This window comes from Pseudoalteromonas sp. OOF1S-7 (assembly GCF_022347765.1).
Lineage (GTDB): Bacteria > Pseudomonadota > Gammaproteobacteria > Enterobacterales > Alteromonadaceae > Pseudoalteromonas.
Map to the genome: position 1 here is coordinate 403,700 of NZ_JAKRFZ010000003.1, position 115,343 is coordinate 519,042.

The 115,343-nt window shown below is 49.5% G+C and carries 95 protein-coding genes and 17 tRNA genes (2 of these 112 running past the window's edge); 80 read left to right on the forward strand and 32 right to left on the reverse strand.

The features are described from left to right. The 10 genes from xerD to MHN33_RS06690 form a co-directional block, all read left to right on the forward strand. A protein-coding gene (xerD, locus tag MHN33_RS06645; protein ID WP_343224831.1) for a site-specific tyrosine recombinase XerD crosses the window boundary here: on the forward strand, positions 1-805 show its 3' portion. It extends 122 nt beyond the left edge of the window; the window shows 805 of its 927 coding nt (coding positions 123-927); its start codon lies beyond the left edge, outside the window; the stop codon is at positions 803-805. A 61-nt stretch (positions 806-866) separates the two neighbouring features. After that, a complete protein-coding gene (gene dsbC, locus MHN33_RS06650; protein ID WP_239397230.1) occupies positions 867-1,598 on the forward strand; it encodes a bifunctional protein-disulfide isomerase/oxidoreductase DsbC in 732 nt (243 codons plus the stop codon). Between the two features lie 96 nt (positions 1,599-1,694). Further along, entirely contained in the window at positions 1,695-3,419 is a 1,725-nt protein-coding gene (recJ, locus tag MHN33_RS06655) for a single-stranded-DNA-specific exonuclease RecJ (RefSeq protein ID WP_239397231.1), read from the forward strand. Between the two features lie 187 nt (positions 3,420-3,606). Next, positions 3,607-4,705, forward strand: a protein-coding gene (gene prfB / locus MHN33_RS06660) for a peptide chain release factor 2 (RefSeq protein ID WP_125562743.1) whose coding sequence is annotated in 2 segments (ribosomal slippage) — positions 3,607-3,681 and positions 3,683-4,705 — 1,098 coding nt in all. Because the reading frame shifts where the segments join, the coding sequence is not laid out codon by codon here. A gap of 27 nt (positions 4,706-4,732) precedes the next feature. Continuing rightward, positions 4,733-6,274: a lysine--tRNA ligase gene (lysS, locus tag MHN33_RS06665; RefSeq protein WP_239397232.1), complete on the forward strand. Its 1,542-nt coding sequence runs from the start codon at positions 4,733-4,735 to the stop codon at positions 6,272-6,274. Positions 6,275-6,824: 550 nt separating this feature from the next. Further along, positions 6,825-6,917 (forward strand) — tRNA-Ser (locus MHN33_RS06670). Positions 6,918-6,947: 30 nt separating this feature from the next. After that, positions 6,948-7,024, forward strand: a tRNA-Arg gene (locus tag MHN33_RS06675). 58 nt (positions 7,025-7,082) lie between these two features. Beyond that, positions 7,083-7,159, forward strand: a tRNA-Arg gene (locus tag MHN33_RS06680). Between the two features lie 64 nt (positions 7,160-7,223). Next, a tRNA-Arg gene (locus tag MHN33_RS06685) sits at positions 7,224-7,300 on the forward strand. A gap of 938 nt (positions 7,301-8,238) precedes the next feature. Next, positions 8,239-9,381 (forward strand): DUF1343 domain-containing protein, encoded by a 1,143-nt coding sequence (locus MHN33_RS06690; RefSeq protein ID WP_239397233.1) that lies wholly within the window; start codon positions 8,239-8,241, stop codon positions 9,379-9,381. A 7-nt stretch (positions 9,382-9,388) separates the two neighbouring features. Here MHN33_RS06690 and MHN33_RS06695 read toward each other — a convergent pair whose 3' ends face one another. Then, positions 9,389-10,237, reverse strand: a complete 849-nt coding sequence (locus tag MHN33_RS06695; RefSeq protein WP_239397234.1) for a MurR/RpiR family transcriptional regulator — start codon at positions 10,235-10,237, stop codon at positions 9,389-9,391. A 230-nt stretch (positions 10,238-10,467) separates the two neighbouring features. Here MHN33_RS06695 and MHN33_RS06700 point away from each other — a divergent pair, with 230 nt between their 5' ends. Further along, positions 10,468-11,844 (forward strand): Na+/H+ antiporter NhaC family protein, encoded by a 1,377-nt coding sequence (locus MHN33_RS06700; RefSeq protein ID WP_239397235.1) that lies wholly within the window; start codon positions 10,468-10,470, stop codon positions 11,842-11,844. Positions 11,845-11,882: 38 nt separating this feature from the next. On the opposite strand, the gene MHN33_RS06705 is transcribed toward MHN33_RS06700, so the two are convergent. The 3 genes from MHN33_RS06705 to MHN33_RS06715 form a co-directional block, all read right to left on the reverse strand. Further along, positions 11,883-12,482, reverse strand: coding sequence for a hypothetical protein (locus MHN33_RS06705; RefSeq protein WP_239397236.1), 600 nt, complete (start codon positions 12,480-12,482; stop codon positions 11,883-11,885). Next, entirely contained in the window at positions 12,475-13,029 is a 555-nt protein-coding gene (locus MHN33_RS06710) for a sigma-70 family RNA polymerase sigma factor (protein ID WP_239397237.1), read from the reverse strand. Before MHN33_RS06710 ends, MHN33_RS06705 begins: the two co-directional genes overlap by 8 nt. 72 nt (positions 13,030-13,101) lie before the next feature. Continuing rightward, entirely contained in the window at positions 13,102-13,749 is a 648-nt protein-coding gene (locus MHN33_RS06715) for an energy transducer TonB (RefSeq protein WP_239397238.1), read from the reverse strand. Between the two features lie 181 nt (positions 13,750-13,930). Between MHN33_RS06715 and MHN33_RS06720 the strand changes: the two genes are divergently transcribed. Next, positions 13,931-14,437, forward strand: a complete 507-nt coding sequence (locus tag MHN33_RS06720; RefSeq protein ID WP_239397239.1) for a DUF3087 domain-containing protein — start codon at positions 13,931-13,933, stop codon at positions 14,435-14,437. 63 nt (positions 14,438-14,500) lie between these two features. On the opposite strand, the gene MHN33_RS06725 is transcribed toward MHN33_RS06720, so the two are convergent. Genes MHN33_RS06725 through MHN33_RS06735 form a run of 3 tightly spaced genes read right to left on the reverse strand, consistent with a single transcriptional unit; the run spans position 14,501 to position 17,716 of the window. Continuing rightward, positions 14,501-16,060, reverse strand: a complete 1,560-nt coding sequence (locus MHN33_RS06725; RefSeq protein WP_239397240.1) for a sensor domain-containing diguanylate cyclase — start codon at positions 16,058-16,060, stop codon at positions 14,501-14,503. Beyond that, positions 16,050-16,487, reverse strand: coding sequence for a hypothetical protein (locus MHN33_RS06730; protein ID WP_239397241.1), 438 nt, complete (start codon positions 16,485-16,487; stop codon positions 16,050-16,052). The genes MHN33_RS06725 and MHN33_RS06730 overlap by 11 nt, the downstream gene beginning before the upstream one ends. Continuing rightward, positions 16,487-17,716: a hypothetical protein gene (locus MHN33_RS06735; RefSeq protein ID WP_239397242.1), complete on the reverse strand. Its 1,230-nt coding sequence runs from the start codon at positions 17,714-17,716 to the stop codon at positions 16,487-16,489. Before MHN33_RS06735 ends, MHN33_RS06730 begins: the two co-directional genes overlap by 1 nt. Positions 17,717-18,080: 364 nt before the next feature. On the opposite strand from MHN33_RS06735, the gene ribA reads away from it, so the two are divergent. The 6 genes from ribA to csrA all read left to right on the forward strand — a co-directional run bounded on the left by ribA (position 18,081) and on the right by csrA (position 24,274). Further along, a complete protein-coding gene (gene ribA / locus MHN33_RS06740) occupies positions 18,081-18,713 on the forward strand; it encodes a GTP cyclohydrolase II (RefSeq protein WP_239397243.1) in 633 nt (210 codons plus the stop codon). Between the two features lie 151 nt (positions 18,714-18,864). Beyond that, entirely contained in the window at positions 18,865-19,659 is a 795-nt protein-coding gene (locus tag MHN33_RS06745) for a BPSS1780 family membrane protein (protein ID WP_239397244.1), read from the forward strand. Then, positions 19,659-20,126 (forward strand): regulatory protein RecX, encoded by a 468-nt coding sequence (locus MHN33_RS06750; protein WP_239397245.1) that lies wholly within the window; start codon positions 19,659-19,661, stop codon positions 20,124-20,126. Before MHN33_RS06745 ends, MHN33_RS06750 begins: the two co-directional genes overlap by 1 nt. A gap of 38 nt (positions 20,127-20,164) precedes the next feature. Continuing rightward, a complete protein-coding gene (gene alaS, locus MHN33_RS06755) occupies positions 20,165-22,768 on the forward strand; it encodes an alanine--tRNA ligase (RefSeq protein ID WP_239397246.1) in 2,604 nt (867 codons plus the stop codon). Positions 22,769-22,771: 3 nt separating this feature from the next. Continuing rightward, positions 22,772-23,992 (forward strand): aspartate kinase, encoded by a 1,221-nt coding sequence (locus MHN33_RS06760; RefSeq protein ID WP_239397247.1) that lies wholly within the window; start codon positions 22,772-22,774, stop codon positions 23,990-23,992. Between the two features lie 90 nt (positions 23,993-24,082). After that, entirely contained in the window at positions 24,083-24,274 is a 192-nt protein-coding gene (gene csrA / locus MHN33_RS06765) for a carbon storage regulator CsrA (protein WP_010386837.1), read from the forward strand. Between the two features lie 48 nt (positions 24,275-24,322). On the opposite strand, the gene MHN33_RS06770 is transcribed toward csrA, so the two are convergent. Next, positions 24,323-24,793 carry a YcxB family protein gene (locus tag MHN33_RS06770; protein WP_239397248.1) on the reverse strand — a complete coding sequence of 157 codons (471 nt, stop codon included), beginning with the start codon at positions 24,791-24,793 and terminating at the stop codon, positions 24,323-24,325. A 434-nt stretch (positions 24,794-25,227) separates the two neighbouring features. Here MHN33_RS06770 and MHN33_RS06775 point away from each other — a divergent pair, with 434 nt between their 5' ends. From MHN33_RS06775 to MHN33_RS06790, 4 genes are all read left to right on the forward strand, one after another. Continuing rightward, positions 25,228-25,488 (forward strand): OadG family transporter subunit, encoded by a 261-nt coding sequence (locus MHN33_RS06775; RefSeq protein ID WP_239397249.1) that lies wholly within the window; start codon positions 25,228-25,230, stop codon positions 25,486-25,488. A gap of 14 nt (positions 25,489-25,502) precedes the next feature. After that, on the forward strand, positions 25,503-27,275 hold the full coding sequence (oadA, locus tag MHN33_RS06780) for a sodium-extruding oxaloacetate decarboxylase subunit alpha (RefSeq protein ID WP_239397250.1): 1,773 nt from the start codon (positions 25,503-25,505) through the stop codon (positions 27,273-27,275). A gap of 10 nt (positions 27,276-27,285) precedes the next feature. Continuing rightward, positions 27,286-28,419 (forward strand): sodium ion-translocating decarboxylase subunit beta, encoded by a 1,134-nt coding sequence (locus MHN33_RS06785; RefSeq protein ID WP_239397251.1) that lies wholly within the window; start codon positions 27,286-27,288, stop codon positions 28,417-28,419. A 297-nt stretch (positions 28,420-28,716) separates the two neighbouring features. Then, positions 28,717-28,896, forward strand: coding sequence for a hypothetical protein (locus MHN33_RS06790; protein WP_239397252.1), 180 nt, complete (start codon positions 28,717-28,719; stop codon positions 28,894-28,896). Between the two features lie 45 nt (positions 28,897-28,941). On the opposite strand, the gene MHN33_RS06795 is transcribed toward MHN33_RS06790, so the two are convergent. Then, a complete protein-coding gene (locus MHN33_RS06795) occupies positions 28,942-31,851 on the reverse strand; it encodes a hybrid sensor histidine kinase/response regulator (protein WP_239397253.1) in 2,910 nt (969 codons plus the stop codon). A 251-nt stretch (positions 31,852-32,102) separates the two neighbouring features. On the opposite strand from MHN33_RS06795, the gene MHN33_RS06800 reads away from it, so the two are divergent. From MHN33_RS06800 to MHN33_RS06830, 7 genes are all read left to right on the forward strand, one after another. Next, positions 32,103-32,178: transfer RNA gene (locus MHN33_RS06800), tRNA-Phe, on the forward strand. A 140-nt stretch (positions 32,179-32,318) separates the two neighbouring features. After that, a tRNA-Phe gene (locus MHN33_RS06805) sits at positions 32,319-32,394 on the forward strand. An 11-nt stretch (positions 32,395-32,405) separates the two neighbouring features. Further along, positions 32,406-32,481, forward strand: a tRNA-Thr gene (locus tag MHN33_RS06810). A 233-nt stretch (positions 32,482-32,714) separates the two neighbouring features. Then, positions 32,715-32,790: transfer RNA gene (locus tag MHN33_RS06815), tRNA-Phe, on the forward strand. Positions 32,791-32,804: 14 nt separating this feature from the next. Next, positions 32,805-32,880: transfer RNA gene (locus MHN33_RS06820), tRNA-Thr, on the forward strand. A gap of 5 nt (positions 32,881-32,885) precedes the next feature. Then, positions 32,886-32,961: transfer RNA gene (locus MHN33_RS06825), tRNA-Phe, on the forward strand. 716 nt (positions 32,962-33,677) lie between these two features. Further along, positions 33,678-33,935, forward strand: a complete 258-nt coding sequence (locus MHN33_RS06830; protein WP_239397254.1) for a DUF1289 domain-containing protein — start codon at positions 33,678-33,680, stop codon at positions 33,933-33,935. Here the strand turns inward: MHN33_RS06830 and MHN33_RS06835 are convergent. Beyond that, entirely contained in the window at positions 33,932-34,618 is a 687-nt protein-coding gene (locus MHN33_RS06835; RefSeq protein ID WP_239397255.1) for a transporter substrate-binding domain-containing protein, read from the reverse strand. The two genes, MHN33_RS06830 and MHN33_RS06835, sit on opposite strands and share 4 nt — an antisense overlap. Before the next feature lie 149 nt (positions 34,619-34,767). On the opposite strand from MHN33_RS06835, the gene MHN33_RS06840 reads away from it, so the two are divergent. From MHN33_RS06840 to MHN33_RS06850, 3 genes are read left to right on the forward strand one after another with little or no spacing between them, the layout of a single operon-like run. Then, the gene (locus MHN33_RS06840; RefSeq protein ID WP_239397256.1) at positions 34,768-34,971 is read left to right on the forward strand and encodes a DUF3283 family protein; all 204 of its coding nucleotides are present in this window, start codon (positions 34,768-34,770) and stop codon (positions 34,969-34,971) included. 2 nt (positions 34,972-34,973) lie between these two features. Next, positions 34,974-35,417, forward strand: a complete 444-nt coding sequence (locus tag MHN33_RS06845; protein WP_239397257.1) for a GNAT family N-acetyltransferase — start codon at positions 34,974-34,976, stop codon at positions 35,415-35,417. Positions 35,418-35,473: 56 nt separating this feature from the next. Further along, positions 35,474-39,877: an EAL domain-containing protein gene (locus tag MHN33_RS06850; protein ID WP_239397258.1), complete on the forward strand. Its 4,404-nt coding sequence runs from the start codon at positions 35,474-35,476 to the stop codon at positions 39,875-39,877. Between the two features lie 31 nt (positions 39,878-39,908). Here the strand turns inward: MHN33_RS06850 and MHN33_RS06855 are convergent, their stop codons facing one another. From MHN33_RS06855 to MHN33_RS06875, 5 genes are all read right to left on the reverse strand, one after another. Continuing rightward, the gene (locus tag MHN33_RS06855; protein ID WP_239397259.1) at positions 39,909-40,856 is read right to left on the reverse strand and encodes an ion transporter; all 948 of its coding nucleotides are present in this window, start codon (positions 40,854-40,856) and stop codon (positions 39,909-39,911) included. A gap of 39 nt (positions 40,857-40,895) precedes the next feature. Further along, positions 40,896-43,571, reverse strand: a complete 2,676-nt coding sequence (locus MHN33_RS06860) for a bifunctional acetate--CoA ligase family protein/GNAT family N-acetyltransferase (protein WP_239397260.1) — start codon at positions 43,569-43,571, stop codon at positions 40,896-40,898. Positions 43,572-43,748: 177 nt separating this feature from the next. Continuing rightward, a complete protein-coding gene (locus MHN33_RS06865; protein WP_239397261.1) occupies positions 43,749-44,447 on the reverse strand; it encodes a hypothetical protein in 699 nt (232 codons plus the stop codon). A gap of 71 nt (positions 44,448-44,518) precedes the next feature. After that, a complete protein-coding gene (locus MHN33_RS06870) occupies positions 44,519-45,037 on the reverse strand; it encodes an NUDIX domain-containing protein (protein ID WP_239397262.1) in 519 nt (172 codons plus the stop codon). A gap of 83 nt (positions 45,038-45,120) precedes the next feature. Then, a complete protein-coding gene (locus MHN33_RS06875) occupies positions 45,121-46,173 on the reverse strand; it encodes an aldo/keto reductase (RefSeq protein ID WP_239397263.1) in 1,053 nt (350 codons plus the stop codon). 193 nt (positions 46,174-46,366) lie between these two features. Between MHN33_RS06875 and dinB the strand changes: the two genes are divergently transcribed. The 3 genes from dinB (at position 46,367) to MHN33_RS06890 (ending at position 51,054) form a co-directional block, all read left to right on the forward strand. Further along, positions 46,367-47,437: a DNA polymerase IV gene (gene dinB / locus MHN33_RS06880; RefSeq protein ID WP_239397264.1), complete on the forward strand. Its 1,071-nt coding sequence runs from the start codon at positions 46,367-46,369 to the stop codon at positions 47,435-47,437. Between the two features lie 232 nt (positions 47,438-47,669). Next, the gene (locus MHN33_RS06885) at positions 47,670-49,361 is read left to right on the forward strand and encodes a carbon starvation protein A (RefSeq protein ID WP_239397265.1); all 1,692 of its coding nucleotides are present in this window, start codon (positions 47,670-47,672) and stop codon (positions 49,359-49,361) included. 151 nt (positions 49,362-49,512) lie between these two features. Beyond that, positions 49,513-51,054, forward strand: a complete 1,542-nt coding sequence (locus MHN33_RS06890; RefSeq protein WP_239397266.1) for a leucyl aminopeptidase family protein — start codon at positions 49,513-49,515, stop codon at positions 51,052-51,054. Here the strand turns inward: MHN33_RS06890 and MHN33_RS06895 are convergent. Together MHN33_RS06895 and MHN33_RS06900 are read right to left on the reverse strand one after the other, a co-directional pair. After that, complete coding sequence (locus MHN33_RS06895; protein ID WP_239397267.1) at positions 51,044-52,678, reverse strand: methyl-accepting chemotaxis protein; 1,635 nt, start codon at positions 52,676-52,678, stop codon at positions 51,044-51,046. The genes MHN33_RS06890 and MHN33_RS06895 overlap by 11 nt on opposite strands. A 209-nt stretch (positions 52,679-52,887) precedes the next feature. Beyond that, on the reverse strand, positions 52,888-55,104 hold the full coding sequence (locus tag MHN33_RS06900; RefSeq protein WP_239397344.1) for a S9 family peptidase: 2,217 nt from the start codon (positions 55,102-55,104) through the stop codon (positions 52,888-52,890). A gap of 189 nt (positions 55,105-55,293) precedes the next feature. Between MHN33_RS06900 and MHN33_RS06905 the strand changes: the two genes are divergently transcribed. Then, positions 55,294-55,692, forward strand: coding sequence for an HIT domain-containing protein (locus tag MHN33_RS06905; protein ID WP_239397268.1), 399 nt, complete (start codon positions 55,294-55,296; stop codon positions 55,690-55,692). A 32-nt stretch (positions 55,693-55,724) separates the two neighbouring features. Here MHN33_RS06905 and MHN33_RS06910 read toward each other — a convergent pair whose 3' ends face one another. Beyond that, the gene (locus tag MHN33_RS06910) at positions 55,725-57,410 is read right to left on the reverse strand and encodes a Zn-dependent hydrolase (protein ID WP_239397345.1); all 1,686 of its coding nucleotides are present in this window, start codon (positions 57,408-57,410) and stop codon (positions 55,725-55,727) included. Between the two features lie 341 nt (positions 57,411-57,751). Here MHN33_RS06910 and MHN33_RS06915 point away from each other — a divergent pair, with 341 nt between their 5' ends. Further along, on the forward strand, positions 57,752-58,591 hold the full coding sequence (locus MHN33_RS06915) for an HDOD domain-containing protein (RefSeq protein WP_239397269.1): 840 nt from the start codon (positions 57,752-57,754) through the stop codon (positions 58,589-58,591). A gap of 94 nt (positions 58,592-58,685) precedes the next feature. Here the strand turns inward: MHN33_RS06915 and rdgC are convergent, their stop codons facing one another. Continuing rightward, positions 58,686-59,594: a recombination-associated protein RdgC gene (gene rdgC, locus MHN33_RS06920; protein ID WP_239397270.1), complete on the reverse strand. Its 909-nt coding sequence runs from the start codon at positions 59,592-59,594 to the stop codon at positions 58,686-58,688. Positions 59,595-59,698: 104 nt separating this feature from the next. Continuing rightward, positions 59,699-61,459 (reverse strand): HAMP domain-containing sensor histidine kinase, encoded by a 1,761-nt coding sequence (locus MHN33_RS06925; RefSeq protein WP_239397271.1) that lies wholly within the window; start codon positions 61,457-61,459, stop codon positions 59,699-59,701. Between the two features lie 217 nt (positions 61,460-61,676). Here MHN33_RS06925 and MHN33_RS06930 point away from each other — a divergent pair, with 217 nt between their 5' ends. The 16 genes from MHN33_RS06930 (at position 61,677) to MHN33_RS07005 (ending at position 80,078) form a co-directional block, all read left to right on the forward strand. Further along, complete coding sequence (locus MHN33_RS06930; RefSeq protein WP_239397272.1) at positions 61,677-62,042, forward strand: response regulator; 366 nt, start codon at positions 61,677-61,679, stop codon at positions 62,040-62,042. Between the two features lie 332 nt (positions 62,043-62,374). Then, positions 62,375-64,792: a bifunctional aspartate kinase/homoserine dehydrogenase I gene (thrA, locus tag MHN33_RS06935; RefSeq protein ID WP_239397273.1), complete on the forward strand. Its 2,418-nt coding sequence runs from the start codon at positions 62,375-62,377 to the stop codon at positions 64,790-64,792. A gap of 8 nt (positions 64,793-64,800) precedes the next feature. Then, positions 64,801-65,739: a homoserine kinase gene (gene thrB / locus MHN33_RS06940; protein ID WP_239397274.1), complete on the forward strand. Its 939-nt coding sequence runs from the start codon at positions 64,801-64,803 to the stop codon at positions 65,737-65,739. 1 nt (position 65,740) lies between these two features. After that, on the forward strand, positions 65,741-67,027 hold the full coding sequence (gene thrC / locus MHN33_RS06945) for a threonine synthase (protein ID WP_239397275.1): 1,287 nt from the start codon (positions 65,741-65,743) through the stop codon (positions 67,025-67,027). A 255-nt stretch (positions 67,028-67,282) separates the two neighbouring features. Continuing rightward, entirely contained in the window at positions 67,283-68,539 is a 1,257-nt protein-coding gene (gene glyA, locus MHN33_RS06950) for a serine hydroxymethyltransferase (protein ID WP_239397276.1), read from the forward strand. Positions 68,540-68,706: 167 nt separating this feature from the next. Further along, on the forward strand, positions 68,707-69,159 hold the full coding sequence (gene nrdR, locus MHN33_RS06955; RefSeq protein ID WP_010382799.1) for a transcriptional regulator NrdR: 453 nt from the start codon (positions 68,707-68,709) through the stop codon (positions 69,157-69,159). Continuing rightward, positions 69,156-70,274: a bifunctional diaminohydroxyphosphoribosylaminopyrimidine deaminase/5-amino-6-(5-phosphoribosylamino)uracil reductase RibD gene (gene ribD, locus MHN33_RS06960; RefSeq protein ID WP_239397277.1), complete on the forward strand. Its 1,119-nt coding sequence runs from the start codon at positions 69,156-69,158 to the stop codon at positions 70,272-70,274. Before nrdR ends, ribD begins: the two co-directional genes overlap by 4 nt. Before the next feature lie 6 nt (positions 70,275-70,280). Next, entirely contained in the window at positions 70,281-70,937 is a 657-nt protein-coding gene (locus MHN33_RS06965; protein WP_239397278.1) for a riboflavin synthase, read from the forward strand. A 33-nt stretch (positions 70,938-70,970) separates the two neighbouring features. Next, complete coding sequence (gene ribBA, locus MHN33_RS06970) at positions 70,971-72,083, forward strand: bifunctional 3,4-dihydroxy-2-butanone-4-phosphate synthase/GTP cyclohydrolase II (RefSeq protein ID WP_239397279.1); 1,113 nt, start codon at positions 70,971-70,973, stop codon at positions 72,081-72,083. Between the two features lie 116 nt (positions 72,084-72,199). Then, entirely contained in the window at positions 72,200-72,664 is a 465-nt protein-coding gene (gene ribE / locus MHN33_RS06975; RefSeq protein WP_239397280.1) for a 6,7-dimethyl-8-ribityllumazine synthase, read from the forward strand. Between the two features lie 11 nt (positions 72,665-72,675). Further along, positions 72,676-73,086, forward strand: a complete 411-nt coding sequence (gene nusB, locus MHN33_RS06980) for a transcription antitermination factor NusB (RefSeq protein ID WP_010382792.1) — start codon at positions 72,676-72,678, stop codon at positions 73,084-73,086. Positions 73,087-73,130: 44 nt separating this feature from the next. After that, positions 73,131-74,090, forward strand: a complete 960-nt coding sequence (thiL, locus tag MHN33_RS06985; RefSeq protein ID WP_239397281.1) for a thiamine-phosphate kinase — start codon at positions 73,131-73,133, stop codon at positions 74,088-74,090. A gap of 12 nt (positions 74,091-74,102) precedes the next feature. After that, the gene (locus MHN33_RS06990; protein ID WP_239397282.1) at positions 74,103-74,588 is read left to right on the forward strand and encodes a phosphatidylglycerophosphatase A; all 486 of its coding nucleotides are present in this window, start codon (positions 74,103-74,105) and stop codon (positions 74,586-74,588) included. Positions 74,589-74,616: 28 nt separating this feature from the next. Further along, on the forward strand, positions 74,617-77,694 hold the full coding sequence (locus MHN33_RS06995; protein ID WP_239397283.1) for a ligand-binding sensor domain-containing diguanylate cyclase: 3,078 nt from the start codon (positions 74,617-74,619) through the stop codon (positions 77,692-77,694). Between the two features lie 193 nt (positions 77,695-77,887). Further along, the gene (locus MHN33_RS07000) at positions 77,888-78,193 is read left to right on the forward strand and encodes an H-NS histone family protein (RefSeq protein WP_239397284.1); all 306 of its coding nucleotides are present in this window, start codon (positions 77,888-77,890) and stop codon (positions 78,191-78,193) included. Positions 78,194-78,326: 133 nt separating this feature from the next. Then, on the forward strand, positions 78,327-80,078 hold the full coding sequence (locus MHN33_RS07005) for a DEAD/DEAH box helicase family protein (RefSeq protein ID WP_239397285.1): 1,752 nt from the start codon (positions 78,327-78,329) through the stop codon (positions 80,076-80,078). A 40-nt stretch (positions 80,079-80,118) separates the two neighbouring features. Here MHN33_RS07005 and MHN33_RS07010 read toward each other — a convergent pair whose 3' ends face one another. Beyond that, positions 80,119-80,445, reverse strand: a complete 327-nt coding sequence (locus tag MHN33_RS07010) for a ribonuclease E inhibitor RraB (RefSeq protein ID WP_239397286.1) — start codon at positions 80,443-80,445, stop codon at positions 80,119-80,121. Between the two features lie 182 nt (positions 80,446-80,627). Here MHN33_RS07010 and MHN33_RS07015 point away from each other — a divergent pair, with 182 nt between their 5' ends. The 4 genes from MHN33_RS07015 to MHN33_RS07030 are packed head-to-tail and all read left to right on the forward strand — an operon-like array spanning position 80,628 to position 87,835. Further along, positions 80,628-82,364: an autotransporter assembly complex family protein gene (locus MHN33_RS07015; RefSeq protein ID WP_239397287.1), complete on the forward strand. Its 1,737-nt coding sequence runs from the start codon at positions 80,628-80,630 to the stop codon at positions 82,362-82,364. Beyond that, complete coding sequence (locus MHN33_RS07020) at positions 82,364-86,080, forward strand: translocation/assembly module TamB domain-containing protein (RefSeq protein ID WP_239397288.1); 3,717 nt, start codon at positions 82,364-82,366, stop codon at positions 86,078-86,080. Before MHN33_RS07015 ends, MHN33_RS07020 begins: the two co-directional genes overlap by 1 nt. Beyond that, on the forward strand, positions 86,080-86,997 hold the full coding sequence (locus MHN33_RS07025; protein WP_239397289.1) for a transporter substrate-binding domain-containing protein: 918 nt from the start codon (positions 86,080-86,082) through the stop codon (positions 86,995-86,997). Before MHN33_RS07020 ends, MHN33_RS07025 begins: the two co-directional genes overlap by 1 nt. Beyond that, positions 86,912-87,835: a peptidylprolyl isomerase gene (locus MHN33_RS07030; RefSeq protein WP_239397290.1), complete on the forward strand. Its 924-nt coding sequence runs from the start codon at positions 86,912-86,914 to the stop codon at positions 87,833-87,835. Before MHN33_RS07025 ends, MHN33_RS07030 begins: the two co-directional genes overlap by 86 nt. Here the strand turns inward: MHN33_RS07030 and queF are convergent. Further along, positions 87,822-88,667, reverse strand: coding sequence for an NADPH-dependent 7-cyano-7-deazaguanine reductase QueF (gene queF / locus MHN33_RS07035; protein WP_239397291.1), 846 nt, complete (start codon positions 88,665-88,667; stop codon positions 87,822-87,824). The two genes, MHN33_RS07030 and queF, sit on opposite strands and share 14 nt — an antisense overlap. Before the next feature lie 61 nt (positions 88,668-88,728). Here queF and syd point away from each other — a divergent pair, with 61 nt between their 5' ends. Then, on the forward strand, positions 88,729-89,274 hold the full coding sequence (gene syd, locus MHN33_RS07040; protein WP_239397292.1) for a SecY-interacting protein: 546 nt from the start codon (positions 88,729-88,731) through the stop codon (positions 89,272-89,274). A 30-nt stretch (positions 89,275-89,304) separates the two neighbouring features. Here syd and MHN33_RS07045 read toward each other — a convergent pair whose 3' ends face one another. The 3 genes from MHN33_RS07045 to MHN33_RS07055 form a co-directional block, all read right to left on the reverse strand. Further along, positions 89,305-90,078 carry a Zn-ribbon-containing protein gene (locus MHN33_RS07045; RefSeq protein WP_239397293.1) on the reverse strand — a complete coding sequence of 258 codons (774 nt, stop codon included), beginning with the start codon at positions 90,076-90,078 and terminating at the stop codon, positions 89,305-89,307. Between the two features lies 1 nt (position 90,079). Further along, positions 90,080-90,352: a hypothetical protein gene (locus tag MHN33_RS07050; RefSeq protein WP_239397294.1), complete on the reverse strand. Its 273-nt coding sequence runs from the start codon at positions 90,350-90,352 to the stop codon at positions 90,080-90,082. 192 nt (positions 90,353-90,544) lie between these two features. After that, entirely contained in the window at positions 90,545-90,772 is a 228-nt protein-coding gene (locus MHN33_RS07055; protein WP_239397295.1) for a DUF2789 domain-containing protein, read from the reverse strand. 105 nt (positions 90,773-90,877) lie between these two features. Here MHN33_RS07055 and MHN33_RS07060 point away from each other — a divergent pair, with 105 nt between their 5' ends. Next, positions 90,878-91,534, forward strand: a complete 657-nt coding sequence (locus MHN33_RS07060) for a GNAT family N-acetyltransferase (protein ID WP_239397296.1) — start codon at positions 90,878-90,880, stop codon at positions 91,532-91,534. 170 nt (positions 91,535-91,704) lie between these two features. Beyond that, positions 91,705-92,337 (forward strand): hypothetical protein, encoded by a 633-nt coding sequence (locus MHN33_RS07065; protein WP_239397297.1) that lies wholly within the window; start codon positions 91,705-91,707, stop codon positions 92,335-92,337. Positions 92,338-92,792: 455 nt separating this feature from the next. Here the strand turns inward: MHN33_RS07065 and MHN33_RS07070 are convergent, their stop codons facing one another. Beyond that, positions 92,793-93,095: a DUF3301 domain-containing protein gene (locus MHN33_RS07070; RefSeq protein ID WP_046006851.1), complete on the reverse strand. Its 303-nt coding sequence runs from the start codon at positions 93,093-93,095 to the stop codon at positions 92,793-92,795. Continuing rightward, complete coding sequence (locus tag MHN33_RS07075) at positions 93,092-94,123, reverse strand: DUF3549 family protein (protein ID WP_239397298.1); 1,032 nt, start codon at positions 94,121-94,123, stop codon at positions 93,092-93,094. The genes MHN33_RS07070 and MHN33_RS07075 overlap by 4 nt, the downstream gene beginning before the upstream one ends. A gap of 134 nt (positions 94,124-94,257) precedes the next feature. On the opposite strand from MHN33_RS07075, the gene MHN33_RS07080 reads away from it, so the two are divergent. Genes MHN33_RS07080 through MHN33_RS07090 form a run of 3 tightly spaced genes read left to right on the forward strand, consistent with a single transcriptional unit; the run spans position 94,258 to position 95,752 of the window. Further along, on the forward strand, positions 94,258-94,581 hold the full coding sequence (locus tag MHN33_RS07080) for a YqcC family protein (protein WP_239397299.1): 324 nt from the start codon (positions 94,258-94,260) through the stop codon (positions 94,579-94,581). Then, positions 94,575-95,309, forward strand: coding sequence for a tRNA pseudouridine(65) synthase TruC (gene truC, locus MHN33_RS07085; protein ID WP_239397300.1), 735 nt, complete (start codon positions 94,575-94,577; stop codon positions 95,307-95,309). The genes MHN33_RS07080 and truC overlap by 7 nt, the downstream gene beginning before the upstream one ends. Beyond that, positions 95,309-95,752: a flavodoxin domain-containing protein gene (locus MHN33_RS07090; RefSeq protein WP_239397301.1), complete on the forward strand. Its 444-nt coding sequence runs from the start codon at positions 95,309-95,311 to the stop codon at positions 95,750-95,752. Before truC ends, MHN33_RS07090 begins: the two co-directional genes overlap by 1 nt. A 62-nt stretch (positions 95,753-95,814) precedes the next feature. Here the strand turns inward: MHN33_RS07090 and MHN33_RS07095 are convergent, their stop codons facing one another. Further along, positions 95,815-97,377 (reverse strand): LysM peptidoglycan-binding domain-containing protein, encoded by a 1,563-nt coding sequence (locus MHN33_RS07095; protein ID WP_239397302.1) that lies wholly within the window; start codon positions 97,375-97,377, stop codon positions 95,815-95,817. A gap of 103 nt (positions 97,378-97,480) precedes the next feature. Beyond that, positions 97,481-98,260 carry a hydroxyacylglutathione hydrolase gene (gene gloB, locus MHN33_RS07100; RefSeq protein ID WP_239397303.1) on the reverse strand — a complete coding sequence of 260 codons (780 nt, stop codon included), beginning with the start codon at positions 98,258-98,260 and terminating at the stop codon, positions 97,481-97,483. 51 nt (positions 98,261-98,311) lie between these two features. Between gloB and MHN33_RS07105 the strand changes: the two genes are divergently transcribed. Beyond that, positions 98,312-99,064 carry a methyltransferase domain-containing protein gene (locus tag MHN33_RS07105; RefSeq protein WP_239397304.1) on the forward strand — a complete coding sequence of 251 codons (753 nt, stop codon included), beginning with the start codon at positions 98,312-98,314 and terminating at the stop codon, positions 99,062-99,064. 4 nt (positions 99,065-99,068) lie between these two features. Here MHN33_RS07105 and rnhA read toward each other — a convergent pair whose 3' ends face one another. Then, a complete protein-coding gene (gene rnhA / locus MHN33_RS07110) occupies positions 99,069-99,536 on the reverse strand; it encodes a ribonuclease HI (protein ID WP_239397305.1) in 468 nt (155 codons plus the stop codon). 69 nt (positions 99,537-99,605) lie between these two features. Between rnhA and dnaQ the strand changes: the two genes are divergently transcribed. From dnaQ to MHN33_RS07170, 12 genes are all read left to right on the forward strand, one after another. Continuing rightward, positions 99,606-100,316 carry a DNA polymerase III subunit epsilon gene (dnaQ, locus tag MHN33_RS07115; RefSeq protein ID WP_239397306.1) on the forward strand — a complete coding sequence of 237 codons (711 nt, stop codon included), beginning with the start codon at positions 99,606-99,608 and terminating at the stop codon, positions 100,314-100,316. Positions 100,317-100,401: 85 nt separating this feature from the next. Next, on the forward strand, positions 100,402-101,748 hold the full coding sequence (locus MHN33_RS07120) for a TIGR03503 family protein (RefSeq protein WP_239397307.1): 1,347 nt from the start codon (positions 100,402-100,404) through the stop codon (positions 101,746-101,748). A 107-nt stretch (positions 101,749-101,855) separates the two neighbouring features. Then, positions 101,856-101,932, forward strand: a tRNA-Asp gene (locus tag MHN33_RS07125). Positions 101,933-101,959: 27 nt separating this feature from the next. Next, positions 101,960-102,036: transfer RNA gene (locus tag MHN33_RS07130), tRNA-Asp, on the forward strand. A gap of 27 nt (positions 102,037-102,063) precedes the next feature. Then, positions 102,064-102,140: transfer RNA gene (locus tag MHN33_RS07135), tRNA-Asp, on the forward strand. Between the two features lie 35 nt (positions 102,141-102,175). Further along, positions 102,176-102,252: transfer RNA gene (locus tag MHN33_RS07140), tRNA-Asp, on the forward strand. Between the two features lie 87 nt (positions 102,253-102,339). Further along, positions 102,340-102,416, forward strand: a tRNA-Asp gene (locus tag MHN33_RS07145). Between the two features lie 37 nt (positions 102,417-102,453). Then, positions 102,454-102,530: transfer RNA gene (locus MHN33_RS07150), tRNA-Asp, on the forward strand. 32 nt (positions 102,531-102,562) lie between these two features. Next, a tRNA-Asp gene (locus tag MHN33_RS07155) sits at positions 102,563-102,639 on the forward strand. Between the two features lie 788 nt (positions 102,640-103,427). Then, complete coding sequence (locus tag MHN33_RS07160) at positions 103,428-104,144, forward strand: hypothetical protein (protein ID WP_239397308.1); 717 nt, start codon at positions 103,428-103,430, stop codon at positions 104,142-104,144. Positions 104,145-104,388: 244 nt separating this feature from the next. Then, positions 104,389-105,153, forward strand: coding sequence for a transporter substrate-binding domain-containing protein (locus MHN33_RS07165; protein WP_239397309.1), 765 nt, complete (start codon positions 104,389-104,391; stop codon positions 105,151-105,153). Positions 105,154-105,380: 227 nt separating this feature from the next. Next, the gene (locus tag MHN33_RS07170; RefSeq protein ID WP_239397310.1) at positions 105,381-105,611 is read left to right on the forward strand and encodes a hypothetical protein; all 231 of its coding nucleotides are present in this window, start codon (positions 105,381-105,383) and stop codon (positions 105,609-105,611) included. Between the two features lie 317 nt (positions 105,612-105,928). On the opposite strand, the gene MHN33_RS07175 is transcribed toward MHN33_RS07170, so the two are convergent. Then, the gene (locus MHN33_RS07175; RefSeq protein ID WP_239397311.1) at positions 105,929-107,944 is read right to left on the reverse strand and encodes a transcriptional regulator; all 2,016 of its coding nucleotides are present in this window, start codon (positions 107,942-107,944) and stop codon (positions 105,929-105,931) included. A gap of 265 nt (positions 107,945-108,209) precedes the next feature. Between MHN33_RS07175 and MHN33_RS07180 the strand changes: the two genes are divergently transcribed. The 4 genes from MHN33_RS07180 to MHN33_RS07195 all read left to right on the forward strand — a co-directional run bounded on the left by MHN33_RS07180 (position 108,210) and on the right by MHN33_RS07195 (position 113,210). Then, positions 108,210-110,477, forward strand: coding sequence for a DUF5916 domain-containing protein (locus MHN33_RS07180; protein WP_239397312.1), 2,268 nt, complete (start codon positions 108,210-108,212; stop codon positions 110,475-110,477). Positions 110,478-110,572: 95 nt separating this feature from the next. After that, a complete protein-coding gene (locus tag MHN33_RS07185; protein WP_239397313.1) occupies positions 110,573-111,478 on the forward strand; it encodes an SMP-30/gluconolactonase/LRE family protein in 906 nt (301 codons plus the stop codon). 66 nt (positions 111,479-111,544) lie between these two features. Continuing rightward, positions 111,545-112,126, forward strand: a complete 582-nt coding sequence (locus tag MHN33_RS07190) for an ATP-binding cassette domain-containing protein (RefSeq protein ID WP_239397314.1) — start codon at positions 111,545-111,547, stop codon at positions 112,124-112,126. Positions 112,127-112,133: 7 nt separating this feature from the next. Further along, positions 112,134-113,210 carry a DUF6136 family protein gene (locus MHN33_RS07195; RefSeq protein ID WP_239397315.1) on the forward strand — a complete coding sequence of 359 codons (1,077 nt, stop codon included), beginning with the start codon at positions 112,134-112,136 and terminating at the stop codon, positions 113,208-113,210. 294 nt (positions 113,211-113,504) lie between these two features. Here MHN33_RS07195 and fadE read toward each other — a convergent pair whose 3' ends face one another. After that, positions 113,505-115,343 carry the 3' portion of an acyl-CoA dehydrogenase FadE gene (gene fadE / locus MHN33_RS07200; RefSeq protein WP_239397316.1) on the reverse strand. 612 nt of this gene lie beyond the right edge of the window, so the window shows 1,839 of its 2,451 coding nt (coding positions 613-2,451); the start codon falls outside the window, past its right edge — the gene reads right to left on this strand; its stop codon occupies positions 113,505-113,507.

Here is a 115,343-nt window from a genome sequence, read left to right on the forward strand (position 1 = left end):
AGATCTGGATAAGTTTGTCCGCTATGTGTCTGCGGATCTGGATGATAAGCCTTTACTGGCTATCCATAGTGCAGATGTGGAAGCCTATCTGGCATATCGGGTCGATCAGGGCCTGAAGCCGCGCAGCACGGCGCGTGCCATGAGTGCCCTCAAACGCTTCTATGCCTATTGGGTGACCAAACAGGCAATATCAGCCAGTCCCATGACGCATATTGCTCAACCCAAGCTGTCACAGCCGCTACCTAAAACCCTCAGTGAGCAGGAGGTTGAAGCTTTGCTGAGTGCCCCCAATGTCGAAGAGGCCATGGGCCTCAGAGACAAAGCCATGCTGGAATTGTTGTATGCAACGGGATTACGTGTCACTGAGCTGGTGGGGCTGCGGATGGAGCAAATTAACCTGCGCCAGGCTGTATTGCTGGTTCGTGGTAAAGGGGGCAAAGAAAGGCTGGTGCCGATGGGAGAAGAAGCATTGCACTGGGTTGAACAATTTCTGAAACTAGGCCGCGCTCAAATGGTCAAGCATGCCAATGATTTTGTCTTCCCGTCAAAGCGGGGAATAGGTATGACGCGGCAAACTTTTTGGCATCGCATCAAACACTATGCTATGTTGGCAGACGTTAAGTCACCGTTATCGCCACACACGCTGCGTCATGCGTTTGCAACACATTTGCTAAATCATGGGGCGGATCTGCGCGTTGTGCAAATGATGTTAGGCCATAGCGATTTGTCGACAACCCAGATTTATACGCATGTTGCCAGTGAGCGACTGAAAACGCTTCATCAGCAACATCATCCTAGGGCGTGATGGAATTTATTTGCAGTAATCCGGTCCTAGTGATTAACCAGAGCAATTTTACGAGAAAAACATGAAAAAGTTACTTTTAGCAGCGTCGCTCGCTTTTAGTGTGGGTGCTTTTGCCGACACAACACAAGAAGTCTCTCCGATGGCGGTGAGCCCTATCGCGTCTCAGTTTGCTGAGTTGGGTTTATCCGTAAAGAGCGTATCGGACAGTCCAATCACAGGTCTTAAAACGGTGATCACCGACAAAGGCGTATTCTATGCCAGTCCGAATGGGCAATATCTGGTGCAGGGCACTATGATTGATGTCGCGAACCGCCGTAACATCACAGAGGATGCGCTGAGCGACGTACGTAAGAGCGGCGTCGCGCAATATCAGGATTCGATGATAGTGTACAAGGCTGAGAACGAAAAGCATCAGATCACGGTCTTCACTGACATTACTTGTGGTTACTGTCGTAAACTACACCGTGAGCTGGAAGACTACCTGGCAGCCGGTATTACAGTGAAATATCTGGCATTTCCGCGTGGCGGCTTGAGCGGTAACGGTTACAAGAGCCTGATGAACGTTTGGTGTGCCGAGGATGCGGCATCAGCCATGACTGAAGCGAAAGCAGGCAATGATGTACCGGACGTCAAAAATTGTCAGGCACCGGTTGCTGAACATTATCAGTTAGGCCAGAGTTTTGGCATTTCTGGTACTCCGGCCATCGTTTTGGAAGATGGTAGCATGATCCCGGGTTATCAGCCGGCAGATGCATTAGCAAAAATGTTAAATCAGGCCAGTAAAAAATCCTAAATCTGAGGTATACTCTCAGCATTTCTAAAAAGGCCTGTGGGCCTTTTTTGCTTTGTGGGGGGGCCCTCCACGCCATCAGGTAGTTCAGAGAGTGTTATGCAAACAGAGATCCGACCCAGATTACGCGTCGACGACAGTCATTTACCCGCCCATCTTCATCCGGTTATTAAGCAGATTTATGCCGCGCGGGGCGTGAAAGAGGCCGTTGAGCTTGATAACAGTGCTGCCACACTGCTGGATTTCCGTTTGTTTCGTGACATGGACAAGGCCTGCGCCCTACTTGAAACGGCGCTGCACCAGCAGCAAAGCGTGCTGATTGTCGGGGACTTCGATGCCGATGGGGCAACCAGCACCGCGGTGTTGATGGAAGGGCTGCGCCTGTTTGGCCTGCAACAGGTCGACTATCTGGTGCCTGATCGGTTTAGTCTGGGCTATGGCCTGAGTCCGGCACTGGCAGAGCAAATTGTTCAGCTGGCGCCACAACTGGTGATCACGGTTGATAACGGGATTTCCTGTCTGGCGGGCATAGACATAGTAAAGCAGGCTGGTATTTCGGTACTGGTCACCGACCATCACCTGCAGGGTGAGCAGTTGCCTAATGCCGACGCCATCGTTAACCCGAACCGCCACGATTGCCAGTTTCCCTCAAAATCTATTGCCGGCGTTGGCGTAGCGTTTTATCTGCTGGTGGCGTTTCGTCATCATTTGCGTGAGTCGGGCTATTTTGAGCGTCAGGGACTCAATCAGCCGAATCTGGCATCTTTATTGGACATTGTGGCATTGGGCACAGTGGCGGACGTGGTCGCGCTGGATGCGAATAACCGGACTCTGGTTCATCAGGGCCTGGCACGTATTCGCAAAGGGCAAACCCGGCCCGGGATCCGCGCACTGATTGAAGTCGCAAACCGCACCGCCACACGACTCAGTGCCAGCGATTTTGGTTTTGCCCTGGCACCAAGGCTGAATGCCGCAGGCAGGCTGGACGATATGAGCCTGGGGATTGCTTGTTTATTGTCTAAAGAAGAGCATCAGGCACGACGCATCGCCGCTCAGTTGGATAGCCTCAATCAGGAACGACGCGAGATTGAGCAGGGTATGCAGCAAGAAGCGCAGGCGGTGCTTGAGCGCCTGGTCGCTGCCCAGCAAAGCATTCCCGATGCGGTGTGCTTGTATCAGGATGACTGGCATCAGGGCGTCATCGGGATCCTGGCGGGCAGACTGAAAGAAAAGTATCACCGCCCGGCGATTATTTTTGCCCAGGGAGACAACGACGAGATCAAGGGGTCGTGTCGCTCGATAGAAGGTTTGCACATGCGCGATTTGCTGGAGCAGATCAACACCCGCCACCCTGAGCTGATAGTGAAGTTTGGTGGCCATGCGATGGCTGCTGGATTAACCATCAGAGAAGCCGATTTTAGCGATTTTAAGCGTACCTTTGAAACCCTGGTCAGTGAAACCCTCAGTGAAGAGCACAAGCAGTCGGTATTGCTGACCGATGGTGAGTTACCTGCTGAGTGTTTTAATATGGATTTTGCCATGTTGCTGCAACAGGCGGGTCCCTGGGGGCAGCATTTCCCGGAGCCGGTGTTTAGTGGCGTGTTTGAGCTGGTGCAGCAGCGTATTGTTGGCGATAAGCATCTTAAACTGGTGTTAAAACACCCCAGTGGTAAATTGGTGGACGCCATTGCCTTTAATGTGGATGTGCGGGCCTGGCCCAATACGGCAGCACAGGCCGCTGAGCTGGCTTATCAACTGGATATCAATGAGTTCAGGGGCAAGTTCACCCTACAGTTAATTGTCCGGGAGATCCGCGCCTGCTAACAATTGCGAGAAAGGCGTAAAATGTTCTCCACAAGGGCTGATATCTACGCCTATTATTTGTTAGTATTGGCCGTTTAGACCGCTTATTCATTGTGTGGACACACTGCGGTCACACTATTTTCGGCCTGGTGCTCAAATAAACCGCGCCACTGGCTGCGTTACCATCACGTAAATTGGAGTAATGTGAATGTTTGAAGTGAATCCTGTGATTAATCAAATCAAGGAAATTCGCGAGCGTACTGAACTTCTTCGGGGGTATCTTTGACTATGCTCTGAAACAAGAGCGCTTAGAAGAAGTCAATGCTGAACTGGAAGATCCAGCCGTCTGGAATGAGCCTGAAAAGGCACAAGCGCTGGGCCGTGAAAAGTCCAGTCTTGAAACCATAGTCGAAACCATAGACAACCTGGTGAGCGGTGCAGATGATGCCGAAGGCCTGGTTGAGCTTGCTGTCGAAGCAGAAGACGAAGAAACTTTTGCTGAAGCAGAGCAGGAAGTACAGGGCCTGAATGCCCAGCTTGAAAAGCTGGAGTTCCGCCGTATGTTCTCTGGTGCTCAGGACAGCAACGATGCCTATCTTGACTTGCAGGCAGGCTCCGGCGGTACTGAAGCACAGGACTGGTGTAACATGTTGTTGCGAATGTATCTGCGCTGGGCGGAAGCCAAAGGCTTTAAAACCGAGATCGTTGAAGCAACGGATGGTGACGTAGCGGGTATCAAAGGCGCAACGCTGCGGGTCAGTGGTGAGTATGCATACGGCTGGCTGCGCACAGAGACTGGTGTACACCGACTGGTTCGAAAGAGCCCGTTCGATTCAGGTGGCCGCCGCCATACGTCGTTTGCCTCGGCATTTGTGTATCCTGAAATCGACGACAACATCGAGATCGACATTAATCCGGCGGACTTACGCATCGACGTATATCGTGCATCGGGTGCCGGTGGTCAGCACGTTAACCGAACAGAATCGGCGGTACGTATTACCCACTTGCCAACCAATACCGTGGTGCAGTGTCAGAACGATCGTTCACAGCACAAAAACAAAGATCAGGCCATGAAACAGTTGAAAGCAAAACTGTTCGAGCTGGAACTGCAAAAGCAAAATGCTGAAAAGCAGGCCCAGGAAGATGCCAAGTCTGACATCGGCTGGGGCAGCCAGATCCGTTCTTACGTACTGGACGACTCGCGTATTAAAGACCTGCGCACCGGTGTTGAGAACCGTAATACCCAGGCGGTCCTGGACGGTGATCTAGACAAATTTATCGAAGCCAGCCTGAAATCAGGCCTATAATCAACAAGCTAAACTAAGAGCTAAAAAATGACAGAGCAAATCCAAGACGAGAATAAACTCATTGCTGAGCGTCGTGCTAAATTGGATGCAATTCGTGAAAATTGCAGTGCCAATGGCCATCCGAACACCTTCCGCCGTGAAGACTATACGGCTGATCTACAGGCTAAGTTTGGTGATAAGTCAAAAGAAGAGCTGGTTGAGTTAGATCATCAGGTCTCTGTGGCTGGCCGTATCCTTGCCAAACGTGGTCCTTTCCTGGTTTTACAAGACATGAAAGGCCGCATTCAGGCATATGCGTCTAAAGACGTGCAAAAAGAGCTGAAAGCCAAATATGGTCAGCTGGACATCGGCGACATCATTGGTGTTTCTGGTCCGCTACATAAATCTGGTAAAGGCGACTTGTATGTGGATATGGTGCAGTACGAGCTGCTGACCAAGTCACTGCGTCCGCTGCCAGAGAAATTCCACGGCCTGACCGATCAGGAAGCCAAGTACCGTCAGCGTTATGTTGACCTGATCACTAACATGGAAACCCGTGAAACCTTCCGTATTCGCTCTAAAGTGATTGAAGGCATTCGTCGCTTCCTGGCTGAGCGTGACTTTATGGAAGTTGAAACGCCAATGCTACAGGTGATCCCGGGTGGTGCAACAGCACGTCCGTTCGTGACCCACCATAATGCACTGGACATCGACATGTATCTGCGTATCGCGCCAGAGCTTTATCTTAAGCGCCTGGTTGTGGGCGGCTTTGATCGCGTTTTCGAGATCAACCGTAACTTCCGTAACGAAGGCCTGTCTACTCGTCACAACCCTGAATTCACTATGATCGAATTCTATCAGGCATACGCAGATTACAACGACCTGATGAACCTGACAGAAGACATGTTGCGTACAGTGGCACAAGACGTATTGGGCACCACTACTGTGGTTAACACGGTTAAGAACGTGGAAGGCGAAGTACTTGAAACTATCGAGTATGATTTCGGTAAAGCGTTTGAGCGTTTGTCGATGGCTGATGCGATCATCAAGTATGGTCCGGACGCTGAAGCCTCAGCTCACATCTTTAAAGATCCAGAAAACCACTTTGACGAGCTGGTCGCGTACGCGAAGAAAGTACACGTGAAAATCCCTGATAAATGCGTTTGGGGTGCCGGTAAGTTCCTGTGTGAAATCTTTGAAGAAACAGCAGAACACAAACTGATCCAGCCGACTTTCATCACAGAATACCCGTGGGAAGTCTCGCCACTGGCGCGTCGTAATGACGAAAACCCGTTCATTACTGATCGCTTTGAGTTCTTCGTAGGTGGTCGTGAGCTGGCAAACGGTTTCTCGGAGCTGAACGATGCTGAAGATCAGGCTGCGCGTTTTGCGCGTCAGGTTGAAGAGAAAGACGCTGGTGATGACGAGGCAATGCACTTCGATGATGATTACATCCGTGCACTGGAATACGGCTTACCGCCTACGGCGGGTGAGGGGATTGGTATCGACCGTCTGGTGATGCTATTTACCGACTCTCCGACTATCAAAGACGTTATCCTGTTCCCGCATATGCGACCTCAGGCTGACTAAGCCGGTCATTCAGAACAAATGATTGAGAAAAGCGCCTTGGGCGCTTTTCTTTTATCTGTGTAAGAGATCTCTGCTAAATGCTTGCTTAAGTCTTAAGGTATTTATAAAAGCACAATAAAATCAGGCGCCAGATTTACTAAAACCCTTGTGTCCTCAATGCGTGATAGCTGGGCAAGACTGGCATATCGGGGATTGTCACCTATACTGCTGTGATTATGAATGGATGCAAAAGACCTCTGACCATGTCGCAACAAAAATCAAAAGCACAACACGAACAGGCAAGGATGAATTACTGTCGCGGCTGTATCAGTGAATTTCAACGTTTAGGCTATGTAGATGCCTTTATCTCGGAAGAAACCTCCCGCAAGCAGTCCCTTTTGGACCATTTTAATATACAGTCAGACCCCAAAAGTGACTAATTTATGACAAATTAATCGACAAAGTGCCTTAAAACAGACCAAGCTGAACAATCTATCACCATACAGTGCTTTTTTACAAGAAAAGTATTTGACATATTTTCACGGTTCTATATTATACGCCCCACAAAGACGGAGAGGTGGCCGAGTGGCTGAAGGCGCTCCCCTGCTAAGGGAGTATAGGGTTTGTAGCCCTATCGAGGGTTCGAATCCCTCCTTCTCCGCCATTTATTAAAATGGTGTCTTTGTAGTAAAACGGACGCGTAGCTCAGCTGGATAGAGTACCTGGCTACGAACCAGGCGGTCGGAGGTTCGAATCCTCCCGCGTCCGCCACTTCTCTTAAGTGGTTAAATAAAAAGAAGCACATATCAAGTGTTAAACATGATAAAACGGACGCGTAGCTCAGCTGGATAGAGTACCTGGCTACGAACCAGGCGGTCGGAGGTTCGAATCCTCCCGCGTCCGCCACTTTTCTTAAGTGGTTAAATAAAAAGACTACAGCAATTCAGGTAGTAAAATAGAATTGAACGACGGACGCGTAGCTCAGCTGGATAGAGTACCTGGCTACGAACCAGGCGGTCGGAGGTTCGAATCCTCCCGCGTCCGCCACTTCTTCTTGAAGAAGTGAGCAATCAACCGACGAAAGTCGGTTTTTTTGTGCCTGTAATTTAGGTAGTTGCTTCAGCTGGATAGCGTACCTGGCTACGAACCAGGCGGTCGGAGGTTCACTCTCCACAAAAGACGTCCCGCGTCCGCCACTTCCACTTCAGGAAGTGAGCAATCAACCGACGAAAGTCGGTTTTTTTGTGCCTGTAATTTAGGTAGTTGGTTCAGCTGGATAGCGTACCTGGCTACGAACCAGGCGGTCGGAGGTTCACTCTCCACAAAAGACGTCCCGCGTCCGCCACTTCTTCTTGAAGAAGTGAGCAATCAACCGACGAAAGTCGGTTTTTTTGTGCCTGTAATTTAGGTAGTTGGTTCAGCTGGATAGCGTACCTGGCTACGAACCAGGCGGTCGGAGGTTCACTCTCCACAAAAGACGTCCCGCGTCCGCCACTTCCACTTCAGGAAGTGAGCAATCAACCGACGAGAGTCGGTTTTTTTGTGCCTGTAATTTAGGTAGTTGCTTCAGCTGGATAGCGTACCTGGCTACGAACCAGGCGGTCGGAGGTTCACTCTCCACAAAAGACGTCCCGCGTCCGCCACTTCTTTAAGAAGTGAGCAATCAACCGACGAAAGTCGGTTTTTTGTGCCAGTAATTTGGGATTTGTGTGTCAGCTGGATAGCGTACCTGGCTACGAACCAGGCGGTCGGAGGTTCACTCTCCACAAAAGACGTCCCGCGTCCGCCACTTCTTCTTGAAGAAGTGAGCAATCAACCGACGAAAGTCGGTTTTTTTGTGCCTGTAATTTGATGTGGGTCTCACGCCCTTGCGCGATTTCTTCCGTCGTAAATATTTGCAAAGGTGAGCCGTCGCACTGCATAATCTCGATACAGTTTGCTTTCCCCTGAGAACTTTTGTGCGCCAGACTATCCATGCTTTTCTTATGATGATTATCATCAGTGTGCTCCTTTGCTCATTTCAAACACGGGCGATTGAGGTTGCTGCCGAGCGTGGTGACCATTACCTGCCAATGCTGGAAGACAAACGGGTAGGTCTGGTAGTGAATCAAAGTGCGCGGGTGGGTGAGCAGCATCTGCTGGATTACCTGACAGACAATCAGGTGAATGTGGTTCGGATCTTTGCGCCAGAGCATGGATTTCGGGGGAATAAAGGAGCTGGCGTTTACATTAATGATGACAAAGATGTAAAAACGGGCGTGTCCATTGTCTCCTTGTACGGTGCCAACAAAAAGCCTAAACCTGAACAGCTTGCAGACATCGATATTCTGGTGTTCGATATCCAGGATGTGGGAGTGCGATTTTATACTTACCTCAGTACTTTGGTTCTGACCATGGAAGCCGCACAGCAAAAAGGGATCAGTTACCTGGTGCTGGACCGGCCCAATCCCAATATTACTTATGTTGATGGACCGGTGCTGGAACAACGCTTTCGTTCTTTTGTCGGTATGTTGCCCGTGCCTATTTTGCATGGCATGACACTGGGTGAGCTGGCGCTGATGAGTGTCGGTGAAGGATGGCTAACAAGCACCGGGCAATTAGATCTCACGGTGATCCCGGTAGCCAGTTACAGTGCGAAGGATGACTATGCGTTGCCCATTGCACCGAGTCCCAACTTACCGAATCAGCGCGCCATCTATTTGTATCCTTCGTTATGTTTATTTGAGGCGACACAGGTGTCTGTTGGGCGAGGGAGTGACTTTCCGTTTCAGGTATTTGGTCATGATCGGGTCCGGCTCGGCACATTCGCTTTTTCGCCACGCTCAATACCGGGGGCAGCCATGCACCCTAAGCTACAAGGCAAAACGGTCTATGGCAAAGACTTACGTCATTCAGGGCAACGCGGTTTGTCGTTAGACTGGTTAGTGCAGACACAAAGTGCCTTTGTACAGCAACAGCAAGTGATGATCAACTCACCTGATTTCTTTGATAAGCTGGCGGGAGCCGATGTGATACGTCTGGCACTGGCACAGGGTCTGAAAGCACACCAGATTGAAGCCATTTGGCAGCAGGAAGTACAGGCGTTTAAGACACGCCGCCTGCCTTACCTGCTTTATGAGCGTGAGTAAAACGAGCTCAGTCGTTAAAAATCGCGCGCATATTGTCATTGGCCCGCTCAACCCGGCGTTGCCAGTGTAAGTTCGATTGTGCCAGCGCAACAAACAAGGTATCGATAAGATAACATTGAGATGCCCTGGCCAGGATCGCACTGTGACTCACTGGCTCAGCTTCTTGTACGGTAAACAAAATATGATCGGCAATCTCACTGAGTTGAGAGTCACCGTAACGGCTAATAGCAAACAGGCGGCACTCGTTCAGTTTTGCCTGTTCAGCAAGCTTTAGTAGTGCCTTGGTTTGGCCTGAGTTGCTGATCACAACCAGTAAATCTTCTTTCCCCATAGAGGCGATATAGCTGGCAGCACTGTATTCGTCGCTGTGGCAGACAGCAGAAATACCGACCTTTTGCAGTTTAAAAGCAAAGTCCTGGGCAACTGACCAGGAGGCGCCTTTGGCGCAGATCAGTACTTTGCGTGCTGCTTTTAAGACTTGCACGGTGCGTTCAAACTCAGTACTGCGGTTGAGTTTCTGCGTTGCACTCAGAGTTTTGTGCTGATTGGCGATGAGCTTTTCACTGATATCAGCCAATGAATCGCTCTGCTCAAACTGTGTGGAAGGTGCGGCTTGATCACTCGCTTGTTCATTCAGTGCGTCTACAACGGCGAGTTTGAACGCCGGGAAACCCCGGTAACCTAATTTTTGTGCAAACTTTACGACACTTGACTGACTGACACCGGCTGCTTTGGCCAGTTCAATAGACGATAATGTGCGTATCTGGGTCCCCGAACTAAGGGTAAAGTCGGCGAGTTTTGCCTCACTTTGTGAGAGAGTTGGCCTTAATGCCTTTATTTTAATAAAAGTAGACATGCGCTTCACTTGGTAACCTGTACTAACAGAGATGTCCATATTATAGGTTCAAAGATGACAATGTGATAGATCGGAAAGATATATTATTGCGCTTTTTAATCTGGTTGGTACCTAAATAAGTTCTTTTTGTTGCGTTTGTAAATTCAGCTGGGAAAAGCTTGGATTTTTCCACGCAACTATTTAAGCTAACGGGTTTACAGCTTGATCTAATAATTAGTAATAGGGAACCTATGTCCTGGTATTCGATTTTACCGCCATTGATAGCCATTGCCGTGGTATTCTGGCGGAAAGAGGTCATTGTGGCGCTGATCCTGGCGTTGATCTCTTCAGAATTTCTACTTGCCCTCAATGGTGGGGGGAATGCGCTTTTTACCACCTTTATTAATAGTATTGAGCGCATCGTGAGTGTGGCAACCTCTCCAGGAAACAGCCGGATCCTGCTGTTTAGTATCGCTATTGGCGCGCTGCTGGCATATATCAGAGAGTCTGGCGGAGTCGGAGCAACGGTTAACAAGTTGCTCAATATCGGCGTCGCAAAGAGCAAACGTCAGGTTGGCCTGTTGACTATGTTCACTGGTATGGCTGTGTTCATTGAATCGAATATGAGTGTGCTTACGTCAGGGATCGTATCCCGGGGGTTGTTCGACAAGTTTAAAATGAGCCGCGCACGACTTGCTTATATCATAGACAGTACCAGTGCCCCTGTGTGTATTCTTATTCTGCTCAATGGCTGGGGTGCGTATGTACTGGGGCTGCTGAGTAACTATGAGCTGGAGCAGTCTGCGGTCAGTATTTTGTGGGGCAGTGTGGCTTTTAATTTTTACGCCATTATCGCTTTGCTTATCGTCTTTTACACCATTGTTTTCGATAAAGTCCATGGTCCGATGAAAGTCGCAGAGCAAGCACTGGCAAAGCAGGATCAGGAAATTGATAAAGGCCCAGCCGCCAGTAAGGCGCGCTTTATGTTAGTGCCACTGGCTACGCTTATCATCAGCATGCTGGGCTTTATGTTGTGGACAGGTGGTGGTGAATTGGCTCAGGGCAGCGGCTCTAAATCAGTTCTTTATGCGACGGTGCTGGCAACAGCGGTCGCCTATTTACTGCTGCTTAAGGCCCGCCATTTTACCCATCAGCAATTGGTAGATGTAGGCTTTAAAGGAATGGGTGAGTTGCTGCCTCTGGTGAGTATCGTGTTGCTGTCACTGACCCTGGGTGCAAGCTTAAAAGAGTTGGGCACTGGGGTGTTTGTCGCATCGTTAGTGGGTGATTACTTACCGGTTTACTTTATTGTACCTGTACTGTTTCTAACCGGGGCTGTGATGTCTTTTACCACAGGAACGTCCTGGGGCACCTTTGCTATTCTGATCCCGATTGGGGTTCCGTTGATCCAAACCTTGGGCCTTCCACCATCGCTGGTTGTTGGTGCAATACTCAGTGGCGGGATTTTTGGCGATCACTGCTCACCAATCTCAGACACCAGTGCGGTGTCAGCCCTGGCATCTGGCTGTGATCTGCTGACTCATGTCAAAACGCAGCTTCCTTATGCGATGGTCGGTGGCGTGCTGGCGCTGATCTGCTTTTTCGTTGCCAGTGTCGTGATGATTTGAACATCACCTTTCGCCAGCCTGCTCTGAGGCTGGCGAGATTAAGGGCAGGAATACACTTTGTCCGGGGCTGCTGCAATGGTTGTTAAGTGGCCATTCGTGTTTTTATCCAGTGCTAACATTTGTCCTGGTGACATGCCTGACAATACGGCGTCGTTTTGCAATGCCGCGAGCACTGAATGTTTAATCTCCAATAGCGTATTGCTGCGGCAGTCGGCAACAAACCAGGTGCTGGCGTTACTGTGCACCAGCCGCCCATAAAAACGTTGCCCGCTAAGCTGTTGATGTTGTTTGAGTTGCTTGTCTAAAGTCTGTTTTTGGGCGCTAAGTTGAGTAACGTAGTGGCCCTGCTCGACACTATGGGTTTCAACCTGCTCATAATCATCAAAACTCAGGGCGTACAAAGCTTGCGCCGATTGCTGGCCGTATTCCTGAGATAGCATTACTGTCGCCAGCACCACGAGTGCCCCGCACGCTAAAATCCATTGGCCTCTTTGCAACCAGCTGATCTGTTTTGCTGTGGAATTGGCTGCGCGACAAACTTGCTTGAGCTGACGTTGCTCAAGTGCCGAAGGCCGGTGCTGTTGTTTTGCGTGTTGATAAGCCTGCTTGAGCCGATCTGCCTGTAATTTGTCACTCATCATCTTCTCCTAAAACGTTTTTCAGCGCAGAGCGGGCATAGCGCAGTCGGGTTTTAATCGTTTCCTGCGGGGCGTCAGTGATACTGGCAATTTGTTGTAAGGAAAACCCTTCGAGTTGCAGGCTTATGGCTTCTCTTTGCTGTAGTGGCAGTAATAAAATCGCAGCGTACAAAGATTGATGTGACTGCTCACTTTGCTCCGCCGTGACTGGTACATGCTGTTCTGGGTGCTCTATATAGGCAATTCGATTTTGTTTACGCAATTCGTCAATCAGCGCGTTCCGGGCCAGTTTAAATAAGAAGGCCTTCGGTGCCTGACTAGTATGGTAGGCCTGACGCTTTTCAACGACGGTTAGCCAGGTTTTCTGACAGACATCTTTGGCCAGTTCACTGTCGCTCTGAGTCAGTAAAAAGTGATATAAATCGTGATTATACTCGTCTATTGCCAGTTCCAGGTACTTATTTTCCCCACTCAATTTAAACTCATATAAAGGATCGGCAGGCTCGGGTTCGTTTGCCGACAGCCAGTTCTTTAATGCAAGTAGCATAGGCAGTTCCTTGTTTTTACTGGTATGTGCCCGCATGCACCTGAGTTTGGGTTCAGGTGCATACCCTTTATCCTAATGCTGGTTGAGCTTGAACTCCAGCACGACTTTTTGTCCGCGCTGGGGCTGAGGCTGACCGTTCACGACTTGCGGACGATATTTCCAACGTTTCAGCGCTTTGAGTGCTTCACGGTTGAATACTCGCTTGGGCTCTGCGTTTGCGACCCGGGCATCGATCACTTCACCGGTTTCGGAAATCGTAAAGTGCAGCTCAACCCAACCTTCAGTGCCATCACGTGCTGCTATGGTTGGGTAGCGAGGTTCGACTCTGACGATGGGCGTGGCCTGCATATCTGTTGGTTGCATGGATGAGCCCATTTGTATCGGGCCTGTCTCGACGACTGGTGCGCCACCTAGTCCGTTGAGTGCTATGGTGGGGACTTCTGCATTCAGCGTCGGCTTTGGCGGCGCTTTAGGTGCTGGTTTAGGCGGTGGCGGCAGGGGTTTTCTGGTTTCAACCTGGCTGTCTTGTTTTACTTCAGGCAGAAAAACCGGCGTATATGTGATCGAACTTTGCTCAAATGCTAGATCCTGACTGATCAGGTGCTGCATAAAAGCAAAGGCCGCAAAGGTGACGCCACAAGCGCCCAGAAACGACAGTAAAACCTTGTTCAGGGTCTGGTAAGGACGAGGGGACTGCTGTGCTAAAAATTGACCGTTCATAGGCATGCTCCTTGATGATTTATCAGTAAAACGGCGGTGAGGTCAAAAAGGGGTGAAGTAGTTAGCGTTTTTTTTCCCGATTACGTTAGAATGCGCAAAATAACTGAGCAGACGTAGCGGCTACCTGGTTTTAAGAAAAGACCTGAACGGCGTCTGTGCATTGCTGTAAGTGAGAGACAAGATGCAACTGTTGGATATAGATAAAACACGTTACAGGAAACACCTGAACATGGTGATCGCAGCCTGTATTGCCGCTCTGGTGATTGGCAGTCTGGGCATCGCCCGGGTGTTCATTGTGGCATTCCCGGACCCGGATGGCAGCCACTTTCACTGGAATCTGACGGGGGTAGTACTGACATGTGTGATGATAGCTGGTGTGCTCAAACGTGTACAGCATCATCCGTTTATGTATGAAGTCAATTATGTCTGGCAACTCAAACAGGCACTGAACAAGGTCACCCGTAAGATGGTCAAGGTAAAAAAGGCCGCACAACAGGGTGATGTGGATGCCATGCTCGCCATGCAATTCAGTTACAGTGGCTCACGCCAGCTGTGGCAGCTTGATGACAATACCCTGACTATGGAAGAGCTGAGCATCTGGCAGGCAGAGCTGGATGCATTGACTAAGCAGTATCAGGTGACGCTGGATCTGGCTCGTTATGATACGACACTATTGGATAAATTCTGAGATTTGTCTGCGTTATAAGCCACTTATTATGAGTAACTTAGGGATTTATACGAGGTTAATTTTTTACTCGGAGTAAAAGGTAAAATTATTTCGGGAGGTCTTTTTAATACTGTACATAGCGACGTCGGCACATTCAACCAGGCCTTTGAGGTTTTCGGCATGCTGAGGAAAATGGGCAATTCCGATACTGGCACCTACGGCCAGCTCGGTCTGCCCCTCACGGTGCTCAAATGGCATGGGTTGATTGATTGCTTCGAGCAGCTGCTGAGCAAGGCGAGTCAGCTCTTGCTGTGTGATGTCCAGGCGGGCAACCAAAAATTCATCTCCCCCCCAGCGGCAAACCAGATCGGTGGTGTCCATTGCTCCAGATAGCTGGCAGGCAATGTGCTTCAACAGCGCATCTCCGGCATTGTGACCATAGACGTCATTGATAGGTTTGAATTTGTCGAGGTCGATAAGCAGCAGGCTAAATGTGCATTGGTTATCTATCCAGTCGAGCAACATAAGCTCTGCGCCATAGCGGTTGTAGAGCCCGGTCAGACTGTCTCTTTGTGCGCGTTTGTTCAGCTGGTTCAGCATGGTTTTGCGCAAGGTAATGTCGGCCAGAAACACCTGGAAGTACCATTTTCCGTCACTGAGGGTATTAAGAACAATAATACTTAGCCACACTGTAGATTGTGTCAGCGGGTTAAGAAATTCAAATTCAGACTGCATCACTTGTTTTTGTTTGATGCTGTTTTCGGTGAAGGTATAGAGAATATCCGGGGTTTTGCAATACAACCCCAGGTTCTCCGGAAATCGTTCATCGACATCAATCCCCATGCCAACGAGCAGATCTTTGGCAGCGTCATTGATCAGCAAAATGTCCCCTTCCTCTTTGACAAGCAGAGTGGGTGAAGACGATTGCTCAAACATCAATCGAAAGCGTTTTTCCAGCTCGACTACCTCGGCTCTGAGGCTACGCTCTTGTTCGAATAGGGCTTCTGCTTTATCCAGCAGAGAGTTGATCCCGAGTTCAATACGACCGATTTCATTATGGCTGGCGTGGTTGTCTACTTTTAGGCGCTGGGCGCTGCCAGGAAGAATTTTTGCCAGCTGCTTGCCGAGGTTATTCAGCGGCCGGGTGACTTGCCAATAGACCAGGGTAGTAAGCAGTATGATGATAGGTAAGATCACAACCAGCATCGTTTTCACGCCACCCAGTGCAATACTGCGGGCATTTTGTTCGATGATGAGTGTGTTGGGCGCGATATGTATCATGCCGATGTTTTCGGACAGAAAAAACGGGTTAACCAGTTTTAGCTGTATGCTGCCCGGACCACTGTGCAAAATGCTCTTGGCCAGCAGCGTATCTTTGCTAACCAGCGCCGCTGACAGAATAATATCGTTACTGATCAGCCCGTTGACGACCTCTGTCGCCAAATCTTTGTCTTCAAGGTACGCGGCAATGGAGGCTGTGGCTGACACAGTTTTGCCTATCTGCATGACGGTGCCGTTAGCACGCGCAAGCTCCTCTTCAAATACATGCCGATAATATAGCTTTGCGTAGATCACACTGAAAAGCAGTGTCGTCAGACTCAGTAAAAGGGTTAGCCGTGTGATCAAACTGTGTTTATTGAACAAAACGATACACCACTTTGACGTCCTCAGTGACCGCCGATGCGGGCACATAACCAATTGCATCCGGGGTAGATGCGACCTCTTCAAGTATAGCGTCGATTGATTGATACGCTTGTGGAAAAGAGGCCTTACCACTAAATTTTACCTGCGACCAGTAGGCGTTAATCTGGCCAATTGGGCGGCCTGTCAGCGAGGTTAGAAAAAGGGTGCGTAACGGGTGCCCTTGTTCATAGTCCAGGACTTTGGCCAAAGTGCCATCGGGGAAAGCGGCGTATTTACCCATGTAGAGATCGACCAGCTGATGTTGTGATATGTGCTGATTAAGGTTACCCGGATGGACAATGACCACCAGCGTATCAGTTGTATTGGCAGAGCAGGTTACGAAGAGCAGCCAAGGTAGAATGATGCTGAAAAATTGCTTTAGTCGCATCAGAACACCCAATTCAGGCTCAGTCCAAGTGACTGAAAGTACTTGTCATAGTTGGATGAAGACAAGTCTTTATGAAGATAAAAAGCCGACGGAAGGTGATCTGCCTGGGTATGGTCCAACTGGATTTTGACGGCCAGCGTTGAGGTTAGATCCCGCCGCCAGCTTAGTGACCAGGTTTGCTGGTCTATCAGATAGAAGTTGGTGTGACGGATCACGCCCTGATAAAGAGCATCAAGTTGTGCAGAGGAGAGTAACGGCCCCGGGTCAACCCGGTTGTTTGACGTTGCCGCGCTCAGTGTTAATAACCAGGTGTCCTCCCCAATGTGTGCTCCGGCACTGACATAACCCGCTTTTAGGTGATTGAGTACCTCAGAATCAGAGTCGATAAAGGCAAGTTCACTTTGTATTATCCATTGACTGTCGTCATACATGGCACCCACAGTAAAGTAATTAAATCGCTTGCCTTTTATCTGCAGTGAATTAATAAGCGCTTGACGCGTTGGCCAGATATTATCTGGTATCAGCTGTAAAGCACTGAGTAATTGGCCTTGTTGTTCATTCGTATTACCTGCCCTGGTGATGGTGTAGTTGCTTCGCAGCAACCAGTTTTGGGTCTGCATTGACAGACTTATGCCATAAATGGATTCTAACTCGACGTCCCAGATAAAATCGTCGTCACTGACTATCGGAGCATTTGAACGGCCGGCAAATACTTTGTAGGTCAACACACTTTGCTCAAGCGGGTAAGTATAGGTTGCATCAATACCATCGAGGTTCTGATGCGGCACAACGGCGTAAAACTCTGTGGGGGGGTGGCCATAGTTAAACGCAAAGCCAATATCCCGATACTCCGTCATCATGTACAGATCAAGACCAGTACGACCGATACGAAATTGCCAATTGGGTGTCAGGGTGTAGCGTGCAAAGGCCATTTGAATGAGGTAATCAAGCTTGTACTCTTTGCGCTCTTTAAGCACGGTTTGCGCTACCAGCTGTAGTTGTGAAGATGATTGCCAGTCAAGTTGCAGACCAATCGACGAGTTCGCAAAGCTGGGCTCTCCCAGATAGCTGGCATCGGGCTGTGAGATCACATGTCGGATCCCGGCGGTTTGAGAGTTACTGATGTTGATATCCAAAGTGGCAAAGCCATCTACTTTTAGCTCACCTGCTTGCACAGATAAGCTCAGGCTCCATAGCAAAGATAAAAACATCACAAATTTCGAGCGCATCAGTTACCATTAAGATATTATTTCAGTAGAAAATGCACTAGTGCGAGCAACACTGAGCAGTTCTTATACCAATCCGCTTAATTAATTGGCCAATTTTGAGGCGAGAAACCCTCAGGATAACAAGGCAACAATTTTGCTATTTATTTGTGTTAAATAAATATCTTTAACACAGCTAGCATCAGGCCTAATCCCTCGAACTGGTTATATATTAATCTGGATTGGTACTATATTAGCCTAGCGGTGTTCGGTGTATTTGCCAGTATTTAGTCAGAGGACTTGTAACTGGGTGACTTTGCCACCATATAGTCAGTTACAGTATTCTTTGTGATATTATCACATTTTTACAATTAGGTATTTTGTAGTCGTGGCACAAGTAAGAGCAAGAGTTGAGCTGAATGTTGGGCAGCGTAGTCATATTCCCGCGGAAATCGTCTCATTTGAAGGGTTGCAGGATGGCCAGGAGCATGTTGCCTTGGTGTTTAATCGTGCCGATAGCGAACAGTCAGTGCCATTGATTAGAATGCACTCTGAGTGTTTAACGGGTGATGTGTTTCACTCATCGCGGTGTGACTGTGGTGAGCAGCTCAATGAGAGCATCGAAGCCATGCATCAGCAGGGCGGTGTGCTCTTGTATTTACGTCAGGAAGGCAGAGGGATTGGCTTATATAATAAAATCGATGCCTATGTGCTGCAGTCGCAAGGTATGAATACCTACGAAGCGAATAACCACCTGGGCTTTGACGACGATTTGCGCGATTTTTCGGACGCTGTACTGATGCTACAGGCACTGGGCCTGGATCATGTGCGCCTGATGACCAACAACCCTCGTAAGCTGAATGCACTCAGAGATGCTGGCATTCAGGTTGAGGAAGTGGTCGGGACACATGCTCATGTTAAAGTTGGGGTGGCCGGGAATCGTAATTACCTCGAAACCAAGGTAAAGCATGGTTCACACATGTTAGACATTAAAAAAATTAAGAAGCCGGACGAAATCTAGGCCGGTTGCTATGTGCTGGTCAGTCGCACTTCCCGGCTGGCCAGTATCGACTCAGATGTAACAGGTGATGAGTTGAAAATTCCCCCATCTGACCTTTTAAGTCCTCCTGTGACCCAGTATAATTGCTCCGTTTCACAATGAATTGATGAATATGCCAACAGAATTTAAAACATTTACCGCCGGGTTTGGCTTGCAATGGCTAAAAGCCGGGTGGATTATTTTCAAGTCTCAGCCCTTTACCTTCGTGATGATGTACCTGCTCATGGTTGTTGTGAGCCTGGTGCCTTTTGTCTTTCCGCCGTTGCAGCTGGTAGCTGTGCTGGCGTCGCCTTTCCTGACTGCGGGTTTTTATCTGGCAGTGGTCAAAAAACAACAGGGTAAGACCATTATACTGGCCGACATCCTGGCGCCTTTTTCCACCAAAGGCAGACGGCTAAACCTGTTTCGATTTGGCTTGTACCAAATGGGTGTGGCCTTATTATTGAGCGCCTTGTTGGGGGTACTGTTTGGCCCGGCACTGGAAGTGTTGCAAAATGTCACTGAGCAGAGCGATGAAGCGCAAGTACTGGCGCAGGTGATTGCGCAAATTACTTTTGTGGACATCGCTATTTTTGTGGTGATTCAATCGCTGGCGATGATGGCCTTTGCTTATGCGCTTCCTCTGGTATTTTTCCGCGATGAAGCGCGTATTATTCAGGCGATGAAACAGTCGTTGTCGGTGTTTTATCACAATATGGCACCACTGACGGTGTTTGGGCTTTTGGTGGCAGTGTTGATGTTGCTGTCTATCCCAATGTCGCTGGTACCGCTGCTTGTGGTGATGCCCATTTCATACATCGGCTTTTTTGTGTCATTTCAGGCTATTATGTCAGCTTCCGAGCCGCCAGCGTCCAGTGGCAATACACCATCACAGCAACAGCAGCAAAGTGGTCGGTTTGACGCTTGATGGATCAACAAGATATTGAAAAGAAGCTGAAGAACTACGCCATTTGGCTTTTGTCCAGGCAGGAGTATTCTCGCCAGTTATTGGCTCAGAAGTTACGAGCAAAAGACGCAGAAGAAGCGTATATTACGCGATTGCTTGACTGGCTTGAGTCGCTTGGCTACCTGGACGATAAACGCTATTGTGCTAGTTTTTTATCCCAGCAGGTGGCCAAAGGTCTTGGCGAAAAACGTGTTATGATGGATGCGCAACGCAAAGGTGTCGATAAATCATATTTACAGCACTTAATAGAAGAACAAGAAGTCGACTGGTTTAGTGTGGCCTTGCGTGCCTACGATAAAAAATACAACCGGTCGACAAGTCAATTAGATTATAAAGAGAAGTCAAAACGAGTTCGCTACATGATGTCGCGTGGATTCCGTTATGACGAAATAGATTATGCTATCGAGGCACACTCACAAGGTGAGTAGTGCCTGTCACTACAGCAGCAATAAAGGGTAATGAGCACATGCAGCAGATGACGACCGCACAGATAAGGCAGAGCTTTCTTGACTACTTTGCCAAACAACAACACCAGGTGGTGCCTTCAAGTTCACTGATCCCGGGTAATGACGCCACGTTGCTATTTACCAATGCCGGGATGGTGCAGTTTAAAGACGTGTTTCTGGGCGGTGAGAAACGTCCATACAACCGCGCGACCAGCTCACAGCGCTGTGTGCGTGCCGGGGGGAAACACAATGACCTGGAAAATGTAGGATATACTGCACGTCACCACACCTTTTTCGAAATGCTGGGCAACTTTAGCTTTGGCGATTACTTCAAAAAAGATGCCATTCGCTTTGCCTGGGAGTTTCTGACTGAAGAAATCAACCTGCCTAAAGAAAAGTTGTTAGTCACTGTCTATCATGACGACCAGGAAGCTTATGATATCTGGGCAAAAGACATGGGTGTGCCAGAAGATAAAATCATCCGTATCGCAACTTCGGATAACTTCTGGTCTATGGGTGATACCGGTCCGTGTGGTCCTTGTTCGGAAATCTTTTTTGACCACGGCGAAGAGATCTGGGGCGGACCTCCGGGCTCACCTGAAGAAGACGGCGACCGCTTTATTGAGATCTGGAACCTGGTCTTTATGCAGTATAACCGTCACGCCGATGGCACGATGGAACCGCTGCCTAAACAGTCGGTTGATACGGGTATGGGTCTTGAGCGTATTTCTGCGATCATGCAGGGCGTGCACTCCAACTATGAAATTGACCTGTTTCAGGCATTGATTGCCGCTGCGGCTAAAGTAACCGGTGCGCAGGATCTCGAAGACAAGTCACTGCGTGTTATCGCGGACCACATTCGTTCTTGTGCCTTTTTGATTGCCGATGGGGTGATGCCCTCCAATGAAGGACGCGGTTATGTGTTGCGCCGTATCATTCGTCGTGCAGTGCGTCACGGTAACAAGCTGGGTGCCAAAGGGGCATTTTTCTATCAGCTGGTCAGTGCCCTGAGTGAGCAAATGGGTGACGCTTACCCTGAGCTGGTCAAACAAGGTGCCATCATCGAAAAAGTCCTGCGTATTGAAGAAGAACAATTTGGTAAGACACTAGACCGTGGTTTGGCTATTCTTGAGGAGCACCTGGCCTCACTCGAAGGTGATGTGATCCCGGGTGACGTCGTATTTAAACTGTATGATACCTATGGGTTCCCGGCTGACTTGACCGCGGATGTGGCGCGTGAGCGCTTTATGACCATCGATGAGCGTGGCTTCAAAGACTGCATGGAAACACAGCGCAAGATGGCTCAGCAGGCCGGTAAGTTCGGTGCCGACTACAACGAGCAGCTGAAATCTGACAAATCGTCAGACTTTAAAGGTTACGATGCCACTCACTATACCGGCACTGTGGTGGAGCTGTTCAAAGAAGGCCAGTTGGTTTCAGTGCTTGAAGACGGTGAAACGGGTATTGTGGTACTGGACCGCACGCCGTTTTACGCCGAATCGGGCGGTCAGGTTGGTGATACCGGCAGCCTCAAGGTCGCGGCGGGTGAGTTTGTTGTCACAGACACACAAAAGTTGGGAAATGCCATTGCGCATCACGGTCAGGTTAGCGGACGTATCGGCGTTAATGACAAAGCGGATGCCCAGGTGGATGCAGCGCGCCGTGAAGACATCAAGAAAAACCACACAGCAACACACATTCTACACGAAGCATTGCGCCAGGCGCTGGGCGAGCACGTTGCTCAGAAAGGCTCTCTGGTTATGGCAGACAAGCTGCGCTTTGACTTTTCTCACTTTGAAGGGGTGAGCAAAGCCCAACTGCGTGAGATTGAAGATGCCGTGAATGCCCAGATCCGTACTAACTTCGCACTCAATACCGAGTTAATGGACATAGAGGCAGCCAAAGAAAAAGGCGCTATGGCGCTGTTTGGTGAAAAATACGATGACGAAGTGCGCGTAGTCTCGATTGGCGATTACTCTATTGAACTGTGTGGGGGCACACACGTGTCTCGTGCCGGTGACATTGGCTTGTTTAAGATTGTCTCTGAAGGCGGTATTGCAGCGGGCGTACGCCGTATTGAAGCGGTAACCGGTGCTGAAGCCATTAATTATGTGGCCAATCAGGAGCAAACCCTGGCTGAGATAGCGGCACTGGTTAAAGGCGATAACAGCAGCGCGCTGGATAAAGTTGCGGCACTGATTGAGAAAGCCAAGGGCCTTGAAAAGCAGGTGTCTCAGCTGAACGATAAGCTGGCCAGTGCGGCGGGCGCGTCTTTGCTTGAGTCGGCGACGGACATCAACGGCATTAAAGTGCTGGTTGCGAATGTTGCAGGTACCGAGTCGAAAGCACTGCGTGGCATGGTCGATGACCTGAAGAACAAAATGGGCTCAGGGGTGATTGCGCTGGGCGTGGCCAATGGAGATAAAGTCAGCCTTATCGCCGGTGTGACCAAAGATTTAGTAGGTCGTGTGAAAGCGGGAGAACTGGTTAACCATATGGCCGCTCAGGTGGGGGGCAAAGGTGGTGGCCGCCCGGATATGGCGCAGGCTGGCGGCTCTGAACCACAAAACCTGGATGCGGCGCTGGCCAGTGTTTCAGGCTGGCTGGCTGAGAAAACTCAGTAACACGTGGCCCTTATTGTTCAAAAGTTTGGTGGCACTTCGGTGGGGTCGATTGAGCGCATCGAAGCGGTCGCCGACTTGGTGGTCAAGACTCGACAGGCTGGCCACCAAGTGGTGGTGGTGCTGTCTGCGATGTCCGGTGAAACCAATCGCCTGGTTGAACTGGCCACACAGATAGACGCTCGACCCAGCCCCAGAGAACTGGATGTGCTGCTGAGTACCGGCGAGCAGGTGTCGATTGCTTTGCTGGCCATGGCCATTATTAAACGGGGCCACTCCGCCATCAGTTTATTGGCTGATCAGGTTGGCATTGTTACCGACAACATGTTTGGTCGAGCCCGGATTGCACATATCGATACCGCACGTTTACAACAAGAGCTGGAACAACACCATATTAGTATCATTGCGGGATTTCAGGGGCGTGATCAGGAAGGTAATATTACTACCTTAGGCCGTGGCGGGACGGATACCAGTGCCGTAGAGATAGCCGCAGCGTTGGGAGCCGATGAATGCCAGATTTACACTGATGTGGATGGAGTCTATACCTGCGATCCCCGCATTGAGCCTAAAGCGCGTCGGATGACTCAGGTCACCTTCGAGGAAATGCTGGAACTGGCGAGTTTGGGCGCTAAGGTATTGCAGATCCGCTCTGTGGAAGCGGCAGGACGTTATACCTTACCACTACGTGTTTTATCTACCTTCAAACCGGATACCGGGACCTTGATAAACTACGAGGATAACCCCATGAATAATAAAGTGGTGTCGGGGATTGCCCATCAGAAAGACGAGTGTCTGTTGATCGTTAGACAAGCACCCGAAGGCCCCGCTACCTTGGCCACAATTTTGTCACTTTTAGGTGATTATGCGATAGAAGTCGACATGATCAGCCAAATGAATCAACAGACTGACAAAATAGACTATGCTTTAACTGTGCATAGCAATGATCATCTGCAGGCGCTGGACGTGCTCAGGACACATCAGCACACGTTAGGGGCAGTTGAAATCATTAGTAATTCTGCGGTTGCAAAAATCTCAGCGGTAGGGGTGGGGTTAAAGTCGCACTCTGCAAATGTCGGTACATTCTTTTCGGCGCTGGCAGTAGAGAATATTTCACCTTTGTTAGTTGCAACTTCAGAAATAAAGATTTCAGTATTAATCGATGAGCGATACCTTGAGTTGGCAGTACGTGCTCTGCATGACGCTTTTAAACTGGAAAGTGGTGATTAAGCAATAATTTTGCTTACTTTTACGGAAACTTTTCATTAAAATGACCAAGACGCGGAATCTTTTAAATTTTGGAATAACAGGAGCAAGAGAATGCTAATTCTAACTCGCCGTGTAGGCGAAACTCTAATGATAGGTGATGAAGTAACTGTAACCGTATTAGGTGTTAAGGGAAATCAAGTTCGTATTGGCGTTAACGCCCCTAAAGATGTTTCTGTACACCGTGAAGAGATCTACATGCGTATTCAGGCTGAAAAGTCTAACCCGACTACGGGCAATATGTAATTTATAGTTCCCGGCTAACTGCCCGGTAGAATTGAAAAAAGTAGCCACTCATTCGTGGCTATTTTTTTTGCTTAAAATAAAATTCATCGCCTCAATGGAAAGGGCTTTTTTAGAGATATATTGGTTTGTACCTGCGCGCACCAGCACAACGCCCAGCTCGGTTTCTGCTATTTCATTCACTTCTGACCAGGGGATCTGATAAGATTTGTAGGGGTTGATAGCGGTGACACCCTGTTCATCAATTTTCAGTGTAATTTTACTGCCACTGGCACGCGTGACCATTTGTCTTGCCACCCACCAGGGACGTCGGTAATAGTGCGCGATACACTCTAAAACAGCCAATAAAATCAGAAAATTACCTAGGTAGGCGTTGTCCAGACCATAGATAGCAACACAACCCAGCACAAATAAAAACGCCACCAGGGTATACTTAGGCTTACTTACATTACTGTAAGGCAAAGATTGGTCAAAACACTCACGAAAGTAGTCTTTATCCAGCGTAAACTCGCAGTGAAACACAAATACAACTCCAGTTATTTCATTTATCCATTATACCCTGAAATCACCAGTGTGAGCGACTTTACGTAAACTGCGGATTGGCCTTGTATAGCGCTGTTAACATTTTACAAAATAGACGCCTTGGTCATACCAATTGTACGTTTCTGTTCAGGGTAAGGAGGTGGGTGAATAATTTTTATGCCACCTGTTTATTTTTGTTAGGTATCTTGACTATTTTTCATATTTATTCCCCTGTTTTCATTAAATTTTCATTTGGATTATCGTAACAGATTGAAATTGTGTGTAATTTGTTATTGGTAATACCAATTTACAGGTTGGTTTACAAAGCAGGCGGTTTTGTTATGATGATTGCATAATTATCTATAAATTGTGGCTACCTATTGTATCTGCATGATGCCACGCAAAAAAATGTTAACAACAAGGGGAGAGCAAAGATGGACATAACCGCCTTACTGGCTCAGGCCGCCAACTTAATGCTTACCGGCATGGTCGGGGTGTTTGTATTCTTGTCTATTTTGATCATCGCAGTGAAGGGGCTATCTAAATTTGCGGCCCCTGATGAGCCGACACAGCCAGGCCGAAGGATAAACAAATCAAAGCCTTCAGATGCGGAACAAGTGCCTGGTGAGCACCTGGCGGCCATCAGCGCTGCGATTTCGCAATATCGTAACCAGCACTTCCAATCAGAAAAATAATCAAGGGGTCACTTATGTCACAGCTCAAACTTACAGAACTGGTACTGCGCGACGCGCATCAGTCGTTACTGGCCACACGTATGCGTCTGGAAGATATGTTGCCTATCGCCGAGAAACTGGATCAGATTGGTTACTGGTCTGTGGAATCCTGGGGCGGGGCTACCTTTGATGCCTGTATCCGTTATTTGGGTGAAGATCCCTGGTATCGGATCCGCGCCCTGAAAGAAGCCATGCCAAATACCAAGCAACAGATGCTATTAAGGGGCCAGAACTTGCTGGGCTACCGGCATTATGCCGATGATGTTGTAGAGAAATTTGTTGAGCGTGCGCATCACAATGGGGTGGATGTCTTCCGTATTTTTGACGCCATGAATGACGTGCGTAACCTGGAAACTGCGATTCGGGCAGCCATTAAAGTAGGTGCACATGCGCAGGGCACCATTTCTTATACCGTGAGCCCGGTGCACACGCTGGAGATGTGGCTGGCACAGGCGAAACAGTTGGAGCAAATGGGGTGTCATTCAATTTGTATCAAAGATATGGCCGGATTGCTTAAACCGTATGATGCAGAAGTGTTGATCCGGGAACTGAAGAATACAGTGTCTGTACCCATAGCAATGCAATGCCATGCAACAACGGGCCTGAGTACTGCAACCTATCAGAAAGCGGTGGATGCGGGCATTGATATGCTGGATACCGCCATTTCTTCAATGAGCATGACCTATGGTCACAGTGCTACAGAGACCCTGGTGTCGATTGTTGAGGGCACCGAGCTGGATACCGGGCTGGATCTATTGCAGCTTGAGGAAATCGCGGCCTACTTCCGTGATGTTCGTAAAAAGTATGCGGCCTTTGAGGGCAGCCTTAAAGGCGTGGATGGCCGCATCCTGTCAGCTCAGGTGCCTGGTGGTATGCTGACTAATATGGAAAATCAGCTCAAAGAGCAAGGTGCGGGTGACCGCCTGGATGAAGTGCTTAAGGAGATCCCCTCGGTGCGTCAAGATTTGGGTTACCTCCCTCTGGTGACACCTACCTCGCAGATAGTCGGAACGCAGGCGGTGTTGAATGTATTGACCGGGGAGCGCTATAAAACCATCACCAAAGAAACGGCGGGTGTGCTTAAAGGTGAGTACGGAAAAACGCCGGCTGCGGTTGATACCGCTTTGCAACAGCGCGTGCTTGATGGGGCAGAAGCGATCACTTGCCGTCCGGCGGACTTAATCGAGCCGGAACTGGCGCAGCTTGAATCTGATTTACTTGAAAAAGCAAACAGCCTGTCACTGAGCCTTAGTGAAGCGGTGGTTGATGACGTACTTACTTACGCGCTATTTCCTCAGATTGGCCTCAAATTTATACAAAACCGAGATAACCCGGCGGCATTTGAACCTAAACCTGAACTTATACAGAACAACTCGGCAGCAGCAAAACCAGCGCAGTCTAAATCACCACAAGAGCGCTACAGTGTTCAGGTGGATGGTAAGGTGTACAACGTGGTGGTTGCGCCAGGCGGTGAATTACAGGAAGTCGCAGTGAAGGACAGCGAGCTGATACCACAATCGGCCTCGGTCAGCAGTGGCGAAACACTCAATGCTCCGCTGGCCGGTAATATCTTCAAACTCCATGCCCGACGTGGCGATGTTGTCGAGCAAGGCGATTTGGTGTTGATCATGGAGGCAATGAAGATGGAGACTGAGGTGCGCGCGACGCACAGCGGTAAAATTGCCGATATCCTGGTCAATGAAGGTGACTCTGTATCGGCTGGTGACGCCATCGTCGAGCTGGCATAGGAGGCCTGTAATGGATGGACTTTTAAACCTGTGGTCAGCGACGGGGCTGGCCAACCTGACCTTTCCTGCACTGGCTATGATAGCGGTCGGCTGTGGCTTGCTCTATCTGGCAATTGCAAAGGGGTTTGAACCCTTGTTACTGGTTCCCATTGGCTTTGGTGCCATCCTGACCAATATTCCGGTGGCAGGCCTGGCCGATCCGGGTGGCCTGCTGTATTACGTGTATTACATTGGCATCGACAGTGGGGTGTTTCCGCTACTGATCTTTATGGGGGTCGGGGCGCTGACCGACTTCAGTGCACTGATCGCGAACCCCAGAATGTTGTTACTGGGAGCCGCTGCTCAGTTTGGTATTTTTGCCACCCTGTTTGGTGCCATTTTACTGAACTATGTACCTGGTTTTGAATTTACTCTGCAAGATGCATCGGCAATTGCCATTATCGGGGGGGCCGATGGTCCAACAGCTATATTCCTGGCTTCGCGCCTGTCGCCGGAATTGTTGGGCGCTATTGCAGTTGCAGCATATTCTTATATGGCGCTGGTACCAATTATTCAGCCGCCGATTATGCGCCTCCTGACGACAGAGGAAGAACGCAACATCGCGATGCCACAGCTAAGAGCGGTCTCAAAACAAGAAAAGATCCTGTTTCCTCTGGGTGTATTGACGCTGACTTTACTGTTTCTACCGGCTGCAACGCCGCTGGTCGGGATGTTTTGTTTGGGCAATCTGATGCGGGAATCAGGAGTGGTTGATCGCCTGAGTAACTCGGCACAGAACGAAATTATTAATATTACAACTATTTTCCTTGGGCTTGCGGTCGGCTCTAAGTTGGCTGCGGATCAGTTCCTGACGGTGGAAACCATAGGGATCCTGGTTTTGGGCGCTGTTGCTTTTAGTATTGGTACGGCATCTGGGGTATATATGGCCAAAGTGATGAATCGCTTTGCCGGTGATAGCCCCATTAATCCACTCGTTGGTGCGGCCGGGGTGTCGGCAGTGCCGATGGCTGCCCGAGTCGTGAATAAGGTCGGTTTAGAAAGCAACCCGCATAATTTCTTATTAATGCATGCGATGGGACCCAACGTTGCGGGGGTACTGGGCAGTGCCGTTGCGGCGGGTATCTTGCTTGCGCTAGTCGGTTAACACTCTCCAACCTGTTGCGCGAAGTACTGCTTCGCGCTTTTTTTCATTTCTCTTATACCAATTTGCTTATTTAAGTGTGCTATTTTGAGGCGAGAAAATAGGGTCTCTAACTAGGCAAAAATTTTGCTATTTAGTTGTTCTAAATGAGAAATTTTTAACGCCGTTAGCGTCATGTTTGCTCCTTCAGATTGAACAGGTATTTAGTGAAATTGGTAGTACTCCTTAAATTACCGGATACTTGGCAAAGCAGGTACGGCTGTGGCATGGTATCGCCACCACCATAAAGAGCGCGTAGTTATGAATGTTCTGATAATTTTAGGGAGCCTGATAGTTGCTTTGCTGATACTTATCCCATTACTTGAGAAATATCAAAGCCGGATGGGACTGGATAAAATGCAGAAGTATGGCAAATATATCTTACCTCTGGTGATGATCTCTATCGTGATCCGCCTGATTTACGATATGGTTCAGGGCTAGCCTGATGCGCTCAGTAGGTCGTCTGCTTACTGAGCGCACTAAGTATTAATCAACCTGCGACTGTAAATAGCGTTGGATAAACTCTGTGGCTTGCTGGTAGTGTGTTTCCAGGACATCACGTAGGTGGATCAGGTCATCACTGGTTAACTCTTCACCTTTACAACGTTGCTCAAACTCAGCCGCCACCTCGGCAACCCGATGAGCACCGATGGTCTTAGAAATGGATTTGAGTTGATGACAGGCTTCCACAATTTCTTCCTGGCTCATAGAAATCACAGCGCCATTGATATCTCTGGCCAGCTCACTGCTTTGCTCCAGATACATGCGGAAAAAGCGCAGTCGTTTATTCGTGTCATGGTTGACATATTTATCCAGCTGCGCCAGATCAATTGGCTCCTGAGGCGCCGCTTGTTGTGGCTCAGGCTCTTGTTCAATCGACGGCTGCTCTGCTTGCATGTTATCTTCTTGCTTTACTGCCTCAGCCGGTTTGCTTGGCGGTGCAAGCGGTTCGGCTGAGGACTGTGACGGTACGGCTTCTGCAGCCGTTTGTTTCGTGTACTCAGCCTGAGGTTGGGTCCGCTTGACCGCGGATTGCTGCCAGGTCTCCAGTGTGGCTTCAAGCACATTTAGTTCAACGGGCTTAGTGATATAGTCATTCATACCGGCTGCCAGGCAGCGATCACGTTCACCTTTGAGTGCATTGGCGGTGATAGCAATGATGTACGGTTGGGCATTAATGTCCTCAGCTTGCTCTGCTTCCTCGCGGATCTTGGCAACCATGTCATAACCAGACATCTTGGGCATGTGCAGATCGGTGAGAATAATTGGGTAGTGGGCATGTTGCCAGCGTGCCAGACCTTCTTCTCCATTCTCAGCCACTTCTACGCCATAGCCAAGCAAGTGCAGTTGATCGGTCAGAACCTGCTGGTTAAGCACATTGTCTTCTACCAGCAACACCAGTTTATTAGCCGCTCTGGCATCATCAACGTTCAGATATTTATTTAGTGAACGCGAGGGCTTAAGCTTTTTCGGTTGGTGTAAACCGGCTGCAACTAAAATGGCGATCATAAAGCTTGACTTACATAACGGCGCAGCATTGAGATAGAAAATACGATCGTGGTTTAAAGCCGGTTCATCCATGGTACTGAGCACGATGACTTGCTGGTTATTGTGTTCTATTGAGTAGAGCAAATCACGCAGCTGGCCATTGACTTTGTCCATGCCATCCAGGCCGTCCAGCACCCAGATCACATCACTGTCGTATTGATACTCACCAAGCTCATCAGCGTCTCTTAGTACCACAGTATCCGCGCCCATAAAGGACAGATAACGAGCCACAATATTTCGACGCGCGTGATCATGGGTAAGCACCGCTATTCTTTTGCCACTCAGCACTGCTTTATTGGCGTAGGCAATCTGGCCTTTTACACTAAACGGCAGCTCCACAACAAACTCACTGCCCATTCCTATGTCTGAGCTGACGTGAATGGAACCCAGCATCAGTTCAACCAAACTTTTACAGATAGACAAACCAAGCCCCGTACCGCCGTATTCACGAGTAATTGACCCTTCGGCCTGAATAAAGGGATTAAAAATCTCTCGTAGTTGCGCCTGCGTCATCCCTTTACCATTATCGGTTACAGTAAAACGCAAGGTGTAGTGTTCTGACGTGTTTTGCGCGACTTCCACGGCAATTTTCACAAAGCCACGCTTTGCATCATCGGTGGTGGTGAATTTAATCGCATTACTGCACAGGTTATATAACACCTGACGAACCCGCACTGCATCACCGACCAGGTTGTTAGGAATGTCTGGCGCAATAGCCAGTTGTAGATCCAGCTTACGCTTTCTTGCCACAGATGAGAGGACCCTGGCCACTTCTTCAATCGTCTCGGCGACGGAAAAGACGCTGTTGTCCATCTGCAACTTGCCGGCTTCAATTTTAGAGAAGTCGAGAATGTCATCCAGTATACCCAATAATGAAAAGGCAGAGTCACGAATAATCGTTGTCAGACGATGTTGGGCTCCATCCAGTTCGGTTTGGCGCAGTAAATCTATGGTACCTATGACCCCATTCATCGGGGTTCTGATCTCATGGCTCATGGTGGCCAGGAAAGTGGTCTTCGCTTCACTGGCTCGTTCTGCATTCAGTGTGGCTTTTTCCAGTGCCAGGGTGCGGGCCTGCACTTCAGATTCCAAACTGGTCTGTAGTTGTTTGAGCTCTCTCTGCGCCGCCTGGTTGCCCTGGATGATGTCACGGATTTGGTTGATTAACTGATTTATGCCCACGGCAGTTTTCGACAGCCCAAAACTCAGCTTTTCAGTGATATGAATATCGTAGGACTTTTGATCAAGCAGATGCTGTAGTTCTTCATTGAGCTCTGTCAGGTCTTTACTCAGACGACCGATGATCTGGCGCTTGAGGAAAATACCAAAGGCGATAGTCAGTAACAAAGCACAAACGGCCAGGATGATGCTGGTCACAGGCGTGGCAGCCGATACGGGTTGTTTGGGGGCGTATCTTAAGATGAGTTCACCGACTGGTAAATCATCCAGCACCAGGGGTTGGTGAACAACAAGTTCTCCTCCCTGATCGACTTTGGCTTGTCGCTTTATCGGTGCGATGCTCTGCTCATTGCTTTGATATACTAAGCTGGCTTGACCAATACCACTGTCACTATATAGGTATAGCTCGATGTCCGGGTTGCTGGCCTCGAATGCTGAAAGAATTTGCTTGGCATAGTTATAGCCCAGCTTCATCATGGAATGTGATAAAGGTGTTGAGATGTCTTTTGCCAGCAACACAAGGTCGGGCCGCTTATTGGGGTCGGTTATATTCTGGTGCTTATCAGGCCAGATAAATGCAGCGGCAGCAGAGATTGCTGCAATAATGATAGTTACGACAATAAACAGTGGCACGAAGCCCTTGATATTCGTTTGAGACGAGTTTTCCATTATATGATTCCGGACCCAACTTTTGTGCTATGTTTCTTTGTTGGATGCAATCCTACCACCTATGCTGGATGAATTCTCCCCGTTTTTGCCCACCACAGGCGATAAAACGGCGTGATAAAGTGCTTTAAAATACCAAATACAGAGGGAAATTTAAGCGATTAGCTGTGTTTTGCCGGAATAGTGGTCAGTCGAACACTGAGTTTAAAAAAAAAGTTGACTTAACAAGGCAAAACCCGTTTAATACGCCGCACGCCCAGATAGCTCAGTCGGTAGAGCAGAGGATTGAAAATCCTCGTGTCGGTGGTTCGATTCCGCCTCTGGGCACCATTTTAAAAGGTGTGCCTGACTTAATCAGTTGGGTGAGATTAGACCGAAGCAACGCTTCGCAGCTAATCGAACGCGAGACAGGACGTCGAGCCGGAACGCTGCTTCAGGATGAATTATACAGCACAATATAACCAGTTTTTGCCCAGATAGCTCAGTCGGTAGAGCAGAGGATTGAAAATCCTCGTGTCGGTGGTTCGATTCCGCCTCTGGGCACCATTATTAAGTGTGCCGACTTAGCTCAGTTGGTAGAGCAACTGACTTGTAATCAGTAGGTCATCCGTTCGACTCGGATAGTCGGCACCATTTATTAACTCATATTTGAGTTCGACTGAAATGATAAAGTTTCGGTCACTATCAAGACATTGTCTTGATATGCGTTTTACTGAAGAACGCACAATATAACCAGTTTTAGCCCAGATAGCTCAGTTGGGCGAAACAAGACCGAAGCAACGCTTCGCAGCTTGTTGAGGTGGAGTCAGGACGACGACAGGCCACCGCTTCATGGACGAAAGAGTAGCACAATATAACCAGTTTTAGCCCAGATAGCTCAGTCGGTAGAGCAGAGGATTGAAAATCCTCGTGTCGGTGGTTCGATTCCGCCTCTGGGCACCATTATTAAAAGGTGCGCCGACTTAGCTCAGTTGGTAGAGCAACTGACTTGTAATCAGTAGGTCATCCGTTCGACTCGGATAGTCGGCACCATTTAAGCCCAGATAGCTCAGTCGGTAGAGCAGAGGATTGAAAATCCTCGTGTCGGTGGTTCGATTCCGCCTCTGGGCACCATTATTGAAAAGCCCTGCATTAGCGGGGCTTTTTACTTTCTGCTCCAAATTAAATGAGTTGGCGTAATCGAACACACCTGCGGGTGGTTCGATGATGAAATACGTCCTTGTATTTCACCGCAAGCGGCCAGCTAAAGCTGTTCAAAGTGGTTCCGGACCACTTTGTCCGCCTCTGGGCACCATTATTGAAAAGCCCCGCATTAGCGGGGCTTTTTACTTTCTGCTCCAAATTAAATGAGTTGGCGTAATCGAACACGCCTGCGGGTGGTTCGATGATGAAATACGTCCTTGTATTTCACCGCAAGCGGCCAGCTAAAGCTGTTCAAAGTGGTTCCGGACCACTTTGTCCGCCTCTGGGCACCATTATTGAAAAACCCCGCATTAGCGGGGCTTTTTACTTTCTGCTCCAAATTAAATGAGTTGGCGTAATCGAACACGCCTGCGGGTGGTTCGATGATGAAATACGTCCTTGTATTTCACCGCAAGCGGCCAGCTAAAGCTGTTCAAAGTGGTTCCGGACCACTTTGTCCGCCTCTGGGCACCATTATTGAAAAGCCTCGCATTAGCGGGGCTTTTTCATTTCTGATGCTAAGTAATTGCGGATTGGCGAAATTACACAGACCAGCAGAACGATTGATTTAAGCCTTTGCACATCAAACCATGACTTTGTCACTACTTTGCTCATATACTTAACCTAGCAAGTAGTAATGGTTTGTTATGGAACAGATTGAGATATTCGAGATCCCCAGTCCGTGTCGTGGGATTTGTGAAGTGAATAATCGGGGTTATTGCAAGGGGTGCTTTCGCAGTCGCGAAGAGCGCTTTCATTGGCATGCGCTGAGCGAGCAGCAAAAACGTAAGGTGATTGAGCTATGTGCGCAACGGCAAAAACGTGTGATGGCCGCGAAGAAACGTTGCTCAGATACTCAGCCAACTGACCGCCCACAGCATGGAGATCAGGAAGACCTTTTTTAAATCTGATACTTAGTTTTTAGCATCGCTACAGTCCCTTTTTCTGCGAGCTGATGCAGCACCTCTTCCAGTAACGGGATCAATGCTTGATGTTTGCTATGCAGATAATGATAGGTCTCAATGGTTAACAAGGTCTCAATTTTAAACGACTCCAGGTCAATATCTGCCAGATGTTCACGCAAATGAAAATCTACCACCAATGCTGCCTGGACTTTGCCCTGAGTAACCAAATTAAGCTGAGTAATGTTGTTCTTTACTTCTATCAGCTGGCCGTTAAAAGGGGTACTTTGTAGGTATCGGTTTGCGACCAGATAACCGCTTTGGATAACCAAAGAATCAAGTTGTTTAAACGTGCACTCTAAACAACGGCTGAGTAGCTGCAAATTAAAGCTGTATAAAGGAAACTGCACCTGAAGTAAATTGGGGTAGGCCTGGGTTACGCCATGGATCCGTCCTAGCTGCCCATCAAGTGCGCCATTATTGGCGGCAATCAGAGCACTTTGGCGGTTAAAATCCACTACCTCTAATGTGTAGCCAAGCTGCTGATAGGCTGTTTGCAGTAACTCAATGACGTATCTTGCCTGAGGGGTATCAGCCGGGCGATTAAAATACAGTGTGCGGTCATCTGATGATGCTATGCTTTGTGTACTCAGGCAGCATAACAATAACAAACTGAAAATTCGCAATGGATCTCCTTGTAAATAATTGAACTCACTTCATTTACGGTGGTTAAACAAGTACTCCCTTTAGCGCGAGTAGCACGTGTACATCAACGGATACACCTTAGCGTAATTATGATACACTTTTTCCAAAGATTGCTGTAACCAAATTTACTATGAGCTATAACCTGTGTAATTTATCGAGACACGATAAGTATCAAATTCAACTAGAATACGAAGCGTCTTTCTGGGCTTATCAAATCAAACGCGGCAAGAACAGTCGTGAGGCCATTTATGATGCGATCAATCAACGTCCCATGTCAGAGCAGGCGATGTTGAAAGAAAAGTTTGAGTTTTACCTGGGGCTGATGCTGGCTTAGCCATGAAGGTTGTCGCTCAGGTATTGCCGGCTTTGCAAACGCCGCTTGTGAATAAGTTTTATCAGGCCCATAAGGCCAGGGGGAAGGCCACCCGTCAGGATGAAAACTGGGTGCTCAAAGGCACGGAGATTGTTGCGGCGTGCAGGGTACAGCGCATAGCGGGTCATCACTTTTTGTCCACAGTGTTAGTGGCACCTGAGCAGCGAGGCAAGGGGTGTGCCCGGGCACTACTGGATGCTGTGTTAGCAGCGCAATCAAGCGTGTTGTATACCTTTGCTTATCGTCACTTGAGAGCCTTTTATGAAGGCCTGGGCTTTGTGATGATAGAACCCGTAGCTCTGCCTCAGGGATTGGCAGAAAAGTATCACATTTATGTTGCACAAGGCCGACAGATCCAGGCGATGCAATATATTAACCCTGATCAGAATCGACTATGTTGCGAATAATCTTCTGTTTTATCCTTGCTGTTTTCACTGCAGTTACTGAGGCGCAGGTATCCCGTTTGTCTCCCGCGGAGGGCCTGTCGCAAAGCTATGTGAACACCCTGCTGATCGATGACAACGGCTATCTTTGGCTGGCAACTGAAGGGGGACTGAACCGCTATGACGGGTATCAGGTGCTGGAGGTCGGCGGGCCGAATCAGGATCTGAATAAAATGCAAATAGATCGCATCTATCAGGACGAGAATGGCATCATTTGGATAGCTTCTGGGCGCGCAGGCTTATTCAGTTACGACCCTGAGCAAGATAGCTATCGTCGATACACATCGGCGCCGGAATCTGAAGAAGATTATTTTAAAAACAGTGTATTTCAGATGCTGAGCAAGAGTGAACATGAGCTTTGGCTGGGCAGAGCACAAAATGTCGCCGTGATGGATACTCGTACGGGGGACATCACCCAAGAGATTGTATTGCCTGTAGAAGATCCTCAGATGGCGGTTCGAGGTTTGCTTAAACACGGCAACTTGTTGTTTATTGCCTCGGCTGAACGCTTGTTTGTTTACAATACCGACACCGATCAGCTCCGTGCGATTACGCATCGTGATCAAATCACCCATCCATTTCAGACCAACACCAAGTCACTACATTTACTTGACGACGACACTTTGATTTTAGGCGCAGTGATTGGCATGTATCAGCTGGACATTGGCGCACTGCGCCGTGACTTCGATGCTGAGGTACCCTATCAGACGCTGATTGAAGAACTGAATATTTGGCAAATTGAGCGTAGTGGCAAGCGGCTGCTGCTTGGCACAGATCATGGGCTGATGCACTACGATATTGCCAGTGGTGAGGTGCATCGCGATACGCGCCTCACCAGTAGCCGTTATGCGGTTTCGGATAGCAGTGTGATTTATTTTATCCGCGATGATTTTGGCGGGTTTTGGGTTGCTACTAAAAAAGACGGGGCCTTTTATTTACCTGCTGAGTCACAAGGGTTTGATAATGTTCATCCTGGTTCTGTAGAGGGGCGTTTCTCTAAGGGAACTGTGTGGGGTCTGGTTGAGTACGATGGCTTTATCTGGGCAGGAACACGGGATGGCCTGACCCGCTACGATCCGCAAACGCGTACGTCCGAACAGTACCTGGCCGGGTTTTTGGGCGATGGCTTTTATCCTGAGTTTACCATTTTTGGTCTGCTCAGTTATCAGGACAAATTATGGCTCAGTAGTAATCGTGGCTTGTTTGTGTTCGAGCCAGATTCAGAGGAAATCTATCGACCTCAGGCTCAGGATAGCGCTGCCACGTCGGTGTTGTCCGGGTTTGTCAAAGGCGCCGTAATAGTAGGCGACGGACAGTTATATCTGGTAGATGAGAAAACCGGTTTTTATGTGTTTGACATCAATACCGCCACACTCACTAAGCTGGCTAAGCTGGGGGCGGAGTTTGACCGGTTTGATCCCTTCCTGAGTTACGGTTTTTACAAGCCACTCAGCACGCACCCTGAGGATCCGGTCTTTTACAGTGAAGGTCGGCTGTTTCGTTATGATACACAGGCACACAGGCTGGTAGAGATTTATCAGGTGCCCAAAGCACATAAACAAAGTGCGGTCGACCTGCTGAGTTATACCATCGACAAGCACAATGTGCTGTGGTTGTCATTTGCCAGACATGGTTTGGTACGTTTGACGGCAGATGGTTATGAACAGCTGCCTATGCCTAACGAGCAGCACACCGTTACCAACAATATTTTGTATGAAATGGTTCAGGATGATGTTGGCATGATCTGGATGTCGTCTCACCAGGGGATCTGGCGGCTGGATCCGGATAATTTCCATCTACAGGGGTTTACAACTGCTGATGGCTTGATGAGTAATGAGTTCAATGGTGGTGCATCCGTCAGGCTTGCAGATGGCCGCATTGGATATGGCTCGTTGCAGGGCTTTACGTTGTTTGACCCTAAGGTGCACCGCCCCACTAAGTCTCTGTTAAACAGAGTCAACATCACAGATGTTGACCTGATGTCGCGAGACATTTTGCCCTCCGGGCTTAAGTCATTTTCCTATATTGAGCTTAATCATGATGACATTGGGCTGGAAGTGTCTTTTTCAGCGATGGCGTTTACCCTGCAAGAGCGTATAGTCTACGAATATCAGCTCTCCGGTGAGCAGCGGATCCTTAGTCGCAACAGCAACCGGGTGGTTTTTCCAAAACTCAGTCCGGGGAATTATCGCCTCAAAGTCTGGGCGAAAGATCCGCTAACGGGCGATTACACGCCACCTGCTCAACTGGAGATTGTGGTGCATTATCCGGTATGGCGCGCGCCCTGGGCACTGTTCTGTTATGTTTTGCTGGGCGCAGCTTTATTTGCTTTTTGGGTGCACCGGAAAAACAAAGTCGCGGGTATGATCCTGGCGGCTCATCGTGAAACACAAAACAGTGAAACGCGTTTGAAGATGGCATTGGAGGGCAGCAATTCCGGTGTTTGGGACTGGCAATCGGGAAGCCAGTTTGTTTATCAACCTCGTTTAGTGAGCGATCTTGGTTACAACAACGAGAGCATAGTATTAGATGAATATCTTGAGCTCATTCATCCTCAGGATCGCGCCTTGTTTCGTATCGAATGGCTGGAGTTTGTTTCAACCGAAAAAGGGTTTATTGACTGCACCTATCGTTTGCGCCATATCAATGGGCAATGGCGCTGGTACAAGGACTACGGCAAAGTGATGGCATGGCAGGATGGAGTACCGGTGCAGGTTGCCGGAACCTATACCAACCTGACCCGGGAGCGAGTGTTTGAGGAGCGGGCCACCCTGTTTGGTGCAGCGTTTGAGCAAACCCGTGACTGGGTTATGATCTTTGACAAGCACTTGCGTATTCTGGCGTGTAACAAGGCACTGCAGCGTGCCTTCTCTGTCAGTGCGGCGCCTTCATCCAGTACCAGTGTCACTTTGGGGCTGGAGCGTAATGTCAGGATGAAGTATCTGCGCGAGATCAGTAAATTAAAAGTCGACGACTTATATGTTGCCGAAGAAACGTTGCGACTGCCCAGTGGCGAAAAACGTCAGGTACTGCTCAAAATCAGTGCCACACAAGACAAGCATTACATTCTGGTATTGACAGATATCAGCAAACAAAAGCGGACAGAGAAAGAGCTCTACCAGCTGGCTAACTATGATGCGCTTACTAAGCTGCCGAATAAAGTCCTGTTTATGGACCGGGTCCAGCATGCGATTGAACAGGCTCGTTTGTCGCGCCAGCCACTGGCCATTATCGCGATCAAGTTCAGTCGCTTGCAAAGGTTTGCCGATACTTATGGGAATGACTTTCTGGCACTGGTGACACAGAAACTGGCAGCCAATTTGCAGTGCTGCTTCCGGGAAGTAGACAGCCTCGCCATCGGTAATGAACGAGACTTCTATATTCTGATGGAGCAACTGAGCGGGGTGGAGCAGGTTATGCGATATATTCATTGTCTGCTTGAGCGCTTCGAAAAAGGGTTTGAAATTGAACAGCAACAGGTCCATGTTAAGGCTAAGCTGGGGATTGCTATGTTCCCTGATGATGCCTGCGATGCATTCGATTTGAATCAGGCTGCGGAGACGGCACTGAGTCATGCCAGACAATCTTTGGTGACGGATTATCAGTTCTATCACAGTGAAATCAATGAGCAGGTACAACGCGCCCTTGCTATTGAGCAAGCGCTTTTGAAGGCCTATCAGGAAGAAGCATTTCGCAATCACTATCAGCCCATTATTAATGCAACGCATATGTCGGTTGAAGGCTTCGAAGTATTGCTTCGCTGGCCACAGGACCCCAGCTACAGCATTGAAGAGCTGGCCCACACCGCAGAGCAGACTGGGATCATTACCCGAGTCATGCTACAAACCCTGGAAAGAGCACTTGCCGATCTGAAAGGCTGGCATGCATCGCACCCCGACCTGTATATTTCGGTCAATCTGTCGGCTCTGGACTTTCAGTACGACGACTTACTGGCTCGGATCACTGAGATCCTGAAGCACAACGATGTCGATGGTCGTTATCTGGTATTCGAAATCACAGAATCAGTGATGATGGCGGATGCCGAGCAGGCCATTGCCCGAATGCATGATCTCAGGACCTTAGGCTGTCGACTCTATATGGATGATTTTGGTACCGGGTACTCATCGTTGACGTACCTTAAACAGTATCCGGTGGATGCACTCAAGATTGATCGTAGCTTTGTCAATGATATTGGTCGTGACAAGGAGCATGAAGTGATCATTCATTCCACTTTGTCTTTGGCACACAGCTTAGGTAAATACTGCATTGCGGAAGGAGTTGAACAGATGGAGCAACTGTCTTTTTTGAGAATGCTGGGGTGTGAGCGCTTTCAGGGTTATTTGTTCAGTAAGGCGCTGCCAGCTGCCGACGTGACAGAGTTATTGAGACGTAACTGGCACCAGGTTTTTGCCCGCGCCAGTTAATATTCAGCCTGCGACGCGGGCCTGACTGTTTTTACAGTTTGCCACCACAATGGCGGCAATAATGGTTATGTACGCGTTGACTGGTCATCATTTTGATGGCCTGGTTGGCCTCCACAGGGCTGAGTCCAAGCTCAATTCTGAGGGCTTCAAGGTGCTCTTTCTCTTGTTCATCGACGACGCCATCGCTTAGAGAGTGAAGCACTGCTTCATTGAACGCATCCCGGCGCTTTCTGAGCTGATCGGCAAAGCTGGAAGCCAGCAAACCGGTGGGAATAGCGACCATGCCCATACTCAGTAAAGTGATCACGCCACCAAAAAAGCGCCCCAGTGGAGTGATCGGTACCACGTCTCCATATCCGACCGTGGTGAGGGTGGCCATTGCCCACCACATGGCGGCCGGAATAGAGCCAAACTTATCTGGCTGAACATCATGTTCAATCAAATAGATACCGCACGATGCGACAATCAACACCAGCGACATGATAAAGAAAGCGGCGAGCAACGAACTGCTTTCTTCTCTGAATGCCGCCAACAGCAGCTGCATGGCGCGCGAGTAACGGGTCAGCTTAAAAATACGCAATAAGCGAAACACCCGTAAAAAACGCAGATCAAATGAGAAAAACACCATCAACAGGGTAGGTAGAATGGCCAGCAGATCGATAATGGCTAAAGGCGAGAGTATATAGCGTATACGTTTCCTGCCATTGTTTCCCTGAGTGTGTTTAAATTCCAGCTTATCGACACAACACCACAGCCGCAGCAGATATTCAATGGTGAAAATTGCCACCGAAATCACTTCGATGAAAAAGAACGGTCTATGATAACGTGCTGCCAGTGTTGGTACTGACTCCAGAACAATGGCGATGACGTTGATGATGATAAGTGATATCAAAAAGACATCAATGGCGTGTCCTGCTTTTCTGAACCGACCGCTGGCTTCCAATAGCCCGGCGGCTTTTTGTCTGAGTGTCAGATCCATAAGTCGATTGTTAACCTTGCTATAATGGATGGTGCAGCATTAGTCAGCTTTCAGTGGCATTTTCATGACCACTGTCCCTTCTTCAAAATCCCGGCTGACCGTGAACCCCAGCTTTTTTGCTAATCCAATCATACCGGTATTTTCCGGTAAGGTGAGCCCCTCGATGGACCCGACACGTTGGCGTTTACAGTAGGCAATTGCGGCTTCCATCAGTAATCTTCCTAACCCGAGGCCCTGGCAATCTGAACGCACAACCACGGCAAATTCGGCAAGTAAGTTATCGGGATCCATTAATACCCGCGAAACACCGAGCGTACGCTGGGCACTTTTATAGGGCTCGGTAATGATAAATGCCATTTCACGGTCATAGTCAATTTGTGTCATTTTAGCCAGTTGCTCATGGGAAAACTGCGGCAATTCACCAAAAAATCGCCGATATCTGTCTTCTTTACTCAGGGATTGGTCAAATTCCTGGTGGTTGCGTTCATCTTCCGGACGGATTGGTCTCAGTTGCGCCTCAACACCATTTTTCAGGGTGACTGCACGTTCCCACTCTTTGGGGTAGGGCTTTATGGCCAGCCGCTTGCGTCCGGGGAGAGGCTCATAACGTTGTAGAACGATGCTGGCATCCAGGATTAAAAAATGTCCGTCGGTTGCCAAAATTGGGTTGAGTTCTACAGCCAGAATGTCTGGCTGATCAACCACCAATTGAGAGACGCGGGTCAGCAACGCACATAGTCGGTACTTGTCGACTTTTTCTGGCAATAATCGCTCCTTCAGAACACCTTTGTCATAGGCGGCGGCGATCAGGTATTTTGCCAGATTCATATTCAATGGGGGCAGGGCGACGGCAGCCTGATTAAAGTTGAATCCGGTGCCGGCCTCACCCAGCAGGATCACCGGACCCACATCGGGCTCAGTTTTGACGGCAATACGTAACTCCTGGCTACCCGCTCTGGGGGCCATTTTTTGCAACGAAAAGCCCTCGATGATGGCGTCCGGGTAAGCCTGTTTAATACGCAATAAAATAGCAAAGGCACTTTGCTCTACCTCATCACCATCATTTAAATTGAGGACTACCCCGCCGACTTCTGATTTGGACGGGATAGAGGGGCTGATCAGTTTGAGTGCGACAGGAAACCCAAGTAACTCGGCTTGTTCTTTTGCTTCACTGGGTGTTAGCGCAATGTCTGTATCTATGCACTCCATACCGTAATGGCAGAGGATCTGGCTAGCCTGGTGGGTCGATAGCTGAGTCAGTGACTGATCAAGATAGTTGTCTATCTGTACTTTTGCACTGTGGCTGTGGATCAGTTCATCCTGACTGATGGATTCAGGGGTCTGAGTCAGATGCTTCTGGTTGCGACGATAACTGATCAGGTGCATAAAAGCCCCTACGGCCCCCTCCGGTGTGCGATAGGTCGGTATACCGTGCCGTACGCAGACATCACGCGCTTCAAAAGCGGCTGCTTCACCCATAAAGTTGGTCATCACAAAGGGGCGAGCCATTTTCGGCAGGGTGCTCAGGGTCTGTGCAATAATCTGGGCATATGCCTCACTAGGTGCCAGCGCCGATGGGGTATGGATGATCAGTAAATTTTTGACTTCGTCGGCTTTGAGCAAAATCTCCAGAGCCTGTTGATAGCGGTGGGGCGCCGAGTCGCCGAAAATATCAATCGGGTTTGCAGTGTGATTAGATTGAGGGATCACAGCATTGAGTGCGGCAATGGTTTTGTCGCTTAATTCGGCGAGCTTGCCACTGCGCAACAGCAGCGTATCTACCGCCATAATACCGGGGCCACCACCATTGGTGAGTATGGTGAGATGCTCAACTTGCAGTAGTTTAGGATGCAGTGCCAGGGTTTGAGTGGCTGCAAACAGCTCCCGCAGATCGGTGACTCTGAGCATACCAGCACGCTGAAACATGGCATCGTACACCGCATCGTCTGAGGTCGAGCCACCGGTGTGGATCATTGCGGCTTCGGCGCCTGCCTGAGTACGGCCGGTCTTGATTGCTATCACAGGTTTGCTAAAAGCGGCTGCCCGAGCGGCGGAAATAAAGCGTCTTACATCTTTGATGTTGTCGATATACAGCAAAATAGCTTTGGTTTTAGCATCCCGGCCCAACAGATCCAATAATTCGTCGAAGTCGATGTCGAGGCTATCTCCCAGGGAGATAAAATAGGAAAAGCCGATACGCTTACTGTTAGCCCAGTCGAGGATGGTTGAGCAGACGGCGGCGGATTGTGAGATAAAGGCTAGCTTGCCCGCCGCCGCGGTGGTATGAGAAAAGCTGGCATTCAGCCCTAAGTGCGGAACCAGCATGCCCAGACTGTTGGCACCCAGTAAGGTGATATGCTTTTCTCTGGCCAGCGCCTGTAAGCGCGCTTTTTGCTCTTTGTCGAGCCCGGCGGCAACAATGATGGCATTACGGCACCCGCGCTTAGCCAGTTCGGTCAGTACTTGGGTCAATGTCGATTTATTGGTGCAAATAACAGCCAGATCGGGCACTTGGGGGAGTTCGGCAATGGTCGGATAAGCCAGTACGCCCTGAACGGCTGCATATTTTGGGGTTACTGGCATGATGGGGCCTTTAAAGCCACCGTGCAACAGGTTGCGCATTACCACATTGCCAGCCCGGCCCGGATTGCTGGAAGCGCCAATTACAGCCACCGAGCGAGGGTTAAAAAACTGATTGATCCGCTTGATACTCATACTAACTCCTTGACTTACCAGACTAAGGGCGGGTTACCAGCTAAATAGTAATCGCTTTGGGGGCAGGTTGCGAGTCCAAGCGAAGATTGTTTTGATCTCAGTCGACTTTGCGTGCCGTAAGGCAATCCAAAAAATATGCCTCAGATATTGTGTGAACCCGCGTTTACGACACAAAGGTTAACGCTTGTTCTTCAGCCACTTTCCCATAGCGGCATCATAAGCGTCTGTGATGGCTGTTTTGTCACAGCTGCCGCTGACAGTGAGCCAGTTTTTGGCAAAGCCTTCAGGTGGCGGGTTATTGGGATCGCCCACGACTTCTTTGTAGCACCGGTCTCCTTGGCGATACTCCGTGAAAATGTGGTTTTTAGATTCTATTTGTCGTAACGGTTGATTCAGGGGGGAGTGTGACTCAGGCACGCTAAGGCGCTGCGGCAGAGGAGCGATGTCTCTGGTTACCGGCTGAATTAAGGTGTGTTGACGCAGTCGTGACAGACCTAATTGCGGGTCGATATGCTTGTATTTGTTGTCAGGTTGCAAACTTACTGCTTGCGCTGGGTTTTCAGGGGGTAAGTCGGAACGGCTGTGGGCGTCTGCGATAGAGTCAGGTTGACTCGATTTGGCCAGCTTGGGTAAAGGGGGAGGGCTGACAGAGACAGTGTGCTGCTCTGCCGGTTGCGCTGGTGTGGCCGCGGCAGGTGGCTCGGGAGCGGTTTTAATAGAATTCGATTTTTGCGCTGGTTGTTCTATTACCAAGTAGGTTTTAATGCTCGGCTCAGGCGGCCCGAGGGGGGCTACAAGAGGGTGTTGAGCTAGCAGCCACAATAAAAATAAGTGGCTGGCAACTGAAATAAAAACTGCACTGAGCCATAAACGCATCACTTTTCCTTAGTGTCTTGACTTTATTACTCGGTCTTACATTCAAAACACAGATATGACCCGGGCTTGTGTCAAAAGTTCAGTTGCATAAGCTCCACTGCGATAAGTTTGAGTAATCGGGTCTCACGCAGCAGGGATTGTCCTTGCTTTTCACTGTTTGCCAGCACCGCTTCATTGTGTGCTATGGCCTCCGTGATCTCGACCCATTGCGGCTGCATACCGTTATTGACTTCATAATGTTCCATCTCCGGCTCATCAAACTCGCCACAAATTTCACACAGATAGCAGTGAGAAACAATGTGTACATTGTCAAAATCGGGTTTGTGCCAGCGTTGAAATTCTTCATAGACGCCAAATGCGGCAACGTTGGTGACTGAGCGTGCTCCGGTTTCCTCTTTGACTTCGCGCACCAGAGCATCGGTTAAGGATTCCCCTTCATCCACCCCGCCACCGGGCAGGGTATAATCATCATATCGCTGCGTATAAAGCAGCAAAATCTGTGACTGGCGGGTAATAATGGCTCGTGTTGCTGGCCGGGTGAAGCAGGTACCAGGCAATGGCAGAGCTGGAGCTGGATTTAGTACGCGCATGCTAGAGTCCCAAAAAGCGCCGAGTTTATCACATTTCGGGTTAGACGACAGCGCCCGGGCAGAGTCTGTCGGGCGCTCTGAGGTTAATACGGCAGCGGGTAGGTCTTTAGCACTGTGTCAATTTCGGCTAAGGCTTCCGGTGGTAAAGTCATGTCAAAGGCTTTGATATTCTCTTTTAACTGACTCATGGTGGTTGCGCCGATAATAGTTGACGTGATGCCATCGACCTGATCACACCAGGCCAGTGCTAGCTGCGCTGCACTGAGCTTGTGCTCTTTTGCTATCTCCAGGTATGCCGCCGTTGCCTCCTGTGCAAACTGGGTATCCCGGAACAAGCCATTACGCTGGATCAGGGTCCAGCGCGACCCTTGCGGTCGGGCACCCCCCAGGTATTTGCCCGACAACGCGCCACCGGCAAGGGGGGACCAGGGCAGATAGGCAATGTCTTCATGGACGCAGTTTTCTATGATGTAGGGCCAGTCCTTTGCATGCAATAAGTTGAATTCATTCTGAATTGAAACCGGCCTTGGTAATTGGTGCTGGTGTGCCAGTTGCAAGTATGTATTGATCCCCCAGGGGGTGTCATTAGACAATCCCCAGTGGCGAATTTTTCCGGCATCGATACACTGCTGGAGTGCGCCGAGTATCTCGTGCATCTCTTTTCTATGTTGCTCTGTGGATACATCACTGAGGGTGATCATACCAGGCCAGTGTTTAGAAAAGTGTGGAGAGGTGCGATTTGGCCAGTGCAGCTGATACACATCGATGTAGTCGGTTTGCAGCCGTTTCAGGGAGGCGTCGACCGCTGCCACAACGGCCTCAGCGGTTATAGGCGCGCCGCCACGGATCCAGGCCAGCCCCGAACCTGCGATTTTAGTGGCAATGATGATGTCCTGACGTTTTTCTGGATGACGACGCAGCCAGTCTCCGATGATTTCCTCAGTCTTACCATAGGTTTCAGGGGAAGGCGGGACGGCATACATCTCGGCAGTATCGATGAAATTAATACCCTGTGCGAGTGCGTAATTGAGCTGTTCATCGGCGTCGTGCTGATTATTCTGCACACCCCATGTCATGCTGCCCAGACAGACACGTGACACCTTTAAATTAGAATGACCCAGGCGGCTGTACTTCATAGTTGCTCCTTGTGTTAAATAGGTCTGGCGTATCGGCTCAAAATACGCATTGATACGCAGGCATTGTCTGACCAGTTTAGAGTATTTAGCAGCAAAATACAGATCAGATGCGATGACAAAAAACAATCAATCATATTGCCATCATGCGATTCTTTGCACATAATAACTGTATAAATAACCAGTCACCGAGATCATGCGTAAGTTTATCCATGTTGATATGGACTGTTTTTATGCCGCTGTAGAAATGCGTGATAACCCGGCGCTGGCCAATGTGCCGATTGCGATTGGGGGGAACAGTCATCGCGGCGTATTGTCAACGGCCAATTATATCGCGCGTCAATATGGGGTGCGCTCTGCCATGTCTAATTACAAGGCCAAGCAGCTGTGCCCTGAACTGGTGATTGTGCCTGGCCGAATGGCTGTTTACAAAGCCGTATCTATGCAGATCCGGGCCATTTTTGCCCGGTATACCGATTTAATTGAGCCTCTCTCCTTAGATGAAGCCTACTTGGATGTGACCGATTGTACTGTGTGTCAGGGCAGTGCCACCTTAATTGCCCAGCAGATCCGCAGCGACATTTATCGTGAAACTGGCCTGACGGCCTCGGCGGGTATTGCGCCCATCAAATTCCTGGCCAAAATTGCCAGTGATGAAAACAAACCCAACGGCCAGTATGTGATCACCCCGGATAATGTCGCCGGGTTTATCGATACGTTGCCACTGAAAAAAATCCCTGGTGTGGGTAAAGTCACGCATGAAAAGCTCCTTGCGATGGGATTGCAGTATGGCCGCGACGTAAAGTCATACAGCAGAGCTCAGATTACGGAGCGCTTTGGTAAATTTGGCGATGTACTGTGGCGGCGTTGTCAGGGCATTGATGAGCGAAAAGTAGAAACTGAACGCATTCGCAAATCGGTCGGGGTTGAAACCACCTTTGAACAAGACATTCAAAGCGTGGATGCGCTGAAAGACATCCTGCGTCAGCGGCTGCTGCCTGAGTTGCACCGGCGGGCTGAGCCCTATCGTGGGACGCGGGCCTTCAACAAGCTAGGCGTTAAGGTCAAGTTTTATGACTTTTCGCAAACGACCAAAGAATGTCAGTTTCATGAGATTGATGAGAACGTATTGCTCACCTTATTGGAACAGGCGGTAGAGCGCTTTGGCAGTAAACCTGTCAGGCTGATAGGTATTCAGCTTGGCCTGGGCGAAGTGGCTTCCGCTCAGGCACAGTTGGGCCTGTTTGATACCCAGGCCTTCGACTAAAAGATAACAATGGCAATGCTCTGCGATTATACTCCGGTGTGCTAGGGTATATGCTACCCGGCACCAACAGAGACGTTATTCAGCGGGATACGACTTGTCGTTCAGACACAGCACGAGGCTGCCACTTTTGAATATGACTGTGGTGTCGCACAGTGGGTTGTATCCGGTAACAGCGGACTGACATAAAGCGGGTATCAAGAACAATAACAGGACCACAAAGGGGGGGAACACAATGCAGTCAATCATGATCGTGCTGTTTGGCATACTGGGTATGCTGTTTGGCTGGTTTGTCTATTCAAAGTTCATTGCCGAAAAAATATTTAAAATGGACGATAAGTTCGTGACACCGGCGCATGAGTTGAACGACGGGATAGACTATGTACCGACTAATAAAGTGGTGCTCTGGGGCCATCACTTTACCTCTGTCGCTGGGGCAGCCCCAATTGTTGGCCCGGCGATTGCCGTCTATTGGGGCTGGGTACCAGCCGTTTTGTGGGTGGTGTTTGGTACCATCTTTTTTGCCGGGGTCCATGATATGGGCGCGCTGTGGGCCAGTGCCCGGCACAAGGGCAAGTCCATGGGGGCTTTGTCTGAAACGGTGATTGGCAAGCGTACCCGTTCATTGTTTATGATTGTGGTCTTTTTGGTATTGCTGATGGTGAATGCTGTATTTGGAGTGGTTATTGCCAACTCCTTTGTGGCTAACCCCAGTGCCGTGTTTCCAGCATGGGCTGCGATTTTGGTGGCGCTGGTGATTGGTCAGTTACTGAAACGTCAGGTACCGCTGGTGCCTCTGTGTGTCATTGGGGTGGCTATTCTTTACGCCAGTATTTATGTGGGGTCGGGTATGCCACTGGCACTGCCCAGCGAATTGTTCGGCCTGGCCGATAAAGCCAATTGGATCATTATTCTGTTTATTTACGCAGCGGTAGCGTCCTTATTGCCTGTCTGGATGTTGTTACAGCCGCGGGACTTCATTAACGGCATGCAGCTACTGGTAGGTTTGGTACTTCTCTATGGCGCGGTATTTGTGGTCATGCCGGACATTACGGCACCGGCCTTTAATACTCAGACTGCGGTGGATACACCAAGTATCATTCCTTTGTTATTTGTGACTATTGCCTGTGGGGCTGTTTCCGGGTTCCACGGGATCGTATCATCTGGTACCAGCTCCAAACAGCTCGACAAAGAAACGGATGGTCGTTTTGTCGGTTACCTGGGGGCGGTAGGTGAAGGCTCTCTGGCATTGATCACTCTGGTGGCAGTAAGTGGTGTGATGTTGGCGGTTTCGCCTGAAGAGTGGCATGAAATTTACAGCCATCTCGGAGCGGGCAGCGTTGGCGCCTTTATCCAGGGGGGCGCTAATTTGATCAGCAATGGCTGGGGGCTGTCGGTGGAGATAGCATCCACTTTGCTGGCAGTGATGGTGGTATTGTTTGCCGGTACCACGATGGATTCTGGTGTGCGCCTGCAGCGTTACATCATTCAGGAGTGGGGTGAAATTTATCAGCTCAATGCGCTGAAAAATGGAGTGCTTGCCACATTGGTTGCGGTGGGGTGTTGTTTACTGTTGGCATTTGGTGCCGGTGGTGCGTCGGGCAGCGGCGGTATGATCATCTGGCCTTTGTTTGGCTCGACCAACCAAATCCTGGCCAGCCTGACCTTGTTGGTGATCTCTGTGTATCTGATTAAGCTGGGTCGCCCTGCTAAATTTACGCTGATCCCCATGACTTTTGTGATCCTGATGGCCTTTTTTGCCGGCGTGATCAAGTTGGGTGAGTACTATGAGCAGGGAAACTGGTTGCTGGTGGGGCTGGACATTGTGGTTTTAGTGGTCAGTGTTTTGGTGATGCTTGAAGCCTGGTCTGTGGTCAGCAAGTTGAAACTGCAAAAAGGCAGCAGCGCAACATCTCAGTCAGATTAATATCCGTATTGGATTAATCACTGTGTGCGTGGCAGCCTGTAGGTGCTATCACGCACTTATCTGAGTCCCGGCAATTGCCGCGTCGGGCTTGGTTCTTGTTGGCAAATAACCGATAATCAATCCTGCATTTTAATAACCAAGGGCTGATTATATGTCTTTTCCTCTCGCTCTGCCGGTCAGTGACTGGCAGGTTCAGGACGCCGATGCGGTTATCGTCGTCACTTCCGATGTCTCAGATCTTGCTATTGCAGCACTAAACAGTGCGGCGGCTCCTTACCTGGCGGTTGACGCACGGTTGCGCACTAAGGCCAGCGTATTGTTGGCAGAAGGGGTACCGGGTAAGCGCCTGATTGTGTCCCCAACAGGTCCGCTTAACCGTGATTATGATGATGTTCGGCGCTTTTTTGAAGCCGGCAAAGCTGCAGTCCTGGAAGCCAAAGCTGCCGGTGCCGTAAAGCCGGTATTAATGGTGGCAGGTGTACCTGGTGATGCGCGTTATCAACATGCCCTGGAAGTGGCTTATCTGGGAGCATGTCAGGCACTGTGGCAGCCTTTAGAGGCCCGTGAATACCGCGGACCGGCAATTGAGCCGATTGAATCCATTGCGCTGCTGGGTGCCAGTGATGAGCAGTGCCGTGAGCTGAACGCCATTGCTGCCGGTCAGTACGCAGCCAGGGATCTGTGTGGTACGGAACCTGAGCGTATGGCGCCCCCTAAGTTCGCGGATTACTGCGTTGAGTTATTTGAGGACACAAGTGTCAGTGTTGAAGTGGTGGCAGATCCGGCGACTATAAACCAAGACTATCCCATGCTGGGCACCGTTGCGCGCGCCTCTTATGCGGTAGAGCGTCATCACCCGCGTGTTGTAAAATTGGTCTACACTCCTGAAGGTGATATTGAGCGCACCCTGATGTTTGTGGGTAAAGGCCTGGTATATGACACCGGTGGTGCGGACCTGAAAGTGGGTGGATTTATGGCGGGGATGAGCCGCGATAAAGGGGGCGCAGCCTCTGTTGCTGGCTTTATGAAGTCCGTGGCTGATTTTAAGCCAAAAGGGGTTAAAGTGATTGCATATCTGGCCGTGGTACGTAATTCGATTGGCTCTGACTGCTTTGTGCCGGATGAGATCATCACCACGCGTGAAGGCGTGAAAGTGCGTATTGGCAACACAGATGCGGAAGGACGTCTGGCAATGGGCGATCTGCTCAGCGAGCTCAAAGACATGGCAACTCAGGAAGTGAATCCAGAGTTGTTTACTGTGGCTACGCTGACCGGTCATGCTGCTCGTGCAATGGGTCCGTACAGTGCCTATGTTGAAAATGGCCCGGCACGTGCTCAGCAAGTGTCTCGTCAGCTGGCTGACATTGGAGACCTGTGGGCAGATTGTGCTGAGGTATCACGCAGTCGTCGCGAAGATTACGATTTTGTTCGGCCACGTACTCTGGCGGACGATGTCTTGTCGAGTAACAATGCGCCGTCGGCAGTGACCGCTCGTGGTCACCAGTTCCCAATGGCCTTTCTGGCTATCGTTGGCGGGCTGGATAAACATGGCTGTGAGTCTGACTTACCGCTGCCTTATGTTCACATGGATATTGCGGGTAGCGGCGTGGAAGGGGGCGACTGGCAGCATGGCAAGCCCACAGCGGCAACTGTGAGTAGTCTGTTCGCACGCTACTGCCGTGCTAAACTTTAAAACTTTCCACAATCAGGGCAAGCTGATGGCTTGCCTGTTTGAGCTCCTTGCTGGCCTCTGACAAAGTCTGTGTGGTGTCGAGTGAATGATGTGTCGCGTCCGACAGGTCGCTAATACGTACATTCACATCGGCTGCTGCACTGCTTTGCTCATCAGTCGCTCTGGCGATCAGACCATTCATTTCCAGAATGACCGTGATTAGGCGCTCAATTTCATTGAGTGCCTGTTCAGCCTTATGTACTTGACTTACTGTACTGGATGACAGGCGCTGGCTGTTCTGGACTGCTTCCACTGCGGCCTGAGCACCTTTTTGTAGTTTCTCAATCATCGACTGGATCTCATCAGTACTTTGTCCGGTTCGACTCGCCAGGGTACGTACTTCGTCGGCAACGACCGCAAATCCACGGCCTTGCTCTCCGGCTCGTGCTGCTTCTATGGCTGCATTTAGTGCGAGCAGGTTGGTCTGCTCTGAGATACCCCGGATCACGTCCAGCACTGAGCCAATATGCTGGCTTTCCTCTGCCAGTGCCTGGGTCACTACGCTGACTTCTTCAATGGTGTCTGAAAGTGTGCCTATCGCGCTGATGGTCGTATTGATTGTCGTTTTACCTGTTTCACTGGTGCGCATTGCATCTCCTGCAGCCTGTTCAGCTGCCTCAGCATGCTGGCTGATCTCTTTGATCTGGGCACTCATCTGTTCAACGGCCGTTGCGACCTGGCGACTGCTATCATTCTGGCGCTCAATGTATTCCAGATTCACCTCACCGGTGTTATCAACCCGATCAGCCAGAGCTTCAACTTCTGCTGCATTACCAGCAACGGCCGTAATTGAGCGGCGCATTTTAGTTGTGTAGGCATTGAAGCAGCGAGACAGGCGCGAGATCTCATCCCGGCCATGCTCATCAAGTTGTTGCGTCAGATCGCCTTCTCCCTGTGAAATATCTTGCATCATATCCGCGGCTGCCCGCATTGGCTGCAGCACACTATTACTGATCACAAAACTCAGTGCTATCAGCACGATCAGCAGTACAATAATATTCAACAGCATCTGGTTGCGCAGCTGTGCAAACTGCACGTCGATATTGTCAAGATACACACCGGAACCGATTATCCATTGCCAGGGGGCAAACCCTTTGACATAAGAAATTTTGTCGACCGGTGCGGACTTGCCGGGTTTGGGCCATTTATAAGGCACAAAGCCATCACCCTGTGCATTGACAATGGTCACCATTTCCAGAAACAGCGCGACACCGTCCGGGTCTTTGCTGTTACGGAGTGATTGACCATTGAGCTGAGGTTTAAACGGGTGCATCACCATACGAGGGTAATGATCATTGACCCAAAAATAATTATTTTCATCGTACCTGAGGTCTTTCAGTGCATTCAGAGCCGCGCTTTTTGCCTGGGCTTCGCTGAGTGCGCCACTGAGCTGTGACTGATGAAAGTGGGCGACCAGACTATGGGCGGTTTCTACCAGGTTTTTGGTTTTTTCGTATTGCTGTTCACTCAGCGCCTGATATTGCTGTTGCAAATTCATGACGCCCAGCGCGCTCAGGCCTAGCACGACGACGCCCACCAGCATAGCAAGGCGGCCAAAAATGGTGAACTGTCTTAAAAATGCCATAGCAAAGGCTCCTTCTAAAGGCACTAGTTCGTGCGCAGCGGGCTATGATTGCGTAGTTTGCAATAAAACAAAATGTGAAAATTGTTCTAAATCAAATGAGTAATATATTTATTGAGGAATGAGTATGGCAATTAGCTATTTGTCGAATAGTGAAAGGTTATGTTAGGGCGTATAGATGAAGCGGACCGGTGATGGTCCGCACATGTGTACTATTTCACGTCAAAGTGACGATTAAAGAAGTTGGTGATAGTCTGATGCAAGTGGGTCTGCACTTTTTTACCACGCAGACTGTGTTTAGAGCCCGGGTAAGTCATCATTTCAAATGGTTTGGCCTCATCCTGCAGTTGTTTGAATAGTTTAGTTGCGTGGGTAAACAACACGTTGTCATCCGCCATACCGTGATAGATCATCAGCGGGCCTTTTAACCCATCTGTATAGGGGAACACAGCGCTTTGCTCGTAGCCTTTCGCATTGGTTTGCGGATGTCCCAGATATCGCTCTGTGTAGTGTGTATCGTACAGCGCCCAGTCAGTCACCGGCGCACCCGAGACACCGGCCGAGAAATAATCCCCTGCCTTGAACATGGTCATCAGTGCCATATAACCGCCGTAGCTGTGGCCGTAAATTCCTATACGTGACGGATCGACATAGTCCAGGGTACGTAAAAACTCCACGCCGCGGATCTGATCGGCGACTTCCACTTCACCTAAATGTTTATAAATGGGATCTTCAAAGCGTTTGCCCCGGTTGTATGAACCACGGTTGTCCAGCTGGAAGACGATGTAACCCTGTTGCACCATGTACTGGAAATAGAGGTTTTTGCTGCGCCAGCTATTGGTGACGCGCTGGGCATGCGGGCCGCCATAGACATTGACAATCACTGGATATTGTTTGCCTTTTTCCAGTTGCTTTGGCTTAAACAGGCGGTAATGCATCCGCTGGCCGTCTGACGCTTTAAGCGTGCCATATTCAGGCGTCGATAAGTCGTCTAAGAACGGCGTCAGCGGATGTTGCTCGTCCAGTTTATTTTGCTCCAGCCAGGTGATGAACTCGCCGTTGGCTTTACGCAGTGATACTGAAGTGGGTTGATTCACAGCAGATTTGCTGTCGATAAAAGTGCGATTGTCTTCGGCCATCACCACTTTGTGATAGGCACCGGCTTCTGTGATCCGCTTAATATTGTCCTTTTTGAACAGCGGGACAGCATACAGATGGCTTTCCAGCGGAGTGTCTTTACGACCTGAGAAATATACCAGGCCTTTTTTCTCATCCACGCCCTGCAGTTTTTCGACAATCCAATCGCCCTGAGTCAGCTGACGAACCAGCTGGCCACTGGTGCGATATAAATACAGGTGCTTATAGCCATCACGCTCCGATGCCCAGATGAAGTGCTTTTTGTCTTTTAAAAAGTGCAGATCAAAATGCAGGTTGATCCAGGTGTCACTGGTTTCCGTCAGGGCCACGCGTTGTTGTTTGCTTTTGGCGTTGTAAAATCTTAATTCCAGCTTTTGCTGAGCGCGGTTTTGCCACTGATATGACAAGGTGGTGTCGTCTTCCAGCCAGTTCGCACGGGCAATGTAGATGTCTTTCTCTTTGCCCAGATCAATCCAGTCTACTTTCTGGTCATGCAAAGTGACAACACCCAGATCGATCCTGACATTATCCGTGCCGGTAAACGGGTAGCGCTGGTTAAACAGCTTTACCTCGTCGGCGTAGATCTCGTTGCGAATGGCTTCCTGTACCGGGCTTTCGTCGATGCGGGTAAAAGCGATTTTGCTCTCATCGCCGGCCCACCAGTAGCCGGTCATACGACTCATTTCTTCCTGAGCAACGAATTCGGCCATGCCGTTTTTAATTACGCCGCCGCCATCTTTACTCAGGCGGATCTCTTTGCCGGTCGCAAGCTCCAGGGCATACAAGTCTTGCTCGCGGATAAAGGATACATAGTTGCCTTTCGGTGAAAAGCGCGCATCGGTTTCAAAGGCTTCGGTGTCGGTGAGTTTGCGATTTTTTCCTGAGCTCAGCTCGTAATAATAGAGGTCGCCATTGAGCGGGAAGAGCAGCGCCTTGCCATCTTTTGACCACTTGTATTCGAGGATCCCGCGGCCAAAAATGCGTTGTCTTTCGCGGCGCGCTTTTTCTTCGTCTGACAGGGTTTCAGGGCCTGAGAACAGCGCTTGTGAGTCAACCAGCAGGCGATTGGTGTCGGCCTTAATATTGTATTCCCACAAGTCGTAGCGATTGTAGTCATCTACTTTGCCCTGCAGGTAAGTTACCCGGGTACCGTCGGGTGAGAACTTGAGTTTTACCGGGGCCTTGCCAGCCAAAGAGGGGTCATCGAAGATACGTTCCAGCGTTAGAGGCTGGGCCATGGTCAACTGGCTGGTGGCCAGCAAACCAGTGGCAAGCGCGGCGTAAGATAGCAGATTGCGCACAGAGTCACCTTTTTAATTGTATTGTGTTGGTATGAGTGCCCCGATGGTAAAGGCTGTCAATCGTGATGGCAATAAAATCAGACAGACGTAATGCAATGCAAAAACCTGTCAACATGCGGTCGCTTTTGTACGTTAAGTTGGTTACAGTGAGGCCACCAAAATTGGACTGGAAAAGAGACGATGAGCACATTTCAACTGGCGCCAGAGTTGGCGCGTGATTGTATTGAACTGGCCGACTGGCCATTGTGTAAGCTGTTGTTAATGAACGACAGTCAGTATCCTTGGTTTGTGCTGGTGCCACGTGTGGCTGGCCTGCGTGAGATCATTGATCTCAGTGCGCAGCAGCAGCAAGTGTTTTGGCAGGAATCTGCCAAATTAAGCCACCTAATCAAAGCGGTGTTTAATCCGCATAAATTGAACGTAGCGGCTCTGGGGAATATGGTACCTCAGTTGCACGTCCATCATATTGCTCGCTTTGAGCACGATGCAGCCTGGCCAAAGCCCGTTTGGGGTGTGTTACCGACCGTGCCATACAGTGAACAGCAAGTTGCCGAAATAAAACAGGCGCTGGAGTGTTAGCGCCTGTTTGTCTGCTTTTGTGTATTGGGCCGTTATAAGCCCAGTACCGCTTTACCTTGCTTAAAGGTCACATCAACCGGAATATTGGCGGCAGCCAGCTTGTCCAGATCGGCCTGGAGTTCTGCTTTAATGTCGCCGTGGGTTGCCAGCAACTGATCCACTTTTTGATAGTCGCCATCGCCTTGCAACGTCAGGATCAGGTTAGACAGTTTTTCCATCGCTGCACCCATTTTGGCCATGTCTACCGCATAAAGGCCGTCAGCATTCTTTGAAAATGCACCTTCTTGCTTGAAGAAATTGAAGCGGATCATATTGGCTTTACCATGAGCACTGGATGCGCCAAAACGTACCGAGCGGAAAATCCCGGCCATAAAGGTCACGTAGTAGTCTTCCAGTGTACCCTCTGTAATTTCGCCTTTATTCAGCAGTTGCTCAACCATGTACAGGCCCAGGATATCGGCTTTGCCCTCTTCCAGTGCGCTGGCATGTTCTTGCAGTGACTGACGCACTGTACCTTTACCTGTGATGGTGTTTTTAATCCCCAGGCCATGCGCCACTTCATGGAACATAGTGTTGGCAAAAAAAGCGTCAAAGGTAATGTGCTTACGCTGCTCAGGGACGATCAGCTGCTCGGCAATCGGCACCAGGATCTTATCAAATTTCGCCTGCATAGCATTTTTCAGTTGCAGACGACGCGTGCCTTTTTGTAACTGAACGGCTTCATCGTTTGGCAGGTTGATGGCGATGGTTTTACTGCCCGCATTGGAGTGGCCGGCATAGTAAATTACATCGTATGCATTGAGATCTGCATCAGAACCAGGTACTTCCTGTTTGTATTTTGCATCTACAGGTAACCCTTGTTGTAGCTCGGGCAGGAAAGCGGCAAATTTGGCCAGGCGCTCACTCCAGGCCATGTCTTTGACCAGTACATAAGATTCGAATGCTGTGCGGTAGCCAAAAAGTTGATCCTCATAGGTCTCGATTGGACCTATTACCACATCAATGGGGTTGTTCTTCATGTCCATCCAGGCAAAGTCAGAGGCCTGGTAGCTGTTATTAACCAGTGCGTCTGCACGCAGGTTTAAGTATTTAGAAAACTGCTTGTCCACGGCCAGCTTACTGGCATCACGCAGCAGTTGCGCTGCGGTGGTCAGTTCCGTTTGATAGGCCTCAGAGTAGGGCACACTGTACAGCTGACCCTGTGCGTCTCGTTTGATCAAGGAATACAACCCCGCCTTGTCTTTTACATCGGCCTGATTAAGCTCGGCTTTACTGATGTCGCCTGGGTAGAATTCGGCGCCTGGCGCTTTGGTTGTAAAACCGCTCAGGAACACTTTGTCGCCATTGAGGCGATCCCATGGTCCGTAGTTAATATCAGCAAACTGACGCACTTTGGGGTCCTGAATATTGGCCAGGAATTCGGTTTTGTTCATGCCAAAGGACTGTTTCCAGAACAGGTCATCCATTATTTTTGAGGCATCAATCAACAGACCCAGCATTTTTTTCTGGTTGTCATTGAGGTGTGACAAGTCGCTGCTCAGGGTGACCTGGGTATAAATATCCAGTCGCTCAGGAGACAAGTCTTGTAGCTGATAACCTTCGCTTGCTTTGTGTGGTTGTGCCTGAGGTTCAGAGTTTGTCTGTTGTGGTTCAGAGCAGGCGCTCAGCATTACGCCACAGGCCAGCATCACGGCTGTTGATAAGATTGCACGTTTCATCATTTTTACTTCATCCGCTGTGTGAGCCGGACCTATCCTGTGATGCGGTCACTAAGTACCCAGTGACCGTTCAGGGGTCCGTATTATTATTTCGGTGCTATACCTTACATCAATTGATGGCAACTTGCTGCTATTGTGGCACACAGTTGGTGGATATTTTATGGTGCTCCGGCTGATGGCGCGATGTACCCGCGTCACGAATAATTTTTATACTTTTCTTAACTTACTCTTTAAGTTAGACAATACTAATAACATGAACAGCACCTTGCTCTGAGCGAATGGCCCTTACTGCACACCAGAAATGCACACCAGAGGCCAACAAATTCGAGGATTGAACCAATATGTCTACTGAAAATGCCTTGTTGACGATTCTGATTGATAAAATTAACAACGATACCCTGGTATTACCTACTTTACCTGAAATTGCCGTGCGGGTCCGTCAGGCTGCGGACGACCCTGAGGTTAACTTGATGCAAATGTCAGAGGTAATTTCTCACGATCCGGCGCTTGCCGCACGTATGATTAAAGTGGCCAACAGTGCTTTTTTGGGCCGTACGGTGAAGGTCAACACACTTAACCAGGCGGTCACTCGCATTGGTCTGCGCCAGGTTAAAAACGTCGCCACCGCGATGGCGATGGAACAATTATTTGTTTCACAAAATAAGCTGATCAAGACCTATATGGATAAGGCCTGGCAAAAAACCCTCAAGGTTGCCTGCCAGGCAATTACCACCATGGACTTTTTTCTGCGGGTGAATAAGCACACGTCGCTTAACAAAGACACTATTACGCTGGCCTCGCTGGTCTTTAACATAGGTGTGCTGCCAATCCTGACTGAAGCGGAGCACCACCCGGAAGTGTTTGCTAACCCGAGCTTTCTGGCACACGCGATCCAGAAGCTCGGTGGGCGCATTGGTGGTGCGATTATGCGTGAGTGGGGGTTTACAGAAGAGTTTGTGGAAGTGGCAGAGAGCTGGGCCAATCCTAACTATAAACCGGCACATGTGTGTTATGTAGACTTTATTCGAGTTGGTGCCATTGTGGAGGGGATCTTACAGGTATCCGATAAAGCTGCGGCGCTGCATGTGTATGAAGAAAAAGGGGTACTGGGGTCAGCCGATATGTTCTATGATGATGACTATCAGAATATGCTGAACGACATAAAATCAGCTTTCTCATAATCACCATAACGACAACCAGGCAATTGGCGTGCGCCAACTGCCTTATATCTCGCTCAACCACTAACCCGTTGGGTTAGAGGCTTGTTATGAGTTGTTACAGGTCGTCCTGATCGCCCAGGCCCTGCGACAGCTCTTCGAGCAGCTCTTTGATCTCCTCGGTGACCAGAATAAAGTCTGCGTCCAGTTTGACCGCCATGTCTTCTTTGGGGATATCCGCATTTTGCTCTTTCAGTGTATCGCTGAAGCTCAGGCGTTTAAGTGACCCATCGTTTTGCAGTGTAAACTGCACGCGTTCACGCCAGTCCATACCTAGTTTAGTGACTCGCTTGCCGTGTTCCAGATGCAGCTTGATCTCATCGCTTGCCAGGTCATGTTGTTTGAGTTTCACCTGGGCGCCATTGTCATCGGCTTCCTGTAGCTCGGCGTCAGAACCAATTGCAAAGCCTTGTGGCACCTCAAACTTGGTCAGCCAGTCGGTCAGGAACAGGTCCAGATCATAGTTAGCAAATGCGGGCACAATCGGCAGCGTACCTAGAGATTTTCGCAACAGGGCGGTGAGTTCTTCGGCTTTGTTGAAGCTGCCGCTGTTGACGATGACCCAGCCGTTTTTCTGATCGATAAAAGCAAACTGCAGGCTGGACTTTTTGAACGCCTGCGGCAATAAGGTTGCAGTGATGTTTTCTTTTATTTCGTCTTTCTCTTTTTTCTTGACCGGACGATTCTCTTCCTGCTCGATAGACTCGATTTTTTCTGCAACCATTTCATTGATCACAGAGGCTGGCAGGACTTTTTCTTCCCGCTTAGCACAAACCAGAATACAGTGCTGAGAAAAGTGGCTCAGCGTCTGGCCGTGTTTGCCAAGGGCCTTGGTCCAGCCAAAGGTGCTCATGTCCTGGCTACCGCACGGACGAAATACGTCGTGCTCTAGTGCTGCTTCAAAGTCTTCTTGTGCATAGGAGACGTCTTGTTTAAATCGGTAACAGATAAGATTGCTAAACCACATAGAACAGGTTCCGAAGAGTAAAATCGACCCGCATCATAGCAAACCGATCCCCTCTCGGGCAAAGGCTCTGACCAGATTATTCACCTTGTCGGTGTCGATGTCTATTAACTGAACATCGCCACGTTCTTTTGTAGCTCTTTCGGGAAACGAATGTAATAGGTCAGTCCATTTCCTTCTTCCGAATTCACTTCAATATCGCCATTGAGAGTCTGCTTAACCAGATTGAAGGTGATATGGGTACCCAGGCCGCTACCGCCTTGCTCGCGCTTGGTGGTGAAGAAGGGGTCAAAGAGTTTTTCAAGCTGCGCCTTGCTCACGCCTTTACCATTATCCTTGTAAACGATAAAGACATCGTTGTTTTCTTCTCTTATTTCTATGTCTATGGTGCCCTGGGCAATACCTTCAAAGCCATGGATCAGGGAATTCATGATCAGGTTGGTAAAGATCTGGCTGATAGCACCAGCGGGCAGGTGTAAGGTTAGCTCTTCGGGGCAATCAACGTTGACAATATGTGCGGTCTTTTTGAGTTTAGGGTGCAAGGAGCGGATCACTTCTCCAAGATATTGTTTGAAATTAATGGTACGCACGGCTTCACTGGCCTGATCGACCGCAATTTGTTTAAAGCTCGCCACCAGCTCGGAAGCTCTGTCCAGGTTTGTTGTGAGCAGGCTGGTGCTTTGTTTTGCTTCGTTTATAAATTCTTCCAGTGCTTTAGGCGACAGGGTTTTATCACGGTAGGCGGTTTCCAGTCGCTCCAGCCGCTCCTCTAAAAATGAAGTCGCGGTGACGCCAATACCGACCGGGGTATTGATGTCGTGGGTGATCCCCGCTACCAGACCGCCGAGTGCCGCCATCTTTTCTGAGCCGACCAGACGCTCTTGTGCCATATTGAGTTCATCGACATATTTTTCCAGTTCTTTTTGTTTAGTCAGCAATTCTTCTTCGGTCTGGCGTCTGAGATCGATTTCTTCAGTCAGGGTGAGCTTTTGTTTTTCCAGCTCATATTTTTGTTGTTGCAGATCCATCATAGCCTGTGACAGGTTGGAGGTTTTACGTGCCACCTCCTGCTCCAGCTGAATATTATGCTGGTCCAGTTTTTCGTTACTGATCAGCAGCTCTTTTTGTGCCTGGTCGAGTTTCTTACGGTAATCTGCAATTCGGTCAATGAGCTTATTGAAGGCTTCTTCCATCACCTTAAGCTCATTGCGCTCTGTGGTATCTATGTCTATCTTGTGGCCATCGACATTATCGATTTCAAAGTCGTCAATTTGCTCAGTCAGATCGGTCAACGGCTCCGTGAGTAATTTTCTGAAGGCAAGTAAGAACAAGATAATCAAAAAAGTCGTTTTGACCATCGCATTGCCAATCAGAAAATAGATGGAGATCATGATGCGACTAAAGACCACTTCCCGGCTTGAAAAAAGCGTCACATCACCAACTTGAGTGGCACGACCTGAAAACTCGAAAATCAGCGGAAAGGTATAGCCAAACAGGCCTGAAGGCGTGTCTTCAATAAGCGCCTCTTCTTGTACTAGTTGTTGGCTGTAGAGCTCATGGATGTTGAGTGAGCGGCCCAACTGAGAAATGATTTCGCCGCTGTCGTCACGCACTATGATCCCTTCAATCATAGGGATCGCCAGTAACCCCTCTGCGGTGGTGACGGTTTGTTTAGTATTGAGCTCCCAGATGGCGCGGGTCAGGCTGCGACTAAAGGTTTTTTGCAGCATGGTTAACTCGTTGCGAATATAGTCCTTGGTATTGACATATTCGGCCACCACTTGTCCGCACGTCACGACAAAGGTGAGCAAAAAGTAAACCGACAAGACGTTTGTGAGCAGCTTCTTTGACAGACTTTTTTGCAGCATGAAGTGTTCTTTGCTCCTAACAACGAGTTTTTGCGTGCTTAATACACTTAAAGTTAGCCAATAAAGTGCTAAAAATAAATATTAATCTCAATCTGATATCAAGAGGAATTTGTTCCTCTGGCACTTACTGGACGGAGATTATTGTGTTATAAGTTTAACCACAACAATAACCTTTATCCCAGAACAGAACAATAAAGATTATTTGACAATTCACCTTATGAGCTACTCTGTATTAGTCTGTGACGATTCCGTCGTTGCCCGCAAACAAGTCATCCGTTGCCTCAATGGAATACTGGATGCCGATATTTGCCAAGCCAGTAACGGACGTGAAGCCCTGGCGGTACTGGCAGCACGACAAATTGATTTAGTTTGTCTCGATCTGACCATGCCGGAGCTGGATGGGATCGGTGTGCTGGAAGCGATAAAACAGCAGGTTATAGAAACCTATGTGGTAGTCATTTCAGCTGATATTCAAGGTGAAATGAAAGCACGAGTCGCAAAACTCGGAGCACTGGAGTTTTTGGAAAAGCCGGTTAAGCCAGAAGCCTTGCAGGCTACACTCAGTCGTTTCGGGATCCGTTAAAAGCGGTCTTTTGTAACGCTTGTCTTTTTGATTAACATCTACTTGGCTGATTTCGCATCAGTTATCACATCATCTCGACATAATTTTTGCACTTTACTGTTCACAACTTGAGTTTTTTGCATAGTTTTTTACACCATGATTTAGGTTTTTGTGCTTGACACTTTATTACGTGTTCAGGCAGTCTAAAGTCTATGAACAAGATTATTAACACCACGACCATTATTACCACCACCATCCTAACTGGATAGTGGCATAGGTCGGTGCGTATTCGAAAAGGCCTGTGCTCACTGCGAGCACAGGCCTTTTTTGTTTTTGGAATGAGGAAAATCAACATGCAAGTATTGAAGTTTGGAGGATCATCGCTGGCTGACTACCGCTGTCTGCAACGGGTGCGTGAGCTGATCCTGACTCAGGGTAACAACGAGGCACTGGTGGTGTTGTCTGCACCGGGTGGCGTGACGGACAAACTGGTGGAGCTATGCGAACTGGCGCGTCAGGGACAAGCGTATGATACGCAATGGCAAGCACTGACAGAGCGTCTGAACGCGCTAAAATCACAGGTTGAGGCTGAGTTCGGTGAGGCGGCGCACTGGCCCGATTTCGCAGCGCTGGCGGACAAACTGGCAGGGGTTAAACTGCTCAGGCAATGTCCGGATGCCGTGCAGGCATATGTGATTAGTTTTGGTGAGCGCGTCAGTGTTGCCCTGATGGTGGCCATGCTTGGAAAGGGCAAGGCCCATTATCTTGACGCCACCGCGTGCATTGCGACCAATGACGCTTATCTGGATGCGGAAGCTCAGCTGGATGAAAGCCGGGAACGATTTGGCGCGCAGCTACAGGCCCACCTGGCACAATTTTACATTATGCCTGGCTTCACAGGCAGTAATCATGCCGGCGAGCTGACGACGCTGGGACGCAATGGATCTGATTATTCAGCCGCCATTGCAGCCGCCTGTATTCAGGCCGAGGTCTGTCAGATCTGGACTGATGTCGATGGTGTATACAGTGCGGACCCCAGGTTGATTAAAAAAGCCACCAAAGTGAATCGTCTGTCTTATAAAGAAGCGATGGAGCTGTCATATTTTGGTGCCAAAGTCTTGCATCCGAAAACGATTTTACCTTGTGCCAAGGCCGGGGTGCCGTGCGAGATTAAGAATACCCATGCGCCGGAATTGCCAGGCTCCGTGATTGCAGCACAGGGTGGCGGAGATGAACCGGTTAAGGCCTTATCCAGTCTGGATAAGCTGGCAATGTTAACGGTTTCAGGGCCGGGCATGAAAGGTAAAGTAGGCATGGCTGCCAGAGTATTCTCGGCTCTGGCGAAAGACAATGTGTCGATTGTGCTGATCACCCAATCTTCTTGCGAGTTCAGTATCAGTTTCTGTGTGCACGAACAGGACTTGCCTCTGGCATTGCAGGCACTGCAAAGCGCCTTTGAGCTGGAGATGCAGGCTCAGCTGATTGAGCCAATTGAGGTACGTCGGTCACTGGCGATCGTCACTTTGGTGGGCGATAACATGAAGTCGCACAAAGGCTTGGCGGCCAAATTCTTTGCTTCACTGGCGCAGGCGCAGGTGAATATTGTGGCGATTGCTCAGGACTCTACTGAAAGTGCTATTTCTGCCGTGATCCAGGGCGAGTTGTGTCAGGATGCGGTAAAGGTGTGTCATGAGAACTTCTTTACCCATGTTCCCTCAATTGATGTGTTTTTGCTCGGCTGTGGCCTGGTCGGTACTGAGCTGGTGGCCCAGTTGCAGCGTCAGCAAAGCTGGCTGGCAGAGCGCAACATTAAGTTAAATCTCTATGGTGTGGCTAACTCTAAGCACTGTTACCTGAATGAACAGGGGGTGCCTTTTGACAGCTGGCAACAGGCACTGGCGGATGCGCCACAGGGCTTTGAACTTGCAGAGTTGGAGGCGTTTGTGCGTCGTAACCACCTGATCAATCCGGTCATTGTCGATTGCAGCTCGTCTCAGAAACTGGCCGATCAATATCATGACTTCCTCGCCGCGGGCTTTCATGTTGTGGCGGCCAATAAAAAAGCCAACACCAGTGACTATGGCTATTATCAGGCGCTGAAGCAGGTCGCACAGCAACAGGGGCGACGTTTCTTATACGAAACCAATGTCGGCGCGGGTTTGCCGGTACTTGATAACCTGCAGCTATTGTTCGGCGCTGGCGATGAGTTGCTGTCTTTCAGCGGCATTTTGTCGGGCTCATTGTCTTACATTTTCGGTGAGCTGGAAGATGGCCTGAGCCTGTCACAAGCCACCGCCAAAGCCAAGCAAAGTGGTTTCACTGAGCCTGATCCGCGCGATGACCTCTCTGGCACGGATGTCGCGCGTAAACTGCTGATCATCGCCCGAGAGTCGGGTTTAGCGCTGGAGCTGTCAGACATCGAAGTCGAGCCAGTGGTCCCTGTTGACTTTGCTGCGGGCAGCTCTGTGGATGAGTTTATGGCACGGTTGCATGAGCTGGACGGTACGTTTGCGGATCGCATTCAAAGCGCCGCCTGTGAAGGTAAGGTATTGCGTTATGTGGGCAGTATCCAGAATGGCCGCTGTCGGGTGGGGGTTGAAGCGGTGGAGCGTACCCACGCGTTATCGGATATCCGCGATGGTGAAAATGCGCTTGCCATATTAAGCCAGTACTATCAGCCAAAACCTTTTGTGATCCGCGGTTACGGTGCCGGCGCGGAAGTCACCGCAGCCGGGGTGTTTGCTGATATTTTGAAAACACTGACGCGCTAGGAGAGGCTATGAAACGATTTTTTGCACCGGCATCTATTGGCAATTTTTGTGTCGGTTTTGATTCTCTCGGGGCCGCTATCGCCCCGTTAGACGGGACTTTATTGGGTGATGTGGTGAGTGTTGAGGCTGCCGAGCAGGACAGCTTTGCATGCATCGGTCCCTATGCGGCGAAATTACCAGCCAGGGCCGAGGAAAACCTCGCCTTTCAGTGTTTAGTTCATTTCCGGGAGCATGTCGCTACGAGCATGCCCGGGGTGAAATTAACCCTGGATAAACGATTGCCGATAGGTTCCGGGCTGGGTTCCAGTGCCTGCTCCGTGGTCGCGACGTTTGCGGCGCTGGATGCCTTTGCACAGACTCAATTGTCCCAGACCCAGATGATTGAACTGATGGCTGATTTTGAAGGTAAGGTCAGTGGAGCACGTCACTACGACAATATCACGCCCTGCTATCTGGGTGGGCTGCAGCTGACAGCCGAGCTGATCCCCGACAGGGCGCTGAGCCTGCCGAGCGATGACAACTGGCGACTGGTGGTGGCCTACCCCGGATTTGCCTTAAATACCGCTGCGGCCAGAGCGGTGCTGCCGCAGCAGCTGGCGACACACGACGCGGTAGAATTTGCCCAGCGATTGAGCGCTTTTACTTTACTCATGGCGCAGCAGCAGTTTGATAAGGCCGTGACTTTAATGAAGGATGAGATTGCCGAGCCGGCACGTGCGCCCTTGATTGAGGGGTTTGACGAGGCCAGACAAAGCTTGCCTGAGTTAGGCGCGCTAAGTGTCAGCATTTCTGGTGCCGGGCCAACCTTGTTTGCATTATGCGCGAACGAACAGGATGCACAGCGCTGTCAGCTGTGGTTACAACAGAATTACCTGAATGAACATGGCTTCAGCCACATTTGCCGAATAGACCGACAAGGTACAAGAGAAATAAAGGAAGGAGAGTAGAATGAAACTGGTTAACTTAAAAGACGATACTCAGGTGGTATCCTTTATTGAGGCCGTTAAAACGGGGTTGGGTCGCAATCAGGGGGTGTTTTTCCCCGAAACGCTTGAGCCTTTGAATGACATTGGTGGCCTGCTGGCACAGCCTTTTGCACAGCGCAGCGCGGCTATCCTGAAACACCTGATCGGAGATGAGTTACCTCTGGACTCATTAGAGAGCATGTGTGAGCAGGCATTTGATTTTCCTGCGCGCTTAGTTGAAGTTGAAAAAAATAAATATTGCCTTGAGCTATTTCATGGCCCGACGCTGGCCTTTAAAGATTTTGGCGGACGCTTTATGGCGCAATGCATTGGTGCCTTTAGTCAGGGAGAGCGGGTCACCATTCTCACCGCGACCAGCGGCGATACCGGGGCGGCGGTAGCCCATGCCTTTTATCAGATGCCGGGCGTGGATGTGGTGATCCTCTATCCACAGGGGAAAATCTCACTGGCTCAGCAAAAACTGTTCACGACGCTGGGTGAAAACATCCATTGTTATGCGGTAGAAGGCAGCTTCGATGACTGTCAGGCACTGGTAAAACAAGCCTTCCTGGATGATGAGTTTAAGCAGACTTTAGGTCTGAACTCGGCCAATTCAATTAACATCAGCCGTTTGCTGGCCCAGGTTTGCTACTACTTTGAGGCATTTGCCCAGCTTAACGCGGCTCAGCGCCAGCAGGTTCATGTTTCTGTGCCCAGTGGTAACTTCGGCAATGTGTGTGCTGCCATGATTGCCGCCGCACTGGGATTGCCGGTAAAACGCCTCAGTGCGACCACCAACCAGAATGACACTGTGCCCCGTTATCTGGACTCAGGTCAGTGGCAGCCGAATGCGACTTTAGAGTCTATTTCCAATGCGATGGATGTGAGTAAACCTAATAACTGGCCTCGGGTTGAGTCTATGTTGGAACAAGGGCATTTCCCCAAGTATGAATTTTATTCACGTTCTGTGTCTGAAGAGAGAACGCAGCAAGTGATGCGTACGGTGGCAAAAGCCGGGTACGTGACAGAGCCTCATACTGCAATTGCCTATGAAGGGCTACTGTTAGACGGTCAGCCCGAAGAAACCGGGATTTTTCTGGCGACGGCACACCCCGCCAAATTCAGAGAAACGGTGGAAGCAGTGCTGGAGCAGGCGATAGAGATGCCAGAGGCGCTGGCAACGGCGCTTGAAAAACCCTGCCTGGCTGAACCTTTGTCAGCCGATTATGCTGCCCTCAAGCTGGCCGTGTTGGCGCGTCTGACACGTTAAAGCCTAGTAAGCTGCTTTGCTGGTGACCCTCTGAGGCATCAGCAAAGCGCATTCAGTAGATTTCAATTTGAAATGTAATTTCACATTTTAATAAAAAATCTAAATGTTTAAATAAAAAAATATCATCCCCCAAACACTGTGAAATAAATTCAATCCTTGATTAAATAGGCTCACGCCGATTTCATAGGCAAATGGCCGCAATTTGCGTACAATCAAGCCTTCAAAAACCAATCTTACGTGTACCTAGGAGACACCATGTTAGAACGTAACATGAATATTGCAGATTTTGACCCTGAACTAGCTCAAGCGATCCAGTCGGAAACAACCCGTCAGGAAGAGCACATCGAGCTTATCGCATCTGAAAACTACTGTAGCCCGCGTGTACTTGAGGCTCAGGGGTCACAGTTAACCAACAAATATGCTGAAGGTTATCCGGGTAAGCGCTACTACGGTGGCTGTGAGCACGTTGACGTGGTTGAGCAACTGGCGATTGATCGTGCCTGTGAACTGTTTGGTTGTGACTACGCAAACGTTCAGCCACACGCGGGTTCTCAGGCAAATGCCGCGGTTTTCCAGGCACTGCTTCAGCCGCACGACACCGTTCTGGGCATGAGCCTGGCACACGGTGGCCACCTGACACACGGCTCTCACGTGAATTTCTCAGGTAAGACGTACAATGCGATTCAGTACGGCCTGAATGAAGAAACGGGCGAAATTGACTACGCGCAAGTAGAAGCGCTGGCATTAGAGCACAAGCCAAAAATGATCATCGGTGGTTTCTCGGCATACTCAGGTATTGTTGACTGGGCTAAGTTCCGTGAAATTGCAGACAAAGTAGGTGCTTACCTGCTGGTTGATATGGCACACGTTGCTGGTTTGGTTGCGGCAGGTATCTACCCAAGCCCAATCCCACACGCACACGTTGTTACTACGACTACCCACAAAACTCTGGCGGGTCCTCGCGGTGGTCTGATCCTTTCTGCATGTGGCGATGCCGACATCTATAAAAAGCTTAACAGCGCGGTTTTCCCGGGCGGTCAGGGTGGTCCTCTGTGTCACGTGATTGCAGCCAAAGCCGTTGCATTCAAAGAAGCTTTACAGGACGACTTCAAAGCTTACCAGACGCAAGTGGTTAAAAACGCCCAGGCTATGGTGGCTGTACTTCAGGAGCGTGGCTACAAAGTGGTTTCTGGTAAGACTGACAACCACCTGTTCCTGCTGGACTTGATCGACAAAGACATCACAGGTAAAGATGCCGACGCAGCGCTTGGCCGTGCCAACATCACGGTTAACAAGAACTCAGTACCTAACGATCCGCGTTCTCCGTTCGTTACTTCAGGTCTGCGCATTGGTTCACCGGCAATTACCCGTCGTGGCTTTAAAGAAGCTGAAGCAAGTGAGCTGGCTGGCTGGATCTGTGATGTACTGGACAACATCGAAGACGAAACAGTACAGGCGCAAGTGAAAGAAAAAGTAAAAGCAATCTGCGCTAAACTGCCTGTTTACGCATAAATCTCAGTTACCACAGAGATATGACAGAAGGCTGCCCTACTCAGAGCGGCCTTTTTTATGTGCACCATAAGGTACTATCTTGATATACTTCCGGCAATTGGCTCAATTTGCATCGTGACACAATCACTGCAACTTGAGTGTTTGTCAGTTTTTCATAGTGAGCGTTTATGCACTGTCCATTTTGTACTGCAAAAGAAACCAAAGTGATTGATTCACGGTTAGTCGGCTCGGGCCACCAGGTTCGCAGGCGGCGTGAGTGTATTTTATGCCATGAGCGCTTTACCACTTTTGAAGGTGCTGAGCTGGTGATGCCCAGAGTTATCAAGCAAGATGGCTCCAGGGAGCCGTTCAACGAAGATAAGTTGCAAAATGGTCTGCATCGTGCGCTGGAAAAGCGTCCGGTAAGCACAGAGCAAATTGAAGAAGTGGTGCATCAGATCAAGTCACAATTGCGTGCTACAGGGGAGCGAGAAGTGCCCAGTCAGCTGGTGGGTGAGTGCATTATGGAAGCGCTGAAAAAACTCGATAAAGTGGCCTATGTACGTTTTGCGTCGGTCTATCGTTGTTTTGAAGACGTAAAAGAGTTTGGCGAAGAAATTGCCCGGCTGGGGGATGAATGAGTTTTACACAGGCCGATCAGACTTATATGGCACGGGCCATTGAATTGGCGCAGCAGGGCCGTTTTACCACCACCCCAAACCCCAATGTGGGCTGCGTCATCGTCAATGACGGCGAGATTGTCGGAGAAGGCTTTCATTTACGTGCCGGTGAGCCTCATGCCGAAGTGCATGCCCTGCGAGAAGCTAAAGTGCGCGCTCGTGGTGCAACAGCCTATGTCACGCTTGAGCCCTGTAGCCATTACGGCCGTACTCCCCCGTGTGCAAAAGGTCTGATCGAAGCCGGAGTGAGCAAAGTCATTGCTGCTATGGTCGATCCTAACCCTGAAGTGGCCGGGCGGGGATTGGCGATGCTCAATGAGGCTGGAATAGAAACAGCCTCCGGATTGCTGGAGCAACAGGCCCGAGCACTGAACAAGGGATTCTTAAAGCGCATGGAGCAGGGGCGTCCCTATGTTGTCTGTAAACTCGCTGCCAGCCTGGACGGTAAGACCGCACTGGGGAATGGTGAAAGTAAGTGGATCACAGGGCCTGCGGCGCGACGAGATGTACAGCTGGGTCGGGCGCAAAGTTGTGCGATTTTGAGTGGTGCGGACACAGTACTGGTTGATGATGCCCGGCTCAATGTACGCTCAGAAGAGTTGACGGATATTGTCCGCCCCGTAGAGCAGTGGCGGCAGCCTGTGCGAGTGATCATCGACTCGCAAAATCGCCTGCACCCGGATCTGGCGTTGTTTAAAACCCCTTCTCCTGTCGTTATTTTACGCTCAGACCTTGATAATCAGCACAACTGGCCACATTTCGTAGAGCAAATTAAAATTAATACCCGGGCAGGCAAAATTGACCTGCAAGCGGCGCTGGCCACTTTGGCTGAGCGCAATATTAATCAGATCTGGCTGGAGGCGGGGGCGACGCTGGCAGGTGCCATGCATCAGCAAGGCTTGATTGATGAGTATTTGATTTATCTGGCGCCCAAGATCATTGGTACGGATGGCAGAGACTTATTTAACAGTGCACCGCTTTCGTCGATGAGCCAGATCACTGAATTACAGATAGCAGAAATCACACCGATTGGGACCGATATTCGTATCACCGCACACAAACAACAAGGTAAGTAAGACATTATGTTTACAGGTATCATTGAAGCAACGGGCACGTTGACCGAGCTAACGCTCAAGCAAGGTGATCTCAGCGTGCGGGTTAGCAGCACAACACTGGATATGAATGATGTGCAGCTGGGCGATAGCATTGCGACTAACGGAGTGTGTTTGACCGTGGTTGAAAAGTTTGCTGATGGCTTTCGTGCCGATGTATCCAATGAAACACTGAAGCTGACACGCTTCGGTGAGTACCGGGTTGGACAAAAAGTCAATCTGGAAAAGGCGCTGCAGCCAGTCTCTCGGCTCGGTGGGCATCTGGTCTCGGGTCATGTTGATGGCATTGCCGAAGTGGTTGCCGTACAGCCCAATGCCCGTGCCACAGATTACTGGCTCAAAGCGCCTGCGCAACTAACGAAATACATACCCTATAAAGGATCGGTGGCCATCGATGGTGTTAGCCTGACAGTAAATGACCTCGATGGCGATAAATTCAAGTTGACGATTGTGCCGCATACCGCACAGGAAACCATCATTACTGATTTTAAGGTAGGGACCTTGATCAACCTCGAAGTGGATCAGATAGCACGTTATCTGGAAAGGTTGATCCAGGGCGAATCGGCTGCGACGCAGCAATCTACTCTCACAACCAGCTTGCTGGCCAAAGCTGGCTTTATTAAATAACTTGCCAATAACGCACTTACTAACGGGAAGATTATGAGCTTAAACAGCGCACAAGAAATCATCGATGATATCAAAGCCGGTAAAATGGTGATTTTGATGGACGATGAAGACCGGGAAAATGAAGGCGATCTGATCATTGCGGCAGAGCATATCACGCCAGAAGCAATTAACTTTATGGCGACCTACGGCCGTGGCCTGATCTGTCTGACAATGACACAGGAGCGTTGCCAGCAGCTTGACTTACCGCTGATGGTAAAAAATAACGGCGCTCAGTTTTCAACCAATTTCACGATGTCTATTGAGGCCGCGAAAGGCGTGACCACAGGTATTTCGGCAGCAGACCGTGCTCGTACAGTGCAGGCGGCCGTTGCTAAAGGTGCAGTGCCAGAAGACATAGTGCAGCCAGGTCATATCTTCCCGATCATGGCACAACCCGGTGGGGTATTGACTCGTGCAGGCCACACCGAAGCGGGTTGCGACTTGGCACGTCTGGCGGGTCTTGAACCATCCTCTGTGATTGTTGAGATCCTCAACCCGGATGGCACTATGGCGAGGCGTCCTGAACTGGAAGTATTTGCCAAAGAGCACGGCATTAAAATTGGCACCATTGCTGATTTAATTGAGTATCGTAATCTCAATGAAACGACCATTGAAAAAGTGGCACAATGCAAGTTACCGACTGAATACGGCGAGTTTGATTTGGTCACTTATAAAGACACGATAGACAACCAGTTGCATTATGCATTGCTTAAAGGTGAAGTGAGCGGCGATGATGCCACGTTAGTCAGAGTACATCTGCAGAGTACATTTAATGATACGCTGCTGTCCGACCGCAGTGCCGATCGTAGCTGGACCTTGCATGGGGCAATGAAATACATCGCCGACAATAATGGTGTGCTGGTTATCCTGGGTAAACAAGAAAAAACCGAAGACCTGGAGCAGCTCGTGAAAGCGTTTGCAGCAGAAGACGCAGGTGAGAAACCCAATTATCGCAAGTTTCAGGGGACCTCCAGAACCGTAGGTGTTGGTTCGCAAATCCTCGCTGATCTGGGGATCAGTAAAATGCGCCTGATGAGTTTACCGAAAAAATATCACGCACTTTCAGGCTTCCACTTAGAAGTCGTCGATTACGTAGAACCTCAATAATTTACGAATAACAGCACGAGCGCCTGGCAGGGATTTCCCTGTAGGCGTTTCGTCTTTTTCTATGCTATTATGCGCCTCAATTTGGCAATTGCTTATACTAGATTAGGAATCATCTAATGAAAATCATCGAAGGTAATAAATACGCACCGGGCAAGAAATTTGCCATTGTCATCTCTCGTTTTAACGATTTTATCGGCAGCAGCCTGTTAGACGGTGCGGTTGATGAGTTAAAGCGCACGGGTGGCGTAAAGGATGAAGACATCACTGTGGTGTATGTACCGGGTGCGGTAGAATTACCTTTGGCGGCAAAGCGTGTTGCAATGAAGAAAGAACACGATGCCATCATTGCATTAGGTGTCATCATCCGTGGTGGTACGCCTCATTTTGACCTGGTTGCAAATGAGTCAAACAAAGGTCTGGCGAGCGTATCTCTGGACTACGATATCCCGGTTGCCTTTGGTGTGTTAACCACCGAAAGTATTGAGCAGGCCATCGAGCGCGCGGGAACCAAAATGGGCAACAAGGGTGGCGAAGCTGCACTTGGTGCACTAGAAATGGTTAACGTGTTAGAGCAAATTTAAGAGGAATCTCAGTGAAACCAGCAGCTAGACGTAAGGCGCGTGTCCTTGCCCTTCAGGCAGTATATTCTTGGCAGCTAAGTGGCAACCCCATTGCTGATATCGAACAGCAAATGCTGATCGAAAACGACGTTTCAAAGGTTGATGTCGAGTATTTCAAGGATCTGGCACGTGGTGTTGCAGTAAACTGCAAACAGCTAGATGAATTGATGACACCGCATTTATCTCGTCCATTTGACGACCTGGATATGGTTGAGAAAGCCGTACTGCGCGTCAGCATTTACGAGTTAAAATTCCGCGAAGACGTCCCATACAAAGTCGCCATTAACGAAGGGATTGAGCTGGCGAAAATGTTTGGTGCCGAAGACAGTCACAAATTTGTCAACGGCGTACTGGACAAAGCGGTTAAGATAATCCGCAAGTAATCGAGACCGTGAGGAGAGCCGGCATAGGCCGGCTTTTTTAATGTATGAAGGAATTTGAGTTAATCAACCATTACTTCAAGGGACGCGGCATTGCGCGTCGTGATGTAAAGGTTGGCATTGGTGATGATTGTGCCATAGTAACGGTTCCTGAAAAGCACCAACTTGCCATTACCACAGACACCCTGGTTGCCGGTGTACATTTTTTTGACGATATTCCACCCAGAGCATTAGGTCATAGAGCCTTAGCTGTCAATCTCAGCGATTTGGCTGCTATGGGGGCTGAGCCGACTTGGATCTCCATTGGGTTGACCTTGCCCGAAGTCGATATGGACTGGCTGGAAGCGTTTACCGAAGGTATGCATGAGATTGCGGAATACTATAATGTGCAGCTGATCGGCGGAGATACCACTCAGGGTCCACTGACTATCACCATTTGCGCGAAAGGGATCATTCCCAATGACAAGGCACTGACACGTTCTGGCGCCAAAGTGGGTGACTGGATCTATGTTACGGGCGAGCTGGGTGATGCCGCACTGGCTATTGAAGCGCGTAAGCGCCAGATCCCGCTTGGTGATAAGCAATTGAAACGGCTTGAAGAGAAACTGCATTTTCCCACACCCAGAGTCGCTGCGGGGCAGGTTTTACGTGGCATGGCAACAGCTTGTATTGATATTTCAGATGGCTTAGTCGCTGATTTACAGCACATCCTGAATAAGTCTGCCGTGGGGGCCATTGTCAACATTGAGGATGTGCCGGTATCACCTATTATGCAGCAGCTTCAACCCGATGCTTTGCGTCGCGAACTGAGCCTGGCGTATGGCGATGATTACGAGCTTTTGTTTACCGTTAATGACAGCAACAAAGGGGCTGTCGAGGCCCGGCTGCGTCAGTATGGAGTCGAGCCTGTTTGTATAGGTCAGATCACGGCCTCTGTGGGCAAGCTTGAGCTGCTCAATACGGGTGAAAAGTGCCCATTGCCGCGCAGCGGCTATCAACATTTTTAATGAGGAGCAGGTTTGAATAAGCCGTTATCATTCAACCTTAAACGCCCACATCACTTTTTGGCTTTGGGGTTTGGTTTAGGACTGGCACCTAAAGCCCCGGGTACCTTCGGTACTTTGGCGGCACTTCCTTTTATTTTGCTGACAATGGGTCAACCCCTGTGGTTGCAAGTGACGCTGGCTATGGTGATAAGCCTGGCTGGCTTTTGGATCTGTGGCAAAACGGCGCGAGATGTCGGTGTACATGATCATCCTGCGATTGTCTGGGATGAAGTTGCCGGGTTTTATATAACCATGGTGGGGGCTGCAATTAGCTGGCAGTCTTTGCTGGTCGGCTTTTTGCTGTTTCGCTTTTTCGACATCGCAAAGCCTGGTCCTATCCGACTGTTGGACAGAAAGCTCCATGGTGGATTAGGGATCATGGCGGATGATTTGCTTGCCGGGATATTTTCATTGATTTGTCTGCAAGCTTTGTTTAAAACAGGGGTCCTGGGCGGCTAATTTAATTACGGGTACTAAGAGGGAGCCTATGCGTTTAATACTTCTACTGTTGCTGTGCATGTTCACCACAAGTGTGAATGCGGCAATTAATGATTATGTTGTTAAACAGTGGAGTATGCAAAATGGGCTGCCGTCGCAAAGTATCAAAAGTGTGGTTCAGGATCAGCAGGGATATATCTGGCTGGGCACACAATTTGGACTGAGTCGCTTTGACGGCTTGCAGTTCAGTAATTACACAACACAAAACAGTGACTTTTTGGACAGTAACGCGGTTAACAAGCTCTTTGTTGACCGCTTTGGAATGTTGTGGATTGGTACCCGCAGAGGGGTGACCCGGTTAAATCCGCAAACCCTGCAGGCGGAGCGCTTTGAAGTCCAGGGTGAAGTCAGAGATATTCTTGAAGATCATAACGGCAATATTTGGGTTGCGGCAAATGGCTTATACTATGTGTCGGCCAAACGCCTGACGTTAGCAGAAAATAACCTCGACAGTAAAAAACTGTCGCTTACACATATCAGCCAAATTGTTGGTTCAGTGACCAAGATGACGTCCTCTGAGCAGGGGATCTGGCTGGTCAATGAACGTCATTTGTTGCGGATCAGTGAGTCTCAATCCATGGGCTCTAATGACATGCGACTGGAACTGTCCAGCAAAATTTCATTGCCACGCCAGCTGGCTCAAACCAACATTCATGATCTTGCCTGGATAGATGGCAAGCTTTTTCTGGCCTCTCAGTTAGGCGCTTATTTTCTCGATTTTGACGAAGTACTGAGGCGCTACGATGAGATTGGCAACAATGCGACCTATAAATTCCTCAGCGATCAACAAGGTGGCATGTGGGTCTCTACTTATGGTCGGTTACTTTACAAAGAAAGTGGTGGCCAGTGGCAGTATGTAGAGCTGGCGCAGCTTGATCAGGGGATCTGGTTCACCGATATCTTCATCGATAATGACTCAAATGTGTGGATGGCCAGTATTAATGAAGGTCTTTGGCTGGCCCACGCTGGCAGAGTGGAGCGTTTTGCCGTAGGGTCTCAGCGGGAGCAGGCCATTTCAGCTATAACACAAGACTTGCAGGGGAATGTTTGGGTTGCAACCCGTGAAGGTGTGGGGCGATTGGACAGCAGCGATAATTTTGAGCCTGTGATCAGCGCCGACCAGCTCAAAGGCGTCGAAATTCATGACATGGAGTTCATAGGCGAGCGCTTGTTTCTGGGCACCGGCCGCGGCGTGGTGATTTATGAGGACGATAAATTACTTGCTATCCCTAATCGTGAGTTTCGCCAGACTCAGGTCTTTACTCTGACTCCCTCCAATCAGGGGGGCTTGTGGCTGGGCACTGGACGTGGCCTGTACCGGCTCGATTATAGTGGCCTGACCCCCTTTACCTATAATGCTTTTCTTGGTAGCCAGTTTATTACTTATGTTGTTGATTTTCCTAGGTTTGGTTTTATTGGAACCGATAAAGGGGCCTATAAATACAATGAACGGGGAATTGAAAAAATTGGCGGGCAGACCTCGCTTGAATCCGCCTATGTAACCAGTATTTTGCACGTTGAAGGCAGCGCCACATTGGTGGGGACCTTCTATGACGGGCTCTATTATCGTAGTCAGGATGGAGACTGGCATCAGCTTGATGCCTCTCATGGCTTACCTTATGGCCCTATCTTGTCTCTGCACTTCGATAAAACCCAAGAGCTGGTGTGGGTCAGTACTATGAAAGGCGTGTATCGGATGCCGATCGCACAGTTTAATGAGGCTGTGCAAAACCTCCAGGTTGAGCAAGTGATTAATCCTTTTGACCGACAGCTGGATGGCGTCCCCAGTCAGTGCTGTACCGGCTTGGGGCACGATGCTGTGGTAGAGCAGGATGATTACCTGTTGTATCCCAGCCTGCAAGGCATCGTGCGGATCCCGAAAAAAGTACAGTTATTCAGTGCTGCTGAGCTGGCACCTAAGTTTGAGAGCATCGCGACTGCTTACCGAAACCTGACTCCGGACAGGCTGGAAGGCCCGGTTGAACTTGATACCAGCGAACGCGACCTGACTATTCGCTATACTGCCATCGACTTCTATGCACCACAGAGTATCGAGTTTCGCTATAAACTGGAAGGTCATGACGCGCAGTGGCGCGATGCGCAATCGCGACGCGAAGCCATCTATACTAACTTACCGCCAGGCGATTTTACCTTCCTGCTGCAGGTGAAACGACGCGGCCAGGACTGGCAACAGGCACATAACCTGTCGCTCAATCTGCAATTGCCTCAACGTTTTGATGAAACAGTCTTTTTCCGTTTGATTATCACCTGTGGCTTTATGTTTTTGTTCTATCTGGTGTTTTGGGTTTTTCGTACCCAGGAGCGACGCAAACAGGCGGCGCTGGAGGCGTTGGTAGCAGAACGCACCACTGAGCTGAGAAAGGCCAATGACAAACTTAATCAGGTGAATACGCAGCTAAAACTGGTCAGCCATTCCGATGAACTGACCGGGTTGCGCAGTCGCCGTTTCTTGTTTGATCAGCTGCCCAAGGATATTGAACATTATCAGCGCAATGCCCAGTCACTGCGTCAGCAGGATAAGAGCCTGGTGTTGATGATCCTGAATATCGATAGTTTCAGCAAAATCAATGATGCCTATGGCCCGATTGGTGGCGACAGCTGCCTTCAGCAACTGGCCACTTTGCTCAATACACGCACTCAGGGATCGGATTATGTGGCACGCTGGAGTGGCGATGAGTTCTTGTTGCTATTGCGAGACTTTAAATGCTCTGAAGTTGAGCGCTATGTCAGTGAACTATGTAAAGCCATTGCACAGTTTGACTTCAAATTACCCAATGGTAAATCGCTGAATCTGAGTGTTTCTGTGGGTTGGTCATTTTATCCACTGCCCTTATTGGGTGGCCAAGTGATCGGTTGGGAAGCGTCCGTTAACCTGGCAGATATTGCATTGCATGAAGTGAAACAGCGTGGCGGAGATGGTGCGGCAACCATTACGTTTGATGAGCAACTTGATGCCTTTGAATTTGAACAGAGCCAGAATGTAGAATCACAACTGCAACTGCTGCAGTCGAATGGTCTGGCAGAAGTGAAAGTGTGGATGCGTTAGCCTGCTATGTCGTTTTCATTGTCTCTAAGCATGAAAAAACGAATAAACCAGGTCGAGTATTGAGTAATTATCAACGGATATTATAAATTTAACTACTTTTAATTTGAAATGAGATAAATATAATATACTCTCTATATATCGAGCTTAATTAACTTAGAAAATTCTAAATTCAACAATCTATGAGAGTAATCCAATGCGTGAAATAAGATCTTTTATTAAGACTGCAAGTTACAGTGATTTGAATAAAGCGCTGGAGCTGATCCAAGCTGCTATTGATGAGCAGGCAAAACAGGAAGAAGCCAAAAAAGAAGTCTTGGCACTGATTAAAGAAAAAGGATTGTCTTTAGAAGATTTTGCAGCGGAAAGCGCAACGGATAAGCGTAGCAAAGTGCGTCCAAAATACCGTATTGAAAAAGACGGTGAAGTATTTGAGTGGACAGGCCGTGGTAAAACACCAAAAGCATTTGTTGGTGTTAATTTAGAAGATTACAAAATCTAATTGTGATCTCGCATAAGCCAGTTGCACTTTTTTGCAGAAGTGGCTGGCTTATCTTATTTAAGAGTATCCCGGCTGGGCACTTACCCTATAACTTGTCTCCTCCCATCGTTATCAAAATCCTTATTCATTAATATTGTCAGGTGTTCCTATTTACACGCTAAGGCCTTATCAAGAAGAAGCTGTCGCCAATACCATTGCACACTTTAAAAAATCGAATGACAGTGCCGTAATTGTACTACCAACCGGTGCAGGTAAAAGCCTGGTGATTGCACAGCTGGCCAGGCTGGCTAAACATAAAATTCTTGTGATGACTCACGTCAAAGAGCTGGTTGAGCAAAATGCACATAAGTATCAAAGCTATGGCTTGACTGCGAGTATTTACTCAGCCGGATTAAACCAAAAGGACCTGACCCATCAAGTGACATTCGCCAGTGTGCAGTCACTGGCTCGCAATATAGAAGCGATAGATACTTTTTATTCGTTACTGATAATTGATGAGTGTCACCGGGTTAGTGGTGAGCAAGATAGTCAATATATGGCTGTGATTGAGCGTTTGCGGCAATTTAATCCGGCGTTAAAAATACTGGGTTTGACTGCAACCCCGTATCGGCTTGGCAGTGGCTGGGTGTATCATCGTCACTACCATGGTTTCGTTCGGGGTAGTGAAGATAGCCCATTTCGTCGCTGTATTTATGAGCTACCGCTGCGTTATATGATTAAGCATGGTTATCTGACGCCGCCGAATAAACTCGACCCGGCCATAGAGAATTATGATTTTTCTGCACTTACCAGTAATGCGTTTGGGCGCTATAGTGAGGCAGATATGAATCAGCTGTTACAAAATAATACCCGGGCGACCAAAAGTATTATTAATCATGTGGTTTCGCTCAGCAAAGAGCGCCACGGGGTGATGATTTTTGCGGCAACAGTATTGCATGCCAAAGAAATCATGGGTTATTTGCCTGCACCGCAGACGGCGCTGGTGATTGGCGATACGGATAACCGGGAGCGCGATGATATTATCGCGGCATTTAAGCGTCGTGAAATAAAATATCTGGTCAATGTATCGGTATTAACGACAGGGTTTGACGCGCCTCATGTGGACGTGATTGCTATTTTGCGGCCCACAGAATCGGTGAGTTTATACCAGCAAATTGTGGGCAGAGGCTTACGCCTGAGTGAAGGTAAAAAGGACTGCCTGGTGGTCGATTATGCTGCCAATGAATTTGACTTGTTTCATCCTGAAGTCGGCAGCAAAAAGCCTGACTCAGACAATGAACCTGTCCAGGTGCTGTGCCCCGGCTGTGGCTTTGGCAATATTTTCTGGGGTAAATACGATGAACAGGGGCGAGTAATTGAGCACTTCGGCCGACGTTGTCAGGGGCTATTACAGGATGACGAAGGCAATGAGCAGCAGTGCGACTACCGTTTTAAATTCAAAGAATGCGACAACTGTGGCGCCGAAAATGACATTGCGGCACGCCAGTGCCACAGTTGTGGCGTGATGCTGGCAGATCCCGACGACAAGCTGCGTGCGGCGCTCAATCTGAAAAACGCCATGGTGATCCGCTGTAGTGGTCTGAGCGGTGAAGTGGTTAAAGCTCAGTTGCTGAAAATAACCTACTTTGATGAGGACGGGGCAAGCGTGAGCGAGGTGTTTGATTTTGCAAAACTGGCTAGCCGGCACCATTTTGTTCGTCAGTTTGCCAAGCATTGCCGCAGTGGCGTGAACGTGAAAGCGTGGACAGAGGCTGCGCAAGTGGATACCACTTTACTGTCGGCGCCCGATTTTGTGATTGCCCGACAACACAAGAAGTATGGCTGGCAGGTAACAGAAAAGATTTTTGATTACCAGGGCAGTTATCGTACAGCGGATAAAAGCTAATGCAGAGCACTTTGGGCTCTGCATCCCTCAGCTCCGAGTGTTATTCGGCGAGTATTCCCCACCCGTCACCATAGCCTTCGTGGCTGTTGGCGATAGATTCCAGATATTGCTCGGTCTGGCTTAAGAGCTGGTGATCCGGCACCATAGTGACAGAAGTAACGACTTCCCATACACCGGTATCCGGGCAGGTATCCAGTTTGGTTTTGGGTGCCAGCTCATCAGCGGCAATGGCACGCATAAAACGCTCTGCGTCGGCCTTTTGTTCGAACAAAATAAAAAAATCGATGCTGTGCATCTGAGTGAGATCGACACCGGCGGCGGCTATTTCAGACAGAAGCTGGCCGTTGTCATCATCAGGGAATTGCATAATCGTACTCAAGTTAATATAGCTGGGGATATTGTCCGCTATCCAACACAAAATAAAAAGCACTGAGGGCAAAAATTTACGCCTAAGCGCATAAAAATAACGCACTGCCAAAGTGCTTCTCGCCATGTCAGTGTTATCTTGCTGTGGTATGATAATGCCAATGTGAATTATAGGGTTATTTAGTGCGTTTATCTGCGTTTAGTGCCATCCTCGTTGCGCTGCTTTTTTCATTTCAGTCCTGGGCCAGTCCCCCATCTGGTATCACAGAGTTTACCATCCACAGTGCGTCAGGCAGCACTGAATTAACGGATGAAGCTCGTGACAATGTGATGCGGTTGTTAGCTTCATATGTAGGCAAGCCATTCACGCCGCGCAGGAAAAAGCTCATAGATAAAGACGTGACCAAGGCGTTGCAGGCACTGGGATACTATCAACATACGCTCTCTCTGGCTTTTGACTCTCAGACACGTCGCGTTACTTTAGAGCTGGACCCGGGTGATGCCTGGCGCTGGGATCAGGTCGAAATCTCCCTACAGGGCATTGACGATGGGGCACTGCGTACCCGTTTGCTGAGCGGGGCTATCCAGGTTGGTGAACAAGTCAGGCATGACCGCTATGAAGCCACCAAAGCGCAGATCGAAAGCTTGTTGCTGGAGCTGGGTTACTTTGATTTTCAGTGGCTAAAAAAACAGCTTAGTGTGGACAAAGCACAGCAACAGGTTTCTGCGACCTTAGTGTTGTCGGCAGGCCAGCGTTATCGCTTTGGCGCGTTACGATTGTCAACGCAGTCTAAAGCGATTGCGTTTGCACAAGCGCTGAGCCCATTTCAGCCGGGGGAGTTATATGCTGCAGATAAGTTGTCGCAATACAATCTGACGCTCAATGAAACGCCGTATTTTCAGAGTGTGCGCGTTTACCCGTTACTCAAAGCCAGACAAAACGGCGAGGTGCCTATTCGTGTTGAGCTGGTCGATAAGCCAGCCAACAGCTATGAAGTGGGTGGAGGATACAGCACGGATTTAGGGGCAAAAGCGCGCTTTAAATGGAGCAAACCCTGGATCACCCAGGGCGGACATTCGATGACTTCAGATCTCAATGTGTCGCAGCGTCAGCAGGATATCAGTGCGGCTTACACCATTCCGGTGAACGACCCAAACAGCGATGTGTTTCGCATCTTAGGGGGGTATCAGTTACAGGACGACCTCACTGAAGGGGTCGATACTAAGACCTGGAACATTCAGGTTCAGCGTCAATGGCTGACGTCCGGCAACTGGGTTCGCACTGCGTTTTTAAAGCGAGAGCATGAAACCAGTGAGCAGGGAGGTGAAACACTCAAGACCGAAATGCTCATTCCGGGGATCAGTTATGCGAAAAAACAAAGTCAGGGTGGCATGCTGCCATACTGGGGCAATGAGCGACTGATCTCGATTGAGCTGGCCAGCGATTCACTCATATCTTCCACGTCTTTACTCAAGGTGCGATGGAAAAATGCCTGGCTGCGAAATCTGGCGCAGCGACACTTTTTTCTGACGCGCCTGGAAGCCGGTGCCATTGTTACGGATGATATCTCGGCCGTGCCATTTAATATGCGCTTTTTCGCCGGTGGCGATCAGAGTGTACGCGGCTTTGCCTATCAGTCTGTGGCACCGCGTGATGAAGAGGGAAACCTGCTTGGGGGTAAATATCTTGCGACTGCCAGCAGCGAGTATAATTATCAGTTTTTACCCAACTGGCGTGTTGCCCTGTTTGTGGATACCGGTACGGCAACGGATGATTTTAAAGACAAGTGGGCCGTGGGGGCGGGGTTTGGATTGCGTTATCTGACGCCGGTCGGGCCTATCCGGCTTGATCATGCCTGGGGGCTGAGTAAAGACAGTAAAAGCACGCGTTTAAGTATTGTGATTGGACCGGAGATGTAATGGGATTGAAAATCTGGCTGCGCCGAATTAGCTATGCTGTTGCAGGCGTGTTTGTAACCGTCTTTTGTCTACTGTTTACCTTACCCGGTCACCAGCTTATTGTGTGGGTGGCCAATCACAGTGTGCCGGGGTTGCAGGTCAGCTCGCCTCAGGCGCGTCTGTTATCCAATGCGGTACTGGATATTCGTTTTGAGCACGAGCAGCTGAACTTTCGTGCGCGCCGGATGAGCCTGTCACTGGATTGGTTTAGCTGCGCTACCCTGTGCCTGTCTGGCAGTGCCGATAAAATAACGCTGCATCTGGCAGAGCAGGGCCGTGAGCCACCTGTGCCAGCGCAACCAGAGCCTGTTGCTGAGACAACCCCTTTGTCAGTGCCCTTTTCCATTGCAATCAAACAGCTACGCCTGGGTGGGGCAGACATTAAGGTCGCCGGACACCAGATCAACCTGACTAAGCTGGCGCTGGCAGCCAGTGCCGATGAGCAGGGCATTCAGGTTAGCAAGCTTGCGCTGCGCAGCGTGCAGATCCGACAAACTGAAGCGCCGGCACCTGCTGAGCCTTTTGAAGTGCCAACAGAAATTCCGGCATTGGCGCTGCCCGCCATACAGCTCCCCATGGCCATTAACCTGGAACAACTCATCGTGACAGAGCTGGGTTATCATCCCTATGAGGGAGACAGTCAGACGTTGAAGCAGCTTCAGCTCAGTGCAGATGCCAGACAGTCCAGGTTGTCGGTACGTTATTTGTCACTGGCTTATCTCGCCCATCAGCTGGCGCTCACAGCGCAGGCAGACTTGAGCAGCTGGACAGTGTCAGGGGCACTGGATTATCAGCACCCCGATTACCAGAGCAACCTTACATTCAGCGGCGATCTCAGGCAACTTGAGCTGGCGGCCACAGTTGCCGGTAATGCACAGGGTAAAGTTGCTTTAAGTGTGAGTCCGGTGCAGCCAAACTGGCCATTCTCTCTGGATGTGCGCGCTGAACAGTTCGCGCTTGGCACAGAGCACAGGTTACAACAATTAACGCTCAGTGCAGCAGGCACGGCGGATGACTATCAGCTTACTGCGAATGCCGATGTGGCGCTGAGCGAGCAGCTGGCGCTGGCAGATAATCAGCTCACAGTGCAGCTGGCTGCCAGCGGTGGTCTTAGCGCATTGACGCTGCAAAAAGCCGCACTGGGCCTGGGGGAAGCGCACACCCAACTGAGCGCTCAGGTAAGTTGGCAAGACGGGATCCGCAGCCAGCTTCAGGGCAAGCTGCATGCATTGCCCTTAGGTGCCTGGCTGGCGCTCGATGAAACTCAGCTGTCGGGCGCTTATCAACTTGAATTTGAGCAGCATGGTGACCAGTGGCAGGCACAGGTTAACGAGCTGACCCTTAGCGGACAGCTGGCTGCTTTGCCACTGCAGCTGATTGCACAGGGCAAAGTGAACAGCGACTTACATGGCGAGCTCCAGGCTGTCCGGCTCAGCTATGGACAGAGTCAGATCATGGTGTCTGGCACCGCCGATCAGCAACTGGACTTGCAAGGCGAGCTGCAACTAGCGCACCAGCACAATGCACTGATGCCGGCGGATATTCAGTTATCCGGGCAGTTCAGTGCAAGCGGGCCGGTTGATAGTCCAAAACTGACGCTTAACAGCCAGCTTGGCAAACTGGGTTATCAGGATACCTCAATCGACAGCGGCACACTGGAACTGAGTCTGGATATGGCTCGAAACTGGCTGACCGATCTTTCCTTGTCTTTGTCTGCGGTGACCGTGGGTGAATTGAGCGCAACGGACCTTAGCGTCACAGCACAGGGCGATCAAAGCCAGCATCAGCTAAATGTGCAGGCCGACAATACCGATGGCAGCGTCGAGCTGACCCTGAGCGGTCAGTATGCTCAGCAAGCCTGGGCAGGCCGGATTGATGCTGGACGCTTGAACCTGAAAAACAGTGAGCTGGCGCTGGTGTCTCCGGCGGCGGTTATCGTCAAAGCTGGGCAGGTACAAGTGGCTCGCCAGTGCTGGACGCTGTCACCCGGGCAGATCTGTTTTGCGGCGCAGCATGGCACTCAGGGCCAGGCCAGCGTTGAGGTGCAAGAATTGGATCTGACGCATTTTAATCCACTACTTAGCGATCTGGCGAACCTGCAAGGTCAGTTATCTGCTAATGCCAGCGCAGCCTGGTCGCAGGGCCAGTTACAGGCGCTGGATGGCAAGCTGGCAATGTCGGATGCTCAGGTTACCCTGTATGGTGCCGCGGCAGAGCAGCTCAGCGACAACGAGGATAACATTGCCCCGACGTTACCGCTTGAAATTGAAAACTTTTCACTGGCACTGAATAGTGATGCGCAGCAGGCCAAAGCGGACTGGCAGCTGGCGCTCAGGAAACTAGGGCACTTTAATGGTGAGCTGGTCATGCCACTACAGGCCGAGCCTCAGACTATGCGCGGTTTTGTGAACATAGCCGGCATCGAGCTTGGTAAATTCCGCCCGCTGTTACGGCGCTTGTTATGGCCAGATCTGGAACTGGGCGGCACCATTGCCGGTCAGGTTAACATTGACGGTGCTTTGGCTCAGCCGCAGCTCAGTGGTCAGCTCAGCGCCACAGATATTCAGCTTAAGGCCAGTGAAATTCCCGTCGCCATCAGCGACCTGGACCTGGACGTGCAATTGCAAGGCCAGCGGGCTCAGCTAACTGGTCAGCTGAATACTACACCGCGAGGGCAGGTTGCACTCAGTGGTGAGCTTGACTGGCAGTCATCTATGGTTGCAGCGCTCAAACTCAATGGTGAGCGGCTGACACTGATGCCGCAGCCCGGCGTGGTACTGGATATCTCTCCGGATCTGTCACTGCGTTATAACGGCCAGTATGGTGAAGTAACCGGTGCGGTGACTGTCCCTTATGGGCGGATTGAAATTGCAGAATTACCGCAAGGGGTGATCGCCGTCAGTGACGATCAGGTGATAGTCGATGGCGCCAGCGCCGCTCAGCCAAATCAGATGATGGACTATCGCCTCGACCTGGATGTGCGTTTGCTGGATGATGTCAGGGTCAAGGCGATGGGACTGGATGCTTATCTGACAGGTGAGCTGTCTTTGGAAAAGCAGCTTGCGTCGGCCCTGTTGGCCAGTGGCGAGATCAATCTCAGAGAGGGTCAGTATAAAGCCTTTGGCCAGGACCTGAGTATCGAGACGGGTCAGCTGGGCTTTAATGGTCCGCTTGACAAGCCTTACATCAATGTACGGGCTATCCGTAACCCGGATACCACGGCGGATGGGGTGATTGCGGGTGTCGAAGTGAAGGGCAGTATTCGCAGCCCTGAGCTGGTGATTTATTCGCAGCCTGCGATGGATCAGGCCCAAGCACTGGCTTACCTGCTCAATGGTCAGCCACTGGGCGAGGGCGAAAGTAACAACAATACCATGCTGGCCCAGTTTCTGTTGTCGCAGAGTATAGACCGCAGTAAGGGTTACCTTGCCAAAGCGGGCGAAACGATAGGGTTCCAGGATGTGAATCTGGCGGCCAAGGGGAGCGGAGATGATACTCAGGTCGAAGTGTCGGGTTATCTCACACCCAGTGTTCAGGTCAGTTATCGGGTTGGAGTGTTTGCGTCGCTCAGTGAGGTCGCGGTGCGCTATCGGATATTTTCAAAGTTTTATATTGAAGCCACCAGCGGTTTGTATAAAAGTATTGATCTGCTTTATAAGTTTGATTGGGACGAATAATGCGCCGCTTTTTGTTGCTACTGATGCTGTGTGCCTCGGGCGCTGTGGCAGCGGCTGAACCTCAGCCACTGGAGATCCGGGTGACTGCTGGTGCCGACCCCTATGTGACACAGCTGCTTGAACTAGCACTGTCTTACCAACCCAGACCCGTGATATTAAAACCGGTTGCCGGGATCCCAACGCAAAGTCGGGCAGTGCGATTGCTTGGTAAGCCGTCGGGCATTGATGTATTTTGGTCGGTCACCAGTCGGGCGCGTGAACAGCAGGCGCTGGCCGTGCGTATTCCGCTGGTAAAAGGCCTGCTGGGGTATCGCGTGTTATTTATTGCAGCCAGCCGGGCCGCCGATTTTGTCGATATTAAACACTGGGGGCAGTTACAGCCTGTGTTGTTTGGGCTGCGCCACGACTGGCCAGACAGAGTGGTGTTTGAGCTTAACGGGTTACAGGTGGTGGCATTTCACGACACCGCAAAGGCGATGAGTATGCTCAGCAGCAAGCGCCTGGATGTGGTGCCGCTGGATATACTCGCCGCGGGCGATTTCTCTTCGCGCAGCGATATTATGGTGCAACCTCAGCTGCTGATCCATTACCCGTCAGCCGTCTATCTGTTTGTAGATAAAGCCAATACATTACTCCACGCATTATTGCAACAGGGCCTTGAACAGGCAATTGCAGATGGTTGCTTCGAGTGGCTGTTTCGCCGTCACTTTGCGAGGCAGCTTGAACAGCTGGATCTGGCAGGGCGCACACGACTGAATTTATCGAATCCGACTTTGTCTGCCGAGACACCTTTGTCACGGAGCGAACTGTGGTATCAACCAGGAAAATACAATGACAATAATAACACGCAAACCAACAAGACTGAGCATGGCAGCCCTGTTGCTCCTCACCCTCACTGCCTGCCAGTCAAGCCCTGAACTGGCCAGTACTGATAAGACATCCTCAGCGTTAACTGGCCTATCTCCCGCTGACATCATTGCACAGGCCAGCGAGACGGACTGGCGCACTGTCGAGCCGGAGCATATCCTCAAAATCACCCTGCCAGGTGGCCCGGTTTATGTTGAGCTGAATTCAGAGCTTGCACCGGGACACGTGAGCAATATCAAAGCGCTGGCACGCGAAGGTTTTTATCAGGGGCTGTCGATATACCGGTTTGTTGAAGGCTTTGTCGCACAGGGGGGAGACCAAAGTGATGAGAAGCGCCCTGTAATCGGTAAAAAAACCATCCCTGGTGAGTTTTATCTGGAAACGGCCAAGCCTTTGGAGATCACGAGCTTAAACCTGGTCGACGGATATGCACCACGTAGCGGGTTTTTACATGGATTTGCTGTGGCACAAAACGACAAGGGGACACGCACCTGGCAGACTCACTGCCCTGGCGCCTTTGCCATGGCACGGCAGAATGATGCCGACAGCGGCGGGACTGAGTTCTACTTTACGCTCACCGCACAGCGTTATCTGGATTTAAATACCACGGTTTTTGGCCGGGTGTTAGCGGGTATGGAGCATGTTCAACGATTACAACGACAGCCCCAGGGCAACCTGCCTTTTAACCCTATTCTGGCGGTTGAGGTACTGGCGGACATTGAGAAGACGGACAAACAGCGTTTTCGGGTATTTAACACCGAAAGTCGTGCTTTTCGGGCTTTGCTTGCTGCGCGTAAAAACCGTCCGGAAGCCTGGTTTTTACACCAGGCCAATCACACCGATGTGTGTGCCGTTAACGTGCCGGTACAGGCCTTTACTGGCGATTGATCCGCACGTTGAAGGCGGTCTGATTTTGCTCGCTGGAGCGAAATGGATTGATATCCAGGCCGCCACGGCGGGTATAACGGGCGTATACTTCCAGCTTACTGGGGTTGAGCGCGCGCAGCAGATCGCAGTAAATGCGCTCAACACACTGCTCGTGGAACTCGTTATGATCGCGAAATGAGATCAGGTAACGCAGCAGCGACTCCCGACAGATTTTTGCGCCCTCATAACGGATCACGATACTGGCCCAGTCTGGCTGTGAGGTGATCAGGCAGTTCGACTTAAGCAAGTGGCTGTGCAGGGTTTCACTGACCGGCTCGTCGCTTTGCAGCGCCAGCAGGCCATCGCGCGGGCTATAATCATCTACCGTGATATCTAACTCATCGATACAATCGCCCGGCAGCGCTGAAAATGGCAGGCAATCGTGGTCGTCGGGGCCATACAGCGTCACTGCCACGTCGCATTTAGCTGCTGCGGATAAATCTTGTTGCAAGGCATCGCGTACGGCATCAAAGCTGTCAAACTTGCTCTGATTAAAACTATTCAGATAGAGCTTAAAGGATTTGGACTCGATAATGTGGCTGCTCTGACAAGGGAATACAAATCGCGCGATAGCCACCTGAGGTTTGCCTTTTGAGTTCAGCCAGGACAACTCATAGCCGTGCCAGATGTCTTCACCAAAAAACGGCAATGCCTGCTCGTCTACGGCTATCTGATCGCGGTTGAGTTTACGGGCGATAGGGTGCAGCAGGCTGGGGTCATACTGACTGGCGTATTCTGTGGTTTTACCCAGCACAGAAGCTTTTAACTCCGGGGCGTTATTGTAGTCTGTCATGTTGATCCATTAGTAGTTACAATGGCAACGATTATAGCGAATAATGAGCGAGAATAGCAGTATGAGCGTGCGCACTTTGATCCTCGAACTTCACGAAAAATTTGCCAACTCGGTGCAGCAATCCCAGGGCCACTGGCCGCTGATCCAACATGACGAACAATGGCCCAGCCCGTGCGAAACCGGCGAGCCAAGGGGTGATGGTTTGATAGCCTGGCAGGTAGTGCCAAGAACTCCGGGCGGTGACTTGAATGCGCTGGCCAAAGCACTGGACACCCAGTTTAGCGCTGAACTGAATGACTTTTACGGCTCGGTTTATGGCGGCAATATACTGCTTATGCTGGAGGGAGAAGAAGTTGAGTTGTTGCAGGCCTGGAACGAAGCGGACTTTGAGCGTTTGCAGCAGAATATCACAGGCCATGTACTGATGAAGCGCCGCCTAAAACAAGCTGATACCGTTTTTATTGGCCTGACCGCACAGGAAGATGTATTGATCACTGTGCAGCTGAGCAGCGGAGAAGTGTGCCTTGAGCGTGTCGGCAAGGCACCACATTCCGTGCTGGCGCCGAGCCTGAGCGCATTCCTGAGCCAGTTAACGACACAGTTTTAAAGACCTGCCGGGTGATGCCCTCATCACCCCTTACTGAAAGTCCCAGGAAATATTAGAGACCAGTTCGCAGGCATTACACTTAAAATCGAAAATCCCAAACCAGGGTTCCTCCAATGCCCAGTGCTCACCGCATCCCGGGCACTTACGCGCCTTTTCCTGTGCCAGACTCTCGCCACCAACCCGGTATAAGTAGTAATAAACGGGCTTTTTGGTGAGATAGCGGATCCGCTTACTCAGGTCCAGCCCGCGACGGGTCAGATCACTGTCCAGGCTGGTAAGCTCGTTCAGAGCGGCAAACTCGCAGCGTGTGGCACCATTGATCTGGATCTGATCACAGGCTTGCCAGTCTTCCTGCCATTTGATTAATGCCTTGTAATCCCCGTTGGCGATGGCCGGGATTGTGTATAGCGGAACTGGCTGAAAATCGTCGCCACAATACAACGGGCTACAGGTGTGTACGTAGGTGGTGTAGAGAATAAAACTGGACGGAGAGTGGCACTGATCGGCGCCATTGGCGTGAATATCCTGACCAATCACTTTCACTTTCGGGGCCAGCAATCCCGCCTGTTGCAGTTGCTCTATGGCATGTTTGACAAAAGGACTATGATGCAGCGGATGCAAAGAGTCTTCAAGTGGACACATCACCCGGGTGATAAAGAACCCTTCCTTCAGCACGGTGGGGAATTCATCACCGATGATTTGGCCATTGAAACGCAAGGCATTAACCAGCCGGTTGATGGCCTGCTCGGCCAGTTCCAGAGTGGTGTCCTGGTAACAGTCAAACGTGAGATCAACCACAAACATATTAGCGAGACTCCAGCAGGGCGAGTAGTTTGTCCAGCTTAGCTTCAATGCGGTCCAGCTGAGTTTGGCCCGTTTCCTGGCTTGGCTGCGCGGCTTGCTCAGTTTGTTGTTCAAGTGTTGATAACAGCTCAGGGTTATTTTTGTACGCCGTCAGTCCCGCAATGATCAGGGGCATGGCGACAGGTTCTGCCAGTTTGGCTTTGGTGGTGGCAACGGTGGGGGTTTTGCCTTGCGCAACGAGTGCGGTAATTGCGTTCAAAACTGCAGGATGCATAAAGCGGCCTCTGGAAAATAAAACTCACTGCATTGTATCACCTTAGCCGCCGGAACATCACCAGTAAAACGAGGCCCAGCTCAGCGCGCGGCAGCATGAAAGATGGAGTAAAGCACCAGTGACAGGCAGGGAGCAGACGTACGTGGTATTTTACCGGATATGCTTGCGCGCTACCTTATCGTTGGTGGCCCCTTATCGCAATCGTGCGTCAAGTTCGTCAATGACCTCACTCCACTCAGCATCCTCTCTAAGTGATTCTTCAATAAAGTGTTTTTGTCCTTCATTCCAAAATGGCGCTTCTGCCAGCAGCATATCACTGGGCAGGCTGTGCTGACTAAAAAATGCTTCCATACCGGCATTGCTGTTGTCCAGCCCGAGTTGAGCAAATAAGTTTTTCAGATTATGTGCACTGGTGTCCATATGCCCCTCTTATTGTTTGAAAAGTGCGCTATAACTATAGTAGATTTACGACACCGACCTAGTAAATTTTGTCGGATAATCACAACAACAAGACAAGGAAACGCCATGAATAACCCGGCCCCCAGCGCACAATTAACCATTAAACACTTACTCCCTGAAGACAGTACCGTAGCGGCCAGCCTGCTCTACAGGGCATACCATGATGATAAGTTATTTAAAGATGTTCTGGGTGGCTCGGATGAGCAAACCTATGAGTCACGTTTACGAGCACTGATCCGTGAAGAGTTGTCTTGTTTTGGCCAGTCGGCCCAACCTTTGATTGGGCTATATCAGGAACATGCTCTGCTTGCAATTGCCTGCGTGTTTGAAGCGCAAACTGAGCTGCAAGCATCGCGTCGCTGGGACTGGCGGTTAAGATTGATGATGAGTGCCGGGTATCTGCAAACGCAACAATTAATAGACAAGGAAAAAACCATTCGAGAAGCGCTGGCGGATCAGGGACACTATTATTTTTTATCCTTTATCGCGGTTGAGCCACATTATCAGAGCCAGGGGTTGGGGCATCATTTGTTGGACGCTTTGGACGAGTTGGTCAAAGAAAACCCCCTTGCAAGTGGCTTGGGTGTGTTTGTCTCAGAGGCTGTTCAGAATACTTTCTTTCGCCAGCATGGGTATGAAAAACTTCGGGTTTTAACCTTTAAATCAGTTCAGGGTGAATTGCTGTTTAAGACTAGAGCCGCCATTATGGAAAAAGACCTGTGAGACTTTTCTCACATGGATGTAGGTGAAGGCGTTTTAGGCCTAGTGCTTTAACCCTTATTAGAAGTGTAAGTATTTGTATTTTATAGATTCGTTTTTTATTTCAAGTAAATTACAAAAAAAGCAGGCGAAAAAGCGTCTTTTTCATTGTCCAGAATTGCGTAAACTTAATCATGTTCAAGGACGGAAGGACACCAGCGCCAGGTAGCGGTGAAACGGACGGAGTCAGGAAGGCTCAGGATAACATCAGGAAGATGTTAGTCAAAGGAAGGTCAGGAGCGCTTAGGATAAGCGAAGCGGACGGAGTCAGGAAGGCTCAGGATAGCATCAGGAAGATGTTAGTCAAAGGAGTGTCAGGAGCGCTTAGGATAAGCGAAGCGGACGGAGTCAGGAAGGCTCAGGATAGCATCAGGAAGATGTTAGTCAAAGGAGTGTCAGGAGCGCTTAGGATAAGCGAAGCGGACGGGGTCAGGAAGGCTCAGGATAGCATCAGGAGGATGTTAATCAAAGGAATGTCAGGAGCGCTTAGGATAAGCGAAGCGGACGGGGTCAGGAAGGCTCAGGATAGCATCAGGAAGATGTTAGTCAAAGGAATGTCAGGAGCGCTTAGGATAAGCGAAGTGGACGGGGTCAGGAAGGCTCAGGATAGCATCAGGAAGATGTTAATCAAAGGAATGTCAGGAGCGCTTAGGATAAGCGAAGTGGACGGAGTCAGGAAGGCTCAGGATAGCATCAGGAAGATGTTAATCAAAGGAATGTCAGGAGCGCTTAGGATAAGCGAAGCGGACGGAGTCAGGAAGGCTTAGCATAACATCAGGAAGATGTTAGTAAAAGGAATGTCAGGAGCGCTTAGGATAGGCGAAGAGGACTGAGTCTGGGAGACTCAGGACACAAAGGGACGTTGTTTATAAAAGGAATAGGGAATAGAAGTCGAAAGGTGCGAAACAGTTCACATCGGCCGACAAAGGATGTGCTTGGATGCGGTAAGGATATCTACAGGATGTAACCTATCGGATGAAGTCAGGGAAGAAGATCGGGTGTGTCAGGATGTATACCCGTTCAGGGGATGATGAAGCTTGGCGGCTTGCTAGTTTGTTGTAGGCAGAGGTATCGGATACCTCCCAGGAAATTCGTCAGATTGGGGCGTAGCACAAGGGTTACGCCTTGGTTTTTTTATTCAGTTAACACTATATATTACTATCACGCCTTTACTTCATCTTACATCTCAGCCCCACGTTAATCATTCTTAAATGAACACAAATCAGCCCATTCGGTGCGGTGGAATATCCATTTTCTTAAGACGCAGGTTTTCAAGGTGCATAGTACCGGTATAGGCACTTTGCTGATCTGAGCTGAACTCAAAGGCAAATTGACTTTTTATTCCCAGCCTGCCATTGCTCAGCACTGCGAGCCTGCGTTTAACACAGGCGACACTGAGTAGTTGGACATTGAGTTTTTCAGCTTGTCCAACTGCATGCTGCTGTGCCGCTTCTGCTATCTGGCGGCCAAACCAAAAAAACGCAATGACTGCGCCAATAAGAATAAAAAGCCAAAGAGTGATCATCGTTTAAATAGCCTGCCTATTGCTCTGGACAGTGTTTCACTGCGATTTTCTGTTCTAAGTAGAGCTAAGACATGTGGGCGCAGTGTAGGAATTGCAACCAGATCGGCGAAAATGCTTTCAAATAAGCCGTCCACTTCAGTGTTGTGTGCGGCACAATCCATTAGTTTGACAAGCCTAAGTGAGTCGGTCAGTGTCTCCCAGCAACGTCCTGTAATGGTCAGTTGCAGATCAGCCTGTGTAGAGAGTGGGGAATCCAGAATAGTGTCTACGGCGTCAGCAATCAGCCCCAGGCTATGGCTACCAGATAAGGCTCTGAGGTGGTTAATACTGGCTGTCAGGTCCTCGCTATCTACTGCCGTTTTCAGGCCGCTAAGCAAGTGCTCGGTCAGCTCAACGCCAATGGCCACGTGCTCCAGCATGGCAGCCAGAGGAGATTGCACTTGTGCGGGAAGGTGTGACCAACAGGCTTTCAAATTATTACGATTGCTGCCGTGCTCCAGGCGCATAGCAAAGTCGGCCAGGCCCTGCACCGCCAGGTTTTGCCACTGATCCAACCCCAGCTTTTGTGCAAAATACAATTCGGCATATTCATAATATTGCGACGCCGGACGTTTGAGTTCAGTTTTCAGTAAAGCATTAAACGCGGCCAGTTTATTGGCGTTAGGCGCATATACATAAGGGTTGTTATCTAGTTTGCCTTGCGCCGCTTCGCCGGTGAGCTGAGTGCCTAACGCATCAATCACCATAGAGGCAAAGTGGTCACGGCTGGCGGCAACCAGCTTGCTCTGTTCATCCAGCGGCAGTTTCAGAAACCACACGTATGGGTCCTGGGTTGCCTGGTTGTCCCAAAACTGGATAGCCAACAGGGCGTGACCAGCGAGCGGATAAGGGTAGGGCACCTGAGTGGTTTCAATTTGCGCAAACTGCTTTTTATCGATTTTGGTTATGCGACGGCCAATATCATAGGCGCGCCATTGCGTGCCGGCTGAAGTCAGTAGTTCACCTAAAGTCGTAATTTGCGCTGTCATTTTCATCTCACTTTATTGCGTTGAGGCGCGATTATAACGTTATTCTTGGTCACTGATAAGGGTGACCATAAAGATACAAACGCCCGGGTTTGATGGGGTATAATGGGGTTTTTGTATTTGTGTGAGGAAGCACTATGGATCACCCTCTATGGCATTTGCTCGATGAGCTGGAGCACACGCTGCGCGAGGCTGAGCTTTGGCAGGCGGAGCCAGTCCCGGCGCAGGCGTTATTGTCTGTGCAGCCATTTTGTTGCGATACATTACGTTTAGAGCAGTGGTTGCAGTTTGTTTTTATCGTTAAGATGCGTGCACTAATACAAAGCGACGCAGCCTTGCCAGCCAATATGGCCATTGCCCCTATGGCAGAAGTCAGTCTTGCACAGCACCCACAGTTAGCTGTATTACTGAGTGTACTGCAACGTTTAGACGCGGCTGTTTCGGAGTCGGCCCCATGTTAGAAATCGTTTATCAGGATGAGCACTATGTGGCCATCAATAAGCCATCGGGTTTGCTGGTTCATCGCTCGTATTTAGACAAGCGTGAGACGCAGTTTGCGATGCAGATGCTCAGAGATCAACTGGGGCAGCATGTCTTCCCTGTCCACCGGCTTGACCGTCCCACTTCGGGTGTTCTGCTGTTTGCACTGAGCTCAGAGGCCGCGCGCGATATGAATCAGGTGTTTATCGACGGGAGCGTGCAAAAGCGTTATCTGGCTTTGGTCCGTGGCTTCGCACCAGCAGACGTCTATGTCGATAAACCTCTGAAAGAACAGTTGGATAAGATTGCCGACAAATTCGCGGATCAGGATAAAGCCCCTCAGGAAGCACAGACTCAGTTCAATTGTTTGCACCAGGCAACGCTGAATATCCCGCTGGGTAAATACCCCAGCATTCGCTATTCTTTGGTGGAGTGCTTTCCTAAAACGGGCCGTAAACACCAGATCCGGCGTCATCTGAACCATCTTAATCATCCTATTATTGGGGATGTTAATCACGGAGATAACAAGCAGAACCATTTTTTTCAGGATCATTTTGGCATTCGCCGCCTGATGTTGTTTGCAACTGAGCTGAAGTTTTTGCATCCTTATAGTCAACAACCCATCACTATTCGCGCCAGTCTGGGAGAAGAAATGTTGAACCTGTGCAAACAGCTGGGCTGGCCAGACACCGAAAAGGACTACCAATAATGGCATCATTTACACTTTTTGTTGGCTCGGTATTTGGCAACGCTGAGAATCTGGCAGCAGAGGTTAAAAAAGACATTGAGCAGCAAGGTCACAGCGCAACCATTGCTGAGCCGCTGACTCTGGAGCAGGTGAAATCTGCAGAAAACTTACTGTTTATTTCCTCGACTACCGGACAAGGCGATATCCCGGAAAATCTGCTACCTTTAATATTGCAAATGCAAAGTCAGTTTCCCATGCTGACGGGGAAAACCGTAGGGGTTGTTGCCCTGGGTGACAGTAGTTACGGTGACACCTTTTGTGGTGCTGGACGCCAGATAGACGCCTTGATCCAGGAGCTCAACGCCACAGTGACCGAACCTCGGCTGGATGTAGACGCGTGCGAACACTTTGAGCCCTATGAAGCGGTAGCCCCCTGGCTGCAAAAGTGGCTGCAACATTTTTGATGAGTTCACGATGAGTAGTATAAAAGCCGCTGATGTCAGCGGCTTTTCTATATCTAAATAGGCTATGAGCTTTTCACATCAACAGTCAGTTTTAACTTCTGGCCTGGCTGAAGATATTTCTGACCAGCAAGCTTATTCCACTTCACAATTTCACTGACGGTCAGGTTGAACTTGGCCGCGATCCGTGCCAGAGAATCCCCTTTGCGAACCTTGTAGGTAATGGTGCGCTCCGTGGTATTCGCGACGGGCTGAGAGGTTGTCTGACTCTGATAAATGGTGAGCTTCTGCCCGAGCTTCAGTACGGCATTGGCCTTCAGTTTGTTCCATTTAGCAAGCTGCGCCACAGTAACGTCATATTCACGGCTGATATCCCATAAGGTATCTCCGCTGGTAACCGTATGGGTTTTCTTGCTGCGCGTAGCCTTGTTCGCTGCACTGCGTACCGCATCCGGTAAATGTTCACTTTGCAACTCGCCATCGCTCAGTGGAACCAGCAGCTTTTGGCCAACCCGGATCATGTGTGAATCCAGTTTGTTAAGCGAGCGAATCGCACTGGTGCTGGTCGAAAACTTCCTGGCTATGACAGACAGGCTATCACCACGGGCGACCGTGTAGTATTGCCAGCGCAGACGATCTTTGACTGGCGTATTAGCCAGGCGAGTCTGGAATATGTCTATTTTATCTGCCGGCAGTAACAAGGTGTGTGGACCGTTCGGATCGGTTGCCCAGCGGTTAAAGCCTGGGTTCAGGCGATATAGTTCAGTGAGTGACATATCGGCCATTTCGGCTGCGAGTGCCAAATCGATTTGCGAACCCACTTCGACGGTATCAACGACCTGTGCGTTGATGATCTTATTCCACTTAACACTGAACTCGTCCTGACGTTTCAACAGATCAGACAATGCCAGCAGCTTAGGCACATAGGCGGTGGTTTCGCGTGGCAGGTCCAAAGACCAGAAATCAGTGGGCAAGTGCTTTTTACGATTCTTACGAATGGCCTTGAGCAGTCGGCCTTCTCCAGAGTTATAAGCGGCAATGGCATTGAGCCAGTCGCCTTCCAGAGTTTTATGCAGGTAAGTGAGATAGTCCAGCGCCGCGCGGGTTGACTGAACGATGTCGCGACGACCGTCGTACCACCAGTTTTGCTTGAGGTCGAAGCGCTCGCCGGTTTGTGGCATAAATTGCCAAATTCCAGATGCGCTGCGGTGAGAATACCCGAACGGATCGAAGGCACTTTCTACGATTGGCAGCAGGGCAATTTCAATCGGCATTTCGCGTTTCTCTACTTCTTCAACAATATAGTAAAGATAAGGCTCGGCGCGTTTTGAAATACGATCCAGATACGCCTGGTGGCGCTGATAATAGTTGCGCTCGGCGACCACAGGACGGTTTTGCGGCACATCAATAGACAGCTGATAGCGGATCCGCTCCCAAACGTCGTCAAACACCGGTGGCGGCTCATCGGCTTCCACGGGTTCCTGAATGGCACTCATCAGAGTGTCGCTGATCTCGGCCGGACTGGCATGATCCAGTTGTTCGGCTTGTTCAATTGTCGGGCTGTCGAACGTGGTTTGACAGCCGCTCAGCAGTGCTGATACTAACAGCAGCAAGAGAGGCTTTTTCATAAAACTCGGTCATTGATCCATGGTCAGGGTACGGTGCCGCAGAAAAATCCACAGCTAAAACCCGTCAATGTTAACTGTTTCGTTGCAAAAATTAAAGCAGTGCCTAAAAATTATCCTTCCACTTTCTAAGCGCGGCAAACTTTTGCCAGTCTTCACTGCACTCGGTCTGCATGTCGGTCGGCATAGTGTCCAGCATGTGAGGCAGGCTTGCCCGCACAAAAGGGTTGATGCTCAACTCACGTGCAATAGTGGTGGGGAGTGTCGGCTGCGTTTGTATGCGTTGTTGCTCGCCCCATTGCTGCCACTGGGTTATGTCTTCATTCTCTGGCTCTACTGCTGCGGCAAACGCCAGGTTGGCCTGAGTGTATTCATGTGTGCAGTAAATTTGGCATTGCGGGGGCAACTGGGATAGTTGTTGTAATGACTGCCACATTTGCTGCGGGCTGCCCTCAAACAAGCGGCCACAGCCTGCGCTGAACAGAGTATCGCCGGTAAATGCCAGCTCAGGGGTCAGGTAGCAGATGTGATCCAGCGTGTGCCCGGGTGTATGAGCAATGGTAAAATCCAGCCCGGCAATGGTCACCCTATCACCGTCATTCAAAGGGTGTGTGATGCCATTAAAGGGCGTATTTTGCGGACCATATACCGGCAGCTCACCATAGTGTGCGCACAAAGAGGCGATACCATCGGTATGATCCCAGTGATGGTGTGTAACCAGGATCCCCGCTAACTGCTTCTGCTGTGCCGTGGCGAATTTAATGACAGGCTCACTTTGCCCCGGGTCAACAACCCACATCAGATTGCTATCTGGCGGACATATTGCCCAGATATAATTGTCACTGAAGGCCTTGATGGGGTGGATCTGCACTGCGACTTGCGCCATAACTCATTGCTCTATAAAGTGAAGGTGTAACTAGTATAGCGAGTACATATCATGAAACCAGCTCTAAGTTTTCAGCAAGGGCCCAAACCCTATCAGTGGCAGGATTTTCCACATGGTGACTATGTGCGTGCAGGCATTGAGCGGCGAATGGCTAGCTGGTTACCACGCATGTTTGGTTACCATATGCTCAAACTGGGCTGCCTGAGCGGCCAGCTGAACACTTCACAAAGCCCTATCAGCCATCAGATCTGTGTTGCACCTGAGGGAGAACATGTCGGGGTATTGGCTGAAATTGACGAGTTGCCTTTCTACGAACATAGTGTAGACGCCTGCATTCTCAGTCAGTGTCTGGAATATCATTCTGACCCCCATCATATCTTGCGGGAGGCACATCGTACGCTGATCCCGGGTGGCTATATCGTGATCAGTGGGTTTAATCCATTTAGCTTGTGTGGTTTGGCACACCTGTTGCCTTTTAGCAAAGAAAAGCTACCCTGGTCCGGGCGCTTTTTTACGCCATCCCGGGTTAAGGATTGGCTGGATCTGCTGGGCTTTGAAATTCTTGCTGATGAGCGCTTTGTCCATGCTTCACTGGCAAGAGGCTCACGTTTATCACGTTTTGCGCCCTGGCGACGCTTTTGTCGACATTATATGAAGCCCATGGGTAGTGTCTATTTGCTGGTGGCCCGAAAACGGGTTGCGCCTTTAACGCCGATTAAGCCCAAATGGCATGCCCGTCCCAAATGGACGCCAGCAGTAAAAGGGGCGCGACTGAAACACAGCCGCAACCAGGAACAAGGTTAGACGGCTATTCGCTCTGGTAGCCGGTATCTTCCAACAGGTCGTTGCCACCGGCGGCGTCGCGGGCCAGATCATCAACCAGTTCGTTGTACTTATTACCAGCATGTCCCTTGACCCAGCGCCATTCAATGGTATGACGCTGCACGGCAGCATCCAGGCGTTGCCATAAGTCGACATTTTTAACCGGTTTTTTGGCGGCGGTTTTCCAGTTCCGTTTTTTCCAGTTTGCCAGCCAGGATTCAATGCCCTGTTTCACATACTGGCTGTCGGTATACAAAATTATCTGGCAGGGGCGCTTGAGGGTTTCTAGAGCGACAATGGCTGCCAGCATCTCCATGCGGTTGTTAGTGGTGAGCCGATATCCGGCGCTGAGGGTTTTTTCATGGCCCTGATAACTGAGGTACACACCATAGCCGCCGGGTCCTGGATTGCCTAAGCAGGAGCCGTCGGTATAGATCTCTACGGATTTTTGCACGAATTCGCCTGTTTTTATGTAAAATACTCCAATAGACGCTAACCATAGCAAAGTTAGGCAATCGACGATATGCATAAAAGACAAATAGTACTGGATACAGAAACCACGGGCATCGACCCCAAAGAAGGTCACAGGATCATTGAGATCGGGTGTGTGGAATTAGTGAATCGTCGTCTGACCGGCAATAATTTTCACGTATATATCAACCCACAGCGTGGTATTGAAGAAGAAGCCATAGACGTTCACGGGATCACCAACGAGTTTTTGCGAGACAAGCCGTTTTTCCATCAGATTGCCCGGGAATTTTATGACTATATTCAGGGCGCTGAGCTGGTGATCCACAATGCCCCGTTTGACGTCGGCTTTATGGACCATGAGTTTGCTATGCTAAACCAGGGGTTTGCAAAAACCCATGATGTGTGTGAGGTCCTCGATACGCTGGTAATGGCGCGCAATTTGCATCCAGGTCAGAAGAATAGCCTTGATGCCTTGTGTCGTCGTTATGATATAGATAACTCTAAGCGTACACTGCACGGCGCATTGCTGGATTCCGAGATCCTGTCGGATGTTTATCTGGCCATGACGGGCGGTCAGAAGAAGCTTAATCTGGCGCAGCATAATGAACAGGCCCAGCAGGGCAGTGGTGGCACAATCCGTCGGTTAAGTGCCGAGCGTCCGCCGCTAAAAGTGGTGATGGCGAGTGCCGATGAGCTGGACGCTCATGAAGCGCGCATGGAGCTGGTCAACAAAGCCAGTGGTCAGAGTTTGTGGCAGCAATAACGGCTGCCAGGCTCAAAGTCAGTGTCAAAGAGAACGATTAATTTATATGGGGTAAGATAACATGCGGATCGGCTTAGCAGGATTGATGTTATTATATAGCGCGTTTTTCAGCGCGATGACGATGGCCGAAACACCGCAAATTACGCTGCTTGAGCGAGACGGTAAAATCAATGAAATCCCACTGCTGGATAACCGCTTTCGCATTGACCACAATGTAAAGAAAATTACTCTGTTGTTTTTTCGTGCACCCGGAACACCCGCTGTGGTGCTGGTTAAACCCGATGGCAGCAAGTATTACGCCACACACGCCATTGGTGATGAAAAACTCGAATGGTATGACGAAATAAGTTATGACCTGGTAATAGTGACGGATCCTATGCCCGGCCCCTGGCAGGTGTTAGGTCAGATCCGCCAGGACAGCCGGGTGATGGTATTAGGTGACATTGAATTACAGGTCGACCCCTTACCGCCGCTGATCTTTCGCGGTGAAATGCTGAAAATCCAGGGGCAAGTGACCAATGATGGCCTGCCTGTCGACATTGGTTATTTCCGCGATGTGGTCACCCTCTATGTGGAGTTTGTCAGTACCAATAATGATCAATATGCTAACTTTGGTGCGGGCACACAGAGTGTGGCCGAGTTTAAAGATGATGGCCGTGAGTTTGATGAGCGTCCGCTTGATGGCATCTTTACCGGCGAATTCCGGCTCAACTTCCCAGCCGGCGAGTGGCAACCTGAGTTCTTCATAGAAACCCCCATTCTCAAGCGCCGTGTAGTGAAAGAGCCCATCATTATTGCAGAACCGCCCTTTTCTTTTGACTTGATGCTGGCCGGGCCGGAAGAATTTGAGCACCAGCTGACTATCCGGCTGGCCTCAGAGGTGGTGAAGCCCGCAACCGTGATCTTCCAGGGCAAGATTTTATATCCCAATGGTGAAGAGCAAATGTTTACCCTCAATGGGGAAGAACGTTTATACCGGCAGCTGGCCATTAAGAATTATGACTGGGGAAGATATAGTGTGGAGCTGTCAGCCTTTGGCGAAAACATCAATGGCCGTGAATTTATGGCGCGCCTGCCGGATTATAACTTTGAAATAGAGCGGCCCATTGAAAAGGTGCCTGAATTGCCCGAATCAGAGCGACCAACCCAACGCACGGTCACGGTGCCGGAACCTGAGCCTGGGCTCAGTACTGGCGCAATCGTAGCCATCGTGGTGGTGGGAAATTTGTTAATTTTACTTCTGGGTTGGCTGGCTGTGCGTATTTTTGTACAGAAAAAGCCCATCAAGATCAAAATAAGCTTGCCCTTAGTCGGTAAGAAAAAGCAGTTAGATTTGGAAGAGTTAGAACAGGATAAAGAAAACTCGGGCAAACAGAGTTCAAAAAATGATAAATCAGCTGATATTTTGAACCTTTCGATGTCGGATGACTAAAAATCCCCGATTTTTTCAAAAAAGGTGTTGACTCTTAAGGGGGGCATTCGTATTATTCACGCCGCTGTCAGGGAGCACACCTGAACAGCAAGAGAACAAGATGCTGCGGAGTGGTAGTTCAGTTGGTTAGAATACCGGCCTGTCACGCCGGGGGTCGCGGGTTCGAGTCCCGTCCACTCCGCCACTTACTTTTTCTCTATAAGCGCACGCTGGAGTGGTAGTTCAGTTGGTTAGAATACCGGCCTGTCACGCCGGGGGTCGCGGGTTCGAGTCCCGTCCACTCCGCCAATCGCTTATCCTGTGCCGTACTTCTTTGGAGTGGTAGTTCAGTTGGTTAGAATACCGGCCTGTCACGCCGGGGGTCGCGGGTTCGAGTCCCGTCCACTCCGCCAACATCTTTAAGAAGTACACCGAGCTAAACCATCGTGGAGTGGTAGTTCAGTTGGTTAGAATACCGGCCTGTCACGCCGGGGGTCGCGGGTTCGAGTCCCGTCCACTCCGCCATCTAGCCAGGGTTTAGTTTGGATTATCAGATTCAATGTAATCTGAGTTTATGACAAAACGACGTCATTAACATCGTTATTTACTCGTGGAGTGGTAGTTCAGTTGGTTAGAATACCGGCCTGTCACGCCGGGGGTCGCGGGTTCGAGTCCCGTCCACTCCGCCAACATTTTAACGAGTAAAAAATTGCATTATATCTCTGCGGAGTGGTAGTTCAGTTGGTTAGAATACCGGCCTGTCACGCCGGGGGTCGCGGGTTCGAGTCCCGTCCACTCCGCCATTTGATATAAGCATAAAAAGTCATACCACTGCGGAGTGGTAGTTCAGTTGGTTAGAATACCGGCCTGTCACGCCGGGGGTCGCGGGTTCGAGTCCCGTCCACTCCGCCACTTTTTATAAAGTTCAGTAAAACCCCTCCTGGTTATACTAATTCAGATTTCCTACTAAAATTATAATTTTTAAATGTACGTCTGGTTCAAACCAAAGCCTTTTATAAGACTCTAAATTAGAAATCTTTAATGTCGATTTGCTTGCACTATTAAACTTATCATAGCTATTGCGCTTCAACATATTATGCAAAAGGGTTGGGTGACTCTCGTGCTAAAAGTCCCAACAAGTTGCTTTTTTATTTCAGTGGTGAAGTAGCACAACAGTACAGGTACGTGTTATCTCTTACCCCTAGCCAAAAGTTAGCAAAATGGGACTTTATAGGGGGTTGTTTGTATTGGCGTGTGGCTCTTCGTGCATTGATGTAATAATAATCTACTACCAGTTATTTACTTAGAATTTATTCCATGAGACGATAAAGTCATTGTTTTATAGTCCATTTTTCGTTTTTTTCCGATATTTTGGAAGGGAAGAAATGAGCGGTTGCCAAATCGCAGCAGAGGGTATAATGAACGGCATTTATTACAGGAATACATGTACGAATATACCCAACTGGGTAAGTAACACGCATGAACGTCATCCAGTCGGGTACGCATATGAAACAGATACTCATTTTGTTCATTTCTATGGCAAGGAAAAAAGTCTAAATACAATTTCTGTTGGGCTTACAGTTATTGAAGCGAAGTCAGGTACTTTAAATGAATGGGTTACTAGAGTATTTGGCGCTGAGGGTATAAAAAGTATGTCCTTACCTATCGGGAGTTCAATTCAAGGTATATGACGCCCTTCGTTGTACTACGATGAGGATATTGAGAAAGCTCTTGATATAGACCCTTTTGAAAAAAGATCTGCTGAGCAAGCATTGAGAGTACTTATAGAGAAGTTAGACGATATACTTTTATACGTAGAACCTGATATCAATGGTTTAAATTCCTATGGTCACAAAAGTAGAGAGCTTTTAATTTTAGCATGTACTGAGGTTGAAAACTCTTGGGTTTCATTGTTTAAAAAAGCCAGCATACAGCCAGAAAATGGTCGGATGTATACTACAAAAGATTACGTTAAACTATTACCCAAAGCATGCCTAAATGAGTTTGAAATAGCTTTTAAAAATTATAGTTGCTTGAGGAAATTTCAACCATTTTCAAACTGGGCAGTAGCTAATCCCACGAGATCACTGCCATGGTATGATGCATATAATAAGACTAAGCATGATCGTGCTACTTCATTTAATGTAGCTATACTAGAGAATGTGATGGATGCAATTGCCGCAAATGTAGCTATGTTTTGTGCTAAGTATGGACCATTTAGTTTGTTTCGGGGAAGTAACACACTCTCTTCTCTAGTTAATCAGCATCTTAGTATTAACCTGAAAAATAGTGATTTTACAACGTACTACATACCTAAGATTACATTGCCAGAGGGAACTAAAAGGGACCTTTTTGTATATGACCGTTATCGAGAAGGCCATCATAATGGCTGGAATGTACAACCTCTTGTAATTTAATAAAAATATTTTAGTAATATGCACAATGTCCTCCATTGGTGTTCCCACATAAAGTTGCATCCGTGATTGAGCTACTAACCACGGTCACGTTGGTATTGCTCACGCTCACAAATACTAGCCAATCACTCTAGGTCGGTATTAAAAGCCCTTGTGCTTTGTTGTTTCAGTCTGACAAGCCACATAGCGAGATCAGTCAGGTACATCTATAGTATCAGCAAGGCTTAGTTTATTGTCGTGAAGCAAAATGCACTGGACCTTGTTTTTATTGATGCTGTTTGGGTGGACACTGGTGCATGCTACTGTGCCCATTCGTATCGCAACCGGTGAATACCCGCCATTTACCGGCAGCCAACTTGTTGACGATGGTTTTGTTAATCATCTCATTCGCCAGGCGCTTGCAAGAGAAGGCCTGGAGGCCGAATTTGTCTATTTGCCCTGGAAGCGCAGTTTTCAGGCTGCTCAGCAAGGGCAATATGATATGGCGTCTTACTGGGTTTGCGAACACGAATATCAGCAGCACTTTTATTGCAGCGATGAGCTTTACCGGGGTCAGCTGTTGCTTTATTTTCGTGCCGATACACCTTTGCCGCAGTGGCAAACCATAGATGACCTTAAGCCTTATCGCATTGGTGCGATTTTAGGGTATGAATATGTGCCTGAGTTTCGCAAGGCAATGGAAGCAGGCGATCTGGATGTGATCATGGTCAGCAATGACCGACTTAATCTAAATATGTTGCTGAACGACCGTGTCGACTTGATCTTGTTGAGTGATATCGCAATGCAAAGTCTACTCATTGAACATTTTCCATCTTTACACGTAGATAAAATCCGGGCGCATCCAATACCGTTTTTAGAATACCGGGCACATGTGTTGTTACCCAAATCATTAAAGGGCAGCGCGGCTTTGCGAACACGCTTTAATGCTGGCCTGGAAACACTCAAAGCGTCAGGTGAGTTCGAGCGTCAATGGCAACGGCTATTGCGGGGGGAGTTTGTACCAAAGCGTTAATAATTTGGCTAAGGTCAAATTAGCAAAAATTCTTTGTTGTCTTTGACAAGAGCGGAGCCGGAGCGTTGAAAGCAACGTAAACTCAAATTTTATCTGATTACTTATTAGGGACACTTTAAGAGTAAGATATATTTTATTAATATATTCATTATTTTATTTAAGGTGTTGTAATAAAGTGTTGCTGTGTTACTTTTTGATCAGTTTTTTGTAAGCAAAAGGAAATCAAAATGAAGTTAAATCTTAAGAAGAAAAGCATCAAATCGCTCAGTTCGGACAGCAAAAAGCTTCCTAATGCAGCAACGCCCGCTGTCGCTGGTGGTGCACATTCTGATTATGTATGTGAAACGGCTCAATATTGCAATAGTAATGATTGCTACACTAAAGCATGGATTGATAATTGTAACCCTCATCATTATACCTACCAAGGTACAGGGTGTTGCGAAACCACCCTATGTTAAGTGCAATTGAGTAACGCCATGTGTAAGTCATTGCTCAAATGGGAAGCTTCGCAACAGATTTAATTCCCGAAATGATTTTATCGGCACATAACAAACGCAGCAGGATCATCATTCGAGTGAGCCTGCTGTTATCATTTTTCCTCTATACACTGCGTTGATGCGCAATTCTCCAAAATCAGCCAACCGCGCACTTTTGCACTGTGGTTTAACTCTGGCTGGAATTCATTACCGGAAGCCTGACAGGGTCCAGTTAAACCCAGGGTTAGAGAGGTAAGCCTGTGTTAGAGCCAAATTTCGGCAAACTCGGTCTAACTCTTCTATTTGACGCTCAGCCGCTTAATATCCCCCTCTACCGACTCCATTTTGGCAATTAGCAAAGTGCCATCGGCGGCAATATCGTAATGCCACAACAGATTCTGCGTTTTCAGGAGCTCTGGCAGGGTATTGCCGTCAAGCGACATACGCCAGATATGATCCGTTTTTGACCAGGCGCTTTGCCAGTACAGGAAACCATCCCTCAGTCTGGGGTTCGTCACTTGGTGATAAGCTTGGGGCGCAAGTGATGCAAGTCGCGATTTATCTGACAGAGATTCAGCCAGATCTGTGACGCGATAAATGGTGGAATGTTTAAACACAAGCCAGTTTTGTGCTTGATAGTCAAACAGCAGCAGATCTGAACTGACGTTATAGCGGCGCTGTAATTGCCCGGACTTACCGTAGATCAGCACCTCGTGGCCGTCGGAGGCCCACAGGGTTTGGCTGTCCAGCCAGCCAAAATGGCTAAGCGAGTGCGATAACTGCGGGGTAAAGGTTTGCACCACACCCGAACGGTCAAGCAACAGCAAACGGGATTCCCGGTTAGCCAGAATATAGGCATTGTCCGGGCTCCAGGTGACAAAGTTGACGTATTCATCGCCGGTGTGATGAGTCAGCTGGATCACCCGATCATTGCTGTGCAGATAAATCTCGCAGGCACCGGTGCGGCGCGACATAAATGCCGTCTCGCCCAGGTTGTTGGTGACAGGCAGATAGTCATGACTTGAACTGGAAAAAATCGGCAGGTTGTCTTTGTCGCGGATATTCACCTGCCAGCTTTCGGCGGCACTGAAAATATCCCCCTGATTGTCCACACTCAGGCTGCTGAAGAGCCCTTGCGGCGTTGCAATGACCGGATACTCATGGCCGTCCCGGGTTGTGGCTATCAGGTTATGATGTTTGCTGCTGTCATTGGTGATCATGCTGTGGTGTTTTGGGTCGTAAGCAATCAGCCACACGGGGTAAGGCCAGCGCATTTGTACCTTAGCATCTAAGGTGATCAGTCGGGAGTGCAGGTTGGCATCTTTGATCAGGTAGTAAGTTTGCTCATCCCAGCCGCGCAGTGCGGTGATCAGCTTATCGCCTTTGTTCAACTTTAACGGGATAGGAATATATCTATTACTATCAATATTATACTGATAAGCATGCGTCCCTGTTTTATCGCGTACTGTTGCAATCAGCTGCGTGTCTGAGCGCCACGAGGGGGCCTGAATATGATAACAGGGCTGGTTCCGAGATTGGTGGAGCTGCTGGCCGAGTGAATTGACCACCAGCAGTCGACAGCCATCGCCCTGGTACTGCCAGAATGCCAGCCAGTCCTTATTTGGGTGCCAGGCTGGTTTTGCAACCCGGCTATCAAAACTCAGGTGCGCTTTGTGACCTCCCTGCTTATCGCTGATAATCAGGGTATTAAAGTCGTCAACGTAAGCCAGCAGAGGCTTGCTGGTGTGGGCGGCGACATCAAACTCCAGCCCCAGTTCATAGGTGATATCTTCAACATCATAGTGTGGCAGAGCTATGGGTTCTGGCGCTGAGGAAAAATAGGCGATGGCACTGAAGCAGGCGGTAACTATGGGTAATACCAGTAATCGTGAACGTTTTTTACCATTGGCGGCGGGCTCAGCCGCTGAGGGGCTCTGGACCTCGGTATACGCGTGTGTTTGTGGCTGACACAGCTCAACGGGGGCAATAAACACATAACCCCGTTTGGGCACTGTTTTGATAAAGCGAGGCTGTTTGGCACTGTCATTCAGAATACGGCGTAACTTGGTCAGCAATTGATACAGGCTATTGGATTCGACAATGGTATCTGGCCACAACGCCTTGCTCAGTGCATCCCGCGACAGTACCGTGTCAGGCGAAACGACAAAGAGCTCCAGAAGCCTGGCAACCTGAGGTTCAAGCTTAATGATCTCCTGGCTGTCTGGCGCGCGCAGTTCATCTTGACTCGCATCAAACTGCCAGAACAGAAAGTGATAGTACTGAGCGCGTGTGTAAGTCTCCCAGTTTGAATCCATCTTAGTCAGGCTACCTTATTTGTGTTTATCTGTTTGATTGGCGTGGTAATCGAGTCCATATCAGGTTCTGTCAATCCACTGCGGCTTTCGCAATCTAATGAGTGGCAATCAAATGATTATCCGGGTTTATGAGCTGAAATTAACCTAGTTCAGAACAAAGTCAATAATCATCAGCGCTTGATCATCCTTATTCAGGAAACTTTCAGCTTTTTTGCGACGCTTTTCTGCTGCAATGCGTGCAGTTACTCATATTGGGAGCAGTTATATGAAGCAATGTTATTGGGTCTTGTGCATCAGTGCCGTGTTGAACAGTCACGCACTGTGGGCAAATCAGGTCCGGGACGCTCAGATAGACCTCGATGGTCGTCTGGATGAAGCCTCCTGGCAGAGCGCCAGGCAGTTTACGCGTTTTTATCAGGTGGTTCCTGCCACCCTTACCGCCCATACCGATAAGGTGCATGCCAGGGTATTTAGCGATAAATCAGGTGTTTACATTGGTATTGTTAACTATCAGGATGAGGCGAGCAGGCAGAAGCAGTTTAATATTCAGGACGCCTTTATGCAGGCCGAATTCAATCGCATTGTCGTCGATTTTGCCGGTGATGGCAGTGGTGCCTATGAGTTCGCGGTAACACTGGGCGGTGGCACGCAGGATGCGGTATTGACCCCACAGCTGACCAAGGACAGCGACTGGGATGGTGACTGGCAGTCTGCGACGTTCGAGGCGGCGGATTTCTGGTCCGCCGAGGTGTTTATTCCCTGGCATACCGTGTCTTTTTATAACCCGGCGCACCATGTTGACAGCGCGCAAGGCGAAATCGGGATTTCTATTCAACTTTATGACCTGAGTAAAAATTATATCTATGCAAATCAAAAGCAAACAACCAGTAATAGCGACTTTTATCTGGGTATGCCCAAGCTGAAATCGGCCATCCCACAGCACAGCCAGCTGAGTTTTGTGCCTTATATTAGCCATCAGCAGCATTTTGCTGAGCAGGTGACTGATAACAGCGACAGCGATGCGGGCTTTGATCTGTTTTATAAACCCAATCACCACCAAAAGTGGTCGGTGGCGGTGAACCCGGACTTTGGTCAGGTGGACAGTGATGAGGTCGATATTAACTACAGCGCCGTTGAAACGCTGCGCAGTGACAAGCGGCCCTTCTTTACCCAGGATATAGGTGTGTTCAGTGTACAGGCATTGCAGGATACAAAGCTAATTCATACCCGACGGATTGGAGCCGGCAGCGATGACGGCAGTGAGTTTATTACGCCCATCGACCTGGCTACGCGCTTTGTCCATCAGGGCGAGACTATGCAGGTCGGCGCGTTTGCGGTCAAAGAAAATGATCTGGACAGTGACGCCGGAAAGCGCTTTTATGCGGCCCGGGCTAAATATCGACAAAAACACTGGCAGTCGGGTGTACTGGCCACTTATACCGATCGCCCCTGGCTGGCGCGTAATGCTAAGACTGTGGCCTGGGACAGCCAATATCAAAGTGCCACCTGGTCGTTTCAGGGGGCGCTACTGGCCAGTCAGGTGGCGCAATTGAGCAAACAAACGGGAAATGGTATATCAATGCAGCTGGGGTATCAGTTCTCGCCAAACACGACGTTGGAAGGACGCTATCTTAAGCTCAATGACCATTTTGATAACAGTGATTTAGGATATGCTCAGCGCAACAACTGGCAGTACAGTGAGGCGAAATTTAGTCATGCAATCAATACTCAAAGCGACTGGTTATCACGTATTAAGCACTCACTGACTGTACGCTATGAGGCTGATAATGACGGATTGAAACTGCCAGCCAGACAGGCCTACCTGAGTCAGTGGTTACTGGCAAATGGCGGGCAAGTTGACCTGCATTTGGACAGAGTCAGTGGAGGCTGGCAGGACAATATCGGCCGTGACAGTCAGGCTTTTGAGGTGCCTGGAAACTGGGAAACTCGGGTAATGTATATCAGTCCTTATACCGGAAAATTCTCCTGGGCTGCCAGCTTTGAGTATGACAGGGAAGGGTTTGCAGGCAGTGCGCAGCAATATGCGGTTGATCTGACTTGGCTGCCGCACCCCAACTGGACGCTGAAATTCAATAATTTTTACCGCTCAGGGGATGGCTGGTTAGTGGCAAGCGACACGGATCAGATCACTCAGTATGAACGGGATTTCTTCGTTAATAAAATTCAGGTAAGTGGTCTTGTCACCGACAGGCTGGAATTTTCTTCAACACTGGAGTGGGCTGTACTTGAGGCGCGCAGCGACCAGGTTTTTGCATTGCAGGACCACCAGCGCCAGCTGTTACATGATGTGGATACCAGTTTTGAAGACCGTCGTTTGTCCAGCCAGTTTAAGCTGCGTTACCGGATGGGCGCCTTGTCCGATCTGTTTTTAGTTTATCGCCGCGGCGCGGCAGTGGGAGACAGTTTACCCCGAGGTCAGATTGGTTCTCAGGCCTGGCTTGAGAGCGCCAGGCAACTGTGGCAGGCACCGATGCAGGACTCAGTGCTAGTGAAAGTCAGGTATAAGTTCTGACAATCACAGTGCTGTCCCACGCTGTGTGAATATTTCTCAATTCACAGCGTGTGTTCAGCGTCGCATACTGAGTTTTTATATTCAGGGACAAGGCTATGCCAATAAGACATGCAATGATTGTGAGCGCGGGGTTGAGCCTGCTTGCTTCGTGCGCCTCTCATCAGGGCGCAACCAGCCTGTATCAGGCGCAGGATTGGATCACGGATGGGGTGTTTACTGACGGGGTGGAAGGCCCGGCAGTGGATCGTGATGGCGTGCTGTTTGCGGTCAACTTTGCTCAGCAGGGGACGATCGGTCAGGTGTCCGGGCGCGATAAGGCAATCCTGTACCTGACCCTGCCCGAGGGGAGCACTGGAAACGGGATCCGCTTCGACCCGCAGGGTAATATGTATATAGCCGATTATACCGGTCACAATGTACTGAAAGTATCGCCCGACAAATCGGTTGCTGTGCTGGCTCATAACCCGCAAATGCACCAGCCCAATGATTTGGCGATCAGTGACAGCGGTGTACTCTTTGCCAGCGATCCGGATTGGCAAAACAGCCAGGGGCAAGTATGGCGCATCTCTCCCGATGGCCAGACTCAGTTGCTGCGAGCCAATATGGGAACCACCAACGGCATAGAAGTTAGTCCGGATAACCGTACCTTGTACGTTAATGAGAGCGTACAGCGCCGGATCTGGGCATTCCCACTCGATGAGGAGGGCATGACAGGCACGCCAGAATTGTTTTATGAATTTACCGATCATGGCCTGGACGGCATGCGCTGTGATGAAAATGGCAACCTGTATGTAGCCCGTTATGGCGCAGGTGAAGTAGTGATACTTTCTCCACAAGGTCAGCTTTTACGCAAGGTTGAATTAAAGGGCCAGTATCCAACCAATATTGCCTTTGGTGGTCAAGATGGTAAGCGGGTATTTGTGACGATGCAAAAACGAGGTGCTATAGAGACCTTTATCACCGAGCATGCCGGGCGTGCTTTCAATAGGCATACTTTGTAAACACGGGCGTATATTCGCGCTAAGGTGTTATGTTAATATCAAATCAAGTAACAAACAGGGACCTGTATGATAGAAGTAAAACACCTTACAAAAGTGTATCTACACGATCCGATTTTCTCTGACTATAGCGCGACATTTGCAGAACAGAAACTCTGTATTGAAGCGCCAAATGGACTGGGGAAAAGCACCTTATTCAGAATTATTGCAGGCCTCGATGATGCCTTTCATGGGGATGTGTTGTTTGACGGGCGACTCCAGAACGTGGCACAGCAGGTGGTGGCACTGGCCAGCGACTCCATTCCATATCCAGAATTTCTGACAGCCAGACAGCTTCTGCAACTAACGGCAAAAAGCTGGTCATGTTCCTGGCCTGAACTGATAATAAACCAACTGGCATTTGAGTCATTTCTGGATACGCGCTACGGCGCCTTGTCATCCGGCAATCAGAAAAAGTGTCAGCTTATTAACGCCATGATGCGCAATACACCTTACCTTTTACTGGATGAACCCAGCGCCGCGCTGGATCATGCCAGTCTGGAGGTGCTGTTAGCGTGGCTAAAGCAGCATCCGGCCCAGGTAATCATCAGCTGTCACGAACCTCAAGCTTTTATTGATATTGGCTTTGTCACCCAGCCATTATTTGAGTGAGGTACTGATGTTACACTATTATCAGTATCGATATCGGGCATGTCGTAATGCCCTGGCTGTGCTGATGAAACAGCTGCAGCAATTCTCATTGATGTTTTTGACCTTGTTCTTTATTTTCATTCCCCAATTGATTATCGGGGTGTTCTATGGGCTGGGCAAGTTGGTGTCCTTTGAATCTCATAACCTTGCAATGAAAGTGGCATTTGGCTTCCTATTATTGCAAAGTCTGTTGCTGCAGGCGGTAAAGCCTGCGATCATGGATTCCACATACCGTGCTTTTCATGCAACTTTGCTGCGTGGTCGATTGCATCAATATACCGCAGACTGGGTACTCTTGCTGGCATGTCATGTGTTACTTATCGCAGCACTGATCCTGGCGCAGAGCATCGGCATTGACAATCTCTGGCAGGCACCGCAGCTGAGTGGTTTTATGCTCGCACAGTGGCTCTTTGCCCTGACTTTACTCTATCGCCCACAAACCTTACTTAGTTCTTTGTTGATTGCCTTTGTGGCTATCTGGCTGGCGCCAAGCATCTATATATATCTGGTGGTTATTATTCTCTGTCTGGCACTGGGCTGGTTAAGACCTGAGTTCAGGGTGGGCATGCCTCAACCTCAGATCAATCTCATCAGTTTTTGGTACTATGTAATAAAAACCACTCCCTGGATGCTGTTGTGGCGTTCGGGTGCTTCACTGCTGACCTTGTGGGCAGGTTTGATCATTGCTGAAGAGCGTCCTGATCTCCTGCATTATTATACTTTAGCCATACTCCTGGTTAATCAGTTGTGGTGGAGCAGCCTTTATCTGGATACCAATAAACAAGTTGCCGGACGCAGAAGTTTTTGGCGTAGCCTTGGTGTGTATTCTCGGCTTGTGAACAGTCAGTCGTTGCTAATTTATGGACTGTGTTTTGCAAGCTGGCTGGGTGTTGTGGTGTTGCTCGATGGCGAATTATTTAGCCTGGCGGTAATATTGAGTAGTCCGCTGTTAATGTGGACGGTGCAGTCCCACCCACAGCGTTTGGCTGTCGTCTGGGCTGGACTCAGTGTGACTTTGATGATGCTAAAAGTATTATTTATTTAACGCGATAGTACCAGTTCGTATCCTTAAGTTGTCAATCTCAAGGTGACGATATCTGGGTGATAACACCGCACCCGTACTCTGGTATCGTTGAGGTATCGATATCCATGCCGGTGAAGCGAAAATTTGTGAGCTTATAACCGAGGCTTAGATGCTAAATTAGAAGTTATTAACGCCGTTGGCGTCAGATTCGTTCCTTAAAGTTGAACAGATATCAAGTGAAATTGATATGATGTATTGATACACAGTGCGGAATATAAAAAAGGCCAGCTTGGCTGGCCTTAGGTACGAGACAAGTTACGCGGCGTCCGCGTCTTTTGCAACTACCCTGGCTTTACCAGCCAAAAGGTCAGCCGGATCAAAGTCATCAACATTGATAACGGCCAGTCGCTTCGCTTCGACGGCAGCCAGTTTGTCGGCTTCGTCGTTGTTTAGCGCACCACATTCGCGACCCATTTCAGCCACTTTGTCCAGGCGCATAAACGGTAGTTTTTCACCTTTGGCACGACATACTTTGTCGAACAGAGGTTCCACTTCCAGAATGTCTTTCAGTGTTTGCTCTTGTGTACCAATCAGGTTCAGTGGCTCATCGCGCAGATAAATGTGTGAAGCAAGGCGATCGCGTGCTGCACCTGGTGTTTGCAGAAGCTGCGCTAGTTTGTGCTCCATCTGATCCGTAGGCTTGCGCACAGGGCGGCCGAACGGGAACAGCACCAGCTTAAGCAGGCCACGTAATGCCATTGACGGCATGTTGTTGATCAGATCGGCCAGAGCACGCTGACACAGGTACAGATGTTCCTGACAGGCCCACTGTACATAAGGCAAATCTTCTTTACGACGACCCTCGTCGTTGTAGCGCTTCAGAGTCGCAGAAACCAGATACAGGTAACTTAATAAATCGCCAAGACGTGCAGAAATACGCTCTTTTCGTTTTAATGAACCACCAAAAACAGCCATACAGATGTCAGACATCAGCGCAAGCGACGCACTAAAGCGAGCTGCAGCTCGATAGTAATCAGCTGTTTCATCGTTAAATGGTACTTTACTGAAGCGACCGCCGGTCAGCGCCAGCCATTTAGTGCGCACCAGATTAGAAATGGTAAACCCAATGTGGCCCATTAATGCCTGGTCAAAGCTGCTCAGTGCTTCTTCTTTGTCCTTGATGGTACAGGCATTCAGTTCAGCCAGTACAAAAGGATGACAGCGGATAGCACCCTGACCATAGATAATCATATTACGGGTCAGAATGTTTGCACCTTCTACCGTGATAGCGATTGGCGCACCCTGATAACCGCGTCCCAGGTAGTTATTTGGACCCAGGCAGATCCCTTTACCACCATGAATATCCATTGCATGCTTGGTTGAGTCACGCATTTGCTCAGTCAGGTGATATTTCAAAATAGCAGAAATAACAGATGGCTTTTCTCCTAAGTCGACGGCACCCGTTGACATACTGACTGCTGCGTCACTGCTGTAGGCGTAACCACCCAATTTAGCCAGTGCTTCTTCTATCCCTTCCATTTTACCAATGGGCAGTTTGAACTGACGGCGGATACGGCTGTATGCACCGCTGGCCAGCGCCAGAGACTTAATACCACCGGTTGAGTTAGACGGCAGGGTGATAACGCGACCCACTGACAAACACTCCACCAGCATACGCCAGCCCTGACCTGCCATTTTCGGACCACCAATGATGAAATCAAGTGGCACGAATACACCCTCACCTTTAGTTGGACCATTCTGGAATGGTACGTTCAGTGGGAAGTGGCGGCGACCAATTTCAACACCCGGGATGTTCGTTGGGATCAAAGCGCAGGTAATACCAATTTCTTTTTTGTCGCCCAGCAGGCCATCCGGGTCGCGCATTTTGAATGCCAGGCCCAGTACGGTGGCCACAGGTGCAAGCGTGATATAACGCTTGTTCCAGGTCAGGCGAATACCTAAGGTTTCTTTGCCTTCCCATTCACCTTTACAGACGATACCAAAATCTGGGATAGATGATGCATCAGAGCCGGCTTCGGGAGAAGTCAGGGCAAAGCAAGGGATCTCATCGCCTTTTGCCAGACGCGGCAGGTAATGATCTTTTTGCGCTTGCGTACCATAGTGTTGCAGTAATTCGCCCGGACCTAATGAGTT

Excerpts from the sequence above, each read along its gene's own strand:
- dsbC (WP_239397230.1), top strand. The coding sequence starts at position 867 with ATGAAAAAGTTACTTTTAGCAGCGTCGCTCGCTTTTAGTGTGGGTGCT.
- recJ (WP_239397231.1), top strand. The coding sequence starts at position 1,695 with ATGCAAACAGAGATCCGACCCAGATTACGCGTCGACGACAGTCATTTA.
- lysS (WP_239397232.1), top strand. The coding sequence starts at position 4,733 with ATGACAGAGCAAATCCAAGACGAGAATAAACTCATTGCTGAGCGTCGT.
- MHN33_RS06690 (WP_239397233.1), top strand. The coding sequence starts at position 8,239 with ATGATGATTATCATCAGTGTGCTCCTTTGCTCATTTCAAACACGGGCG.
- MHN33_RS06695 (WP_239397234.1), bottom strand. The coding sequence starts at position 10,237 with ATGTCTACTTTTATTAAAATAAAGGCATTAAGGCCAACTCTCTCACAA.
- MHN33_RS06700 (WP_239397235.1), top strand. The coding sequence starts at position 10,468 with ATGTCCTGGTATTCGATTTTACCGCCATTGATAGCCATTGCCGTGGTA.
- MHN33_RS06705 (WP_239397236.1), bottom strand. The coding sequence starts at position 12,482 with ATGAGTGACAAATTACAGGCAGATCGGCTCAAGCAGGCTTATCAACAC.
- MHN33_RS06710 (WP_239397237.1), bottom strand. The coding sequence starts at position 13,029 with ATGCTACTTGCATTAAAGAACTGGCTGTCGGCAAACGAACCCGAGCCT.
- MHN33_RS06715 (WP_239397238.1), bottom strand. The coding sequence starts at position 13,749 with ATGAACGGTCAATTTTTAGCACAGCAGTCCCCTCGTCCTTACCAGACC.
- MHN33_RS06720 (WP_239397239.1), top strand. The coding sequence starts at position 13,931 with ATGCAACTGTTGGATATAGATAAAACACGTTACAGGAAACACCTGAAC.
- MHN33_RS06730 (WP_239397241.1), bottom strand. The coding sequence starts at position 16,487 with ATGCGACTAAAGCAATTTTTCAGCATCATTCTACCTTGGCTGCTCTTC.
- MHN33_RS06735 (WP_239397242.1), bottom strand. The coding sequence starts at position 17,716 with ATGCGCTCGAAATTTGTGATGTTTTTATCTTTGCTATGGAGCCTGAGC.
- MHN33_RS06745 (WP_239397244.1), top strand. The coding sequence starts at position 18,865 with ATGCCAACAGAATTTAAAACATTTACCGCCGGGTTTGGCTTGCAATGG.
- MHN33_RS06750 (WP_239397245.1), top strand. The coding sequence starts at position 19,659 with ATGGATCAACAAGATATTGAAAAGAAGCTGAAGAACTACGCCATTTGG.
- alaS (WP_239397246.1), top strand. The coding sequence starts at position 20,165 with ATGCAGCAGATGACGACCGCACAGATAAGGCAGAGCTTTCTTGACTAC.
- csrA (WP_010386837.1), top strand. The coding sequence starts at position 24,083 with ATGCTAATTCTAACTCGCCGTGTAGGCGAAACTCTAATGATAGGTGAT.
- MHN33_RS06775 (WP_239397249.1), top strand. The coding sequence starts at position 25,228 with ATGGACATAACCGCCTTACTGGCTCAGGCCGCCAACTTAATGCTTACC.
- oadA (WP_239397250.1), top strand. The coding sequence starts at position 25,503 with ATGTCACAGCTCAAACTTACAGAACTGGTACTGCGCGACGCGCATCAG.
- MHN33_RS06785 (WP_239397251.1), top strand. The coding sequence starts at position 27,286 with ATGGATGGACTTTTAAACCTGTGGTCAGCGACGGGGCTGGCCAACCTG.
- MHN33_RS06790 (WP_239397252.1), top strand. The coding sequence starts at position 28,717 with ATGAATGTTCTGATAATTTTAGGGAGCCTGATAGTTGCTTTGCTGATA.
- MHN33_RS06795 (WP_239397253.1), bottom strand. The coding sequence starts at position 31,851 with ATGGAAAACTCGTCTCAAACGAATATCAAGGGCTTCGTGCCACTGTTT.
- MHN33_RS06830 (WP_239397254.1), top strand. The coding sequence starts at position 33,678 with ATGGAACAGATTGAGATATTCGAGATCCCCAGTCCGTGTCGTGGGATT.
- MHN33_RS06840 (WP_239397256.1), top strand. The coding sequence starts at position 34,768 with ATGAGCTATAACCTGTGTAATTTATCGAGACACGATAAGTATCAAATT.
- MHN33_RS06845 (WP_239397257.1), top strand. The coding sequence starts at position 34,974 with ATGAAGGTTGTCGCTCAGGTATTGCCGGCTTTGCAAACGCCGCTTGTG.
- MHN33_RS06855 (WP_239397259.1), bottom strand. The coding sequence starts at position 40,856 with ATGGATCTGACACTCAGACAAAAAGCCGCCGGGCTATTGGAAGCCAGC.
- MHN33_RS06860 (WP_239397260.1), bottom strand. The coding sequence starts at position 43,571 with ATGAGTATCAAGCGGATCAATCAGTTTTTTAACCCTCGCTCGGTGGCT.
- MHN33_RS06865 (WP_239397261.1), bottom strand. The coding sequence starts at position 44,447 with ATGCGTTTATGGCTCAGTGCAGTTTTTATTTCAGTTGCCAGCCACTTA.
- MHN33_RS06870 (WP_239397262.1), bottom strand. The coding sequence starts at position 45,037 with ATGCGCGTACTAAATCCAGCTCCAGCTCTGCCATTGCCTGGTACCTGC.
- MHN33_RS06875 (WP_239397263.1), bottom strand. The coding sequence starts at position 46,173 with ATGAAGTACAGCCGCCTGGGTCATTCTAATTTAAAGGTGTCACGTGTC.
- dinB (WP_239397264.1), top strand. The coding sequence starts at position 46,367 with ATGCGTAAGTTTATCCATGTTGATATGGACTGTTTTTATGCCGCTGTA.
- MHN33_RS06885 (WP_239397265.1), top strand. The coding sequence starts at position 47,670 with ATGCAGTCAATCATGATCGTGCTGTTTGGCATACTGGGTATGCTGTTT.
- MHN33_RS06890 (WP_239397266.1), top strand. The coding sequence starts at position 49,513 with ATGTCTTTTCCTCTCGCTCTGCCGGTCAGTGACTGGCAGGTTCAGGAC.
- MHN33_RS06895 (WP_239397267.1), bottom strand. The coding sequence starts at position 52,678 with ATGGCATTTTTAAGACAGTTCACCATTTTTGGCCGCCTTGCTATGCTG.
- MHN33_RS06905 (WP_239397268.1), top strand. The coding sequence starts at position 55,294 with ATGAGCACATTTCAACTGGCGCCAGAGTTGGCGCGTGATTGTATTGAA.
- MHN33_RS06910 (WP_239397345.1), bottom strand. The coding sequence starts at position 57,410 with ATGAAACGTGCAATCTTATCAACAGCCGTGATGCTGGCCTGTGGCGTA.
- MHN33_RS06915 (WP_239397269.1), top strand. The coding sequence starts at position 57,752 with ATGTCTACTGAAAATGCCTTGTTGACGATTCTGATTGATAAAATTAAC.
- rdgC (WP_239397270.1), bottom strand. The coding sequence starts at position 59,594 with ATGTGGTTTAGCAATCTTATCTGTTACCGATTTAAACAAGACGTCTCC.
- MHN33_RS06925 (WP_239397271.1), bottom strand. The coding sequence starts at position 61,459 with ATGCTGCAAAAAAGTCTGTCAAAGAAGCTGCTCACAAACGTCTTGTCG.
- MHN33_RS06930 (WP_239397272.1), top strand. The coding sequence starts at position 61,677 with ATGAGCTACTCTGTATTAGTCTGTGACGATTCCGTCGTTGCCCGCAAA.
- thrA (WP_239397273.1), top strand. The coding sequence starts at position 62,375 with ATGCAAGTATTGAAGTTTGGAGGATCATCGCTGGCTGACTACCGCTGT.
- thrB (WP_239397274.1), top strand. The coding sequence starts at position 64,801 with ATGAAACGATTTTTTGCACCGGCATCTATTGGCAATTTTTGTGTCGGT.
- thrC (WP_239397275.1), top strand. The coding sequence starts at position 65,741 with ATGAAACTGGTTAACTTAAAAGACGATACTCAGGTGGTATCCTTTATT.
- glyA (WP_239397276.1), top strand. The coding sequence starts at position 67,283 with ATGTTAGAACGTAACATGAATATTGCAGATTTTGACCCTGAACTAGCT.
- nrdR (WP_010382799.1), top strand. The coding sequence starts at position 68,707 with ATGCACTGTCCATTTTGTACTGCAAAAGAAACCAAAGTGATTGATTCA.
- ribD (WP_239397277.1), top strand. The coding sequence starts at position 69,156 with ATGAGTTTTACACAGGCCGATCAGACTTATATGGCACGGGCCATTGAA.
- MHN33_RS06965 (WP_239397278.1), top strand. The coding sequence starts at position 70,281 with ATGTTTACAGGTATCATTGAAGCAACGGGCACGTTGACCGAGCTAACG.
- ribBA (WP_239397279.1), top strand. The coding sequence starts at position 70,971 with ATGAGCTTAAACAGCGCACAAGAAATCATCGATGATATCAAAGCCGGT.
- ribE (WP_239397280.1), top strand. The coding sequence starts at position 72,200 with ATGAAAATCATCGAAGGTAATAAATACGCACCGGGCAAGAAATTTGCC.
- thiL (WP_239397281.1), top strand. The coding sequence starts at position 73,131 with ATGAAGGAATTTGAGTTAATCAACCATTACTTCAAGGGACGCGGCATT.
- MHN33_RS06995 (WP_239397283.1), top strand. The coding sequence starts at position 74,617 with ATGCGTTTAATACTTCTACTGTTGCTGTGCATGTTCACCACAAGTGTG.
- MHN33_RS07000 (WP_239397284.1), top strand. The coding sequence starts at position 77,888 with ATGCGTGAAATAAGATCTTTTATTAAGACTGCAAGTTACAGTGATTTG.
- MHN33_RS07010 (WP_239397286.1), bottom strand. The coding sequence starts at position 80,445 with ATGCAATTCCCTGATGATGACAACGGCCAGCTTCTGTCTGAAATAGCC.
- MHN33_RS07020 (WP_239397288.1), top strand. The coding sequence starts at position 82,364 with ATGGGATTGAAAATCTGGCTGCGCCGAATTAGCTATGCTGTTGCAGGC.
- MHN33_RS07025 (WP_239397289.1), top strand. The coding sequence starts at position 86,080 with ATGCGCCGCTTTTTGTTGCTACTGATGCTGTGTGCCTCGGGCGCTGTG.
- MHN33_RS07030 (WP_239397290.1), top strand. The coding sequence starts at position 86,912 with ATGACAATAATAACACGCAAACCAACAAGACTGAGCATGGCAGCCCTG.
- queF (WP_239397291.1), bottom strand. The coding sequence starts at position 88,667 with ATGACAGACTACAATAACGCCCCGGAGTTAAAAGCTTCTGTGCTGGGT.
- syd (WP_239397292.1), top strand. The coding sequence starts at position 88,729 with ATGAGCGTGCGCACTTTGATCCTCGAACTTCACGAAAAATTTGCCAAC.
- MHN33_RS07045 (WP_239397293.1), bottom strand. The coding sequence starts at position 90,078 with ATGTTTGTGGTTGATCTCACGTTTGACTGTTACCAGGACACCACTCTG.
- MHN33_RS07050 (WP_239397294.1), bottom strand. The coding sequence starts at position 90,352 with ATGCATCCTGCAGTTTTGAACGCAATTACCGCACTCGTTGCGCAAGGC.
- MHN33_RS07055 (WP_239397295.1), bottom strand. The coding sequence starts at position 90,772 with ATGGACACCAGTGCACATAATCTGAAAAACTTATTTGCTCAACTCGGG.
- MHN33_RS07060 (WP_239397296.1), top strand. The coding sequence starts at position 90,878 with ATGAATAACCCGGCCCCCAGCGCACAATTAACCATTAAACACTTACTC.
- MHN33_RS07065 (WP_239397297.1), top strand. The coding sequence starts at position 91,705 with ATGTTCAAGGACGGAAGGACACCAGCGCCAGGTAGCGGTGAAACGGAC.
- MHN33_RS07070 (WP_046006851.1), bottom strand. The coding sequence starts at position 93,095 with ATGATCACTCTTTGGCTTTTTATTCTTATTGGCGCAGTCATTGCGTTT.
- MHN33_RS07075 (WP_239397298.1), bottom strand. The coding sequence starts at position 94,123 with ATGACAGCGCAAATTACGACTTTAGGTGAACTACTGACTTCAGCCGGC.
- MHN33_RS07080 (WP_239397299.1), top strand. The coding sequence starts at position 94,258 with ATGGATCACCCTCTATGGCATTTGCTCGATGAGCTGGAGCACACGCTG.
- truC (WP_239397300.1), top strand. The coding sequence starts at position 94,575 with ATGTTAGAAATCGTTTATCAGGATGAGCACTATGTGGCCATCAATAAG.
- MHN33_RS07090 (WP_239397301.1), top strand. The coding sequence starts at position 95,309 with ATGGCATCATTTACACTTTTTGTTGGCTCGGTATTTGGCAACGCTGAG.
- MHN33_RS07095 (WP_239397302.1), bottom strand. The coding sequence starts at position 97,377 with ATGAAAAAGCCTCTCTTGCTGCTGTTAGTATCAGCACTGCTGAGCGGC.
- gloB (WP_239397303.1), bottom strand. The coding sequence starts at position 98,260 with ATGGCGCAAGTCGCAGTGCAGATCCACCCCATCAAGGCCTTCAGTGAC.
- MHN33_RS07105 (WP_239397304.1), top strand. The coding sequence starts at position 98,312 with ATGAAACCAGCTCTAAGTTTTCAGCAAGGGCCCAAACCCTATCAGTGG.
- dnaQ (WP_239397306.1), top strand. The coding sequence starts at position 99,606 with ATGCATAAAAGACAAATAGTACTGGATACAGAAACCACGGGCATCGAC.
- MHN33_RS07120 (WP_239397307.1), top strand. The coding sequence starts at position 100,402 with ATGTTATTATATAGCGCGTTTTTCAGCGCGATGACGATGGCCGAAACA.
- MHN33_RS07165 (WP_239397309.1), top strand. The coding sequence starts at position 104,389 with ATGCACTGGACCTTGTTTTTATTGATGCTGTTTGGGTGGACACTGGTG.
- MHN33_RS07170 (WP_239397310.1), top strand. The coding sequence starts at position 105,381 with ATGAAGTTAAATCTTAAGAAGAAAAGCATCAAATCGCTCAGTTCGGAC.
- MHN33_RS07175 (WP_239397311.1), bottom strand. The coding sequence starts at position 107,944 with ATGGATTCAAACTGGGAGACTTACACACGCGCTCAGTACTATCACTTT.
- MHN33_RS07180 (WP_239397312.1), top strand. The coding sequence starts at position 108,210 with ATGAAGCAATGTTATTGGGTCTTGTGCATCAGTGCCGTGTTGAACAGT.
- MHN33_RS07185 (WP_239397313.1), top strand. The coding sequence starts at position 110,573 with ATGCCAATAAGACATGCAATGATTGTGAGCGCGGGGTTGAGCCTGCTT.
- MHN33_RS07190 (WP_239397314.1), top strand. The coding sequence starts at position 111,545 with ATGATAGAAGTAAAACACCTTACAAAAGTGTATCTACACGATCCGATT.
- MHN33_RS07195 (WP_239397315.1), top strand. The coding sequence starts at position 112,134 with ATGTTACACTATTATCAGTATCGATATCGGGCATGTCGTAATGCCCTG.